This window comes from Cellulosimicrobium funkei (assembly GCF_900155925.1).
Lineage (GTDB): Bacteria > Actinomycetota > Actinomycetes > Actinomycetales > Cellulomonadaceae > Cellulosimicrobium > Cellulosimicrobium funkei.
In genome coordinates this window covers 854,819-968,217 of sequence record NZ_FTMI01000001.1, presented here as the reverse complement: position 1 = coordinate 968,217, position 113,399 = coordinate 854,819, and the positions used below count along the sequence as shown (strand labels likewise).

Sequence of the window (113,399 nt, the reverse complement as noted above, 5' to 3'; positions counted from 1 at the left end):
CCGGGCGATCGCCGCGCAGCGCGTCGCGCTGCTCGACGCGCGCACGTCCGGCGCGTACAGCTCGCAGGCGCTGCGGCACGCGCTCGACCTGCTGGACGCCGAGCAGATCGACCTCGAGCTCCGCCGCGGGCCCTACGTGCCCGGCGACGACGACTGAGCCGGCCCCTTGCGGCTGTCCCAGGGGAAGGCCCTAGCGTCGCGGGCATGGACGAGTACACGACGGGTCAGGTGGCGCGCGCCACGGGGCTGAGCGAGAAGGCCGTCCGGATGTACGTCGACCGCGGGCTCCTCGACGCGCGCCGCACCTCCGCGGACGGCCCGCGGCTGCTCGACGGCGGCCAGGTGGAGCGCGCCCGCCTCGTCCGGCTCCTGCGGGGCGTCGGGCTGTCGCTCGCCGAGGTGGGCGACGTGCTCGCCGCCCCCGACCCGGTCCCCGCGTTCGACGCCGTGTGGAGCGACCGCCGGTCGGCGCTCGCGGCGTCGCTGACGGCGGCGGAGTACGTCCGGTCCGCGCTCGTCGGCGCGCCACGGCTGGACGTCGTGGTGCACCGACGGCACGTCCCGGAGCGGCTCGTGCTCGGGACGGAGCGCCGCGCGACGCTCGCCGAGCTGCCGTCCGTGCTGCCCGAGGCGACCGGAGCGGTCTTCGCCGTGCTGCGCGTCGCCGACGTGCCCCTCGCCGGCCACCCCTACGTCGAGCTCCACGAGCGCGCGACCGAGGGGTACGCCGCCCGCCTCACGCTCCGGGTGCCCGTCCCCGCGCCCGTGCGGCCGCCGTCGGGCTTCGCCCTCACGACGGACGACGCGCACGAGGAGGCGTACGTCGCGCTCACGGCCGCGGAGGCCCGCGACCAGGAGCGTCTCGTTCTCGTGCACGACTACCTGGCGTCCGGGCGGGCGCTCGCGGGCGGTGTGCCCGCAGGGGACGACCGGGAGGTCTACCTGCCGACCTGGGAGGCAGGCGGTCCCGGCCCGGTGATGGAGGTCGCCGTGCCGGTCGCGGCTCGCCGACCCGGGGCGTAGCGCCGCTCCGACCGCCCGACGGCCTTCCCCCGGGCTGCGGCGAGGATCCCGGCCTCCTGCGCGACGGCGACGGCCTCGCGCCGGCTCGACACGCCGAGCTTGCGGTACAGCGTGCGGATCTGGGTGCGGATGGTGTTCACCGACACGTTGAACCGTGCCGCCGTCTGCTCCGCCGTGAAGCCTTCGCTGAGCGAGCGCAGCACCTTCCTCTCGCGCGGGGAGAGCCGGCTCGCGAGCGTGACCGGGGGTGTGTTGCGCGCCTCGACGGCGCCCCGGGGCAGCACGTCCGCGGTGTCCGCGAGCTCGGCGAGCGTGCGCCGCTCGTCCGGCTCGAGCGCGAGGAACGGGGCGGCGTGCTCGGGAGACGACCGCAGCCGCAGGGCCTTCTGGAACCAGCTCCGCGCGCGGTCCTCGCGCCCGGCGCGGAGGTGGGCGACCGCGAGGACGACGTGGAGGTCGAGCGCGTCGGTCGGTGACAGGGACGTCTGGTGGATGGCGGACGAGGCGAGGCCGATCGCCTCGTAGTGCTCGCCCACCGACAGGTGCGCCCAGGCGTGGTGGTTCGCGAGCCACTCGGTCGTGTCCTCCTCGGAGCCGTGCGCCAGGTGCAGCACGCGGCCCGCGCCGCCGGCGCGCAGGAGCAGCTTCGCCTCGGCCCGCAGGAGCACCCGCCCGACGAACGACCCCGGGTCGGGGTCGATCGTCCCGTGCACGAGGCGCACCTCGTCCAGCTCCCGCAGACCCTGGAGGGGGTCGCCGTAGAAGGCGGCGTGGCTTGCGCGCGCTGACGCGAGGAACGCCCACAGCTCGCCCGCGGCCGGGGAGGTCGGGTCCATCGCCTTCAGGATCCGCTGCGCCGTCGCCGGGTCGCCCTCGTGGATCGCGAGGTGCGCCCGCGCGAGCGCCTCGCTGCGCAGGTGCGCTCCGGCGATCCACCGGGGGAACGGTGCGGCGTCGCGGACCACGGCGAGCTGCTCGCGCGCGAGGTCGTGGTGGCCGCGGTAGGCGGACAGGAGCGCGAGGTTCGACGCCGCGCTCACCCGAGCGAAGTGGCCGTGGGGCTCGTCGCCCGCCTCGTCGGCCGCGCGGCGCAGGTGCTGGGTCGCCAGGTCGGTCGCACCCGCCAGCATCGCGGTGATCCCGCGCTGCGCGCTCAGCCAGCCCGGCCGCGCGTCCGGGCGCCCCGCGGTCCAGGGGAGCGGGCCTCCGGTCATGAGGAGCGTCGTCCGCTGCTCGACCCACGCGCCGACCCGCGTCGAGGCGTCGTGGTCGCGCCGGTGCCGCAGGCCCACGACGGCCGCGGTGCCGGCCGAGAGGACGTCGTGCAGGCGGGTGAACCCGTTGAGCCGCCTGCTGTGGCGCAGACCGGCCCGCGAGTAGTGCCGCACGAGCCGGGACATGCTGCGTTCGTCGTCGTGCTCGTGGTCGCGTCGTCTCTGGGCCAGCAGCACGAGGTGGCCGAGGCGCGGGCGACGGTCGAGCACCTCGGGAGGAACCCGTGCGAGCGCTGTCAGGAGCTCGCGCGCGAAGCGGTCGGGGAGGTCGTACCAGAGCCTGTCGAACACGGTCTCCAGGCCGTCGAGGTCGCCGGCGTCGAGCGTCCGGAGGATCTTCTCCCGGCTCCGTGGGACGTCTCTGGCGCCTGTCATAGCCGTGATCCTGGCGGACGTCCCGGGTTCTGCAAGCGTGTCTCGCAGGCCGGGTGAATTCCTTCACGGAACTGGTGATGGGACAGGTGATTTCCCAGGTCACGGTCGTCATAGGTCTCGGTGGCACGGGTCCTATGGGGTGACGACCGTGCACGCGAGGGGCGCGTGCGCACGACGAAGGGGACCCCATGCAAGGTTTCGAGCGAGACGCCGCGGCCGCGGCAGGCGGGCGACCCGCCAGGCACGCGGCACCCCGCGGCGCCCGGCACGCCCGCACCGGTTCGTGGTGGCGAGGAGCGCGTGCACGTCGCCTGATCGGTGGCGTCACGGCCCTGGTCCTGGGAGGCGCGGGGCTCACGGCCGCGGCGCTGCCCGCGACGGCGGCGACCGTGTACGAGCTCGAGGGGTCCTGGGCCGACACCACGCCCGCGACGCTCGAGACCGGTGACGCGGTCTCGGCGGAGTGGTGGTTCAACCTCAACGACGACGCGGTGGCCCCCGGCAACGCGCCGGTGGAGAACGTCACGGTGACGATCACGGCGCAGGGCGCGGTGTTCGACGCGCTCCCGCCCGCGTGCCTCGTGGACGGCGTGGACCCCGCGTCGAGCGTCTCCGAGGTCGGTTCGACGCTCGTGTGCAACGTGGGGACGCAGACCGAGGGGACGGCGTTCTCGCTGACGACGCCGATGCGCGTGACGGCCGTGACCGGAGAGACCGTGAGCGCGGGCGCGACGATCGCCGACCAGCAGACGTCGCTGCCCGAGCTGCCCGTGCAGAACGGGTTCGTGCAGGACATCCACTGGGTGGAGAGCGTCTCCGGGAGCACGCGAAACGACACCTCCCGCGACTTCCTGTTCAACTGGACGCTGTTCCACGGGACGAACAGCCCCGCGGGCCAGGACCCCGTCTCCTACAACCTCACGGTGTCCAACAGCCTCGGCGCGGTCACGCAGGTCGGGCCGCAGGCGTGCTCGGCGTTCACGAGCGGGGCGGCGACCGGCCACCCGTGGTCGGGCGGGACGCACGACGCGAGCCAGGTGGCGCCGTCGGTCGGGTCCTGCACGCTCACGCGCAACAGCTCGACGTCGTACACGCTGACGCTGGCCGGGATCGACTACAGCCACGCGCAGGTGCCGACGACGGACTCGGCCGGGAACCCGCTGCCGACGGACCGCGTCGCGGTCGCGTCCGGGCAGATCCAGCTGCGGGTCGTCACGGCGGCGGGCGCAGGGCAGATCTCGGTCACGTCCAGCGCGCCGACCTACACCGCGGTCGACGGGCAGACGACCAACGACGACCCCGCGAACAACACCACGGCGAAGAACTGGACGACGGGCGTCTGGTCGCACGCATGGCAGCCCGGCTACACGGGCTCGAACGCGACCGTGTGGTCCGACACCTACCGCGTCGCCCCGGAGTCGGAGCTCGGCTCGGCAGTGCGCGTGCTCTACCCGAACGTCCAGAACCAGAACTCCACGCAGGGTGGTCTCTGCCTGGTGCTGGACACGCGGTACGTGGAGTTCACGGGTGCCCTCACGCGCTTCGACAACGGGACGACCGGTGAGCCCGCCGGCTTGCCCGTCGCCTACTACGTCGGGACCTCGGCGCTGGTGAATCCCGCGAGCGCGTCCTACGACCCGAACGCGTTCACGTGCGAGGGGACCACGGGGTGGACCACGACCCGCCCCGCGGACCTGTCGACCGTCAAGGCGGTCCGCGCCACGTACTCCATGACGGCGGCACGCTGGCAGCGCGATCTCGTCCTGCAGGCGACGCAGCGGCTCCTGCCCAGCGCCCAGGTCGGCCAGGACGTGTGGACCTGGGGGTCGTACATCAACCCCTCGTCGGCCACGAACGCCTGGGTGAACGCGGCGCGGTCGACCTCACCGTCCGACGCCGGACCGTCCGCGACGCTGACGCCGGACGCGCGCTACCCGTACGCGGTGGGCGGCCGAGACATCGTGCGAGTCATCGGTGTCACGCCGGACGTGGCGAAGTCGGTGCTCCCGACGACGGTCGACCCGGGCGGGCAGGCGACCTACACGCTGAGCTACGCCGCGAACGGGACGGGCGCGGTCGCGCCCACCGTGGACGACTACCAGCTCGTGGACACGCTGCCGCTCGGCACGACGTACGTCCCGGGCTCGTCGAGCCCTGAACCGGTCGCTACGACGAACGGCTCCGGTCAGCAGGTCCTCACGTGGACCCTCGACGGGGTGCCCACGAACGCTCCGCAGTCGCTGTCCTACCAGGTGACGTACCCCGACGACGTCGCCGGCGGTGAGCGGCTGGTCAACACCGTCACCGCCTCGGCCGAGGGCGTGCAGTCGGACTCCGCGACCGCGACGGTCGTGGTCAACGAGTCCGGGCTGACCAGGATCATCAAGACGGCGGACCAGGCGTTCATCCCCAACCTCGCCGGCGACGGCGCGGGCGCGGGCTCGTGGACCGTGCTGGTGCGCTCCGAGGATCCCCTCCCGCAGGAGTTCGTCGACGTGATCGACATCCTCCCGTACGTGGGTGACGGCCGCGGGACCGCGTTCTCGGGCTCGTACCGGCTCGACGGCCCGGTGACCTCCTCGGTCGGGGGGACCGTCTACTACACGACCGCCGACCCGGCGACGCTCACCGACGACCCGGCCGACGCCACGAACGGCTCGGCGGGCAGCACCACCGGCAACACCGTCGGGTGGAGCACCACGTACACCCCCGACGCCACCGCGGTGCGCGTCATCACCGGCGCCCTCCCGGCGCGGGGCGAGCTGACGCTCGACGTCCCGGTCGTGACCGACGGCATGGCCGGTGGCGACGTCCTCGTGAACCGCGCGCAGGGCCGTGCCGAGAACACGCGCCTCGTCATGCGCACGTCGGCGTCGACCTCGATCGCGAACTACTACTCGGCGTCGCTGAAGAAGTACGTGCAGGACGCCGACGGCGAGTGGCGCGACGCGAACGACCCGCTGGACTACCCGCGGTTCCGCGTCGGCGACACGGTCCGCTACCGGATCGTCGTGGAGAACACGGGTCAGGGGACGCTGACGAACGTCGCGGTCTCCGACGACCTGCAGCCCGAGCTGGGGTCGTTCACGATCGAGTCCCTCGCCCCGGGAGCGACCGAGAGCCACGAGTTCGAGATCGAGCTCACCGAGCCCGTCGCCGACTCCGTCGTGAACACGGCGTGCGCGGACGCGGACGTGCCGGCGGACTCGGGCGTCGAGCCCACGATCAACTGCGACCCGGCCGGGTTCGTCGTCGTCGGTACGCCGACGCACACCAAGGAGGTCGTCTCGGCCACCCCGGTCGGCGACGGCCGGTGGGAGGTCGTGTACGAGGTCGTCGTGTCGAACACGCAGACCCCGTCGACCACCTACTCCCTGACGGACGCGCTGCACTTCACGGACCAGGCGACGATCGTCTCCGCGACGGTGACGCAGGCGCCCGACGGCGTCGTCCTCGCCGACCCGGCGTGGGACGGCCAGGGCAACACCCTGGTCGCGGCGGACGTGCCGCTGGCCGGGAACGACGACGAGGGCTACGCGCCGCACGTCTACCGCGTCACCGTCCTCGCCGACGTGCCGCTGCAGCTCGACGGCGCCGGCTCCGGCGCTGACGCACCGACCGCCTGCCCCGCTGAGGGGTCCGACGCGGACCAGGGGTTCAACAACACCTCCGGGCTGACCGGCCCGGAGGGCGAGACCGAGGAGGACCAGGCGTGCGCGCCGATCCCGTCGATCGACATCGCGAAGACGGTCTCCGCGGGCCCGACGCCGAACGGTGACGGGACGTGGACGGTGACCTACGACGTCGTCGCGACGAACGCGGGCGCTGCGGACGGCACCTACGAGGTGACGGACCGGATGACGGCCGACGGTGACCTCGAGGTCCGCTCGGGCGCCGTCGTCACCGCCCCGGACGGTGTGACGCCGAACGCGGCGTGGACGGGCCTGGGTGCCGAGGGCGCCCCGGAGAACGTCATCGCCTTCGGCGTCGTCCTGCCCGCGGGCGGGACGCACACCTACCAGGTCGAGGTCGTGCTGGGGATCGCCGAGGGCGTCGAGGGCGCGCCGGTGATCACGCCGTGCTCGGCCGAGCCCGGAGCTTCTCCGGGCGGCCTGTCGAACGCGGCGACGGTCGAGCACAACGACCTGACCGACGACGCGACGGCGTGCGTGGCGATCGCGTACATCGTCGTGGACAAGTCGATCAGCGCGGGCCCGACACCGAACGGCGACGGGACCTGGACGATCGTCTACGACGTCGTGGCGGAGAACGTCGGTGGCGAGTCGGGCGAGTACGACGTGTTCGACCGCCTGCACTACGGCGACGGCATCGAGATCGTCGACGCCGCGGTCACCGCGGCCCCGGACGGGGTCGAGACGAACGCGGGGTGGACCGGCCTGGGTGCGGAGAACGCCGCACCGGAGAACCTCGTGGCGTCCGGCGTCGAGCTCGCCGCGGGCGCGTCGCACACCTACCAGGTCGAGGTCACGGTCCAGATGGACGAGGCCACGATCGACCCGGCAGACCTGCAGTGCCCGCCGCCCGGGTCGGGTGCGAACGGTGGTCTGGCGAACTCGGCGAGCCTGGACCACAACGGGATCGTGGCCGAGGACGGCGTGTGCGCGTCGCTGCCGCTGATCGGCATCGAGAAGTCGATCTCGGCGGGCCCGACGGGCAACGGTGACGGGACGTGGACCATCACCTACGACCTGGTCGCCACCAACACCGGCCAGACCGCGGGCGACTACGACCTCGTGGACCAGCTGCTCTACGGCGAGGGCATCGTCGTCGAGTCGGCGGCGGTCGCCACGGCGCCGGAGGGCGTCGAGCCGAACGCGGGCTGGACCGGTCAGGGCGAGGCAGGCTCGGAGGAGAACGTGGTCGCCACGGCGGCCACGCTCGAGGCCGGTGCGACGCACACCTATCAGGTGCAGGTCGTGGTCTCGCTCGATGCCGCGACGGTCACGCCGGACACGCTCGCGTGCCCCGAGCCGGGGTCCGGTGAGACCGGTGGTCTCGCCAACGCCGGCACGCTGACGCACAACGGCGAGACGCAGGACGACGACGTGTGCGCCACCCTCCCGCTGATCGTCATCACCAAGTCCCTCTCGGGTGCGGTGACGCCGGTCGAGGGCGAGGACGGTGTGTACGACGTGGTCTACGAGGTCACGGTGTCCAACCGCGGTCCCGGAGCCGGCACGTACGACCTCGACGACGCGCTCGCGCCGGGCGAGGGCGTGACGGTCGTCGGTGTCCAGGGTGTCGTCACCGACGCGCCGGAGTCTGTGGGCGTCAACGAGGGCTTCGACGGCCTCGAGGACGTCCGGATCGTGACCGGTCAGCCCATCGCGGGTGCCGGCACGGGCCCGGTCGTGCACACCTACACGGTCACGGTGCGGTACGCGGCGGACCTGTCCGATGTCGAGATCCCGGACACGGACGTGTGCACCACGGACAGTGGCACGGTGCCCGGCGGGCTGAACAACGTCGCGGCCGTGGACTGGAACGGCATCCCAGGGCAGGACGAGGAGTGCGTGCGTCCGGGCAAGCCCACCCTCGACAAGGCGCTGGTCTCCGCTCGACCGACCGGCGACGGGACGTGGGAGGTCGTCTACGACCTCACCGTCGGCAACGTCGGCGGGGAGGCCACGACCTACGACCTGGACGACGAGCTGCTCTTCGCCCCGGTCATCACCGTCGACTCGGTCGCGGTGACCGGTCCGGACGGCGTCACCCTGAACGACGGGTTCGACGGGGACGCCGACCGGCGGATCGCGACCGACGTCGTGATCGGCGGCCTGGACGACGAGGGGTACGCCCCGCACGTCTACCGCGTCACCGTGGTCGCCTCCGTGCCGCTGCACTTCACGGACGTGGAGGACGACGGCACGGGCTCGCCCGCGTGCACCGCGGCTCCCGGGGGGAACCTCACCGAGCAGGGGCTGAACAACGCGGCGACGCTCACGGACGAGACCGGCGGGACGCAGACCGACACCGACTGCGCCCCCGTGCCCTCCATCGACATCACCAAGACGATGGACGGCACGCCGGTCGCGGGTGCCGACGGGTCGTGGACGGTGGCCTACACCGTCACCGCCACGAACGACGGCGCGGCCGCCGGGGTCTACGACCTCACCGACCGCCTGCGCTACGGCGCCGGCATCGAGGTCCGGACCGCGAAGGTCACCGCGGCGCCCGACGGCGTCACGCCGTCGGGCTCGTGGACGGGCCAGGGCGCGCCGGGCGACCCGGCCAACGTCGTGGCGACCGGCGTGAGCCTCGCCGCGGGGGCCACCCACACCTACCGGGTGGAGGTCGTCGCGACCCTCGACACGGCGCAGGTGGACGACACGACGTTCACCTGCCCCGAGCCGGGCTCCGACGGCAGCGGCGGGTTCGCGAACACCGCCGGGATCGGGCACAACGGGCTGACCGACGCCGCCCAGGCGTGCGCGACGCCTGACCGACCCGGCGACCCGGGCACGCCGGGCAAGCCCGGCGGGTCGCTGGCCACGACCGGCGCGACGCTGGCGTGGGTCGCCGGCGGGGCAGCGCTCCTGCTGCTCCTCGGCCTCCTGGCCCTGGCCGCGGCCCGGCGCCGGAACGCCGTCGGCTGACGGCGCGACGAGGAAGGCCCTGCCCACGACCGTCCCCACCGGTCGTGGGCAGGGCTGTTCGTCAGCCGTCTCTCAGCGCTGCGCGCGGGCGGCGGCCCGACGGCGCAGGACGCGCGCCGTCGTGACGAGCGCGAGGCCCGCGACGAGGAGCGTCCAGGCCGCGACGACGTGGAACGCGGTCGCGACACCGGTGACGGCGAGGACGGGGGCGGTCTGGGCGAGGGTCGAGTTGTACATGGCTGCAGTCCTTCCGGGACGGGTGAGGGCATGCCGAGGACGTCCCGGTCGCGTGCGCGGCGGGGCGGGTCGGCGGGGGGGGTGAGGGTCAGGCGGTGGCGGCGACGTGGTTCCACGTCGTCTGGCGCCGCGTGACGAACAGCGCTGCGGCGTGCAGGAACGCGCGCTGCAGGGCGAGGTCGTAGAGGAGCTCCGGCAGCACGAGCGCGGCCAGCAGCCGCGCGCGCCGCCCGGCGCCCCAGACGGTGACGAGGCGCTCCGCGGCGAACACGAGCCCGACGGCCGCCCACAGCGGGGACAGCGTGAAGGTCCCCGTCACGAGGGTGACGGCCGTGAGGAGCAGGTAGGCCGCCATCATGAGCGTGCCGACGGCGAGCATCACCTGCTGGCCGACGTAGCGCCACGTGGTGCGCGTGAGGCCGTACTCGGCGAGGTTGTCGAGCATCCCCTTGTACCAGCGGACGCGCTGCCGGTGGAGGTCGCCGGCCGTCGGCATGAGCTCGGTCGTGCAGCTCATGGTGACGGGGGAGCGCAGCTCGTGGCCGAGCGTGCGCAGCGCGAGCGTGAGCTCGGAGTCCTCGGTGATCGCGTGCCGGTCGTACACGTCGCCGCGCTCGCCGGGCAGGACCGAGCCGCGGGCGTCGGCCACCTCCTGGAGCGCGGTGCGGCGCACGAGCGCGGCGGTCCCGGTGAGCACGGCCGTGCGGCCGGTGAGGTCCACCTGCACGCCGTAGCGCGTGTACTCGTTGGCCTGGCAGTGCTGCAGGTAGCCCTGCGGCGGCCGACCGCGGAACACGCCGCCGACCGCGGCGACCTCGGGCGCCGAGGCGAGGACGGCGAGCCCTTCCTCGACGAACGTGGGGGCGATCGTCGTGTCCGCGTCGAGGACCATGACGACGTCCTCCGTCGTGGTCGCGATCGCCTGGTTGAGCGCCCCCGCCTTGCGGGCCGTGTTGCCCACGGTCTCCATGACGTCCGCGCCGGCGGCGCGGGCGACCGCGACGGTCGCGTCCGTGCTGTTGTCCGAGACGACGAGCACCCGGTCGGGGCGGCGCGTCTGGGCCGCGAGCGAGGCGACGGTGGCGGGGAGCGCCTGCTCCTCGTCGTGGGCGGGGATGACGACGACGACGCGCACGGCGGGCCCGTCCGCGGGACGGGCGGCCGCCTCGGCGCGGTGGCGGGGGGTGTGCGGGGCAGTGGTGTTCACCGGAGGCTCCAGTCGACGAGTGCTGTCGACAAGGAGCCTCGGGCGGTCGCCTCAGCGTTCCCCCGGGGGTGGCGCAGCGGTCGGCGAGGTCTGGCTCAGCGTTCCGGAAATCTGATTGAGAGTTCAATCAGAGGAATTCCTGAGGTTCGCGCCGCCCTCGCGGCGCGGACGCGGTCAGACGTCGGCGGCCGCGAGCGCGCCGTCCACCCCCACGACCCCGAGCTCGAGCCGGGCGATCCCGTCCACCGGCACCGCCGACGACGCGCCCAGGCCCGACGAGCTCCCCGCCTCCGTCGAGGACCACGTCGCCACGACCGAGCGCGTGCCGTCGTCGTCCACGAGCACGAGCTCGTACGTCGCGCCGTCCTCCCAGACCCCGGCCGGGTACGAGCACGACCAGTCGAGGCGCGTGCCCCACGAGGCCGGGGTGAGCGTGAGCTCGGCGCGCACGTCCGCACCCCCGACCGGCTCGAGCGCGACCTGGGTCGTGCCGGTCGTACCGGTCGTGGCGGGGGGCGGGACGTCGTCGGGCCGCGTCACCGCCGCGCCGCCCGCGGCGCCCGCGACGACCAGGCCCACCGCCGCCACGGACAGGAGCGACCGCCGCCGGGTGCGGCGGCGCCGGGCGCTCGCGGCTACCACCGCGAGCGGCACGACGGCGCCCCCCGCCCCGCCGGACTCCTCGGCCGGGACGGCGGTGCGGGAGTCGTCGACGAGCGCGTCCGCGTGCTCGGCCGTGAGCATGCCGAGGATGCCCGGCATGCCCGCGAGCTCCGCGACGGCCTCGCGGCACGCCGCGCACGTCGCGAGGTGCTGCTCGAACGCGCGCCGGTCGCGCGGGCTGAGCGCGCCCAGCACGTAGGCGGCGTCCCACTCGCGGTAGGGGTCCGGGGTGGCGGTCATGACGAGACTCCCTTCTCCTGCAGCGCGAGCCTCAGCGCGCGGAGCGCGTAGTGCATGCGGGACTTCACCGTCCCGGGCGGGACGCCGTGCGCCGACGCCATCTCGGCCACGGAGCGCCCGTGGTAGTACGCGTCGACGACGACCGCCCGGTGCTCGGGCGAGAGCGAGACCAGCGCGTCCGCGACGAGCCACGCGTCGAGCACGGCCTGGGTCGCGTCCGCCTCGCCGCGGTCGGGCACGTCGGCGCTCGCGAGCTCGCGGCGGTGGTGCGCGCTGCGTAGCTCGTCGACGACGAGGTTGCGCGCCACCGTGAAGAGCCACGCGCGCACCGACCCCTCCGGCCGCTCCAGCACCTCGGGGTGGCGCCACGCGCGCAGCAACGTCTCCTGCACCACGTCCTGCGCCTGCGCCGGGTCGTCGGTGAGGCGCGCGACGTAGCGCTCCAGCGCCGGCCCGTGCGCGGCGTGAACCGCCCGCAGCAGGTCGTCGGCGTCGGCGCGCACGCGCGGCACCTCCCCGTCGGTCACGACCCGGCCGACCGCACGAGGTCGAGGCCGAACTCGACGCTGCCCGCGTCGTCGACCGTGACGAACCCGAGGCTCGGTGCCTCCACGTCGAAGTCGGAGAACGTGATCGGCACGCTCCCGACGACCTGGACGCCGTCGGTGGTCGGGCCGACCTGCGCCTCGACCGTGACGGCCTGCGTCACGCCGTGGATCGTCAGGTCGCCCGCGAGCTCGACGTCGCCCGACCCGGTCGGCAGGTCCACGGGACTCGTCAGCTCGAACGTCGCGGTCGGGTACGTCCCGACCTCGAGCGCGTCGCCCCGGAAGTACGCGTCGCGCGGCGGCTCGTCGGTCGCGACGCTCGCCATGTCGACCTCGATCGTCGCCGCGGTGAGCGCGCCGTCCGCGACGGTGAACGACCCCGTGACCTCCTCGGTCCGGCCGGTCACCGTGACGTCCTCGCCCTGCAGCACCTCGTGCACGCGGTACCCCGCGTACGAGCCGTCCCCGACCGTCCATGCACCGGCCAGGTCCGCCGGGTCGAGCGCGGCGCCGTCGCCCGACGGCGCGTCGAGCGTCGGCTCCTCGGCCGCCGCGCGGTTGGACCAGTCCGCGTACAGGCCCGGGCCGAACGCGACGGCCGCACCGCCGAGCACCACGACACCGACCCCGACCCCCACGAGCACCTTCGTCCTCCTGCGCACGTCTGCCCCTTCCGATCATCCTCTGCGACTCCGTCACCTGGGAGACGAGGCAGCGGCCCGATCGGTTCACCCCGGCCCCTCGACGGTGCGCGGCTGGGCGGTGGCCCGACGGTTGGACGGGCCGCCGGACGGGCGTGCGGCGTGCGGGCCGACGCGCGGGCGGGCCGGTGAACCTCGCGGCGCGCCGCGCCGTCGTGAGAGTAGGGGCCGTGCTCGCGACCCCGACCGTCCTTCCGAGGAGTCGACATGCGACGCACCCTGACCACCGGTGTCCCGGCCGCCACCACCTGGGCCGTCACCGCCCTGCTCGCCGCCACCCTCGCCGGGTGCTCCGGCGGGGGAGGCGGACTGTACGGGGGCGGTGGCTCCAGCCCGTCGGGCTCGACCTCCGACGGCTCGGCGGGCGACGGCTCGTCGGACGTCGCGCTCGGCACGGCGGACTCCTCGCTCGGGACCGTCGTGGTCGACGGCCAGGGCATGACCGTCTACTACTACGACAAGGACACGAAGGGCTCGGGCACGAGCGCGTGCGAGGGCGAGTGCGCCGCCGCGTGGCCCGCCGTCCACGCGGCGAGCGCGGACCCCGAGGTCGACGGCGTGACGGGCGAGGTCGGCACCATCACCGGGGTCGACGGCGAGCTCCAGGTCACCGTCGACGGCCGACCGGTCTACACGTACGCGGCGGACACCGGCCCCGGCGACGTCACCGGCCAGGGGGTGAACGGCGTCTGGCACGTCGTGGCACCCGACGGGACCGAGATCATGGACGCGGCCCCCGCCGCCGGGTCGGGCTACTGACCGGTGCGCCGGCCGGTCGCGCGCGGCTGGTCCAGCGGGGACCGGCCTCGCGCCGGGCGGCCCTGCACCGGCCGCTCAGGGGTGGTCGAGCGGCGGCGAGCTCAGGCAGAACGGGTGGCCCTCCGGGTCCGCGTAGACGCGGAACAGGTCGTCGGGGTGGCCCTCGTCCTCCGGTGTGCCCGTGAGCGGGCGCGCGCCGCAGGCGAGCGCGTGCTCGTGCGCCGCGTCGAGGTCGGGGACGTCGAGGTCGACGTGCACGCGCGCCCCGCCGGGCCAGGGTCGTACCTCGGCGTCGGACCGCTGGAACGCGAGGCGCGACGCGCCGCCCGGGACCTGGAGCGAGAGCCAGTCGTCGCCCGCCGGGTCGGCGACCTCGTGTCCCGGCGTGTACGCCCAGCCGGTCAGGCGCCGGTAGAACTCCGCGAGCGCGCGCGGGTCGCGCGCGTCGACGGTGACGTTGCGGAGCCGCAGCGGGCGCGGGTCTCCCACGGCTCAGCCGACCTGCTCGCGCAGCCACGCGACGTCGGCCGGGACGTCGGCGTGCGTCTCGCAGACGACCGACGTGCCCGCGGCGCGCACGACCCCGAGCAGGAGCTCCGGGTCGATCGTCCCGGCCGTGAGGCCTGCGTGGCGGTCGGCGCCGGAGCCCGCGGTGTCGCGGCTGTTGTTGAGGTGCACGAGGTCGACGCGGCCGGTGATCGCGCGCACGTGGTCGACCGCCGTCGTGAGGTCGATGCCGCCCGCCCAGGCGTGGCACGTGTCGAGGCAGAACCCGACGTTCTCGGCGCCGTCGGCCTGCTGCACGGCCGCCCACAGGCCCTCGATGCGGTCGAGGCGGCGGGCCATCGAGAAGTCGCCGCCGGCGGTGTTCTCGATGTAGACGGTGACGTCCGTCTGGAGGGCGTCGATCGCCTTGCGCCAGTTGTCGAAGCCCTTCGCCGGGTCCTCCTTCGCGGTGACGTGCCCGCCGTGGACCACGACGCCCGTCGCGCCGACCGCCGCCGCGCCGTCCACGATCTGCTGGAGCAGCTTGCGGCTCGGGATGCGGATGCGGTTGTTGGGGCTCGCGACGTTGATGACGTACGGCGCGTGCACGACGAGCTCGAGGTCCGCCGCCGTGGCGGCGTCCTTCAGGGCCTCCGCGCCGCCCGGGAACGTGAACTCCGGACCCTTCCACGACTGGGGGTCGCCGAGGAAGATCTGGGCGACGTCCGCGCCGATGCTCGCTGCCTGCGCGATGACGTCCGACTGGTCGAGGTGGGCTCCGATCCGCATGGGGACCAACCTACGCGGCGCCGCCCACGCGCGCGGCCGTTCGTCACCAGCCGGTCGAGCTCCTCCGGATGACGTCACGGCGCAGGTCGAGCAGCGCCGCGCGGGCGCGCCGGCGGCGGTCGGTCGGGTCGACCGTGAGCTCGTCACCGGGGTTCGCCCGACGGCGCGGCTCGCCGTGGACGTTGAGGTCGGGCGCGGCGCCGTGGTCGGCCGCGCGGTGCGCCGTCGTCGGGCCGGCCGACGTCGGGGCGGACGGTGCGGAGAAGAGCGGGCGGTTGTCCGGCACGGGAGCCTCCTCGGGGACTCCGTCGCGCGGGGCGGCGGAGGGTCGGGACGATGCTGGTGCGCCGGGCTCGCCGCCCGGCGCCCCCTCATCGTGCGACCGCGACGTTTCCCCCGGTCGACCTGGACGTTTCGGCGATGTTGCGGTCCCACCCGGCCGTCGAGCACGGGGTTCGCGACCGCCCGAGCCCGATCCCGGTCGCCGACCCCGTGCTCGACGGCAGCCGGTCAGGTCAGGAGGGGGCCCGGGCTCCGCACGTCGCGATCGTCTGCGGTCCCTCTTCGCCGTCGACCACCACCGAGGCCTCCCAGCGCCAGGCCGCCGGCAGGAGGTCGACCGTCCCCGCCGGCACGTGGACCGCGTCGAGGCCGGAGCCCGGCGACGTGGGCTCGACCGACTCCCACCCCGGCCCGCCGTCCGGCGTCTGCTCGACGCGGAAGGACGACCGGAACTCGCCCAGCTCGTCGCCCTGCCACGTCGTGAGGTGCACGACGAGCGCGCCGTCCAGCGGCCCGTCGAGCGTCACCCCCGGGGCGACATCGACGGTGAACGCCGCCTCGAGGCCCGCCTCCTCGCCGGCCCACGCGGGGAGCGGGTCCGTGCGGGTGACGCCCCAGCGGGTCACGGTGCCCGCCTCCGACCAGCCGGACACGTCGATGTCGCTGACCGTCAGTGGAGACCCGGCCGCGACCTCGGGCGTGCACGACTGCATCTCCGGGTCGCCGGTGGTGAACGTGGCGGGGCCGAGCATGAAGAGGGCGCTGCCCGCCGCGAGGACCGTCGCCGCGCCGGTCACGACGCGCGACGGCGTCGGGCCGCCGAGGCCGGTGCCCGGGCCGAGGAACGGGACGGGCGGACGCACGCGCCGGAGCACGACGGTGCTGCACAGCGAGTCGGCGAACGTGCGGCGCTGCGCGTTCCACAGCGGGCGGAGGAAGCCGATGTAGAGCAGCGCGTCGAGGACGTGCGCCACGCTCCGCAGGACCGTGCGCACGAGGCCCGCGGGGCGACCCGTGGCGTCGTGCACGACGACGATCCCCACCGTCCGCTTGCCGGGCGTCGCGCCGGTCCAGGCCTGGAGGGCGAGGAGCGCGGCCGTGGTGCCGACGGCCCACCACGCCCCGCCGGGCACCGGTGCCTCCGTGCTCACGCCGACGGTGATCGTCGGGATCCAGGCGACCTCGTAGGCCGGCCCGACGGCGAGGAACAGCACCGTCGCGGCGATCGCGGTGTCGAGCAGCGACGCGACGACCCGGCGCGACCAGCTCGCGTAGGGGCCGTGCGCGGGTTCGAGCTCCGGCAGCGTGTCGTCGAGGTCTCCGGCTCCGACGGCGTTCGTCGGCCCCCTGCCGGTCGGGGCGTCGATGGCCACGCGCGCATCCTGGCACAGCGCGCCCCCGGTGACCACACCCTCCCGCCGAGCACGACGTTCCCGGCGTTCTCGTGGCGAGAACGCCGGGAACCTCGTGCTCGACCCGGAGCGACCTCGTGCTCGGCGGCCGTCTCAGCGGAAGGAGTGCCGCCGACCCAGGGCGACCGTCGCGACCACCGGGACCATGAGCGCGAGAGAGACCCACGGGAGGCCGCCCGGTCCCGCGACGGCGAGCGCCGCGCCGCCGACGGCACCGCCGAGCGCGACGGACGTGTTCCACACGGTGACGAGCGCGGACTGCGCGACGTCGGCGCCGTCGCCCGCGGCCCGGGCGGCGGCGGTCGTGTAGAGCGTCCCGGCGCCGCCGAACGCCGCACCCCAGGCGGCGACGGCGAGCACGACGACGACGGTCGACGTCGGGGCGAGGCCGAGCACGAGCATCGCGAGGCCGAAGACGACGACCGACCCGAGGGTGAGGGCGCGCAGACGGTGGTCGATGAGCGCCCCGACGAGCACGAGCGCCCCTGCGGACGCGGCGCCGAGGACGAGGAGCAGCGCACTGGTGCGCGAGCCCTGGCCGAGGTGCGCGAGGTGGACCGCGACGTACGTGTACAGGGACGTGTTGGCGAGCACGTTGAGCCCGGCGACGAGCAGCACCGGCCGCAGGCCGGGGCGGGGGAGGACGGCGCGGATCGCGAGCTGCGCGCCGCGCGGGGTGCCCGCGGCGCCGGGGACGCCGAGCCGGATCCAGGCGAGCAGCGCGACCCCGACGACGGAGAGGACGCCGAACGTCCAGCGCCACCCGACGGCGGCGCCCAGCACGGCCCCGGCGGGGACGCCGAGCGTCAGGGCGAGCGGACCCCCGGCCATGGCGATCGTCATCGCGCGGCCGACGCGGTCCGCCGGCACGATCCGGCGCACGTACCCGGGCAGGAGCGCCCACGTCAGCCCGGCGACGAGCCCCGCGGCGAAGCGCGCGACGAGCGTCAGCGCGAACGACGACGACACCGCGGTGACGGTGTTCGCGACGACGAACCCCGCGACCGCCACGAGGAGCAGCGTGCGGCGGTCCCATCGCGCCGTGGCGCGCGTGAGCGGGATCGCGGCGACGATCGCCCCGACGGCGAACGCGGTGACGGTCTGCCCGGCCGCGCCCGCCCCGACGCCGAGGTCGGCGGCCATGGCGGGCAGCACGCCCGCGGGGAGGATCTCGGTGAGGAGCGTGAGGAACCCCGACGCCGCGAGCGCGAGGAGCGCGGCGACGGGCAGGCGGCCGGGGCTGGGGGTCACCGGGTTCGCCGGGGTTGCCGGGGCGTCGGCTGAGACGGGGCCCGGGACGGCGGCGGCCGTGGGACCGGTGGTGGGTGTGCTCGTCGTGGACATGGGGTTAGCATCGATGTCTGACATTGATGTGAAGGTCAAGCGACACGACCTGGTGAGGAGGATCACGTGCGGATCGGCGAGCTGTCCCGGCGCACCGGGACCCCGACGCGACTCCTGCGGTACTACGAGGAGCAGGGCCTGTTCACGCCCGAGCGGGCCGAGAACGGCTACCGCGAGTACGGCGAGCACCTCGTCGACCGCGTGCTCCAGATCCGCGGGCTCCTCGAGGTGGGGTTCACGACGAAGATCATCAAGGAGTTCCTGCCGTGCCTCGGCAACGCGCCGGAGATCCACCTGCACAACGCCTACCCGGACAAGATCGCGCTCCTCGAGACCGAGCTCGCGCGCCTGGAGGACCGCATCCGCATCCTCGAGAAGAACCGCGAGGCGATCGCCGACTACCTCGACCGCATCCGCCCGTTCGCCCAGCGCCCGGAGGACCGCGTCGCCGGGAGCGCCTCGTCGAGCACGACGTTGCTGTCGTCCTCCGCCGGATAGCGACGGCAACGTCGTGCACGGCGGGGGATGGGCAGGGCGTGGGCGGGGGGCCTCGGTCACTCGGGGCGTGGGGCGTACATGATGACGGCGACGCCGGTGAGGCACAGCAGCGCACCGGTCACGTCCCAGCGGTCCGGGCGGAAGCCGTCCACGACCATGCCCCACGCGAGCGAGCCGGCGACGAACACCCCGCCGTACGCGGCGAGGATGCGCCCGAAGCTCGCGTCCGGCTGGAGCGTCGCGACGACGCCGTAGAGCCCGAGCACGACGACGCCCGCCCCGATCCACAGCCAGCCCCGGTGCTCGCGGAGCCCCTGCCACACGAGCCACGCCCCGCCGATCTCGAGCAGCGCGGCGAGCACGAACAGCGGGATCGAGCGCGCGAGGTCCATGCGCGCCAGCGTAGGGGGGAGCGCGTGCGCCGTGGCGGTGTCCCTTCGTGCAAACGTAGGTCGAGATTCGGCGTAGCCTTCCGGGGTGACGACTCCCAGACACCAGCCGCCCGTGCTCTCCGACGTGGCTGAGCTCGCCGGGGTGAGCGTCTCGACGGTGTCGCGCGTCCTCACCGGACGCACCCCGGTGAGCCCGAGGCTGCGGGACAAGGTGCAGGCCGCCGTCTCCCAGCTCGGCTACCGCCCCAACGCCGCTGCGCAGACGCTCGTCAGCGGGCGGAGGTCGACGGTCGCGGTGCTCGCGCGCAACACGCTGCGCTACGGCTACGCCGCCACGCTCCAGGGGATCGAGGAGGCGGCACGCGCCGCGGGCTACGTCGTCTCGATCGCCGTCGTGGAGTCGGAGGCCCCCCGCGACCTGGGCCGCGCGGTCGACCTCGTCCTGTCGCAGTCGCTCGCCGGGGCGATCGTGGTCGAGTTCGACTCGCTCGGCGTGCGCACGCTCGAGGCGCTGCCGGAGGCGCTGCCCGTCGTGGCGGCCGCGGGTGCGCGACGCCGGCAGGGGCCGCGACCGCATGCGTTCCTCGACGACCAGGCGGGCGGCGAGGAGGCGACGCGCTACCTCCTGGGCCTGGGGCACCGCACCGTCCACCACGTCGCGATCCCCGCGACGCGGCCGCGCAGCGGGCGCAGCTGGGGGTGGCGCCGCGCGCTCGAGGCGGCCGGGGTCGAGCGGCCGGACGTGGTCCAGGCGAGCTACGACCCCGACTCCGGCTACGAGGCGGGGCTGCGGCTGGCCGACGACCCCGACGTCACCGCGGTCCTGTGCGGCAACGACGAGCTGGCGATCGGCGTCATGCGGGCGCTGGCCGAGCGCGGGCGTCGCGTCCCGGAGGACGTCAGCGTGGTCGGGTTCGACGACCAGCCGTTCGCGCGCATGTGGAGCCCGCCGCTGACGACGGTCGCCCAGGACTTCGTCGACCTCGGACGGCGCACCTTCGGGATGCTGGCGCGCTGGGTCGAGACGGGCGAGCCGCCGGAGGACAGCGCGACCCGGCCCACGCTCGTCGTCCGGGAGAGCGCCGCGCCGCCGCGCGCCTGACCCCGCGCCCCGGAGCGCCCGACGTCGCGCGCGTGACACCCCGCGCGCCTGAGACCCCGCGCGCCTGACGTGCTCCCGTGCCGCTCGGTCTGGCGCACCCGTCCCCGACCGCGCGGCCCGACGTGTCTGCCCCCGTCCGGAGGCCTTCTCTCGCGTCGCGACCACGCCGATGGCTCGCCGCCATTCTGACCGACGTTTGCAGAACCCCGGATGTGTGCGTTAACTTCTGACCAACGTTTGCAGGACCCGCACCGATGCGGGGCGACGAGGGAGTGCGCGTACGTGGTGAGCACAACGATGGCCGAGGACGTCCGTGACGCGGGCGGGACCCCCGTCTGGCCCCGGGTGGTGCGTCTGGCGGCGGCGGGCGCCGCCGTCGTCCTGCTGCTCCCCGAGGACGGTCTGCCCGAGGTCCTGCACTGGGGCTCCGACATCGGCGAGAGCCGGCAGGACCTCGAGGCCCTCGAGCGCGCGACCCGCCCCGTCCTCGCGACGAACGGCGTCGACCAGGGCGTCCGCGTCTCCCTGCTGCCCGAGTCCTGGACCGGGTGGACGGGCACGCCGGGGCTCGCGGGGCACCGCGCGGGCGCGAGCTGGTCGCCGCGGTTCCGCCCGGTCCGGATCGACGTCGACCAGCGTCGGGACGGCGGCGCGGTCGTCGTCGAGGCGCACGACGCGGACGCGGGGCTGCGCCTCGGGCTGGAGCTGGAGATGCTGCCGTCCGGGCTGCTCCGCCTCCGCGGCCGCGTCACCAACGTCGCCGCCCGGCCCTACGCGCTCGAGGGCCTGCGGCTCGCCCTGCCCGTCCCCACGACGGCGGACGAGCTCCTCGACCTCGCCGGTCGCTGGGCCAAGGAGCGGGTCCCGCAGCGGTCCCCCTTCGTCGTCGGCTCCCACGTCCGCGAGGGCCGGCACGGCCGGACCGGCGCGGACGCCGCGACCGTGCTCGTCGCGGGCGAGCCCGGGTTCGGGTTCGACGCCGGGGAGACGTGGGGAGTCCACGTCGCGTTCAGCGGCAACCACGTCGTCTCCGCAGAGCGGACCTTCGACGGGCGTCGGCTCCTCCTCGGGGGCGAGCTGCTGCTCCCCGGCGAGGTCGAGCTCGCGCCGGAGGAGTCGTACACGGGCCCCTGGCTCTACGCGAGCCACGCGGACGGTCTCGACGCGCTCGCCGCCCGCTTCCACGACCACCTCCGCGCACGTCCCGGGCACCCGCGCACCCCGCGACCGGTCGTCATGAACGTGTGGGAGGCCGTGTACTTCGACCACGACCTCGACCGGCTCAAGGAGCTCGCCGACCTCGCGGCCGAGGTGGGGACCGAACGGTTCGTCCTCGACGACGGGTGGTTCGGCGGGCGTCGGGACGACGCCACGGGCCTCGGCGACTGGACCGTGTCCGACGACGTCTGGGGAGAGGGGCGCTTCGCGGACCTCGTCCGGCACGTCAAGGGGCGCGGGATGGAGTTCGGCCTCTGGTTCGAGCCCGAGATGGTGAACCTCGACTCCGACCTCGCGAGGCGGCACCCCGAGTGGATCCTCCAGGTGGAGGGACGGCTCCCCGTCGAGGCGCGGCACCAGCAGGTGCTCGACCTCTCGCACCCGGGCGCGTACGAGCACGTGCTGTCGAGCATCGTCGCGATCGTCCGCGAGCACGGTGTCGACTTCATCAAGTGGGACCACAACCGCGACCTCGTCGACGCGGGCTCGACGCGCACCGGTCGTGCGGGGGTCCACGAGCAGACCCTCGCGACGTACCGCCTCCTGGACGAGGTCCGTGCACGGTGCCCGGGGCTCGAGATCGAGTCCTGCTCGTCCGGCGGAGCGCGCGTCGACCTCGGGATCCTCGAGCGGACCGACCGGGTCTGGGCGTCGGACTGCATCGACGCCCACGAGCGGCAGCAGATCCAGCGCTGGACGGCGCAGCTCCTCCCGCCCGAGCTGGTCGGCAGCCACGTGGGGGCCGACCGGGCGCACACGACCGGGCGCCGGCTCGACCTGTCGTTCCGCGCGGCGACGGCGCTCTTCGGCCACTTCGGGATCGAGTGGGATCTCTCGGAGGCCACCGAGGCGGAGCGGCGCGAGCTCGCCGACTGGGTCGAGCACTACAAGCAGGTGCGCCACCTCGTGCACACGGGCCGCGTCGTGCGCCGGTCGCTGGAGGGGGGTGACCTGTGGCTGCACGGCGCGGTGAGCCCGGACCGCACGGAGGCGCTGTACGGGCTCACGCTGCGCGAGCGCCACGTGACGTGGCCGGCGGGGCGCGTGCAGCTCCCCGGTCTCGACCCCGACGCGACCTACGTCGTCCGCCCGTCCGGGCCGTCGGTGGTCCGCGCCGACGACCCGCGGTCGGCGCCCGCGTGGTGGGCGGGCGGGCTCCGGCTGAGCGGAGCGGCCCTCGGGTCCGTCGGGCTGAGCGTCCCCGCGCTCGACCCGGACCAGGCGGTGCTGATCCACGTGGAGGTGGAGCGATGACCACGCAGGCGACGGGTCCACGGCGGGCGACCGCCCCTCCGGCGGCGCGACGCCGGTCGCAGGAGCTGCGGAACCTGCCGGCGGCCCTGCTGTTCGTGCTGCCCGCCGGCATCGGGTTCGTCGTGTTCTTCCTGTGGCCGGCGCTCCGGGGGATCTGGCTGAGCCTCACCGACTCGACCGCCTTCAACACCGGCGGGTTCGTGGGGCTCGAGAACTACCAGCGGATGGTCGCGGACCCGGTGTTCTGGAACGCCTTCAAGGTGACCGTCTGGTACGTGCTGCTCAACATCGGCCTCCAGACGGTGCTCGCGGTGGTGGTGGCGGTGCTCATGCACCGGCTCACGCGGTCCTTGGTCGTCCGCGGCATCATCCTCACGCCGTACCTCGTGTCCAACGTCGTCGCGGCGATGCTCTTCCTCATGCTGCTCGACTACCAGCTCGGCTTCGTCAACGAGCTGGTCGAGTCGCTCGGCGGCGACCGCATCATGTTCTTCGGCGACCAGTCGCTCGTGATCCCGACGATCGCCCTCGTCAACGTGTGGCGCCATCTCGGCTACACGGCGCTCCTGCTGTTCGCGGGCCTCCAGACGATCCCCGAGAACCTCTACGAGGCGGGCCGCGTCGACGGCGCGTCCGAGCTGCGCATGTTCCGGTCGATCACGATGCCGCTGCTGCGCCCGTACCTGGGCCTCGTGCTCATCGTCACGATGATCGGCTCGTTCCAGGTGTTCGACACCGTCTCCGTCGCGACCCAGGGCGGCCCGGCGAACGCCTCGAACGTCATCCAGTACTACATCTACGAGGTCGCCTTCAGCCGCGGGTACGACTTCGGGTACGCGTCGGCCATGTCGGTCGCGCTGCTCGTGGTGCTCGCCGCGATCGCGATCGTCCAGTTCCGGCTCACCCGGGCGAACCAGAACGACATGGCGTGAGGTACCGATGACCACCACAGCTCCCGCTCCCGTCGCCACGCCGACCGGACCCGCCCACCCCGAGCCGGCACCCCGCCGTCGCCGACGTCGCACCACGCCGGGCCGGGTCCTCGGCTGGGTCGTGCTCGCGCTCCTCCTGGTCGTGACGCTCTTCCCCTTCTACTGGATGCTCCGCACCGCGTTGTCCACGAACGCCGCGCTGCCGGGAGGGGCGGCCGACCCGTTGCCGGTCGGGTTCAGCGGGGAGGGTTTCCGCCGCGCGCTCGGGCTCGCCACCGCGCAGGAGTCGCTCGCGGACGGCGGGTCCGGCGCCTCGATGGACTTCCCGCGCTACCTGCTGAACTCCGTCGTGGTCGCGACGCTCGTCACCGTGTGCCAGGTGTTCTTCTCGGCGATGGCGGCCTACGCGTTCGCGCGGCTGCGCTGGCCGGGGCGCGACGCCGTCTACGCGGTCTTCCTCGCCGGCCTGATGGTCCCGACCATCTTCACGCTGCTGCCGAACTTCCTGCTCGTGCGCGACCTCGGTCTGCTCGACACGCTGCCCGGCATCGCGCTCCCCACGATGCTCATGACGCCGTTCGCGGTGTTCTTCCTCCGCCAGTTCTTCGCCGGGATCAGCTTCGAGATCGAGGAGGCGGCGAAGCTCGACGGCGCGGGCCGGTTCCGGACGTTCTTCACCATCGTGCTGCCCATGGCGTCGCCCGCCGTGGTGACGCTCGCGGTCCTCACGTACATCACGGCCTGGAACGACTACCTGTGGCCCCTGCTCGTGAGCCAGTCCGACGACTCACGAGTCCTGACCCTCGCGCTCGGGATCTTCCGGGCGCAGTCCCCCCAGGCGTCCCCGGACTGGGCGGGGCTCATGGCGGCGACGCTGCTCGCAGCGCTGCCGATGCTCCTGCTCTTCCTCGCCTTCGCGAAGAGGATCGTCAACTCGATCGGCTTCACCGGGATCAAGTAGCCGCTCGGCACCAGGGGGCACGGGCCGGCGGCCGTCGGACCCGACAACCATTCCGCACCATCGACGCGGATGTCTGCGAAAGGGAACAACGATGCGAAAGTCTGTCCACGTCGCGGTGGCGGGGTGCCTGGTCCTGGCCCTCGGTGCGTGCTCGTCGGGAGGCGGCTCGGGCTCGGGAGGGTCGGGCGAGCAGGTCTCGTACTGGCTCTGGGACTCGAACCAGGTGCCCGCCTACCAGGAGTGCGCGGCCGCGTTCACGGAGCAGAACCCGGACATCACGATCAAGATCGAGCAGTTCGCCTGGGACGACTACTGGACGAAGCTCACCGCCTCCTTCGTGGGCGGCTCCGGCCCGGACGTGTTCGTCGACCACCTGTCGAAGTACGGCGAGTTCGCGGCGCAGGGCCAGATCGTCGCGCTCGACGACCTCGTGGAGGAGGACTCGGTCGACACGTCGGTCTACGCCGAGGGCCTCGTCGACCCGTGGCGCTACGCCGACGGCTCGCTCTACGGCCTGCCGAAGGACTGGGACACGACCGCGTTCTTCTACAACGAGGCGCTGGTCGCCGACGCGGGCTACACGGCGGAGGACCTGTGGGCCGCCGACTGGAACCCCGACGACGGCGGCACGTTCGAGCAGATCGTCGCGCACCTGACGGTGGACGCGAACGGCGTGCGCGGTGACGAGGCCGGGTTCGACAAGTCGAACGTCGCGGTCTACGGCCTGGGCATCAACCCGAACTTCGAGGAGACGGGCCAGATGCAGTGGGCCAACTTCACGGGGTCGCTCGACTGGGACTACCTCGACCAGAACCCGTGGGGCACGCGCTACAACTTCGACGACCCCGAGTTCCAGAAGACCGTCGACTGGTTCTACGGCCTCGCGGACAAGGGCTACGCGCCCGCCGCCGGGGTGTTCTCCGAGGAGACGCTCACCCAGGTGGGCTCCGGCAAGGTCGCCATGGGCACCAACGGCTCGTGGGCGACGGGGACCTTCAAGGCGCTCGAGGGCGTCGACGTCGGGATCGCGCCCGGCCCGGTCGGGCCGACGGGTGACCGCGCCTCGCTCTTCAACGGCGTCGCCGACTCGATCAGCGCGTCGTCGAAGAAGCAGGACGCTGCGTGGGAGTGGGTCAAGTACCTCGGGTCGAGCGCGTGCCAGGACGTCGTCGCCGAGCACGCCGTCGTGTTCCCCGCGATCCCCGGCTCGGCCGACAAGGCGCTGGAGGCCTTCGACGCGAAGGGCTGGGACGTCTCGGCGTTCTTCAGCTACCGCGAGGACGGGCGCACGTTCCTCCCGCCGATCACCGTCCGGGCCGGCGAGGTGAACGCGATCGCGTCGGTCGCCTTCGAGGACATCGCGCTCGGGAACAAGGACGCGTCGTCGCTGACCGAGGCCAACGAGCAGATCAACGCGGTCCTCGCGGACTGAGCACCAGCACGACGGCGGGGTGCGGCGGAGTCGCCGCACCCCGTCGGCGGGGCGGTCGTCCCGGCCGCCCCGCTCCCCGACAGCACGAAGGAGTGTGGACAGATGCACGGCAGGCGAGCGGACGGCGGGCGCAGGATGCTCCGCCGGCTCACGGCGGGGCTGACCGCGTCCGTGGTCGTGGCGACCGGCGCGGTGACCGTGCTGCCCGGCGCGGCGGCCGCGGAGGACGTGGAGGTCCTGGCCGTCGACCTGGCAGCGTCGACGGGCGCGGTGCAGGGCGGAGCCTCGGGCATGCTCTACGGGCTGGGCGACGACGGCGTGCCCACCGACCCCATCATCGCGGGGGCCCGGCCGACCAACGTCACCCAGAAGGCACCGCACGGCGCGCAGCACCCCAACGGGGACCCGCTCGACGTCGAGCGCTCGCTCTTCGAGAACGGGGGCGAGTACCTGATGGTGAACATCCAGGACTATTACCCCGACTGGGCCTACAACGGCGGCAAGCGTCCCGAGGACTTCGACACGTACCTCGACATCGTGCGCACCGTCGTGACGAGCATCGTCGAGGAGTCCGACTACCCCGAGCGGTACGTCTTCACGCCGTTCAACGAGCCCGACGGCATCAACTGGTACGGCGACTGGAACGTCATGCGGGACACGTTCCTCGCGGACTGGAAGGCCGCCTACGAGACCATCAAGGAGGTCTACCCCGAGGCACGGATCGCCGGCCCTGGTGACGCGTGGTGGCACGGGACGAGCACCCGCCAGATCCTCACCTACGCGAAGGCCAACGACGTCCTGCCGGACATGTGGACCTGGCACGAGCTCGGGGTCGAGAACCTCGCGACCTTCCGCTCGCACCTCGCCGAGTTTCGCCGGATCGAGCAGGAGGTCGGCGTCGGCCCGCTGCCCGTGAACATCACGGAGTACGCGATGCGCCGCGACATGGGCGTGCCCGGCCAGCTGGTGCAGTGGATCTCGATGTTCGAGGACGAGAAGGTCGACGCCCAGACGGCGTACTGGACGTTCGCGGGCAACCTCAACGACAACATGGCCAAGAACAACGGCGCGAACGGCGCGTGGTGGCTGCTCAAGTGGTACGGCGACCTCACGGGGGAGACCGTGGAGCTCACCCCGCCGGCGCTGAACGCGGTTGACACGCTGCAGGGGCTCGCCGCCCTGGACGCCGAGAAGCGCCAGGCGACGGTGCTCTTCGGTGGCGGCTCGAAGGACGTCCGCCTCGACGTGTCGGGCGTCGACACGGAGGTCTTCGGCGACGAGGTCGACGTCCAGGTGCGCCGGGCGGAGTTCACCGGGCAGGAGGGCGAGGCCCTGGCGCCGCCGGTCGTGGTGGCCGAGCGCGCGTCGGTGGTCGACGGCGCGGTGCAGGTCGTCGTCCCGAACGACGACCGTCACTCCGCCTACCAGGTCGTGGTGACGCCGGCCCTCGACGAGGCGCCCGTGGCGGACACGACGTGGAGGCAGCGCGTGGAGGCGGAGTCGACCCGGCTGTCCGGGCTGACGGTCGTGGACCGGCCGGCCGGTGACGCGTGGACGTTCGCGGCCTCGGGCGCCAAGGACGTGCGCGGGTTCACGACGGCGGGCGCGTCGGCGTCGTGGACGGTCGACGTCCCGACGACGGGCACGTACCGCCTGGGCGTCATCGCGGGGGTGAACGGGCCGAACGTGGGGCCGGGCTCGCACGCGCTGTTCGTCGACGGGGCTCCGGCGGGGACGATCCGCTACGAGGCGGGGTTCTCGGACTCCTACCGCGGCAAGGCGGAGGTCCTGGTGGAGCTGCAGGCGGGTGCGCGCGAGCTGTCGGTGCGCGCGAGCGCCGACGGGTCGACCGTGCTGCCCGGGGCGAACGTCACGCTCGACCGGTTCGACCTCGAGCGGGTGGACGGCCCGGACACGACGACCTACCCGGCCCACCTCGCCCGTCTGCGGGGCGCGTCGGTCTCCTACGACGCCGGAGAGGCCGGGCGGGTGCAGGTCGGCGGCGACGGCACCGCGACGTTCTACGTGGCCGCGCGCGAGACGGGGTACTACGACGTCACGCTCGACTACTCCGCGGACGCACCGACCACGGTGGGCCTGCGGCTCAACGGCCGGGAGGTCGTGGGCCTCGAGGCCGACGCCGCCGGTGCGCGCACCTCGTCGGCGCGGGTGCACCTCACGCAGGGGATCACGGAGCTCACGGTCACCGCGCCGGGCGGCATCTCGCTCGGTGCGCTGACAACCACGCGTGCGGCAGGGTCGGACGCGTCGGTCGAGACGGTCGAGGCCGAGGACGTGCTCCAGCTCTCGGGCGGTGCGCGGCTGGAGTCGGTCGCGCAGCCGACCGACGTGTCGGGACGGCAGGTCTCCTGGCTGGGCGGCAGCGAGCAGAGCGTCGCCGTGTGGCCGCGCGCGGAGGGCGTGGGCGCAGGCCAGTACGACCTCGTGGTGCGGTACGCGAACGCGGAGAAGAACACCGGGCACGCGTACAACACCGACGTCATCACGCGCTTCCTCGACGTGAGCGAGGCCGGCGGCGGCACCACGCGCGGCGCCTTCCGGCACAACTACTCGTGGAAGGGCTTCTGGACCCACACGGTGGCTCTGGACCTGACCACCGACGACGGTGCCCTGACGCTCGGCAACGCCACGGGCTGGGCCCCGAACCTGGACACCCTGGCCCTCGCGCCGCTCGTGCTCGACGTGAGCAACGGGGCGTCCTCGCCGGGTGTCGCGGTGGAGGTCCAGGTGCAGCCGCGCTGCCTGGCGGGCACCGCGTACCTCGCCGTGCGTGCGACGAACGAGGAGCCGTCCGCGGTCGACCTCGCCGTCGTCACGGCGTACGGCAGCCGCGACTTCGCGGCGGTCGCGCCCGAGCGCTCCGGCTACCAGTCGTTCGCCGTGCGCGCGGCCCGGCTCGAGGCGGGGACCGTCACGGTGACCGCGTCGACGGACGGGCGCGACGGCCGGTACGACGTCGCGTACGACGCGCTCGACTGCGGCTGACCGGCTGGCCGACGTCGCTCGGGCCCCGCACGGAAGTGGACCGTGCGGGGCCCGAGCGCTGTGCTCTCCAGGGCGGCACGAGGGCCGAGCACCCCGAGGCGGAGCGCCGCGCGGCTACCGCCGGACCTGCTCCAGCGGCTCGGCCAGGCGGGTGCACTCGCTGCACCGCAGGCGTCGTGCCGTCCGCACGACGGGGTTCCCCACGGAGGTGGCGGGGATCCGGATCCTCACCTCGTGGGTGTGCTCCGCGCACGTGGCCGCGCCGCACTCGCTGCACACGGCCGTCGCGACCCGGCCGTCGCGGGGGGTGGTCCCGCACTCTGCACACTGCATGGCTCCTGCTCTCCGCCGGCGCCGGGCGCCGGCTGCTCGGTGACTGCGTCGTCGTGCGCGCCGGGCGTCGTCGCCCGGGCGCGGGTGCCGTTCAGCGGGCGGCGGTGTCCTCGGGGTCCGTCGCGATCGCGCGGACGGGGCGGCACGGGTTCCCCACCGCGACGACGCCCGCGGGGATGTCCCGCGTGACCACGGATCCCGCCCCGATGATGCTGTCGTCGCCGATCGTCACGCCGGGCGTGAGGGTGACCGAGCCGCCGATCCACACGTTGCTCCCGATCGTGACGGGCTCGGGGCGCTCCCAGCCCTCGCGGCGACGGACGACGTCCTCGGCGTGGTTCGGCGTGTAGATCGAGCAGCGCGGGCCGATGAGGCAGTCCGGGCCGATCGTGACGAGGCCGCCGCCGATGACCATGAAGTCGGCGTTGATGAAGGTGCGCGCGCCGATCAGCAGCCGGTCGCCGTAGTCGATCGTCAGCGGCGGGCGGAAGTCGATCCCCTCCTCGGCGCCGGGGACGAGCCGGTGGAAGAGGCGGCGTGCCTCGTCGACGTCCTCGAAGTACACGCGCCCGATGCGGTCGCACGTCGCGTGCGCGTCGCGGGTCAGCTCCTGCAGCGCGGGCGACGTGCGGTAGCGCAGCCACCCGCCGGAGAGCAGGCTGCGGAGGTCCTCGTCCGTGGCGGCCAGCTCGGCCATCCTCGTCGTCGGCTCGGTCGTGCTGCTCATCGGACTCCTTCGTCGTGATTAGTATTGCGGTTAAACATATAGGCGCGCGCGAAGGGACGCAAGGCTCCTCGGGCTCGACCTCTCTGGGCCGCCGTCGCCGGGCCGCCGTCGTCGGAACGCCGTCGCCGGGCCGCTGTCGCCGGCACGCCCTCGCCGGGGCGGCTCCCGGCGCCGGTCAGGACGCGGGGTCGAGCACGCGGCGCAGGCGCGCCTTCTTCTCGTTCTCGCGCACGACCCACGCCACGTCCGGGTCCGACGACCCGCGCAGCGCCGCGAACCGCGGCACACCGGCGGCCGGGTCACCGACGACGGCGACGCTCCAGCAGTACCCGAGGGCCTGGCGCAGCGTGCGCACGTCGGGGTCGCGGCGCGCGTCGGCGGGGAGCGCGCCGATCGAGGCGGTCGCGGCCGCGCACGCGTCCAGGGCGGCGGTCGCGGTCGCCGGGTCTCGCAGGAGTCGCGGCTCGCAGATCCCGGCGACGGCGGCGCGGCGGACCAGCGGGTCGGGGTCGGCGACCCACGACGCGACGAGCGCGCGGAGCGTAGCGGGCTCGGCGTCGCCGATCCGTTGGAGCGCCATCGCGGCGGCCTCGCGGACGCGCCACGACCCGTCCGACGCGCGGGCGCGCAGCTGGTCGGTCGGCTCCGCGCGCGCGTCGGTGGGAGCCGCGACGACGAGCCGGCCCAGCCCGCACGTCCCGCAGCACCGGAGGTACTCGTCGGGGTCGTCGGCCAGGGCGCGGACGAGCTCGGCGGGCGCGACGTCGGCGAACGCGCCCAGGAGCTCGAGGTTCGCGCGCGGACCCGGCAGCCCCGACCCCGCGGTGAGGTGCGCGCGCACCGCCGCCGGGTCGCCGTCGAGCGCGCGCAGCGCGGCCCGGTGCTCCTCTCGCACGGTCATGCCGACCACGCTAGGACGCGGCGCCCCCGTCCGACAGGGTCTTTCGGCCGGGCTCGGCCGGCCGCGAGCCACGATCCGGGAGCCGCCCGAGAGCGCCTGCCGCCGGGCTCAGCGCAGCGGGTCGAACGCCCGGATCTCCTCGGGGGTCTCGCCGGTCGTCACGAGGTGGGCGAGCGCCCGGCCGGTCGCGGGCCCGAGCACCATGCCCCACATGCCGTGGCCGCCCGCGACGTAGACGCCGCGCGTGCGCGTCGCGCCGACGAGCGGCAGGCCGTCGGGCGTGACGGGGCGCGAGCCGACCCACTCGTCGTGCCGGTCGTCCAGGTCGACGCCCTGGAACAGGTGCCGCACGGACGCGAGGATCGCCTCGATCCGCCGGGGCTGGAGAGGCTCGTCCGGGCCGCGGAACTCCATGGTCCCCGCGATGCGGAACCGGCCCTGGTAGGGCGTGCACGCGACGCGGCGCGCGGGCAGGTAGATCGGTGTCTCGACGGGCTCGTCGGTCTTCACGGTGAACGAGTAGCCGCGGCCGGCCTGCACGCGCGTGCGCACGCCGAGCGGCGCCGCGAGCGAGGGCAGCCACGCGCCGGTCGCGAGCACGACGGCGTCGCCGCGCAGCACGACGCCCTCCTCGCGGTCGGCGGGGGACGCGGCCCGGCGCGGCGCCCCGGCGTCCGGCCCGGCGCCGTCGGTCACCCCGGACCCGCTGCTCGCCCCGGCGCCCACGAGGGCGGGGTGCCGGGCGGCGTCGGGGTGCACGGCGCGCGCGAAGACGCACGCGCCGAGGCGGCCGGGCTCGACGTCGAGCACGTCGAGGCCGGTGAGGATGGTGCCGCCGCGGGCGCGCACGGAGTCGGCGAGCGCGTGGACGTAGGGTCCGGGCTCGAGGAAGCGCTGGCCCTCCAGCGCGTAGACGGTGGACACGCGGTCGGTGAGCTGGTGCGCGCGCTCCCCGGCCTCGACGCGGCGGACGGGGACGGTCTGCCCGGCGGCGGCGACGTGCTCGAGCTCGCGCAGGAAGGGCCGAGCCTCGCGCACGTGCTCGAACGCGACGGTGAACGGGCCGGGCGTCGTGCCGGCCTCGACGCCGTGGCCGAGACTGCCGCCCGCGGCGAGCTCGTCGAACGCGTCGAGCGCGACGCCGTCGATCGGGGTGAGGGCCGCCATCGCGCGGTCCCAGCGGGCCTGCGTCGCGTGCGCCATGAAGCGCGCGAAGAACGTCCACAGGCGCGGGTCGAACCGCAGCGGGACGTGCAGGGGAGCGGCGGGGTCGAGGAGGGCGCGCGGCCCGTACGTCCACAGGGACGGGTCGGCGAGCGGCATCGCCATGCCGGGGGTGAGCCACCCGGCGTTGCCCCACGAGGAGCCCGCGGCGACGCCCTCGCGGTCGACGACGGTCACCTCGACGCCCTGCTCCTGGAGGTGCCACGCGGTGGCGAGCCCCACCATGCCGGCGCCGACGACGACGGCTGTGCGAGGGGCGCGGCCGGGGGGTGCCGACCGGGCGTCGCGAGAACGGGGACGGGGACGAGAGGTCGTGCTCACGCCGGGCTCCTTCGACCGACGCCCGCCCCGCGGGTGGCGAGGCGGGCGCGTGGCTGGTGTGCGGCGGGATGGTGCCGCACGACTCACAGCGTGGTGGATCCTTCGGCGTGCGGCAAGATGTGCCGAAGGATCATCGTCCCGGGCTGCTGCCGCCGCCGCGACGTTCGCCCGCTGACCAGGGGAGGCCCACCGTGCCGAAGGATCTTCGACCGTCCGCGCTGGACGACGTCGACCGCCGCATCCTCGACGTCCTCGCGACCGACGCGCGCGCCACGAACGCGGCGGTCGCTGCCCGCGTCGGCATCGCCGCCTCGACGTGCCACGCGCGCGTCCGGGCCCTCGTGGACCGCGGCGTGATCCGGGGCTTCCGGGCCGACGTCGACCCCGCGGCGCTCGGCCGGGGGCTCGAGGCGCTCATCGCGATCCGCCTCCAGGCCGGGGCGCGCAAGGGCCTGGAGGCGTTCCGCGACTACCTGCTGACGCTGCCCGACGTCGAGGGCGTCTTCTTCGTCACCGGCGACCGCGACTTCCTGCTGCACGTCGCGGTCGCCGACTCGGACGCGCTGCGCGACCTGGTGTCCCGGACGCTCAGCGTGCGCCCCGAGGTGGCCGGGACGAGCACGACGGTGATCTTCGAGCACGCGCGCCCCTGAGGCCGTCCGCCCCTGCGGTCGCCCGCCCCGGTGCCGTCCGCGCCCGGGCCGTGCGCCCGGGGGGAGTAGCGCCCCGGACTCACGCCACCGTCGTCCCCTCCCGCACGCGCGACCGCAGGACGTGCTTGGTGAGCTTGCCGGAGGGGTTGCGGGGGAGCTCCGTCACGAGCGCGACGTCGCGCGGCACCTTGTAGCGCGCGAGCCGGTCGGCGAGGAACGCGCGCAGCGAGTCGAGCGTCGGCTCGGTGCCGGGGGCGGGGACGACGAACGCGACGACCGTCTCGCCCCAGTCGGCGTGCGGCCGCCCGACGACGGCGACGTCCGCGACCTCCGGGGAGCCGCGCAGCGCCTCCTCGACCTCCTGGGAGTAGACGTTCTCGCCGCCCGTGATGATGACGTCCTTGAGCCGGTCGACGATGAACAGGTACCCGTCCTCGTCGACGCGCACGACGTCGCCGGTGCGGTACCAGTCGCCGACGAGCACGGCCTCGGTCGCCTCCGGGTCGTCGAGGTAGCCGACCATCCGGGTGTCCGACCGCAGCCAGATCTCCCCGGTCCCTCCCGGGCCGACGTCGTTCCCGTCGAGGTCCACGACCCGCACGTCGACGCCGGGCATGCCCGCGTGCCCGATCGAGCCCGCCTTGCGCTCCTGGTCGGCCGGGCCGAGCGCGGTGCCGACCGGCCCCATCTCGCTCATGCCGTAGACCTGGTGCAGCTCGCCCGGGTAGGCGGCGCGGATCGCGCGCACGGTGTCGGCGCCGACGGGCGCGCCGCCGGCGAGCCACAGCCGCGCGCTCGACAGGTCGAACGTCGACAGGTCGATGCCCTGCGCGGCGGCGACCTGGAGCGGCGCGACGTACGCGATGGGTGCGCCGAAGAACGCGGTCGTGCGCTCGGCCTCGACCGTCCGCAGCATCTCGATCGGGTGGTACTCGCGCAGCAGCACGGTCGTCCCGCCGAGGAACACCATCGACAGGAACCAGTTGTTGAGCGGCGAGGCGTGCCAGATCGGCATCGCGAGCAGGAAGCGGTCGTCCGCGCGCAGCCCGACGGCCGCCGTCGTGTAGGCCGCGACCGAGCTCAGCCCGCGGTGGGTGTGCTCGCAGCCCTTGGGGGCCGCCGTCGTGCCGGACGTGTAGAGCACCTGGGCGATGGTGTCCTGGTCCGGCGGCACGCCGTCCCACGGCGCGGCGGCCGCGACGAGCGCGTCGAAGTCGTCGCGCCCCGGCGTCCCCTCCGCGTCCTGCCCGACGGCGTCCGCCTCCGTCCACAGCCAGCGCACCGCGGGCGCGGCGGCGGTCGCGACGGGGGCCAGGCTCGCGTCCGCGACGCCCAGCACGGCGCCGCTGTGGGCGACGAGCCGCGCGACCTCGGGCGCCTGGAGCTTGTGGTTGACGGGGACGAGCACGGCGCCCGCGCGCCACAGGCCGAACGCCGCGACGACGAACCCCGGCGTGTTGTAGGTCATGACCGTGACGCGGTCGCCGGGGCGCACGCCGGCGTCCCGGAAGACGGCCGCCGCGCGGCGCGCGGCCGCGTCGAGCTCGGCGTACGTGAGCCGGCGCTCGCCCAGCACGAGCGCCTCCTTGGTCGGGACCTTGCGTGCCGTGCTCTCGAGCATGCTGCCCAGGTGCATGTCGTCCTCCTCGACGTCGTGCGCGGCGTCGTCCTCGACGCCTCCGGCCCGGCGGCCGGTACCGCGATGAATTGAATCATGCTTCAATTCTTCGTGGAAGCCGCCCCGAGGCGGTTCACCCGACGACGACGGAGGACCCGTGCCCTACCGCGAGACCCCGGCGACGCGCGCCGCCCGCGAGCGCAAGCGCGACGCCCTGCTCGACGCAGCGCGGACGATCGTCGCCGAGCACGGGTTCGCCGGCGCGAGCGTGCAGGCGCTCGCGGCGCGCGCCGGGGTGAGCACCGGCGGCGTCTACTCCTACTTCCCGACGAAGGCCGACCTGCTCGTCGCGGTGTTCCGCCAGGCGGCCGACGTCGAGCTCGACGCGGTGCGCGCGGCCGCCGCCGCGCGCCCGGACGACCCGCCCGGCGGCGGCACCGCGGCGCGCCTCGGCCGCGCCGTCGACACGTTCGCGCGGCGCGCGCTGCGCGGCCCGACGCTCGCGTGGGCGCTCCTGCTCGAGCCCGTCGACCCGGCCGTCGACGCCGCGCGGCTCGAGTACCGCCGCGCGTACGCGACGACGTTCGCGGACGTCGTGCGCGACGGCGTCGCGGCGGGCGAGATCCCCGACCAGGACGTCGCAGTCGTCGCGACGGCGCTCGTCGGGGCGATCGGCGAGTCGCTCACCGGTCCGCTGTCGCCGCTCGCCGCGGCCCGCGACGGCGGGTCCACGGGCCCGGCGCCGATCCCCGGCGAGCGGGACGCCGTCGTCGCCACGATCCAGCGCTTCTGCCTGGGTGCCGTCGGCGCCCGGGCGGTGGCGCCCGCTCCCGCCTGACCTGCCCGCCCGACCCACCCGCCTGACTCACCCGCCCGACCCGCCCGTCCGGGCCGCACCTGAGCACCGCCGCGCCGACCCCGAGCCACCCGCAGAGCCGCAGGAGGACACCGTGACCCCGACCGACACCCGCAGCGACACCCCCACCCGGACCGCCGGCGCCACCGGGACCGCAGGCGTCACCGACGCCGCGACCGCCGTCCCGCACCCGGCCCCCCGCACGACCCACCGCGTGACCAACCAGCCGCCGGAGCGCGAGGGGGTCAACGAGTACCTCGACCACCCCGTGCTGCGCGAGGCGGTGCACGCGTACGGCGGGGCGTGGGGCGAGGACCGGCTCGTCGAGGTCGGCGCGCTCGTCGGGACGGGGGACTTCCAGCGCGCGGCCGAGCTCGCGAACGTCCACGAGCCCGTGCTGCGCACGCACGACCGCCGGGGCCACCGCATCGACGAGGTGGAGTACCACCCGGCGTACCACGAGGTGATCGGGGCGGCCGTCGCGCACGGCGCGCACACGAGCGCGTGGGCGGAGCCCGGGCCGGGGGCGAACGTCGTGCGGGGCGCCGTCTTCTCGCTGTTCGCCCAGGTCGAGCCGGGCCACGCGTGCCCGGTCTCCATGACGCACGCGGCCGTGCCCTCGCTGCGGCACGCGCCGTCGCTCGCCGCGGCGTGGGAGCCGCGCCTGCTCTCCCGCGGGTACGACGGCGCCCTCGCGGCCCCGGGCAGCAAGCCCGGCGTGCTCGTCGGGATGGCGATGACGGAGAAGCAGGGCGGCTCGGACGTGCGCGCGAACGCGACGACGGCCGTGCCCGCCGGGGCGGACGGCGCCTACCTGCTGACCGGGCACAAGTGGTTCTGCTCGGCGCCGATGTCCGACGCGTTCCTCGTGCTCGCGCAGGTGCCGGGCGCACCGGGCGAGGGGGCGCCGTCGTGCTTCCTCGTGCCGCGCGTGCTGGAGGACGGCACGCGCAACGTGTTCCGCATCCAGCGACTCAAGGAGAAGCTGGGCAACCGGTCGAACCCGTCGTCGGAGATCGAGCTCGACGGCACCGTCGGGTTCCTCGTCGGGGAGCCGGGCCGCGGCGTGCGGACGATCATCGAGATGGTGTCGCGCACGCGGCTCGACTGCGTGCACGGCTCGGCCGCGGGCATGCGCCAGGCGGTCACCGAGGCGCTGTGGCACGCGCGGCACCGCACCGCGTTCGGCGCGGCGCTCGTGGACCAGCCCGCGATGACCGCGGTGCTCGCCGACCTCGCGCTCGAGTCCGAGGCCGCGACGCTCACGTCGGTGCGCCTCGCCGCCGCGCACGACGGGGAGTCCGAGCACGACCGCGCGTTCCGCCGCCTCGCGACGGCCGTGAGCAAGTACTGGGTGTGCAAGCGCGGGCCGCACCACGCGTACGAGGCGATGGAGTGCCTGGGCGGCAACGGCTACACGGAGGCGTTCCCGCTCGCGCGCCGCTACCGCGAGCAGCCGGTCATGGCGATCTGGGAGGGGTCGGGCAACGTCATCGCGCTCGACGTGCTCCGCGCCATGGGCCGCGAGCCCGCGTCCGTCGCGGCGTTCGAGGCGGAGCTCGACACGACGGCGGGCGCGCACCCCGTCCTCGACGCGCACGTCGCGCGCACGCGCCGTCTGCTCGCGGAGGTCGCGGGGGCCGACGCCGGGGCGCAGCAGGCGCAGGCCCGTCGCGTCGTGGAGTCGCTCGCCCTCGCGCTCCAGGCGTCGCTCGTGGTGCGGCACGCGCCGTCGGGCACGGCCGACGCGTTCGTCGCCGCCCGGCTCGGCGAGGACCGCGGCCACGGCTACGGCGTCCTGCCGCGGGGCACCGACGCGCACGCGATCCTCGCCCGGCACGCGGGGGCATGACCGGCGGCCGGCTCGCGTCTGGAGCACCACTCCCGTCCTGCTCGGCTACGGTCTCGGAGAGCGGTGGCCCGAGACCGAGGCCGTGATCGGGCCGTACCAGAGGGGGTCCTCGCGTCGGTGAGCGCCCTCGTCGGCGAGGAGGGCACGTGGGTTCGTGGGAACGGGGCGACGGCGTCCTCGAGCTGCCCGACGGACGGCGCGTGCGGGGTCGCGGGCTGCGCGCGGGGCTGCCCGGGCCGGGCGACGAGCCGGAGCTCGGCGTCTACCTCACCGGAGGGCGGCCGCCGTCGCAGCCCTGGGAGTCGTGCTGGGTCCGGTGGCCGGACTTCGCGCTGCCGCGGTCCGCGCCGGACGCCGTCGCGGTGCTGCGCGAGGCGTACGAGCGGGCCCCGACGAGCGCGTTGAGGTCGCCTGCGGGGGTGGGACCGGCCGCACCGGCACGGCGCTCGCGCTCCTCGCCGTCTGGGGTGGCGTCCGTCCCGACGACGCCGTCGCCTGGGTTCGCGCGCACTACCGGCCCCGCGCCGTCGAGACGCCGTGGCAGCGCCGCTGGGTCCGCCGCACCGGGGCCAGCACGGTCCCGTAGGTCCGGCTCCCGGACAGTGGCGTGCCAGGGAGCGATCGTTCGTGGGTGCCTGGTCGTACCGTCCGGTGCATGGATCGAGAGACCTTCTGGGAGATCGTCGACGCCGCGCGTGACCGGGCGGGCGCGGGTGCCGACGACCGCGGCGCCGAGGACGACCCGCTGCCCGGCGTCCTGACCGACCTGCTCGTCGAGCGGCTGAGCCCTGACGAGATCCTCGCGTTCGCCGACGTCGCCGGTGCCGTGGCGCGCGACGCCTACGCGTGGCCGGTGTGGGGAGCGGCGTACCTCGTCGAGGGCGGGTGCAGCGACGACGGGTTCATGGACTTCCGCGACGGGCTCGTCCTCGCGGGTCGTGGGACGTTCGAGCGTGCGGTCGCCGACCCGGACTCGCTCGCCGACCATCCCGTGGTCGCCGCGATGGCCGACGGCGGCTCGCCGTGGTTCGGGTACGAGTCCCTCGAGTGGCTCGTCGGCGGTGCCTGGTCGCGCGCGACGGGTGAGGACGACGAGGCGTACCACGCGGCGCGCGAGCGGACGTCGTCCGGGCACTCCCACCGCGAGCCCGCCGGCGACCAGTGGGACTTCGACGACGACGAGGAGAACGCGCGTCGCCTCCCGCGGCTCACCGCCCTCTTCGCGGTGTGACCGGAACGGGCCGGGGCGCCTCCCCCGGGCGCCGGGGGAGGCGGCGAGGTCAGACCCGCCAGGCGAACAGGCCCGTCGGGTCGTACGCCGCGCGCACCGACGCGAGGCGTGCCGCGGTCTCGGGCGACCAGGCCCGGGCGAGCGCGTCGTCCGTCCAGGGCCCGGGCAGGAAGTTGATGTTCGTCTCCGTCGCGGCCCACGGCTGCGACCACTGCGCGAACGAGGCCGCGGCGGCGACCATGTCCGGCAGCCGCGGCGGGTTGACGCCCACGAGGCTCAGCAGGAACCCGGCGGTGCGGCCGCCCGCGGCGGACCCGCCCTCGACGTCGCGCGCCCCGGCGCCGCCGACGTGCCGCAGCTCGGCCGCGACGAACGGCGACCCGCTGCCCGGCCCGAGCTCGGCGAGGAACCGGTCGAGGAACTCCTCGTCCACCTCCCGCAGGCCCGCGCCGTAGACCCACGACGGCCCGGCGTCCTCCGGGTCCGCGTGGATCGTCGCGACGGCCGTCACGGGCAGCTCGCCCACCGTGTCGGCGAGGGCGGGCGCGAGCGCCCGCAGCGGCGCGGCGAGGCGCTCGCCCTCCGCGGGGTCGCCCGGGTAGGCGAAGCGCAGGGCGAGCACCGTGCGGCCGCGCAGGTGCTCCGGGACGAACGGCAGGTCCGGGAGGGCGAGCACCGCGACCGAGGTCGTGACGTCGTCGGGCGCGGTCGCGGTCCACGACGCCCAGCCGCGCAGGACGTCCTCGACGTGCGGGGCGTCGAACGTGAGCGACCCCGCGTACAGCGTGCGCAGCGGCACGAGCTCGAGGTCGAGCCGCGTCACGACGCCGAGCCCGCCCTTGCCGCCGCGCAGCGCCCAGAACAGGTCCGGCTCCGTGTCCGGGCCCGCCTCGACGACCGACCCGTCGGCGAGCACGACCCGGAACCCGCGCACCCGGTCCGACGTCAGGCCGTGGCTGCGCGTCAGGGGCCCGTACCCGCCGCCGAGCGTGTACCCGACGACCCCGACGGACGTCGACGAGCCCGTGACGGGCGCGAGCCCGTGCTCCGCGGCCGCGTCGACGACCGCGTTCCAGCGCGTCCCGGCACCGATGCGCGCGACGCGCGACGCCGGGTCGACCTCGACGCCCGCGAGGCCGCTCGTCCCGAGGACGACGCCGTCCGTGATCGGCGACGACTCGCCGTGGCCCGTCGCGTGCGAGCGTACGCGCAGCCCGTGGTGGGCCGCGAACCGCACGGCCTCCACGACGTCGGCCTCCGTCTCCGCGAGCACCGCGACGTCGGGGTCGTGCGCGACGAGCGTGCTGTGCGCGGCGACGGCCTCCGCGGCGGTCGGGCCGCCGTCGGGCAGGTCGCCCCGCGCGAGGACGCGACCCGTGACGCGGTCCCGCAGCGCGGCGACGTCGGTGGGCGAGAGCGTGGTGGAGGCGGTCATGGTGCTGGTCCCCTTCGTCGGTGTGCGCGCTGCACGGCCGGAGGTGCGGTCAGGTCACCTGGACGACGACGCGCGGGCACGGTCTGTGACATGCCCGAGGGGTAGGGAGGGCGCCGCCTCAGGTTCGTGGCGTCCCGGCCAGCGGCAGCCAGTCGAGGACGTGCTGGATGGTGCGGTCCCAGAAGCCCCACTCGTGCGTCCCGGGCGAGAACTCCGACCGCAGCGCCACGCCGGACTCATCGGCCACCCGCTCGAACGCCCGGTTGCCGTCGACGAGGAAGTCCTCCGTCCCGCACGCGAGGAACAGCGCGGGGAGATCGGCCGTGCGACCCTCGGCCGCGGCGCGCCGCAGCAGGGCGAGCAGGTCGTCGTCCGAGCCCGCGATCTCGCGGTCGCCGAACACGCGCTCGATGTCCGGCAGGCGCCGCTCGCGGTACGACTCGTCGGCGAGGTCGAGCACCCCGGACAGGCTCGCCGCCGCCGCGAACCGCTCGGGGTGCCGCAGCGCCCAGCGGAACGCGCCGTACCCGCCCATCGACAGCCCCGCGACGAACGTGTCCTCGCGGCGCGTCGACACGCGGAAGAACTGGTCGACGAGGCTCGGCAGCTCCTCGGACAGGAACGTCCAGTAGCGGTGCCCGTGCACCTCGTCGGCGTAGAAGCTGCGCTCCACGCGCGGCATGACGACGGCCAGCCCGCGGTCGGCGACGTACCGCTCGATCGACGTCCGGCGCGTCCAGATCGTCTCGTCGTCGCTCATGCCGTGGAGCAGGTAGAGCACCGGGGCGCCCTCGGCGCGGGCGCTCGCCGACCCGGCCATGCCGATCTGGGTCGTCGTGGCCTGGGGGAGCACGACGGTCATCGACGTGCTCACCTCGAGCACGTCGGAGTAGAAGCTGCAGCGGACGAGAGCCACGGGTCGCCTCCCGGCGGGGTCGGACGGGCCGCCGGCGGTCCGCGGCGGCGGACCCAGTCTGCCCTCCGGACCGGCGGCGGCCGCTCAGCCGCGCAGCGCGTCCAGGAGGCGCTGCACGGACGACCCCAGACCCCAGCGCTCGCCGAGCTCGGCGAGCGCGTCCGGGTCGGCCGGGGCGGTGGGCAGCGCGTCGTCGACGTCGCCCAGCGGGGCGTCGGGCGCGACGCGCACGACGAGCGGGGCGACCTCCAGGTACGGGGCCGCCTCGGTCAGCCGGCGCCGCTGGGTCGCCGTCAGACCCGGGTCGCCCGCGTCGCGCGCCGCGAGCACGCCCGCGAGGTCGCCGTACCTCCCGAGGAGCGCGACCGCCGTCTTCTCGCCGATGCCGGGGACGCCCGGCAGGCCGTCGCTCGGGTCGCCGCGCAGCACCGCCATGTCCGCGTAGGCCGCCCCCGTCGCGACGCCGTACCGCTCGCGCAGGCGCGCCTGGTCGACGACGTCGAGGTTCTTCACGCCCTTCGTCGGGTAGAGCACGCGCACGCCCGCGGCGTCGTCGACGAGCTGGAACAGGTCGCGGTCGCCCGTGACGACCTCGACCGCCGCCCGGCCCGACGGGTCCGGCGTCGCGCCCGCCGCCGCACGGCGCGCGACCTCGCGCGCGGTGAGGGTGCCGATGACGTCGTCCGCCTCGTAGCCCGCCGCCCCGACGCGCGCGATGCCGAGCGCCGCGAGCACGTCGACGATGACCGGGACCTGCGCGACGAGCTTCTCCGGGACCTCCTCGACGCCCGTCGTGCCCGGGACGACCTCCGCGACGCGGTGCGCCTTGTACGAGGGGATCGCCTCGACCCGGAAGGCCGGCCGCCAGTCCACGTCCCAGCACGCGACGAGGCGCGTCGGACGACGGTCCGTGACGAGCGTCGCGATCATGTCGAGCAGGCCGCGCACCGCGTTGACGGGCGTGCCGTCCGGCGCCTTGATCGAGTCCGGCACCCCGAAGAACGCCCGGAAGTACAGGCTCGCGGTGTCGAGCAGCATGAGCTCGCCGCCGGGGGTGGCTTCGCTGCGCGCGGGGGCGCCCTCGTCCGTGCTCTGCGTCATGCGGTCATCCTGCCGCACGGCCCCGACACCGGTCTCCCCGGGGAGCGTCGCGCCTGCCCGGCCTGGCCGTCGGGCGGCGCGAGCGGTTCACTGGTGCTCGGAGGTGAGCGACATGTCCACGACGACGCGACGAGCAGCCGGCACGGCCGTCGCCCTCGCGGTGCTCCTGCTCCTGGGGGCGTGCGCGGCCGGGCCGAACGTCGCCGCGAACCCCGGGGGCTACGGGTTCTGGTGGGGCCTGTGGCAGGGCGCGATCCTGCCGGTGACGTTCATCGTGTCCCTCTTCACGGACACGGTGAGCATCTACGAGGTCGACAACAACGGGACCTGGTACGACGTCGGGTTCGTGCTGGGCATCGCGCTCTTCTCCGGCCCTGCGATCGCGCTGCGCGGCCGACGGTCCTGACGAGGGGGAGTCACCCCTCGGCCGGGGCGGTGCCCCGCGCACGGCCGGAGACGAGAAAGATCGCGAGGATCCCGACGAGGACGAACACGACGTTGAAGGTGCCCGCGATCGCGTTCAGTGCCTCGGAGCCGGAGCTCGCGCCGTGTGCGTCGACGCCGTCCGTCGCGAGGAACGTCGTCGGGTCGGTGGCCGCGTGCAGGAGGATCGCGGGCACGATGCTGCCGGTGACACGCATGGAGAGGTACATCATCGTGCCGAAGCCGAACGCGTAGACCACCGTGGTGCCCACGAGCAGGAGGTTCTGCCCCGAGACGAGGTTCGTCGTGTGCAGGAGGCCGAACAGCAGGGACGACAGCACCATCACCGCCTTCTCGCCGTACCCGGCCCGGCGGAGCATCGTGACGGCGACGCCGCGCGTCAGGACCTCCTCGGCGAACCCGACGCACAGGCCGAGCGCGAGGACGGTGAGGACGACCGTGACGTCGTAGGCGCCCCAGTCCGTCGCCGCGAGATGGAGCGCGACCGGGACGAGCACGAGGACGACCGCGACCCACATCCACGGTCGGCCCGCGACCGGCTGCGGCCCGAACACCTCGCGTCGCCACCGGACGGTCCGCAGGAAGACGACGAGCAGCAGGCCCATGACGAGGATCGGCAGCAGCAGCCCGAAGAACACGGTGCCGGACGAGTCGAGGAGCTCCTCGCCGCTGCCCGGCCCCAGCCGGGTGAGCCCGACGAGCCACCCGACCCCCAGGTACACCGCGATGTAGAGGACCGCGAACAGGAGGGCCCGCCACCAGCCGCCGCGGTCCCAGAACCGTTGCCAGCCGGACCGGGGGCCGGCCTCCTCGATCGATCCGGTCAGCTCGGTCATCGTGTGCCTCGCTCGTCGTCGGACGACCGTCGCCGACGGCCGGTCGGTGCGGACGGCGCCACCGACAGGGGCGAGCGTAGGGACAGGAGGACGGGAGCGCGCGGCGAAGCGGCGCTCAGCGCCCCGCGATCTCCGTGAGCGACCCCGCGACGCGGGCGAGAGCGCCCGGGACGAGCGAGTAGTACGCCCAGCGGCCGCGCTGCTCGCGGGTCAGCAGACCGGCGTCGACCAGGATCTTGAGGTGGTGGCTGACGGTCGGCTGGGAGAGGCCGACCGGCCCGGTGAGGTCGCACACGCACGCCTCGTGCCCCTCCTGGGCGGCGACGATCGCGAGGAGCTGGACCCGCGTCGGGTCCGCCAGGGCCTTGAAGGTGCGCGCGAGCTCGCGCGCAGCATCGGGGTCTGCCGCCCCGGTGGCGGCCGGGCCGCAGCAGCCGGGTGCGCCGCGCGGGGGCGCCGGGGGCAGCGTGGCCGTCGTCATGCGGCCATCCTGCCACACATTGACACTCATCGATGGGTGGTCCACGATGCTCGCATCGATAACCTTCAATACGAGGAGTGCTCATGGTCGAGGTGGGGCGGGACGAGCTCCCGGTCGTGGTGATCGGTGCAGGTCCGGTGGGTCTGGCCGCGACGGCGCACCTGCTGGAGCGCGGGCTGGAGACGATCGTGCTCGAGGCCGGCGACGGGCCGGGTGCGGCCGTGGCGTCGTGGGGCCACGTGCGGTTGTTCTCGCCGTGGCGCTACGACGTCGACGCCGCCGCGCGGCGCCTGCTGGAGGCGACGGGGTGGGTGGAGCCGGATCCGGACGCGCTGCCCACCGGCGGGGAGCTCGTGGGGCGCTACCTGGCTCCGCTGGCCGCGACGCCGCAGATCGCGCCCCGACTGCGTACCGGCACGCGAGTGGTGTCGGTCGCCCGCGACGGTGCGGACAAGACACGCTCCCTCGGCCGGGAGCGGCGCGGGTACCGGGTGCGGACGGTGGACGCCGACGGCACGGTGACCGACGTGCTGGCCCGCGCGGTGATCGACGCGTCGGGGACGTTCTCGACGTCGAACCCGCTGGGGGTCTCGGGTCTTCCGGCCGTGGGCGAGGAGGAGTCGGCTGCGTTCGTCACCGGACCTCTCCCGGACGTGCTCGGCACCCGGCGCGACCGGTTCGCAGGCAGGGACACCCTCGTCGTCGGGATGGGCCACTCCGCGGCGAACACGCTCCTGAACCTCGTCGAGCTCTCCGAGTCCGAGCCGGGCACCACGATCACGTGGGCGATCCGCGGTGGTTCCGCGCGTCGCCTCTTCGGCGGTGGAGCCGACGACGAGCTCCCTGCGCGAGGCCTGCTCGGCACGCGCCTGCGGGCCGCCGTGGAGGCTGGGCGGCTGACGCTGCTCACGCGCGTCTCGATCGAACGCCTCGTCCCCGGTGCCGGAACCGTCCAGGTGCTGGGGACCGTGCGCGACGGGGCGCTGAGCCTCGAGGTGCACCAGATCGTCGACGCGACCGGCTTCCGGCCGGACCTGGACATGCTGCGCGAGGTGCGCCTCGACCTGGACCCGGTCGTGGAGGCACCTGCGGCGCTCGCTCCGCTCATCGACCCGAACGAGCACTCCTGCGGCACCGTGCCGCCGCACGGCGAGCAGGTGCTGTCCCACCCGGACGACGGGTTCTACCTCGCAGGCATGAAGTCCTACGGGCGTGCGCCGACGTTCCTGCTCGCCACGGGCTACGAGCAGGTGCGCTCGATCGCGGCGGCGCTGGCAGGGGACCGGGCTGCGGCCGACGCGGTCGAGCTGGCCCTCCCCGCGACCGGGGTCTGCTCGACCGACCTCGCTCTGGAGGCGGACGGCGCGGGGGCGAGCGGGTCGTGCTGCGGCACCGCGCCGGCGGCGCCGCAGCCGGTCACCCTCGGGGTCGGGGCACCGGCCGGGGTCGGGTTCGCGACCGGCGTCGTGCACGGCCGCTCGGGCGACGCGGACCACGGCTGAGCGCCCGGCCGCGCGTCGGGTCCGGGTGGGACCGGCGCGCGGCCGGCTCCTCAGCCGCGCGGGAGAGCGACCGGGGCGACGCCGAGCTCGTCGAGGAGCGTCAGTACGCGGGTGCGGATCTGATCGCGGATGGGGCGCACGGCGTCGATGCCCTGGCCGGCCGGGTCCTCCAGGGCCCAGTCCTCGTACCGCTTGCCGGGGAAGATCGGGCAGGCGTCCCCGCAGCCCATGGTGATCACGACGTCGGACGCCTGCACCGCCTCGGTGGTCAGGACCTTGGGGTGCTCGGCGCGGAGGTCGATGCCCTCCTCCAGCATGGCCTCGACGGCGACGGGGTTGATCTGGTCGGCCGGGGCGGACCCGGCAGAGCGGACCTCCACGGCTCCGCCGGACAGGGCGCGCAGGTACCCGGCGGCCATCTGGGAGCGGCCGGCGTTGTGCACGCAGACGAACAGGGCGGACGGCTTCGCGGTGGCGTTCTCGGTCATGGTGATGTCTCCCGGGGTCAGGCTGGGGGCAGGTCGAGTTCGGGCAGGAGGTCGGCGAGCAGGGCGCGCACGCGGGAGTCGAGGTCGTCGCGGATCGCGGCGACCCCGGCCGGGGAGGCCAGGGCCGGGTCGCCCACGAGCCAGTCCTCGTACCGCGTGCCGGGCAGGACCGGGCACACGTCTCCGCAGCCCATCGTGACGACGACGTCCGCGGCGCGGACGGCGTCGTCGGTCAACGGCTTGGGGAACGCGTCGTCGGCGGTGATGCCGAGCGCGGTCAGGCTCTCGCGCACGCCCTCGTGGATGTCGGACGCGGGCGCCGACCCCGCGGACCGGACGACGACCCGGTCGCCGGCGTAGTGGCGCAGCAGGGCGGCGGCGAGCTGGGAGCGTCCGGCGTTGGCGACGCAGACGAACAGCACCTGCGGTCGCGCGTCCGCGGGGCGGGTCAGGTCGCTCAGCCGCTGCCGGGCGAACCGTTCCGTGAGCGGCACCAGGTGGGCCGAGACCTTCGCCGAGCGGGCCAGGTCGGTGTACGACTCGCGGACCACGCCCTGCACGACGTCGAACCGCACGTCGGCGAAGGTCCCGGCCAGGTCCTCGGCCAGGTGGTCGAGGGCGGCGTCGACGTCGTCGAGCCCGGCGAGGACGGTCGCGCCGTGCCTGGCGCCGAGCGCCGCCGGGGCGAAGGAGTCCAGCAGCGTCGTGACCGCGGTCGTGTACCCCGGCGCGACGCGGTACCAGACCCAGGTGCCGCGTCGCTCGGACGTCAGCACCCCGACGTCGCGCAGCACCTTCAGGTGGTGCGAGACGGTCGGCTGCGAGACGTCCGTGAGCGAGGCGAGGTCGCACACGCACGCCTCACCGGCCGTGGAGGTCGCGATGAAGGAGAGCATGCGCAGCCGCAGCGGCTCGGCGAGGGCCTTGAGCGTCGTGGCGACGGCGCCCGCGACCTCGGTCCCGATCGCGTGCGCCTCGACCTGCGGCGTGCAGTCGGTGTCCGTGACGGTCATCGGCAGGGGAGCGGTGGTCATGGCCTCACCTCTTCCAGCTCTCGTGCTCGGGTCGGGTCGGCGTAGGGGTCGATGGCGAACCAGCGGCGTGCGAGCCACAAGGAGACGTAGACGAGACCGACCAGGACGGGGACCTCGATGAGCGGACCGACGACTCCGGCCAGGGCCTGGCCGGAGGTCGCACCGAAGGTGGCGATGGCGACGGCGATCGCGAGCTCGAAGTTGTTGCCCGCCGCGGTGAACGCGAGCGTCGTGGAGCGCGCGTAGCCGAGGCCCAGGGCCTTGCCGGTGACGACCCCGAGGCCCCACATGGCGGCGAAGTACACCAGCAGCGGCAAGGCGATCCGGGCGACGTCGAGCGGGTGGGAGGTGACGGCCTCGCCCTGCAGGGCGAACAGCAGCACGATCGTGAACAGCAGCCCGAACAACGCCCAGGGTCCGATCACCGGCAGGAACCGGTCCTCGTACCAGGCACGGCCCCGGGCGCGTTCCCCGACCAGGCGCGAGGCGAACCCGGCGACCAGCGGGACGCCGAGGAACACGAGCACGTTGAGCGCGATCTGCCCCACCGACACGTCCAGGCCCTGGGTGTCCAGGCCCAGCCACGCGGGCAGCACCGTGAGGTAGAAGTAGCCGAGCAACGAGAAGGCGACGACCTGGAACACGGAGTTGATGGCGACGAGCACCGCCGCGGCCTCCCGGTCCCCGCATGCCAGGTCGTTCCAGATCACGACCATGGCGATGCACCGGGCCAGGCCGACGACGATCAGCCCGGTGCGGTACTCGGGCAGGTCCGGCAGGAAGGACCACGCCAGGGCGAACATCAGCGCAGGCCCGACCAGCCAGTTCAGCACCAGCGAGGAGGCCAGGAGCCGCGTGTCGCCGGTGACCGCACCCACCCGGTCGTAGCGGACCTTGGCCAGCACCGGGTACATCATCACGAGCAGGCCGAGGGTGATCGGCACGGAGATCCCGCCGACCTCCAGCGCGGCGAGCACGTCGGACAGGGCAGGGACGAACCGACCCAGGACGAGCCCGGCGACCATCGCGAGCCCGATCCACAGCGGCAGCCACCGGTCGAGCGCCGACAGTCGCGGACCCGGTGCGGCGCTGGGTGTGCTCACGGGAGGCCCGGCCCGTCGGTGGCGACGACCCAGGAAAGCGCGGAGTGCATCGACATGCTTCTATATTGACAGGTCTCGATGCAGTCGCCAAGTGCTGGTGCCCCTCCTGTGCGGGAGTGCCCGTGACCTCTCGGGGCCACCGCGTGGCCGTGGCATGCTCGTGCCGTGACCGATCCCGTGCTCCGACCCGCCCGCCCCGACGACACGGACGCGCTGGTCGACGTCTGGCGGCGCGCCGTCGAGGCCACGCACGACTTCCTCGGACCCGACGACGTGCGCGAGCTGGAGGCCGCCGTGCGGGACGAGTACCTCGGCGCCGTCGACCTCACCGTCGCGGAGGTCGACGGCCGGGTGGCGGGGTTCGCCGGGACGGTCGGGCACCGGGTCGAGATGCTGTTCGTGGACCCCGCGCTGCACGGGCGCGGGATCGGTCGCGCGCTGCTCGACGCGGTCGGGCGTGGCCTTCCGGTCGTCGAGCTCGACGTCAACGAGCAGAACCCGGGCGCGCTGGCCTTCTACCGGGCGCTGGGGTTCGAGGTGACCGGGCGGTCGGAGACGGACGACCAGGGCCGCCCGTTCCCGCTGCTGCACCTGCGCCGCGAGGCCTGATGCCGCGCGACCGATGAGCCGGTGGCCTGCGGCCGGTCGACCCTGGGGAGAGCGGGCACCGGCCCGCGCGACCTCAGGAGGAGACATGCTCGACACGGCGTTCAGCGGGTTCTCGGTCGACGACGTCGACGCGGCGCGGCGGTTCTACGCGGACGACCTCGGCCTCACCGTCAGCGGGGACGACATGCTCTGGCTCGAGATCGGCGGCGGTGCGCGCGTGCTCGTCTACCCGAAGGGCGAGGCACACGCCCCGGCGTCGTTCACGGTGCTGAACTTCCCGGTCGCCGACGTGCCGGGCACGGTCGCCGCGCTCCGCGAGCGCGGCGTGGCGTTCGAGCGCTACGCGGGCACGCCCGTCGAGACGGACGACGACTTCGTCTTCCGCGGGGGCGGCCCGCTCATCGCGTGGTTCACCGACCCGGCGGGGAACGTGCTGTCGGTCATCCAGGACGACGACGCCTGACGCGTCAGCCGCCGCCCAGCCCTTCCTCGCGCGCCCGCACGATCGCGGCGGCGCGGTCGCGGACGGCGAGCTTGGCGAGCACGTTCGCGACGTGGTTGCGCACCGTCTTGGGGCTCAGCACGAGCCGCCGGGAGATCGACGCGTTGTCGAGACCGGCCGCGACGAGGTCGAGCACCTCGCGCTCGCGGTCGGTGAGCTGGGGGAACGGCGCGCGCACGGCGGAGCGCCCGCCCACGACGTACGCCATCGCCCGGTCGGCGACGGACGGGGAGAGGATCATCGCGCCGTCGGCCACCGCGCGGACGGCGCGCTCGACCTCCGCGGGGCTCGCGGACTTCACGAGGAACCCGCGCGCCCCCGCGCGCACGGCCGCGACGACGGCGTCCTCGTCCTCGTGCATCGTCACGACGAGTACGCGCGCGGCCGGGTCCGCACGCACGAGGTCGCGCGTCACGTCCACGCCCGACCCGTCGCCGAGGTCGAGGTCCAGGAGCACGACGTCGGCCCGCGCCCCGGCGCCCGCATCCTCGCCGGGGTCGAGGTCGAGGTGGGTGCCGAGACCGAGCAGCGCGCGCGCCTCCGTCGCCGACGCCGCGCTCCCGACGACGCGCACGCCGTCGAACGAGTCGAGCAGCGCGGCCATGCCGAGCCGGAACACCGGGTGGTCGTCGACGACCGCCACCCGGATCACGACGCCGCTCCGCGCGCGAGCGCCCCGACCGGGACCAGCGGGAGCGTGGCGCGCACGCGCGTGCCGGGGCGCTCGCCGTCGGGCCGCACCGCGGCGACCTCGAGCCGGCCGCCGAGCTCGTCGGCCCGCTCGCGCAGCGACCGGGAGCCGACGCCGGCCACCGCGTCCGGCGCGACGCCCCGACCGTCGTCCTCGCACGTGACGACGAGCGCGCCGTCCCCGAGCCGTACCGTCAGGCGGCACTCCGGCGCCCCGGAGTGCCGGGCGGCGTTGACGACGCTCTCGCTCGCGATCGCGTACGCGGCCGCGGCGACGCGCGGGTCGAGGCCCCCGCACGGGTCGCAGCGCACGTCCACGACGAACCCGCCGAGCGCCTGCCGCCCCGCGAGCTCGCCGAGCGCGACCTCGAGACCGTGCTCGTCGAGAGACGGCGGCAGGAGGCTGCGGGACAGCGCGCGCACGTCCTCGACGCGCTGCGCCACCTCGACCCCCAGGGCGTCCAGCACCGCGGCCGCGGCCTCGGGGTCGGTCCGCAGCGTGTTCCGCGCGCCCTGGAGCCCGAGGCGCAGACCCACGAGCCACGGCCCGACGCCGTCGTGCAGCTCCCGGCGGATCACGCGCCGCTCGGCGAGGCGCGCGCGGGTCGTGGCGTCGCGCGCCTCCTCGAGCTCGCGCGCGCCCCGCGCGAGCGCGAGACCGGCGCCGAGCACGGGCAGGAGCTGCTCGAGCGCGTCGCGCGTCCGGGCGTCGAGCCGCTCGCCGGCCCGCGCGACGACGTGGACCCGGCCGAGCGCCCGCCCGCCGTGCTCCACGGGGAGCGTGACGGCGTCGCCGGACGGGTGGCCGTCGGGGCCCGCCCAGGGCGCCGGGCCCGCGGGGCTGGCGGACGCCGTCGGGCCGGGTGCGGACCGCTCGATCGTCACGCTCTCCAGGCGCAGCGCCTCGCGCACGCCGACGGCGAGGCTCACGACGAGGTCGTCGGCCGTCGACGCGGACGACAGGTGGCGGCCGACGCTCAGGGCCGCCCGGCCCGGGTCGTTCCCCTCCCCGTAGACGAGCGTGCGCACGCGGTGCCGCAGCCACGTGTGCAGGGGCTGCACCGCGAGCGCGACCCCGACCGCCGCGACGACCTGCGCGGCGGGACCGTCGACGACGGTCGTCGCGAGGACGACGACCACGGCGTAGACGACGGCGAGGCCCACGGCCAGCATCGCGGCCACGGTCGCGCGCGAGAGGACGAGGTCGATGCCCCACAAACGGTTGCGCAGCACGCACACGAGGATCGCGGCGGGGAACAGCGCCTGGCACGCGAGGTGCGTGAGGGGGAGCGCGAGGAGCACGTCCGGGTCGGCCCACGTGCCGAGCAGCGGGAGGAACGACAGCGCCATGAGCGCCGTCCCGAGCGCGAGGAGGCCCAGCCCGCGCCGCTCCTCGACCGGCCCGCGGAACCGACGCCACGCCGTCGCGCCCGCGGTGACGAGCCCCATGACGACGACGCCGACGATCGCAGGGCGCGGGTCGTCGGAGGGAGCGAGGAAGAAGAAGGTGATGGACGCGACGCCGCCCGCGACCCCGCACCACGCGCCCGCGCCGAGCCGCCCGCCGCGCACGAACCACGGGACGAGGACGAAGAGCCCGACCGTGCCCGGCACCCACGCCCACCCGTAGGCGTCCGCGAGCGGCGTGAGCGGGGGCAGGCCGGGGTGGGTCGACGCGTAGCTGCGCCACCCGCCGCCCAGGGCCGCGACCCCGCCGCCGATCGCGGCGAGGGCCACGAGCCAACCCACGACGTGCGGCCGCCGCACGAGGATCACCCCCGCGACCGTGCCGTAGACGAGCGCGACCGTCGCGTCCACGACGACGAACAGCAGGTCGCCCAGCAGGAGCGGCACGCCGGACGTGAGCTGGAGCGCGAGCGCGGACACGCCGAGCACCCAGGCGAGGACGCCGATCGTCCAGCCCGTGCGGGGCATCCCGGCGCGGCCGGGCCCGGGCTCGGCCACGGGCCCACGGTAGGGCCGCGGCACGCGCGGCGAGAAGGGCCCGGGCGGGAGATCACCCGGCCGTGGACGACGGCGAGATCGGCGGTCCCGTGTGGGGTCGGCGGTCCAGACCGCCGATCCCGACCGGACCCGCCGATCTCGTCGCGCGTCGCCGATCTCGCGCGTCGCGCTCAGCGCCGGTCCCCGAGGGCGAAGCCGAGCGCGGTGACGAGCAGCCAGATCGGTCCGACGAACCCCGCCATGTACTGCAGCGGCGACACGCCCGTGAGGAGCGCGAGCCCGCCGAGCACGAACCCGACGACGCCGAGCCAGCGCGGCGCGGCCGCGTGCCGCAGCGCCGCGACGCCGAGCGCGACGCCCGCGACGCCCGCCCCGACCCACAGCCACGGGATCGTCGCGACCCAGTCGCTGTAGAACGCGCCCGACTCCGGGACGATGAGCGCTGTGTCGCCGAGGCCGAACAGGAACTGCGTGTCGAGGCCCGAGCCCAGCAGCCCGGCGACGGAGACGAGCACGAGCCCCCAGCCCGCGACCGTCGGGAGGATCGACCCGGCGGGCGCCTGCCCGTCGAGCCGTCGCTTGAGCCCGGCGGCGAAGACGAGCACGAGCAGCGCGCACGCGATCGTCGCGGTGTGGAACACGATCTGCGTGCCCGTGCGGCCGGAGAGGTCGGCGACGATCGCCTCCGCGTCGCCCGCGGTCTCCTCCCAGTTGATGCCGAGCGCCATCGAGGACTGGATCGAGACCAGGCCGAGGACACCGGCGACGACCCCGGTCCAGGCCCACGCGCGGGGCGTCGTGCCGCGGGCGCGGCGGGGCGTGCCGTCGGCGACCGCCGACGGCGTGGTGAGCGAGCTGTCCTGCATGGGACGACCTTCCGTTCGAGGCCGCCACCCGCGGCCGGGGCCCGTCACGCGGTGCGACGGCCCCCGCAGCGTCGGCCGGGCGGCGTCCCGGGTCCCAGGGGCAGGTGTCCCGACCTCCCGGGCAGGTCGCACGGGGCGGGCTCCCGCGCCGCACCAGCGGTTGCGGAACCTCCCGCGCGGCGGGACGGTTGCGGCATGATCCGGTTCCTGCTGAGCTTCGCGATCAACGTGGTCCTCGCCGCCGTGGGCCTCCTCGTCGCCGCGAACGTCTTCGACGGCGTCACGGTGCACGCCTCCGGGTTCACGGTCGCCGTCCTCGTGTTCGCGGTGGCCCAGGGGGTGCTCGCGCCCTTCGTGTTCAACGTCGCGCGCAAGTACGCGTCCGCGGTGCTCGGCGGCATCGGCCTCGTGTCGACGTTCCTCGCGCTGTGGATCGCGACGCTCGTGGGCGACGGCCTGGAGATCTCCGGGGCCTCCACGTGGATCGGGGTGACGGTCGTCGTCTGGCTGATCAGCGCGCTCGGCGGCTGGCTCCTCGGGTGGCTCGTCCTCACCCGCTGGTGGGACCGCCGCCAGGAGGACAAGCGCATCCGCGAGGCGACGGCGCGCGGCTGACGCCGTCCGAGCTGGCCCCGTGCCGCTGACCAGCCGCTGACCGCCCGCCGAGAAGCCGCGACGCGCCCGAGAGGCCGCCGACCACCCGGGTCGCCTAGGCCGACCCGGCGTCCTCCCGGCGCGCCCAGCGCTCGGCGTCGCGGAACCCCGCCTCCAGCGCTCCCAGGACCTCGTCGGTCGCGTCGACGACGGCGTCGGCGCCCAGCTCGTCCACGGTGCCGGTCCGCTCCAGGAGGTTGCGCATCGCGGGGGTCACCCCGACGAGGACGAGCCGGTTCCCCTGCGCGGCGAGCCGTCGGGCGGTGCGGTGGAACAGGTCGATCACCGCCGAGGAGGGGATGTCGGGGAGCGTCCGGAGCACGAGGACGAGCACGGCGCGCTCGGCGCCGGAGCCGTCGGGGAACTGGTCCTCGATGCGGGGGAGCGACGCGAAGAACGACGTCCCCGCGAACTCGAGCACGGTGACCTCGTCGGAGCGCAGCCGGGCGGGCGTCCGTCGCGACGTCCGCCAGCGCCCGTCGGGCTCGCGGGTGAGGAGGACGAGGCGGGACTGGCGCGCCGCCTGGACGCAGTACAGCAGGAGCGACAGGACCGCGCCGAGGACGATGGCTTGCTGGAGGGGGAGCTGGGTCGTCGCGGCGAACGTGACGACCATCGCGAGCGACGACAGGGGCGACGTCCGCAGCACGAGGAGGATCTCGTGGCGCTTGCCCCGGACGAGCTCGCCGCCGACGACGAGGATGAGCCCCCCGATCACCGGCATGGGGATGAGCTCGGCCAGGCCGCCGAGGAGCAGCACGACGAGCGCGAGGAACACGCCGCTCACGACGCCCGCCCAGCGGGTCCGGGCGCCCGCCTCGGCGGCGACGCCCGTGCGGGACATCGAGCCGCCGCTGGGCAGCGCCTGGAAGAGGCCGCCGGCCACGTTGGCCCAGCCCTGCGAGCGGAAATCGGCGTTGGTGTCCGACCGGGAGCCGTCGGGGTTGGGCATCGACGGCGCGATGGACGCGGCCTGCGCGAGCGCGACGAGCGCGACGGCGACGGCGCCACCGACGAGTGCGGGCGCGACCGAGAGGTCGGGCAGCGACAGGCCCGGGAGGGCGGACGGGATCGAGGCGATGTCGGCGACCTGGCGCACGTCGATGCCTGCCGCGACCACGACGACGGTCACGACGACGAGGGACACGAGGAGCGCCACGGGCACGAGGCGGCGGACCGACCGGGCCAGCGCCCACACGAGGACGGTCACTGCCGCGACGAGCGTGGACGCGAGGTCCCACGACGTCACGTGGACGAGCCAGTCGCCGAGCTGGTACAGCCGGTTGTCGCCGCGCGGGTCGTACCCGGTCGCGTCGCCGAGGACCCCTGTGATGATCTGGAGCGCGATGCCGGTCGAGAAGCCCACCATGACGGCGTTGGAGACGAAGCTCATCACGGCGCCGAGGCGCAGCGCGCCGAGCACGAGCATCACCAGGCCGACCATGATCGTCAGCGTCGCGACGTTGGCGGGGTCGGTCGGCTCGAGGCCGGCGGACGCGAGCACGCTCTGCGACGTGAGCGCGATGGCGCTCGTGAGCGTCGTGATCATGAGGACGGTCCGCGCGGTGAGCGAGCCGACGATCGCGGGCACGATGCCCGCGTAGAGGCCCGCGACCGGGTTGAACCCGGCGATGGAGGCGTACGCCATGCCCTCGGGGATGGAGAAGAGCCCGGTCACCATGCCCGAGACGACGTCGGAGCGGGTCGGTCGCCCCGCGCGCCGCAGCAGCCCGACCGTCCCGCGCCGCCCGGGCGGTGGCGCGGCCGGGGCGTCGGTGTCGCTCGCCGCGTCGTCGTCACCGCGCTCCGCCACGACCACCACCCTCCGCCGTGCGCGCCGTGCCCTGGGTGGTAGCGAGCGCGGGGAACTCGGGGGTCCCCGGGGGGAGGTCGACGCGCAGCGGGGGCATCGAGCGGGCGACGAGCCACAGCGGCAGGACGGCCACGCAGAGCACCGGGAGCAGGTGCACGTCGCCGACGGTGACGGCCGCCATGAAGAGGGCGAGCCAGCCGTCGCGCGCCACGACGAGGACGGCGCCGAGGACGGCGGCGGAGACGGCGATCGCGGGCGGCACGGCGGGGACGAGGGACGACGCCGAGAGGCCCAGGGCGACGCCGATGAACACCGCGGGGAAGATGCGGCCGCCGCGGAACCCGGCAGCAGCCGCGACGACGAGCGCCGCGACCTTGACGACCGCCATGAGCAGGATCGTGGACCAGGCGTACGTGTCGGCCTGCTGCGCGAGCTCCTTCATCTCGTCGAGGCCCTTGAACAGCGTGAGCGGCCCGCCGAGGAGCCCGAGCAGACCGAGGACGAGGCCGCCCGCACCGAGCGCGAGCACCGGGCTGCGGAGGCGGTGGAACAGCCTGTGCACGACCGGGAGGGCGACCACCGCGAGCGCCGTCACGAGGGCCGCGACGGCGCCGATCAGCACGCTGCTCGCGACGTCGCCGAGGGCCGGTCCGGGGTAGTCGGGCAGGTCGACGGAGAACGTCGGGGCCCCGACCGCCGTCATGGTGACGGCCCCCGCACCGGCCGCGGCCAGGGGCGCGAACAGCCGGTCGAACAGGGGGCCGCTCTGCCCGCCGCGCTCCGCGAAGCTCTCCGTGAGGACGAGCGCCGCCGCGACGGGGGTGGCGAACATCGCGCCGATGGTCCCGGCCATCGCGAGCGCCACGGCGCCCGGGACGGGGACGCCGAACCGGGGGCGGCAGAGGAACCACGCGGCGAGCGCGACGTTGAGGGCGATGATCGGGTTCTCGGGCCCGAGGCTCACGCCGCCGGCGAGGCCGAGGACGAGGGCGAGCGCGAGGCCGGGCAGGGCGCGCAGGGCGAGCGGCTCGGAGACCAGCTCGGTCGTCGCGGGGTCGACGCCCGCGTGCCCCGGTGCCCACCGGACCGTGGCGCCCACGAGCAGCCCGGTGACGGTCAGCACGAGGACGGTCCACCACGTCCGCGTGCTCGCGACCCCCCACGCCTCCGGCAGCCGGTCCCACACGAGGTGCTGGATCCACGTCGCGAGCTCGGAGAGCGCGAGCAGCGTCAGGGCGCTGACGATCCCGACGACGAGGGCCGGCACCACCGAGCGCAGGAGGCGACCCGACGTCGTCCCGGCAGCCGGTGCGTCGGACACACGGGAAGAGAACCACGGGGGTGGTCGCACCGCATCCGGAGCCTCGGCATCCCTCACCTCGCGGCCGCGCGGGACGCGGATGCTCGCCGCGCGCGACCCGGGACGCGGGGATACGTTCGACGCGTCACGGGGCGCGACGGCGCGCCCCCGCCGAACGAACGATCCGGAACGAGGTCTGACGTGGCAACGCTCACCGTGTGGAAGTTCGACACCCCCGAGGGCGCCCAGCGCGCCGAGGACGCGCTCCTCGCCCTCCAGAAGCAGGAGCTCATCCAGGTCCAGGACGCGGCCACCGTGTCCTGGGAGGAGGGCAAGAAGAAGCCGAAGACGCGCCAGGGGAACAACACGACGGCGATCGGCGCGCTCGGCGGGACGTTCTGGGGCCTGCTGTTCGGGCTCCTGTTCTTCGTCCCGCTCCTGGGCGCCGCGATCGGTGCGGCGTCCGGCGCCATCGCCGGCGCGCTGACGGACGTCGGCATCGACGACGACTTTATCGACTCCGTGCGCAGCAAGGTCACGCCGGGGACGTCCGCGCTGTTCGTCCTCACGTCGGGCGCCGTCGTCGACCGCGTGCACGAGGCGCTCCAGGCCGAGGGCATCCACGGCGAGCTCATCCAGACGAATCTCTCCGCCGACGAGGAGGCCAAGCTGCGCGCGGCCTTCGACGAGAACGCCTGAGCGGTCCAGGGCCCGCGGCGAGGCCGCACGGGTGAGGTGCCCGACGGCGGTGCGTGACGCCGTCGGGCACCTCGCCCGCTCGCGCGCCTCCGTCCGCGCGCCGTCGTCCCCGTAGCTCCCGCCGTCCCGCCCGGGACCGGACCACGAAGGAGGCCGCCCGTGGGCGCGGCGATCGGCCAGTCCCTCCCCGTCGCGGTCGGCGTGCTCGTGAGCCCGCTGCCGATCGTCGCCGTCGTGCTCATGCTCGCGAGCGGGCGCGCGAAGGCCAACGCCTTCGCGTTCCTCGTCGGCTGGTTCGTCGCGGTCGGCGCCGTGACGCTCGTCGTCGCGCTCGTGGCGGGGTCCGCCGTCCCGCCGGACGGTGGCCCGCCGCTGTGGGCGGCGATCCTCAAGCTCGTCCTCGGCGTGCTGCTGCTCCTGCTCGCGCTCAAGCAGTGGCGGGGGCGCCCGCGCGACGGCGTTGACCCGCCCGCGCCCCGCTGGATGGCCGCGATCGACGCGTTCACGCCCGTCAAGGCGGCCGGGCTCGCGGTGCTCCTCGGCGCGGTCAACCCGAAGAACCTGCTGCTCGTCGTCTCGGGCGGCGCCGCGATCGCGTCCGCAGCGCCGGGCGACACGAACGCCCAGGTCGTCGCGGCCGTCGTGTTCGCCGTCGTGGCGAGCATCGGGGTGGCGGCGCCCGTCTTCATCTACCTGTTCATGGGTGCCCGCGCGGCCACGATGCTCGACGCGCTCAAGGCCTGGATGACCCACAACAACGCGGTGATCATGGCCGTCCTGCTGCTCGTCCTCGGGGCGAAGCTGCTCGGCGACGGCATCGCGGCGCTCTGACCACGCCGGACCGCCCCGCTTAGTCGATGCCCTCGGCGCGCCGCTCGTCGACCGTGCGCTCGGCCTCGAGGTTCGCCTCGCGGTTGCGGCGTCGGCGGCGGGTGGTGCGCCCGTCGTCGTCCCTGTTCTTCCCGTCGCCCTTGCCCCGGCCCGGGCCGTGGCCCTCGGCGTCCGGGTCGTGGAGCATGTGCGACTCGATGAGCTCGTGCCGCTGGAGGTAGGTGTTCCCGACGGCCTGGATCGTCGCGGCGATGGGCAGGGCGAGGAACGCGCCCAGCGCGCCGAACACCGCACCGAACGCGAGCACGACGACGAAGCTCACCGCCGGGTTCATCTCCAGCGCCCGGGCGGAGACCTTGGGCGAGAAGTACAGGTTCTCGAGCTGCTGGTACCCGATGATGAACGCGAGCACGCCCAGGGCCTGCGGCAGCCCCTGCGACGTGAGCGCGACGGCGACGGGCAGCGCGCCGCCGATGTACGTGCCGATCGTGGGGACGAACTGCGAGACGACGCCCGTGAACACCGCGAGCGGCAGGGCGTACGGCGTCTGGAGGATCAGCAGGAAGACGAACGTGAAGACGCTCGACAGCGCGGCGAGCACGATGCGCGAGTTGATGAAGTCCGACACCTTGACCTGGGTGATCTCCCAGAGGCGCAGCACCTCCTCCTGCCGGTTCGGCGTGAGCCAGCGGCACACGGCCGCCCGGAACCGCGGTCCCGCCGCGAGGAGGTAGTAGGTGACGAGGAGGATCGTCAGGCTCGCGAAGACCCCGCCGACGATCGTGGTCGTCACGACGATCGCGCCGGACGCGACGTCGTCGCCGAAGTCGTTGATGACCTGCTTGAGGAGGTCGTCGGAGTCCGGGATGACGACGTCGAAGCGGTCCGCGACGAAGTCCTGGATGCTCGCGTACAGCGCGGGGATCGACTGGACGAGCTGCACGAGCTGCTGGACGAACAGGTTCCCGAACAGCGCGAGCACGACGAGGATCCCGACGAGCGACCCCAGGAGCGCCACGGCGGCGGCCGCGCCCCGCCGCCAGCCGTGCCGCACGAGCCAGACGACGATCGGCTCGAGCGCGAGCGCGACGAAGAACGCGATGAGGATGTTGACGCCCAGTGCCTTGAGCTGACCGAGGGCGTACCAGGCGAAGATGCCGACGAACACCGCGACGACGGCCATCGCGAGCGCGCGGGGCACCCAGCGCGGCGGGCGCCGCGAGTCGTGCTGGACCGGGCGCGTGCCGGCGTCCGGGACGCCCGACCACGGGTCGTCGGTGGGGGGCGGGGTCGTCATGGCCACGAACCTAGCGGGGCCGCCGGGCAGCGGCCCCGGGACGCGCCGACCCTCCGGATGCCGAACCGGACGGCCGGTGCCACGATCGATCCGCACGCTCGTCCGGTCGGGGCTCCACGGTTCTCAGGAGGATGGCATGGCACGCTCGTCACAGGTGACGGCATGGGTCGGCTGGGTCTGGTTCGCCGGCATCGTGCTCGTCACGATCGGCTTCTTCAACGCCATCAGCGGCCTGGTCGCCGTGTTCTCCCCGAACAGCCTCGTAGGCGTCTCCGACGCGGGCATCGTCGTCCTCGACGTGTCGACCTGGGGGTGGATCCACCTCGTCATCGGGGTGCTGCTGGTCCTCACCGGCTTCGCCCTGCTCTCGGGCAAGGGATGGGCCCGCATGGTCGCCATCGTCCTGGTGGTGATCAACGCGATCGCCCAGTTCACGACGTTGCAGGTCACGCCGTGGTGGTCGCTCATCACGATCGTGCTCGACGTCTTCGTCCTGTGGGCGCTCGTCGTCCACGGCGACGAGGCCGAGCGAGCCGCCCGCTGACCGCCTGCTGCGCACCACCCCGCCCTCGGCCTGCTGACAGGAGCACCCCCATGGCCACGTCCACCTTCGGCCCGGTCGAGATCGTCGCGGTCGCGTTCCCCACCGAGCGCATCCCTGACGGCATCCAGGCCGCCGTCCTCGAGGTGCTCGCGCAGGGCACCGTCACGCTCCTCGACCTCGCCGTGGTGCGGCGGTCGCCCGACGGCGACGTCGAGGTGGTCGAGGTGACCGACCTCGGCGACGAGCTCGCGGTCACCGACGTCGAGCTCACCGCGGCCGGTCTCGCCGCCGAGGAGGACCTCGACCACGTCGCGGCCGGTCTCGCGCCGGGCACGTCCGCGGTCGTGCTCGTCGTCGAGCACACGTGGGCGCGCGCCCTGGTGGCCGCGACCCGCAGCGCCGACGGCGTCGTGCTCCTCAGCGAGCGCGTCCCCGCCGAGGTGGTCAACGAGGTCGCCGACCTCGCGCTCGCCGACGGCTGACCCGCTCGGCCCGGGCGTCCCGGCCCGGGCGCAGACCCGTCCGACAGACAGGAGTGACCACATGCTCGTCCGACGATTCGGGCGCCCCGGGCTCATCGGGACCGCCGCCCGCACCGCCGTCATCGCGGGCACGGCCTCCGCGACCGCGGGAGCCGTGCGGCGCCACCAGGCGAACCGCGCCCAGGAGTCGTGGGAGGCCCAGCGGGCCGCGGCCGCGCAGGACCAGGCGAGGGTCGAGGCGGCCGCGCAGCAGGCCGCGGCGCAGTACGCGCAGCCCGCTCCCGCGTCGGTGCAGGACGACCTCCTCGACCAGCTCGAGCGGCTCGGTCAGCTCCTCTCCTCGGGCGTCCTGAACGACGCCGAGTTCGCCGCCGCCAAGGCCAAGCTGCTCGGCTGAGAGAAACGGAGAGAACGATGGCCACCTTCACCGTCTGGAAGTTCGACTCCCCCGAGGGCGCCGACGCGGCGTCCCGGATCCTCCACGACTCGGCGTCCGAGCACGCCGTCAAGATCGTCGACACCGCCGTCGTGTCGTGGCCCGAGGGCGCGGCCAAGCCGACGACGCGCCACGGCCACCAGGACGAGTGGCGCGGCACGGGCTGGGGCGCCTTCTGGGGCCTGCTGCTCGGGTCGCTGTTCTTCGCGCCGGTGCTGGGCGCCGCGGCCGGTGCGGCGATCGGCGCGTCGACGAAGGCGATGGAGGCCGTGGGGATCGACAAGGACCAGCTCGACCGCATCCGCGAGGGCGTGACGCCCGGGACGTCGGCGCTGTTCGTCGTCACCGAGGACGGCGACCTCGACCGCGTCGGCGAGCGGTTCCACGGGGTCCACGGCACGCTCGTCGCCACGAACCTCACGGACGCCGAGCGGAGCACGCTCCTCGAGACGTTCGGCTGACCCGCGGCGCGTCAGTCGTCGAGGCGCTCCGGGAGCCCGAACAGGGGAAACCACGAGGCCGTGTCGAGGAACGCGTTGATGGCCGTGACGCGGCCGCCCTCCGTCTCGACGACCTGGAGCGCCCACGGCTCGTGACCGCCGCCGGCCGCGCGGCGGTACTGACCGAACCCGAACGTGCCGTTCACCGCGACCGGGACCATGCGCGAGCCCTCGCACTCGTACCCCGGGCCCGTCATCCACGCGACGATGTCCGCCTGGCCGCGCATCCACAGCGGGTACGGCGGCATCGACAGCGTCGCGTCCTCGTGCAGGATCGCGACCAGCGCGTCCATGTCGTAGCGCTCGAACGCGTCGAGGTAGCGCTCGAGCAGGAGCTTCTCCTCGTCGCCGAGACCCGCGTTCGCCGCGACCGGCGCGGCGGACCCCGTCTCGTCGCCCAGCCCCGAGCTGTCCCAGTGTGCGCGCGCCGCGAGCGTGGCACGGGCGCGCTGCAGCGCGCTGTTCACCGACGCGACCGTCGTGTCGAGGAGCTCCGCGACCTCGCTCGCCTGCCAGCGCAGCACCTCACGGAGCAGCAGCACCGCGCGCTGCCGGGGCGGCAGGAACTGGAGGGCGGCGACGAACGCGAGGCGGATGGTCTCGCGCCCCACCGCGACCTGCGCCGGGTCGCCGTCGTGCGGGAGCACCCGGTCGTCGGGCACGGGCTCGACCCACGTCTCCTCCGGCAGCACCTGGCCCAGGTTCTCCAGCTCCGGGGCCTGCGGTCCGCCCAGGCCCATCGGGCGCTCGCGCCGCTTGCGCGCGCCGAGCGCGTCGAAGCACACGTTCGTCGCGATGCGGTAGAGCCACGAGCGCAGGGCCGAGCGGCCCTCGAAGCGGTCGTAGGACCGCCACGCGCGCAGGAACGTCTCCTGCACCGCGTCGTCGGCCTCGAACGACGACCCGAGCATGCGGTAGCAGTAGCCGGTGAGCTCGCGCCGGTGGCCGTCGAGGACGGCGTCGAGGTGCTCGCGGTCGGGCAGCGGGGCAGGGGCGTCAACGGGGGCGGCGGCGGTCGCGGTGGCGTCGCCGCGCAGGGTCGCGGGGGTGGCGAGGTCGGTCATGGTGCTGCCTCTCAGGACTCGGTCGTCTCGACGTGCACGAGGGGTCACGGGATCGCGCGCGGTGCCCGGGGGGAGTGGCCCACCTCACACACGCTACCGCCGCCCTCCGACACCGCACAGGGGCACCGGACGAGCGCCCGGGTCAGCCGTCGAGGTCCAGCTCGAACCACACGGTCTTGGCCGCCCTGCCGTCGGCCGCACCGCCGTCGGCCGCACCGCCGTCGGCCGGGTCGCCGTGGGCTGCACCGCCGTCCGCGGGGCCGCCGTCGGCAGCGCTGTCGTCGGCCGGGTCGTCGTGGAGGTCGACGCCCCAGCGCGACGCGCACCGTTCCAGGAACTGCACGCCCCGGCCGCCCGTCTCCTCCGGCCGCGGCGAGCGCAGCCTCGGCAGCGCCGTCGACCCGTCCTCGACGCCGACCCGCACCACCCGGTGCCCGACCTCGAGCTCCGCCCGGACCGGCGTCGTGCCGTGCTGCACCGCGTTCGTGAGGATCTCGCTCGTCAGGAGCATCGCGACGCGGCGGACCGCGGGCGACACGTCGCAGCTCTCGAGCACGTCGTCGACCCACCGCCGTGCGGGGCCGATCGCCGTCGACGTGTGCTCGACCGGCCGCGTCAGCACCGACGGGCGCCCGGGCGCCGGCGCCCGCGGGACCGTGTGCCGCACGCGCAGGGCGAGGACCGCGACGTCGTCCCGCTGGTCGGCGACGAGGCGGCGGACGAGCGCGTCCGGGACGGCCGACGTCGCGGTGCCCGCGTGCTCGCCGAGGACGGACCGCAGGCCGGCGAGGCGCTCGGCGAACGAGGTGCCGCGGCGCTCGACGAGACCGTCGGTGTAGAGGAGCAGCGTGTCGCCCGGCGCGAGGCGCGTGCGGTGGTCGTGCCGCTGCGTGCTCGGCAGCACCCCCAGCATGAGGTCGGGCGCGGACTCGAGCGGGTCGACCGTCCCGTCGGCGCGCAGCACGAGGGGTGGGGGGTGCCCGGCGTTCGACCACGTGAGGTCGAACCCCTGCGGGGTGCGGTCGAGCCGCACGACGACGGCCGTCGCGCTGGAGTGCAGCGCGAGCCCGCGGTTCGCGCGGTCGAGCAGGCGCAGCAGCACGGCGGGCGGCTCGTCCTGGCACCAGGCGAACGTCCGCAGCATCGACCGGAGCTGGCCCATCTGCGCCGCGGCACGCATGTCGTGCCCGGTGACGTCCCCGATCATGAGCACGCACGCGTCGTCGTCGAGCACCACCGCGTCGTACCAGTCGCCGCCGACCTGGTCCGTGCGGGTCGCGGACGCGTACGTCGCCGCGAGCTCCGCGCCGCGCACCGGCGGCAGCTCGGTGAGCATCGCGGCCTGGAGGGTCGCCGCGACGCGGTGGCGCTCCTCGAGCAGACGGACGCGCTCGACGGCGTGCGCGACGTACGACGCGATCGTCGTCTCCGTCTTCACGGCGTCGTCGTCGAACTCGCGGACCGTGTCCCACGCGAGCGCCACCACGCCCAGGAGGCGGTCGTCCGCGAGCACGGGCACGAACGAGCGCGCCTCGACCGTGTCGGGCGCGATGAGCGACGCGGCCTCGGGGAACCGCTCGCCGTACTGCGCGTGGTCACGGAAGAACAGGGGCTCGCGCGTCCGTGCCGCGGTCGACGCGGCCCGCTCCGCGTCCACGCGCATGCGGCGGAACGACGCCGGGACCCCCGGCTCCAGGTGGTCCAGCGTCGTGAACTCGAGGCGGGTGCCGGCGCCGTCGAGCAGCGCGAGCCCGGCGTAGCGCGCGCCGATGGCCGCCCCCACGGCGGCCAGCCGCTCGGCGACGTCGCGGACGGACGTCGCGGCGGCGAACGACTCGGACAGCTCCAGGAGCAGACGCGACCGCTTGTTCGCCGCGAGCGCGACGCGCTGCATGCGCTTCGCGCGGGCCTGCGCCAGGCGCAGCCGGAGCTCGGACGTGCACGCGGACGCCAGGTCCGCGAGCGTCGCCAGCTCGTCGTCCGACCAGGTGCGGGGCCGCGCGTCGAACGCGCACAGCGACCCGACCGCCCGGCCCTGCGGGTCGAAGATCGGGAAGCCCGCGTAGGCGACGACCCCGATGTCGTCGACGGCCCGCAGCGTGGCCAGGTGGGGGACGGTGCGCGCGTCCTCGACCACGAGCGGACGCGCCTCGTTCGCCACGAACTGGCAGAACGTGTGGCTGCGAGGGGTCCGGCGGGCCGACTGGTACGGCTCGGGCACGCCGTGCGCGCCGGGCAGCACCGCCTCGTCGTCGAGGACCAGCGTGACGAGCGCCGACGACACCCCGAGCTGCCGGTGCACGAGCCGCGCGAAGCGGTCGAACGACTCGTCCGCCGCGGGCTCGGCGAGCCCCGCCTGGACGAGCTCGTGGATCGCCTGGGCGTCGGTCATGGTCCAGTATCACCGGGACGAGCCTGGTCAAACAGCGCAACCCGCCCAGCGCGGCGCGGCGCCGGGGGTGAAATCGGACAGAAGGGAACGTCGCGGGCAGGTGCTGCGTGTTCCGCTCGTGAGACGACGACACGACGACGGCCGCCCGCCGAGCAGGGCGGCACGGTGAGCGCGCGGGACCGCCCCGGGCGGTACGAGCTCGTGCTCGAGCAGGGGGACGGGGTCTTGGGGGACGAGGAGTGCGGGCCCGACGACGAGTGGCCGCCCGAGGCGCCGCTCGAGGTCGACGTGGTCGCCCGCCGCACGCGCGACGAGGAGTTCACCGCGTTCGTGCGCGAGGCCCGCGACCCGCTGCACCGCATGGCGTACCTCCTGTGCGGGGACCGGCACCGCGCGGAAGAGCTCACGCAGCACGCCCTGGAGCGCACCTACCGCGCCTGGCCCCGCGCGGCGCAGCACGACCCGCTCGCCTACGCGCGCCGGGTCCTCGCGAACCTGCGGATCGACACGTGGCGCCGCACCCGGCGCGAGGTGCTCGCCGGGCCGGACGAGCTGTCGTCCGCCGAGCGAGCGGCCCGTCCGGTGGGGCGCGACGGCGGGGCGGTCACCGCCGCGGTCGACGACCGGGACGCCGTCGTGCGCGCGCTCCTCGCGCTCCCCGTCCGGCAGCGGCGCGTCGTCGTGCTGCGCCACCTGCTCGACCTCAGCGAGAACGAGGTCGCGGCCGAGCTCGGCATGCCCGTCGGCACCGTGAAGTCGACGGCGTCGCGCGGCCTCGCCCGGCTCCGCACGCTCCTCGGCGCCCCCGACGGCGGTGCCCCCACGACCAGCGGAAGGACAGCCCGATGAGCCGCGAGACCGGTTCGACGCCCACCCCGCCCGACGACGACTTCCTCCTGCGGCTGCGACGCTCGGCCGACGACGCCGTCCCGCCCTCCACGCTCGACCTCGACGTGGTCCTGCGGTCGAGCCGGCGCGGTGCGCAGCGGCGCCGGTCCCTCGCGGGGGTCGCGGGCGTCGTCGCGCTGGGGCTCGTCGGGACGGGCGTCGTCACGGCGGGCGGCCCCGGCGGCGTGCGCGAGCTCGCGCGCGAGGTCGTCACCGGCTCCCCGGGGTACGAGGTGCTCGTCGACGAGCCGACCACGGTCGACGTCGCGCCCGGCGTCGTCGCCGTCGCCGAGCCCGCGACGTACCTGCGCGACGACGGCACGTACGTCCTCGACCTCGGTCTCGGCGCGTGGCGCGACGGCGAGCGGTTCCTCGTCGAGTACGACCCGGCGCCGTCGGCCGGCGAGGAGGCGCGGGGTCTGCGGGTCCTCGCGGGCGACGACGACGACCTCGCCGCCCTGCGCCGGGGCGACGACGCCGGGACCATCGTGCACGACGGCTTCCAGCACCTGGTGCTGCTCCAGCGCGCCGACGAGGAGGACGGGCTGGTGCTGAGCGTGCAGTCGTCCGGCACCCCTGCCGGGTCGGACCCGTCGTGGGAGCGCGAGCGCCAGCAGACCTGGGTGGCCGTGGCCGGGGAGCGTCCGGGCGCCACGGGCCCCACCTTCCGGCTCCCCGACGCCTGGGCGGGCGGGCTGTTCCTCAACGCCGTGAGCCTCGGTCGGGAGGCCGGCCGGGCGACGGACGTCCGCGGCGTCCTGTCCTCCATGACGTACTCGGACGGCAACAGCTACATGCTGGTGACCTGCGGCGAGCCGCTGAGCGACCCGGACCGGGATCCGGGCTGCCGGTCCTCGTACGACCCGCGGACACGGGAGGTCGCGCCTGTCGAGACGCCGCCCTCCGTCCTCGATCGGTCGGTCCTCGACCGCCTCCTCCCGCTCATGCCCGAGCCTGGGGACGAGCCGGAGACCGTGCTCCGCGCCTGTCTCGCCGCGCGGGGGGCCGTGCCGGACGTGCTGCCGAGCCACTGGGACATCGACCCGGGTGGTGTGGACGGGGACGCCTGGCGACAGTGCCACCTCGACGTGTCCCTGGTCTCGGCGGCGCGCTCCGCGGAGCAGGCCGTCGAGCGCGCGGCGTGACCGTGATCGGCGCGCCGGCTCGGGGCGCGCTCGCCCGGCCGGTGCGCCGCGGTGGACGTGGACCCGTCAGGTGCCCCCGCGGGCCCGGAGGTCCGTGACCGCGTGCTCGGCGCCCTGCGCGTCGAGGTAGGTGCCGCCGCCGACCTCCGGGACGAGCGCGGCGTCGGGCCCGGCGGTGAAGCGGTGGACGAGCGGGTGCCCGGTGGGCACGTCGAGGTCCTGGACCTCCTCGGGCGTGAGGTCGTCGACGAGCACGGACAGGGCGCGCAGCGAGTTGCCGTGCCCGACGACGAGCACCGCCTCCCCGTGCACGAGCCGCGTGCGGGTGGCGGCCCAGAAGGGGCGCAGGCGCTCGACGACGTCCGCGAGGGACTCGGCGTCCGGCCGCAGGGTGGCGCGCGCGGCGTCGGGCAGGCGCAGGAGCGTGTCGTCGACGAGGGCGCGCGCCGGGTCGTCGTCGGCGAGCGGTGGCGGCCGGTGCAGGTACGACCGGCGGTAGCGCCAGTAGGCGGCCTCGCCGTAGTCGCGGCGGACGACGTCGCGCGGCTTGTCGGTGAACGCGCCGTAGTGCCGCTCGACGAGCCGCCACTCGACCGCGAGCGGCGGCGGCCCGGGCAGGGCCTCGGCCACGACGGCGGCCGTCGCGGACGCGCGCACGAGCGGCGAGGTCACGACGCGCCGCGGGGCGAGCGCGGGCTCGCGCGCGACGGCGTCCGCGAGGAGCCGCGCCGCGCGGCGCGCCTCGGCGACCCCGACGTCGGAGAGCGGCACGTCGAGCAGCCCGGTGAAGCGGTCGCCCGCGTTGAACGTGCTCTGCCCGTGCCGCACGAGCACGAGCGCCCCGGGCGACGGGTCCACGCGTCAGACCTCGAGCAGGCCGCGCTGGTGCGCGAGCGAGACGGCCTCGGCGCGCCCCGACGCCCCGAGCTTGGCGAGGACGTTCGACACGTGCACGCTCACGGTCTTCCCGGAGATGAACAGGCGCTCGCCGATCTGCCGGTTGGTCAGGCCCTGCGCGACGAGCAGCAGGACCTCCTCCTCGCGCTCGGTGAGGACGGCCGTCGTGGACCGGCGGACGCCCGGCAGGTCCAGGCGACCGCGCCGCCCGAGCGCGCGGACCGCCTCGGCGAGCGGCGCCGCGCCCATGGCCTCGGCCTCCTCGAGCGCCTGCGCCGCCTCGATCTCGGCGGCGTTGCGGTCGCCCGCCCCGAGCAGGGCCTGGGCCCACCGGAACCGGGACCGCGCGACCTCGTACCGGTAGCCGTAGTCGAAGAGGCGCGTCGTCTCCTCCCACAGCGCGGGGTCGTCCGTGCCGGTGAGGCGGGAGTGCTCCGCCGCCGCGCGCGCGAGCCACGCGCGGCCCTCCGGCCCGAGCCGCCCCCCGCGGGGGCGGCCGCGCTCGGCGGTCGTGCGGGCGGCGTCGAGCAGCTCGGCCCCGCGGGCGACGAGCTCGCGGACCGTGGCGGCCCCGGCCGCGCCCTGGAGGCGGGCGGCGTCCGCGGCGTCGGCGAGGGCTGCGAGCGCGAGGGCGGAGATCCAGATGCGGCCCAGGAAGTAGTCGCTCCACGTGCGGCCCAGGTGGTCGACGAGCTCGACGGCGAGCGCCACCGCCTCGTCGCGTCGCCCGGCCCACGTGAGGGCGTCGATCGAGCACCCGCCCGAGATGAGCGCGATCTGCCCGTCCCGGAACCAGTCGCGCCGCAGCGCCGTGCCCCGCGCGATCGCGTCCGCGTCGCCGCGCGCGACGGCGGCGTAGAGCTGGACGCACGACAGCTGCGGCGCGGAGCCCTCGGGCATGGTCTCGCCCGCGGTGTCCGTGGGGGTGAGGTCGCCGAGCACGTACCGGACGAGGTCGCGGAACAGGCGCAGCTCGACGCCGTACGCGCTCCACCCGAGGCCGGTCGCCCGCGCGCGGTCGAGGCCGTCCTCCGTGACCTGGAGGGCCTCGTCGATGCGGCCCGCGTAGTAGCGGTTCGCGGCGATGTTGTACCAGCAGCGCAGCTCGGTGAGGATGTCGCCCGCCTCGACCGCGCGCTCGCGGGCCTGGGCCAGCAGCACCGCGGCGCGGTCGTCGTCCGCGACCTCGAGGATCGCCATCGTGGTCAGCACGTCGGCCTCGACGTCGGGCGCGTCGAGGCGGTGCGCGACGTTGATCGCCTCCGCCGCGACCTCGGCGGCGAGCTCGTCGAGGTCGGCGTTCATCGCGGCGCGCGCCCGCATGGCCAGCGTCCACGCGCGGTCGAGCGACGGCGGCTCGACGGGCAGGACGGCGAGCGCCGCCTCGGTGTGCGCGAGGGTCTCCTCGACCTCCTCCGCGCCGAGCAGGTACCGGGACAGCACGTGCCGCAGCGACGCCTGCCGCATCGGGTCGTCGGCGGTGCCCTCGACGACGCGCCGCGCCAGCGCCACCGCGCGGTCCGGCTCGCCCGCGCGGCTCGCGGCCCCGGCGGCGGCGAGCGCGACGGTGACGCGGTCTTCGCCGAGGAGGGTCGCGGCGTCGGGCACGGCCTGCCACAGCGCGAGCACCTGCTCGAGGTGCCGGAGCTCCTCCGCGGGCGCGAGCACGCGCGCCGCCTTGCGCGCCGCGGCGCGCGACGCGGTGAGCGCGGCCGGGAGGTCGTGCGCGGCGAGCGCGTGGTGGGCCCGCAGGGCGGGGGAGCCGAGCTGCGGGTCGTCGTCGAGCGCGGCGAGGTAGGCGCGGTGCACGCCGACGCGCTCGCCCGGGAGCAGGTCGGACGCGACCGCCTCGGCGAGCAGCGCGTGCCGGAACACGACCGTGTCGCGCGCGCCGTCGCCCTCGACCGCGAGGACGTGGTGCGCGATGGCCTCGCGCAGCGCGGCGTCGAACGGGCGCCCGGACGACCGGTCCGCGGGCTCGCCCGCGTCGGTGTCCCGCGCCAGCGCGGCCCGCAGGAGCGGCTCGCTCACCTGACGTCCCGAGACCGACGCGACGCGCACGAGGTGCTGGACGGCGGGGTCGAGCCCTTCCAGGCGGGCGCGCAGCACGTCCGCGAGCGACCACGGCAGCTCGTCGCCCAGGCCCGACTCGACGAGCTCCTCCGCGAAGTAGGCGTTCCCCTCGGAGCGCGTGCGCACGGACTCGAACGCGGCGGGCGGCAGCGGGCTGCCGGCGAGCGCCGTCGTGAACTCCCGCAGCTCGCGCTCGGTGAAGGGCGAGAGCTGCACGTGCTCGACGCGCGGGTGGCGCAGCAGCTCCGCGAGCACCGGGCGCAGGGGGTGGCGGCGGTGCAGGTCGTCCGCGCGGTAGCTCGCGACGACGAGGACGTGCTCCGCGCGCAGGCGTGCGACGACGAAGCGCAGGACGTCGCGGCTCGACGGGTCCGCCCAGTGCAGGTCCTCGACGACGAGCACGAGCGGCGCCTCGGGCGTCCCGGACGCCGCGATCGCGGCGGCGACGCTCTCGAAGAGCTGGAGGCGCTCGCCCTGGCTCTGCTCGTCGTCGGCCGGGGTGCCGGCGTCGAGCAGGCGTGCGAGCGCGGGCCGGGCCGCGACCGTCTCGTCGACGGCGGGGTGCTGGGCGCGCAGGGTGGTGAGCGCCTCGGAGAAGGGGAGGTAGGGGAGGCCGACCTCGCCGAGGTCGACGCAGTGGCTCCACACCACCGTCGCGCCCGTCCCGGCCGCGAGCTCCGCCGCGCGCGTGAGCAGGCGCGTCTTGCCCACCCCCGCGTCCGCACCGACGAGCACGACGCCCGGCTCGCCGCGGCGCGCGCGCTCGACCGCCGCGGCGAGCACGTCGAGCTCGGCCGCGCGGGCCACGAAGGGCGCGCGCGTGGAGGGTCGGGGCACGGTCCCCATCCTCGCAGCGGGCACCGACACGTGACCAGCCGATCGGCCGCCCCCGGCAGGGCGGGACCCCTCGTCGGACACGACGACGCCGCCGGCGAGAGGTGCCTCGTCGGCGGCGTCGGGCGGCGCGGTCACCGCGCCGGGTGGTCGTGGCGACGACGACGGCCGCGCCACCAGTGCAGCAGCGCGGGCTCGTCGTGCCGCAGGTCCGCCCGCAGGCGCTCGGCGCGGTACTCGAGGTCCGCGTCGAACGTCGGATCGATGTGCGTGCTCATGGTCGTCCCCGTCTCCCAGGCTCCCTGCCTGTCCGAGACTCACAGTCGTCCTGAGCACCGGGCCGTCGCATCGGTCGACCGCGCACCGTTCGTCCGGGGGTGCCTTAGGCCGGGCGTCGCCCGTGGCCTGAGGCGTCTGAGGTGGGCTCCCGCGTCTAAGGCATCGGCGCGTCCGTCCGTGTCCGGTCCTGGGGCGGTCGCGGTGCTCCCCGCCCTGAGATGCGGGTGCCGGGGTCGCGCGCACGCTGGGAGACCAGCCGAGCACCGAGGAGCCACCATGCGAGCGATGACGTACCGCGGGCCGTACAAGGTCCGGGTCGAGGAGAAGCCGGAGCCGGTGATCGAGCACCCGAACGACGCCGTCGTCCGGGTCACGCGGGCGGCGATCTGCGGCTCCGACCTGCACCTCTACCACGGGATGATGCCTGACACCCGGGTCGGCCACACGTTCGGCCACGAGATCGTCGGGGTCGTCGAGGAGGTCGGGCCGTCGGTGCGGAACCTCAGCGTGGGGGACCGCGTGATGGTGCCGTTCAACATCTACTGCGGCTCGTGCTTCTTCTGCGCGCGGGGCCTCTACTCGAACTGCCACAACGTCAACCCCAACGCGACGGCGGTGGGCGGCATCTACGGCTACTCGCACACGACCGGCGGGTACGACGGCGGCCAGGCGCAGTACGTCCGCGTCCCCTTCGCGGACGTCGGGCCGTCGGTGATCCCGGACTGGCTCCACCCCGAGGACGCGCTCCTGTGCACCGACGCGCTCGCGACCGGGTACTTCGGCGCGCAGCTCGCCGAGATCGCCGAGGGGGACGTCGTCGTCGTCCTGGGTGCCGGCCCGGTCGGGCTCTTCGCGGCCCGCACGGCGTGGCTGCTCGGCGCGGCGCGCGTCATCGTCGTCGACCACCTCGACTACCGGCTCGCCAAGGCCCGCGAGTTCGCGCTCGCGGAGACGGTGAACTTCACCGAGGTCGACGACGTCGTCGTGCACCTCAAGACGGAGACGGACTGGCTCGGCGCCGACCGCGTGATCGACGCCGTCGGGGCCGAGGCCGACGGCAACCTGCTCCAGCACGTCACGAGCGCGAAGCTCAAGCTGCAGGCCGGGTCGCCGGTCGCGCTCAACTGGGCGATCGACGCCGTGCGCAAGGGCGGCACCGTCTCCGTCATGGGCGCCTACGGCCCGCTGTTCACGTCGGTGAAGTTCGGCGACGCGATGAACAAGGGGCTCACGCTCCGCATGAACCAGGCCCCCGTGAAGCGGCAGTGGCCCCGACTCCTGGAGCACGTCCGCGCGGGCTACCTCACGCCGCGCGACGTCATCACCCACCACGTGCCGCTCGAGCACATCGCCGAGGGCTACCACATCTTCTCCGCCAAGCTCGACGGGTGCATCAAGCCCGTCGTCGTCGTGGACGAGGACTGAGGAGGAGCACCATGACGCACGCCGCACCGCTCGACCCGACCACCGCGACCCGGCCCCCGGCCACCGAGACGCCGTACGTCGCCGGCCCCGCACGGCGACCCGTGGACGCCGACGCGCTCCGCGCCCGCGTCCCCGGCTGGGGCGTCGACCTGGACCCGAGGGACCGGCCGTCGTACCCGCGCGAGGTCTACGACCCCGCGGCCACGGGTGCCCACTGGGACGTCCCGGAGCAGCAGCCCGAGCTCCGGCCGCGCGAGCGGTCGGTCGAGCACGCGCACCTCACCCCGGTGTTCGGCACGTCCGTGCCGCTGCACGGGGCGTCCGGGGCGGTCCGGCGGTACGCGTACCGCCGGTTCAGCGAGGGCCGGGCGGCCCACTGGCTGCTGCTCCTGGCGGGCGATCGCGTCGACGCCGTCGAGAGCCACCTGCGGTCGTTCGCCTCCCTGCACCCGGACGACCCGGTGACCGAGACCGGCGTCGTCGGCGAGCTCCACGGGCACGGGATCCGGTCGCGGCGCGGGCGGGTCGACACGCGGCACCAGGTCCTCGACCCGGTCCTCGTGGCGGGGCCGTGGGTCGCGGCGGCCGGGGTCGGGGTGTGGGCCCTGCGGGCGCTCGTGCGCCGCGCCCGGCACTGAGACCGGCACTGAGACCGGCACCGAGACCGGCGGCGCGACCGGCACCGCGACCGGCACCGAGACCGGCGGCGCGGGACGCGGCGACGCGACCCGCGGTCAGTCCGTCTCCAGCTCCGTCGCGTGGACCGGTCGTCCGCCGAGCGGCTGGACCGGGCGCGCGTTGCCCCGGGGGAACTCGGGCCCGTCGAAGAGCTCCTCCAGCCCGCTCACCTGTCCCGACGAGAGCGGGCGGACGTCCTTCGCCACGAACCACGTGACGGTCTCGGAGCAGGGCGGCGTCGTGAGCGACCCCGCGTAGGAGTAGACGTCCAGGTCGTCCGGGACGACGCGGTCGAGGGCGAGCGTGACCCGGCGCGCGTCGTCCTGCGGGGAGCCCGGCAGGTCGGACAGGACCGGGTGCAGCGCCGCGTCCGCCGCACGTTCGCGGTAGAGCAGGCCCACGACCGCCAGGCTGCCGTCCGGCGCGGCATGGACCAGGTGCAGCTCCACGGGCTGCGCCACCCCGGAGAGACGGTGCTCGCTCGGCGTGTGGAAGTGGAGCTGACGCAGCTCGTAGGCGGTGCCGCCCACGTCGAGCGTGCCCGCGCCGGCCGGCACGTCGACCTGCACGGTGTGCCCGGTGTGCCGCACCGTCACCTCGCTCGACCGCGCGTAGTCCAGCGTGACGCCCTCGACGGGAGTGCCGTCGGCATCGACGGCGGACCCCCGACGGATGTCGACCGGCGACTGCGCGGCGCCCTCGCAGGTCGGGTAGTGGTCGCGCCAGGTCTCCGGTCCTCGCTCGGCGTAGTCCCAGCCGCCCGAGGCGGACGCCGGGACCAGGAAGCCCGTCGCCACGACGGCGACGCCCACGGCGGTCGCCCGTACTCCGGTCCTGCGCACGGCACGAGTCATCCTCGACGCCTCCCCTCGTCGTTCCGACGCGGCCGGGCGGGCGCTCGGTCGCGTCCAGGACGCTAGGAGCGTCCCGAGACGCTGGACAACACCCCTACGTGCTCTCCGTACGCGGCCGCGCGCGGGGGTACGGGACGACCCGTACCGATCGTGCTGTGTCGTGCGTCACTCCTCCCGTTGCCAACGGCGGGACCCCGGCGCAGACTGGACAAAGGACCGGACCCGCTGTGGGGGTGACCTCGTGACCGACACCTACGACATGCTGCCGATGCTGGGCCGTGGCAAGCACCGCAACCCGAAGAAGGGTGCGTGCTTCATGGAGCTCGCGTCGTATCTCGCGGGAGAGCGCTGGAGCGACCATCCACGGTGCACCCATCCGCTGCTCGCGATGCTCGCGCGCGCCGTGAACGACCTCACGGTCGACCCGGAGCGTCCGAGGCTCGCGCCGCTCATCCCGTCCGTCATCGGGCTGACGAGCGACGACCCGCACTGGGACGTGCGCATCGCGCTGCGCGCCGCCGTGACGGCGCTGCCGATCGCCCCGGCGGACCGGCAGCAGACGCTCGCGGTGGCGATCATCGGTGCCGAGAAGATGCTCGACGTCCTCGACGACCGCCCCGCGGGCACGCTGAGCGCGGAGTCGGCCGACGCGCTCGCGAGCTGCCCGCGCACCGCGCGGTGGGCGCAGCGGTTCTGCGAGGGCGCGCGACTGCGGCCCACGCGGTTCGTGCGCGACGCCGCACCGAGCATCATCTCCGCGGCGGTGCAGGGCATCGCCGAGGCGTGCGTGAGCGACCCGGACGAGCGCCTGCGCGCGCTGCTGTCCGCGACGATCGACGACTGCCGCGCCTGGGCTGCGGCAGAACCCGCGCCCGCTCTCGACCCCGAGGCGTGGGCGCCGGTCGTCCGGGCCGCCGGGGCGGGGGCGCGGTGACGACGGACCGCGCGCCGAACGTCAACGGCGAGGGTCTCGACGACCCTGCGCTCGCGGCCGCCCTCGCCACCGCGGTACGTGTCGAGGTGCCGCCGAGCGGCACCGGGTGCGCCGAGTGCGACGAGGCCGGCGGCTGGTGGGTGCACCTGCGCCGGTGCGCGACGTGCGGGCACGTCGGCTGCTGCGACACGTCGCCCGCGCAGCATGCGACCGCGCACTACGACGAGACCGGCCACCGGCTCATGCGCTCGTTCGAGCCGGGTGAGGAGTGGTACTGGGACTTCGAGACCGAGCAGGTGCTCGAGGGCCCGCACCTCGCCGCGCCGCTGTCCCGGCCGCCCGAGCAGGGGTCGCCCGGCCCTGCCGACCGCGTGCCGCCCGACTGGACGTCGCTCATCCACCGCTGACGGGGCGCTGCCGGCGCAGCCCGGACAGGCCCGCGGAGCGGCCGGTGCTCAGGGCGAGGTGCTCCACAGGAACAGGTCGGTCGCCCCGGCGAGCGCGAGGGCGTCTCGGACGTAGTCGCTGCAGCCCAGGATCGTCGGCGGGGCGGGCGCGCCGGCGGCGATCAGGAGGAGGCCGACGCCGGCGGAGTCCAGGAACGTGACTCGCGAGGCGTCGATGTGCAGTGGTCCACCGGTCGTGCCCAGGCGGTGCTTCGCGGCCTGGACGACCGCGTAGTCGACCTCGCCCCAGAGCTCCCACGTGTCGGCCGTGGCGTGCAGGCCCCCGTGCAGCGGGTCGGTGGGATGTACGGCCGGGGTGCTCTCGTGAGCCATGCGGGTGCCTGTTTCTGTGGAGGCCGGCCGACGCGGGAACTCTGTCGGCTCCCAACCTCCCACACTTGCGGCGTCAGCGGGCCGCCGACCCTCACGCCCGAGGCGGTCGCGCACCACCTCGACCTCTCGCGCACGCGCCGACGAGGCGGCGCGGCGCCTGCCCCCGCGACCCCGATCTGGTGTTCCGTGGTGTGACCTGTTGTCTTTTTCTGGTGGAAGTTGTTTGATTCTGGGGAGACGTTGTGCGGTGCGCCAAGGACGGCGACCGCCGGAGCATCGGTGCCCGGTTCGCCGCCGCGTCGTGCAGTCCCTGGATTCACTCGACGAGGAGGAAGCACGGATGCAGTCCATGACAGCGGTAGCACCCCCACGGGGCAGACCGGCGAGGATCCTGGCGGCGGCACTGGCCGCCGCGCTCACGGTGCCCCTGGCCGTGGCGACGGCGGCGGGGGCGACCGCGACGCCGTCGGCCCCGACCGACGAGGCCACGCAGGACGTCGCGGCCCAGGACCTCGACAACGGGCTCAAGGGCGAGTACTTCCTGTCCGGCGGACCCGGCTGGCCGCTCACCGACCTCAAGGCCACGATCCCCGACCAGCGGATCGAGTTCCCCAACCTGGTCCCGACGTTCGCCGAGCTCACCGGCCGCGGCGAGCGCACGTCCGCGCGCTGGACGGGGCAGATCACGCCCGACTACAGCGAGGCGTACACGTTCTCCGCGATCGGCGACAACGGGTTCCGGCTGTGGATCGACGACCGGCTCGTCATCGACCACTGGGTCGACGACTGGGACGTCGAGCAGACGTCCGCGCCGGTGCAGCTCCAGGCGGGCCAGGAGTACGCGTTCCGCATGGAGATGTTCCAGAACACCGGCGGGTCGCACCTCCGGTTGCGGTGGCAGAGCCCTTCGCAGCAACGTGAGATCGTGCCGACCGACGCCTTCACGTACCCCGACGACTTCGTCGTCTTCCCCGCGCAGGCCGCGCTCGAGAGCGACGGCACGAGCCTCAACGTGGCGTTCGAGGGCGCCGCGGGCGGCGTCGACGAGAGCCTCGTCGACCACCTCAAGGTCCAGGTCGACCAGCTCGCGTGGCCCGTCGCGCAGGTCGCGGTGCAGGGCGACGTCCTCGGCATCACGCTGGCCGAGCCCGTCGACCGCGCGTCGACCGCGCGCCTCGTCTACGACGGCGAGGGCGACCTGACGGTCGGCGGCGAGAAGGTCGGGCCGCTCAACCTGCCGGTCACGAACGGTTCCGAGTTCCGGATCCAGACCCCGTGGGCCGACGACTTCGACCCGACGAACCCGCTGCCGGAGTACCCGCGTCCCCAGCTCACGCGCGACGCGTGGCAGAACCTCAACGGCGTGTGGCAGTTCGAGGCGGCGGAGTCCGACGACGCCGTGCCGAGCGGCCGCGACCTCGACGAGGAGATCGTCGTCCCGTACGCGGTCGAGTCCGCGCTGTCGGGCATCGAGCGGCGTGAGGACGACATGTTCTACCGCCGCACGTTCGAGGTGCCGCAGGACTGGGCGGTCGGGAGCGACAACCGGCTGCGCCTGAACTTCGGTGCGGTCGACTACGTCGCGACGGCGTACGTGAACGGCCAGGAGGTCGGCACGCACCGCGGCGGCTACGACGCGTTCTCGTTCGACGTCACCGACGCGCTCGTCGCGGGCGCGGAGCAGGAGCTCGTCGTGCGCGTCGTCGACACGACGGACGGCAGCAACCAGGCCGTCGGCAAGCAGACGCTCAACCCGGGCGGCATCTTCTACACCCCGACGTCGGGCATCTGGCAGACGGTGTGGATGGAGCCCGTCCCGGCGGCGGCGATCGACGCCGTCGTCACGACGCCCGACGTCGAGGCCGGCGTCCTGGCGGTGACCGCGCAGTCGGCCTCCGCGTCCGACGCGGCCGAGGTCACCGCCGTCGTGCGGGACGCGGACGGCACCGAGGTCGGCACCGCGACCGGCGCCGCGAACGAGCTGCTCGCGGTCGAGATCCCGGACGCGCACCTGTGGTCGCCCGACGACCCGTACCTCTACGACGTCGACGTCACGCTCACCGACGGGGACTCGACCGACACCGTGGCGTCGTACGCGGGCATGCGCTCGATCGAGGTCTCCGAGGTGGACGGCGTCCAGCGCATCCTGCTGAACGGCGAGAGGACCTTCCTCATGTCGACTCTCGACCAGGGCTACTGGCCGGACGGCATCTACACGCCGGCGTCCGACGAGGCGTACGTGTTCGACCTCCAGGCGCACAAGGACCTGGGCTTCAACACGGTGCGCAAGCACATCAAGGTGGAGCCGGCCCGCTGGTACCACCACGCCGACACGCTGGGCCTCATGGTCTGGCAGGACATCCCGAGCGGGTGGTTCGACAACGGCGACACGGACCCGGCGTCGCGCGTCTTCTGGGAGCAGGAGATGAAGACGATCATCGACCAGCACCGCTCGGTGCCGTCGATCGTCGGCTGGGTGACGTTCAACGAGGGCTGGGGCGAGTGGAACCTGGCCGACACGGCGCGGATCGGGAACACGATCGACGCCTACGACCCGAGCCGGATCCTCAACACGCACTCCGGCTACAACTGCTGCGCGTCCAAGGGTGACTCGAAGACGGGCGACATCATCGACTGGCACCAGTACACCGGCCCGGCCCTGCCGAAGCCGGACGCCACGCGCGCCGCGATCGACGGCGAGCACGGCGGCTTCTCGATGAGCGTCCCGGGCCACATGTGGCCGGGCGTGTCCGCCAACCCGTACGGCGGCGTCGCGAACAGCGAGGCCCTGACCGACGCGTACGTGCAGAACACCGAGAAGCTCGTGCGGCCGGCGCAGTGCTACCTGTCCGGCTCGGTGTACACGGAGATCTCCGACGTCGAGAACGAGCTGAACGGCTTTTACACGTACGACCGGCGGGTCCTCAAGATGGACGCCGCGCGCGTCAAGGACGCCAACGAGCGGGTCGTCGCGGCGGCCGTGCAGGGCTCCGCGCCCGTCGACCCGGGCACCCCGGGGCTGACCGGCACGGGCCGCTGGTCGTTCGACGAGGGCCAGGGCACGACGGCGGCCGACGGCGTCGGCGACCACGCGGCGTCGGGCACGGGCACGTGGGTCGCCGGTCACGGCGACAGCGGGTCCGCGATCAGGCTCGACGGCACGAACCAGTCGTTCGCGACCGAGGGTCCCGTGGTCGACACGACCGGCTCGTACACGGTGTCCGCGTGGGTCCAGCTCGACAAGACGCCCGGTGGCGCGTGGTCGACGATCGTCGGCCAGGACTCGGTCACGGGCTCGAGCGCGTTCTACCTCCAGTACGGCGGGGGCGGCCGGTGGGCCTTCTCCTACGACGGCGAGCCGCGCGCGGAGTACGTCGTGCAGCCCGTGCTGGGCGACTGGTACCACGTCGTGGGCGTCCGCGACGCGGCCGACCAGAAGCTCAAGCTCTACGTCAACGGCGAGCTCGTCGGCCAGTCCGACGTGTGCGGCGGCACCACGCCGTCCGGTCCGCTGACGATCGGGCGCGGGCAGTGGAGCGGCAACCCGGTCGACTACTGGCCGGGCACGATCGACGACGTGCGCGTCTTCGACCGCGCGCTGTCCGATGCCGAGGTCGCCCAGGTCTACGCCGGCGACGACGGCGAGGAGCCGACGCTCGACGTGACCGTCACGGCCGAGACCCGCTGCCTCGCGGGCAAGGCCTACGTGGCCGTGCGCGCGACGAACGGCGAGGACGTCCCCGTGGACGTCACGCTCGCCACGCCGTTCGGGACCAAGGCGGTCACCGCCGTGGCCCCGGGGGCGAACGCGTACCAGTCGTTCGCGGTGCGCGCCCCGTCCGCAGAGGCGGGCGAGGCGACCGTCACCGCCACGGCGACGGTCGACGGCGAGCAGGTCAGCACGGAGGTCGTCGCGCCGTACGCCGCGACCACCTGCGGCTGACGGCCGACCGGCGCCGCCGAGCGGCGCCGGCCCGGGGTCGTCCCTCGCCCGTCACGGGCGGGGGACGACCCCTCTCCCGTGGTTGCCGGGTCAGACGACGGCTGCGCGGTGCTCGGTCGACGCGTCGGCGACGGCGTCGGCGTGGTCGGTGACGGGGACGTCCTGCGGGCCGGTCCGGAGCACGACGAGCGCGACGTCGTCCTCGCCCGGCCCCGGCAGCATCCGCGTCAGCGCCGCCTCGACGACCTCCTCGATGGGCCCGCGGTGCGTGCCCTCCAGCGCGCGGGCGAGGTCGGCCAGGTCGTCGCGCAGGTTGTGGCCGCGACGCTCCACGAGCCCGTCGGTGTACAGCACGAGCGTGTCGTCCGGGTAGAGCTCGACCGTGTGCTCGGTCCGCACGGTGCCCGACGAGAGGCCGAGCGGCAGGTCGTTGCGCCGCGTGAGCGTGTCGACGCGGCCGTCCGCCCGGACGAGCATCGGCGGCAGGTGCCCCGCGCTCGACCACCGCACCGTCCGGGCCCCGCGGCGACGCTGCTCCGGGCTCTGCTCGATGCGCGCGAGGATCACCGTCGCGATCGCGCCGCTCCCGAGCGCGAGCCCCTGCACGGCCGCGTCGACGCGCTCGAGGACGCGCGCGGGCGACGCGCCGCTGTCGTAGCCGATCGCCCGCACCAGCCCGCGCAGCTGCCCCATCATCACGGCCGCCGCCAGGTCGTGGCCGACGACGTCGCCCACCACGAGGGTCGTCGCGCCGTCGGGCGTCACGAACCCGTCGTACCAGTCGCCGCCGATGTCGCGGTCGAGCGCGGCGGGCTGGTAGTGCACCGCGACCTGGAGGTGGTCGGGGTCGGGCGGCTCGGTGAGCACCGCCTGCTGGAGCGCGAGCGCGACCTCGCGCATCTGCGCCGTCTGCTCCTCCGAGCGCTCGACCCGCAGCCGCAGCGCGTCCATCGTCGTGCGCAGGCGGACCGCGTCGCGCAGCGCGGCCCCGACCGTCGCGGCCAGGCCGGCGAGGTACCGCGCGTAGTCGCGGTCCCAGGGGCGCAGCGGGCTCGCCCGGAGCACGAGGATCCCGGCCACGCCGCCGCGCACCGCGTCGCGCAGCGGCTTGACGACGAGACCCTGCGAGACGATGCGCTGGCGGGTCCGGAACACGCGCTCGACGAGGCGGGTCTCCGCCGGCTCCGCCTCCGGGCCGACCGACCCGACCACGCGGGGGCGCGCGCCGCGCACGTCGTAGAACGCGGCGCGCGCGACGTCGGGGCTCCCGGCGAGGACGTCGAGCACGGGGCGGCCGAACGTCGCCAGGTCGGTGAACGTCGTCGGGAGCGCGCCCTGGAGCTCCCCGAGCATCGCGAGGCGGCGTTGGTTGACGACCGCCAGGGTCGTCTCCGTCGAGATGTCGAGCACGCCCGCGATACGGCCGTCGTCGTCCCGCAGCGGGCTGTAGGAGAAGGTGAAGAACGTCTCCTCGTCGTAGCCGGAGCGGTTCATCACGAGGTGCAGGTCCCGGTCCGACGACGCGCGCCCGGTGCGCAGGACCTCGTCGAACAGCGGCCCGACCTCGTCCCAGATCTCCGCCCACACCACCGCCGCCGGGGCGCCCAGCGCGCCCGCGTGCTTGGCGGTGCCGAGCATCTCCTCGTAGCCGTCGTTGTAGATCAGCGTGAGGTCCGGCCCCCAGACCAGCATGACGGGGAACCGCGTCGAGAAGCACAGGCGGACGGCGTGGCGCAGCGCCTCGGGCCACTCGTCGGGCGGGCCCAGGGGCGTCCGCTCCCACGCGACCTCGCGCGCCTGCCGACCCACGGCGCACTGCGCCGTGGCGTCGACGAACCACTCGGCATCCATCCGCGCATCGTAGGCGAACGGCGGTCGCCCGCCCCCTGGACGGCGTCCGCCCGTGCGGGCGGGCGGCCGGTCTCGCGCGGCGGGTCCGCCCGTCGGTCGACGCCGCAGGTCGGCTAGGGTGTGCGCGGCCCGACGGCGGCCACCGGACCGCGGGCCGCTCGCCCGCGCCGGCCGGCAGGACCGAGACCGACAGGGGCGTGGACGTGCAGCGCAACCTCGTCCACGTGTTCGACGTGACGGGCGCGGACCCGGCGCTGCTCGACGACGACCCGACCGTCCGCCGCTGCCTCGACGCGATCGTCCGCGAGGCCGGGATGACGCCGCTCGGGGAGGTGTCCCACCGCTTCGAGCCGCAGGGCACCAGCGTCGTGCTGCTGCTCGCGGAGTCGCACCTCGCCGTGCACACCTGGCCCGAGGACGGCACGGCCTACGTGACCCTCACGACGTGCCGCGCCCCGGCGTCGGCCACGTTCACGGACGACGTGCGCGCGCTCCTCGCCGCGGAGCTCGGCGCCGCCGACGTCGCCGTGCGGAGCCTCGTGTGAGCAGGACGCCCCGCCCGCGGCTCGCGATGCGCGTCGGCGAGCACCTCGTCGGCGCCCCGCCGCAGCGCGCGACGCCGCGCGCCGTCGCCGTGCTCTCGACCGTGCACGGCGGCTCCACGTTCACGTGGGAGGAGTGGCAGCTCCTCGCCCACGACGGCTCCGACGTGTGGGTCGAGTACGACCACGACACGCGCGACGTGACGCTCCTGCACCCGACCGAGCCGTGGCCGCCCGTCGTCGACCTCTCGGGCCTGCAGACCGGCCGGACCCTCGGGCTGACCCTCGAGGGGCGCCAGCACACGCTCACGGTGCGCGAGCACGGGACGGGGCGCGTCGAGCACGTCGAGGGGCAGTTCGCCGAGCCGTTCGCCGTCGGGCAGGAGGTCGAGTACGTCGACCTCTCGGCCCGCGGGACGATCGTGTCGATCGAGCGCACGACCGGACCGCTCGGCCCCGTCACCTCCGTCTACCACGGGCGCCGTCTCGACAGCGCCGAGCAGAAGCGCCTGTTCGGGCGTCGCGTCGCGCCCCGCACGGTCCCCGGCGGGCGGTTCGTCGCCTTCGCGGTCGCGGCGGTCGTGCTGCTCGGTCTCGGGTCGTGCGCCGCCCGCGCCGCCTCGGGCAGCGCGTCGTGCACGCCCCGGTCCGTCGTCACGACGTCGCCCACCACGGGCCAGGTCGCCACGACCGACGACGGCACGTGCGTGCGGCGCACCGTCTACGGCGGGGGCGGCGGAGGGCTCGGCAAGTGACCCGACCCGCGCCGGCCCGTCCCGGCCCCGAACCCCTGCACCCGTCCGCCCGTCCCACGACCCGAACCCGGGAGACCCCGTGATCTCAGCCGCCGCCCCGCTGGCGTTCCTCTGGTCCTTCTTCTCGACCGTCCTCTACTCGGTGCTCGGCATCGTGCTGCTGCTCGTCACGCTCGTGGTCGCGAACAAGGTGTTCCGGCTCAACCTGCACCGCGAGCTCGTCGACGAGCACAACGTCGCGTTCGGCGTGATGATCGCGGGCCTCGCGGTGGCGATCGGCCTCATCATCGCGGGGACGATCAGCTCCTGACCGTGCTCGACCAGCAGGAGGTCCCGCCCGGCGGCCCGCCGGGGGCGGACGCGGCCGCGGACCGCGACGCGCCCGCCGGGCGCTCGGGGGCGCGCCACATCGACCGACCGACCGTGTTCGCCGCCGCGCTGCTCGTCGCCGTCGGCGGGCTCGTCTACGAGCTCATCCTCGGGACGGCAGCGTCGTACCTGTTCGGCGACTCGGTCGTCGCGTTCTCCGTCGCGACGGGGCTCACGCTGTTCGGCATGGGCCTCGGCTCGCTCCTCGCGCCGCGTCTGCAGCGCACCGCGGGGCTGAGCTTCGTGCGCAACGAGCTCGTGCTCTCGCTCCTCGGCGGGACGTCGGTGCTCGCGCTGTTCTGGGCGTACGCGGCGACGGAGCTCGCGTGGGTCGTGTTCGTCGTGCTGTCGCTCGCGATCGGGACGGCGATCGGCGTCGAGATCCCGCTCCTCGTGGCGGTGCTCAAGGAGCGGGGGAGCGAAGGCTCCGTCTCGCTGCTGTCGAAGGTGCTCGCGCTCGACTACTTCGGCGCGCTCGCCGCCTCGCTGCTGTTCCCCTTCCTGCTGCTCCCCTACCTCGGCCTCGTGCGCACCGCGTTCGCGGTCGCGGTGCTCAACGTCGCCGTCGCGGGGTTCATGCTCGCGCGCATGGGCCACCCGCCGCGGTGGTCGGTGCTCGCGGGCGTCACGCTCGTCGTGCTCCTCGCCGGGTTCGCGGCGTCGTCGTGGCTCGAGGCGCGCATCAGCGCGGGGATGTACCAGGACCCGGTCGTCGCGCAGGAGCGCAGCGCCTACCAGCAGATCGTCGTCACCGAGTACCAGGGGGATACGCGCCTCTACCTCGACAACCAGCTCCAGTTCTCCTCCGTCGACGAGGCGCGGTACCACGAGACGCTCGCGCACGCGGCGATGACGTCGGTCGCGGCGCCCGCGTCCGTCGCGATCCTCGGCGGCGGCGACGGCCTCCTCGCGCGCGAGGTCCTGCGCTACGGCTCGGTCCAGGAGGTCACGCTCGTCGACCTCGACCCCGCCGTCACCGACCTCGCGCGCGAGAACCGGCTCCTCACCGCCGTGAACGAGCACGCGCTCGACGACCCCCGCGTCACGGTCGTCAACGCCGACGCGTTCCGCTGGGTCGAGGACACGCCGCAGACGTTCGACGTCGTGCTCGTCGACCTCGTCGACCCCTCGTCCGAGCGTGTCGCCAAGCTCTACTCGCAGGAGTTCTACGGCATGGTCGCCGCGCACCTGCGGCCCGGCGGCGCGTTCGCGACGCAGGCGACGTCGTCGTACTTCACGCCCGACGCGTTCTGGCAGGTGGTCTCGACCGTCCGCGCCGCGGCGCCCGGGCGCACCGTCGTGCCGCTCACCGTCAACGTGCCCTCCTTCGGGGAGTGGGGCTTCGCGCTCTCGCTCCCGGGCGGACCGGCCGACGTCGTGCCCGGCCCCTTCGCGCGCACGCCCCTCCCGGAGGGGCTGCGCTTCCACGACGCCGCGTCCCTCGCGGCGACCACGCGCCTCCCGGCCGACAACCCGCCGCGGGACCTGCCGCCGTCGACCCTGCTGTCCCCGACGGTCCAGCGCACGTACCAGGAGGACATGCGCGCCTGGCGCTACTGATGCGGCGCGGCGGGACGACGACGGTCGTCAGAGCACGGACGGGAGCTGGTCGCGCGAGGTGATGCCCAGCTTCCGGAAGATCCGGTAGACGTGGTTGTCGACGGTGCGGTCGCTGAGCACGAGCTCGCGCGCGACGTCCTTGTTGCTCAGCCCGCGCGCGACGAGCCGGGCGACCTCGCGCTCGCGCGGGCTCAGGGTGTCCACGGGCGCGACCGGCGGCACGAGCAGGTCCAGCTCCTCGCCCGCGGTCGCCACGAGGGCGCGGAGCCGGTGCGCCTCGTCGGTGGCGAGGGCCGTGCGACCGTCGTCGCGCAGCAGCCGGACGGCGGCCGCGTGGGCCTGGGTGCCGTGCAGCACGAGGCCGCGGGCGCGCAGGTCGTCGGCGGCCGCGAGGAGCGCCTCGGGCGAGCGGTCGGCGGCGGCGGTGACGTAGCGGCCGAGGGCGGGCAGGAGCGTGCCCTGCGCGGCGGCCGCGTGCTCCGCGACCCGCCGGGCGCGACGCGCGTCGGGCCAGAGGGTCACGAGCCAGGCCGCGTCGAAGAGTGCGGCGAGCAGGTACCCGCGGCGGTCCATCGCCTCGACGAGATCCCACGCCGCGCGCGTCGCGGCCTCGGGCCCGGCCTGGCCGGTCGCCAGCGCGAGCTCCGCGGCGAGCGGGTGCGGCCGGGCGAGCGGCGTGGACGCCGCGAGGAGCTGCAGCGCGTCGAGCTGGTGCGCGAGCGAGCGCGCGCTCGTGACGTTCCCCTCCCGGAGCGAGAGCTCGGCGCCGAGGCAGCGCAGTCCCGCGCGCGTGCTCGGGCGCAGGGGCGCGTGCGCGCCGGCGGCGAAGACGCTCGTCAGGTGCTCGCGCAGGGTCGTGAACCGGCCCTGGAGGTAGAGGCCGAGGGCGACCACGTAGCCGTGCGGCTCGAACTCCCAGACCGCGAACCGGTCCCGCGCCTGGTCCAGGAGGCGGCGCGAGCGCTCGACGGCCGCCTCGACCTCTCCGGCGCACAGCAGCGTGAACGAGCGCCACGAGGCGCCGTCCTGGCGGTCGGCGGCCTGCGGCACGACGAGGTCGTCGAGCATCTCGGCCGCGTCGTCGCACCGACCCCGGGCGAGCAGCACCTCGGCACGGACGAGCCCCACCACGTCACCGGGCCCGACGAGCAACGACGCGGTCGACGGCGGCTCCGCGCTCTCGTCGGTCGCGGGACGGGGGAGCGGGGGCGGGAGCTCGGCGGACGGTCCCGTGCCCTCGACGTCGCCGACCGCGAGCAGGACGTGCTGGGCGACCGCGATCAGGACGGCGTCGTCGGCCTCCGTGGTCCCGGCCGGCTCCAGCAGCGCGAGGGCCGCGTCGCGCTCGTGGCGCACGACCGCGCGGTAGACGGCCTCCCACGCGACGAGGAAGCTCTCGCGACCGGGCTCCTCGGGGACGAGGTCGTGCGCGCGCGAGAGCACGTGCTCCACCACGTCGGGCGCGGTGTCGTCGTTGACGAGCGCCTCGAGGTACCGGACGGTGTTCCGTGTGGTCGGGGTGCGCTCCCACGCGTCCCGGCTCGCGAGCAGCTGGGCGGCGGCATGCCGCCGCAGGGCGCGACCGAGGATGGCCGCCGACTCGCGCGACGCGGCCCAGCCGGTCGGGACGGCGGCGTCGGCGGTGCGCGCGAGGGGGTCCCACTCGTCCGCCCGGCCGCTGCCGAGCGCGTCGGCGACCTGCTCCGCCGCGCGCAGCGCTCGTGCGCCCCCCGACTGCCGGAGGAGCTCCCCGACGAGCGGCGGGTAGAGCGTCACCGTCGTGCGACCTTCGGCCTCGACGAAGCGGACCAGGCCGTGGTCGTCGAGCGCGACGAGCACGGGCCAGGGCAGGAACCGGTGCACCGTCCCGAGCTCCGCGGCGCCGGTCGCCGCGAGCGCCCAGACGCCGTCCACCTCCTCGGGCGACAGCCCGCTGACCAGGCGGCCGACGTCGCCGGCGAGCGCCGAGGTCACCAGGTCGCGGCGCGCGACCCAGGTCCCCGACTCCTCGACGAGGCGGCCGGCGCGCCGGGCCTCGGTGGCGACGGACCGGACCAGGCCGGGCAGGCCGCCGGACAGGCCGTACAGGCGACCGGCGACACCGGCGTCGAGGTCGCCGCCGAGCAGCGCGCTCGCGGTGGCGTGCATCTCCTCGAAGGCGAGGGGCGGCATCGGCAGCGCGGTCGCGGGTCGGCCGCCGAGCACGGTCTCGACCGGGGCCGCGGGGTAGGGCGGGCGCTGGCTCAGCACGACGGTGGCGTCCTGGCGGGCGGAGACCGCCCCGAGGACTGCGGCGGAGGTGTCGTCGAGCGCGTCGGCGTCGTCCGCGAGGAGGACCGCCGGCCCGGTGCCGAGCGCCCGCTCGACGGCGTCGACCGCGCGCCCGAGCGACACGGGCTGGCCGGGGGCGGCGTCGAGCACCCCGGCGAGGACGAGCGACTCGAGCGGACGCGGGGCGCCGGGGCCGACGCCCACGAGGGACAGGACGTGCCGGTCGTCGTCGAGGACGGCGGCCCGGACGCGCGCGAGGAGCGTGGACCGGCCGGAGCCCGGGAGCCCGGAGACCACGACCGACGTGCCCTCGCGCACCGCGCCGAGCACGATGTCGACGAGGGACGCGCGCGGCCCCGGGGCGCTCATGGGGGGTCAGGCGCGTGTCCGCTGCCGTTGTGCGCGGGCCTGCGCGTCGCGGTAGACCCGCAGCCGCTCGACCTGGAGCTCGCCGAGCGTCGGGGCGTCCACCTCGTCGGCGAACGCCTCGGAGAGCTGGCGGAGGATGTCGGTCTCGAGGGCGTCGAGCTCCTCGAGCCGACGGCGGTCTCCCGGGCTCAGCAGGGGCCACGTCTCGGTGTAGGTCGGTGCGTGCTCGCTCACCTGCCCATGGTCGGCTCTCCGGCGCGGTCTCGCAGGTCGACGGCGGCCGTCAGACGGCGGGGCGGGTCACCGCGGCGAGCGCGTCGAGCGCACTGAACGGGTCGTCGGGCCGGGCCGGGTCGGCGCTGGTGGCGACGAGGACGACGCTCGACACCCCGCCCGCGCCGAGCTCGGCGAGCCGCGCGCGGAAGGCCTCGGGCGACCCGACGACGGCGAGCGCGTCGACCCACGCGTCGGGCATCGCGGCGGCGAAGTCGTCGGGGGTGGCGCTCGCGTCGCGCAGGGCGCGGAACGCGTCGGCGAAGGGCAGCGGGTCGATCTGGGCGGACCAGTCGGCCTCGCCGAGGACCGCGAGGTAGGGGCGGACGATCTCGCGGGCCGTCGCGACGTCGTCGTGCACGGCGCCGACGGAGAACGCGACGACGCGGTGCGCGGGCGGGGCCGCGTCCCCGGCGCTCGCGCGCCCGGCGTCGATCGCGGCGCGCGCGACGGCGAGGTACTCGGGGGTCACGGGCATGTCGAGGATGGTCCCGTCCGCGACGCGGCCCGAGACCTCGAGCGACCGCGGGCCACGCACGCCGGCGAGCACGGGCGGCGGCGAGGCGGGCGGGGCGTGGAGGGCGACGTCGTCGACGGACACGTAGCGGCCCGCGACGCTGACGCGCTCGCCGTGCAGCAGGGCGCGCACGGTCGCGGTGGTCTCCTCGAGCATCGCGAGCGGGCTCGCGGGCCACACGCCGATCTGCCGCATCCACGCCGGCATGCCGTGCCCGAGCCCGAGGTGCAGGCGGCCGGGGTGCAGGGCGGCGAGCGTGCCGGCCTCCATCGCGGCGGTCGACGGCGCACGCGTGGCGGCGGGCAGGATCCCGATGCCGACGGTGAGGCGCTGGGTCGCGGCGAGGACCGTCGCGGCCTGCGCGATCCCGCCGTGGAAGGTGAGGTCCTCGACGACCCACAGCTCGTCGAGGCCGACCTCCTCCGCGCGGCGCGCGAACGGCACGATGAGGTCGGCGGGGAGCTCGCGCGGGAGGATCACGCCGAGCGCGGGGGTCGTCGTCGAGGTCGCCATGCGGCGACCGTACCGTGATAGCGCTCCCACCCGTGACGACGTGCGGCTCTCCGGGACAAAAGTCCTGGCCGGGAGCGCCCCGGCCCGCCTACGGTCGGGCCATGACCGCGCTCGACGACGCCGCTCTCGCCGCCCTCGACACGCACCTGCGCTCCGCCGCGGACGCCGACGACTTCTCCGGCGTCGTGCGGGTCGAACGCCACGGCGAGGTGCTGCTCGAACGCGCCTACGGCGTCGCGTCGCGCCGCTGGGGCGTCCCGGTCCGCACGAGCACGCGGTTCGACGTCGCGTCCGTCACCAAGCTCTTCACCGCCGTCGCGGTGCTCCAGCTCGTGGGCGACGGCCGGCTCGGGCTCGACGCCCGCGTCCACGACCACGTGGACCTTGCGGGCACGACCATCCCGCGCGAGGTGACGATCCGGCACCTGCTGACCCACACGTCGGGCATCGCGGACGACGCCGACGAGGAGGCGGGGGAGTCGTACGAGGAGCTGTGGGTCGACCGGCCGAGCTACTCCGTGACGCGCACGGCAGACTTCCTGCCCGGGTTCGTCCACAAGGAGCCGAACTTCGCGCCCGGCGAGGGGTGTCGCTACTGCAACGTCGGCTACGTCCTCGCCGGCCTCGCGCTGGAGTCCGTCACCGGGACGACGTACCGCGACCACGTCCGCGAGCACGTGTTCGCGCGCGCGGGCATGGACCGCTCCGGGTTCTTCCGCATGGACGAGGCCGAGCCGGACGTCGCGGAGGGCTGGGAGCCCGTGCACGAGGGCCCGGACGACGACGGCCCCGTCACCGGGTGGCGGCAGAACGTCTACTCCTACCCGCCCGTCGGCTCGCCCGACGGCGGCGCGCACGTCACGGCGCGCGACCTCGCCCGGTTCTGGGCGGCGGTGCGCGACGGCGAGCTCCTGCCGCCCGACCTCACGCGCGCGTTCCTCACCCCGCAGGTGCTGCACCACGAGGGCGGGACGGGCGCGACGGACGGGGCCGAGCCCGCACCGAGCGTGCACTACGGCTTCGGGCTCGAGCTCGAGCTGCTCGCGGACGGGTCGGTGCGCTCGGCGTACAAGGACGGCATCAACACGGGCGCGAGCGCGATCCTGCGCCACTACCCGGACCCGGTGGGCCCTGCGGACGGCCCGGACGCGCTCCCGCCGGCCGGGGCGCCGGGCGTGACGGTCGTCGTGCTGTCGAACAGCGAGGCGGGCGCCTGGGACCCGATCCGCCGCCTCGACGCGCTCGTCCGCGGCTGAGCGGGCCGGTCCCCTGCACGTCCCGCGCCTCCGCACGAGACCTCCACACCCTTCCGGCCGCATCGGCGCTCGCGCCACCGACCGCTCGCCTAGGCTCGTGTCCCATGCCCTCCGGACTCTCCGCCGCCCTGACGGCCGCCGTGCCCGCCGCCACGACGGCGGAGCCCGCTCTCGACGGCGTCGCCGGCTGGGCGGTCAACCTCATGGAGACGCTGGGCCCGGTCGGGGCCGCGATCGCCATCGCGCTCGAGAACCTGTTCCCGCCGCTGCCGAGCGAGATCATCCTGCCGCTCGCGGGCTTCACGGCGAGCCAGGGGAGCTTCGGGCTCGTCGAGGCGATCCTGTGGACGACGGCGGGGTCCGTCGTCGGCGCCCTCGCGCTCTACGCGGTCGGGGCGATCATCGGGCGCGAGCGCACGCGGTGGATCGCGGAGCGCCTGCCGCTCGTCAAGGTCGAGGACGTCGACCGCACCGAGCAGTTCTTCCTCCGGCACGGCAGCGCGACGGTCTTCTTCGGCCGCTTCATCCCCATCTTCCGCAGCCTCATCTCGATCCCCGCCGGGGTCGAGCGCATGCCCCTGTGGAAGTTCACCGCGCTCACCACCGCCGGCAGCGCCGTGTGGAACACGATCTTCGTCTACGCCGGGTACGCGCTCGGCGAGCAGTGGCACGTCGTCGAGGAGTACGCGGGCGTCCTGCAGAAGGTCGTCATCGCCGTCGTCGCGGCGGCGGTCGTGTGGTTCGTCGTGACGCGCGTCTGGCGCTGGGTGCACGACGACGAGCGGCCCGCCCACGCGCGCGGCCGTCGGGACGCGGCGCCCGCGCGCGACGAGGCCTGACCACCGCGACCACGCGCGACGGCGCCTGACCGCCTCGCCCGGACGTCCGGAGCCGTAGGCCCGCCCGCGCGGTGCGCGCCGCGGTGGCGGATGATCGGAACGTGCCCGCCCCGACCGAACGGCCCAGCGTGCCCGTGCGCGCGGCCCACGTCGCGCCCGCCGCGGGTGACGGCCTCGGGGTCGCGTCGTGATCCTCTCGCTGCTCGCCGCCGTGGCCGCGAGCCTCCTGTACGCGGTGAGCACGATCATGCAGGCCGTCGCGACGCGCCGGGCCCACGGCCTCGCGGCCGTGGCCCAGCCGCTCGTCGTCGGCGGGCTCGTGGTCGACGGCGTCGGCTGGCTCCTCTCCCTCCTCGCCCTGGACCACCTGCCGCTCTTCGTGGTGCAGGCGGTCGTCGCGGCGTCGCTCGTCGCCGTCGTGCTGCTCGCCCGCCTCGTGCTCGGCGCGACGCTGCGTCGCACGGACGTCGTGTCGATCGGCGTCGTCGTCGCGGGGCTCGTGGTGCTGGCGCTCGCGGCGGGGGAGCAGCCCGCGACGCACCCGCCGGCCGGGTTCACGACCTGGGTCAACGTCGCCGGGGTGGCCGTGGCGGTCGGCACCGCCGCCGCGTACCGGCGCGGGCACCCCGTGCTGCTCGCCGTCCTGGGCGGCCTCGGCTACTCGGTCGCCGCCGTGGCGGCGCGCGGCGCGCACGCGTCCGGGGACCTGCTCGACACCGTGCTCCAGCCGCTCGCCCTCGCGATCGTGCTCGGCGGCGTCGCGGGCGCGCTCGCCTATCTGCGCGCCCTGGAGCGGGGCGCGGTGGGGACGGTCGCCGCGACGGTCTCCGTGATCGAGGTGCTCGCCCCGGGGATCGTCGGCCTCGCCGTGCTCGGCGACGTCGTGCGGTCGGGCTGGGCGGTGCCCGCCGTCGTGGCGACGCTGGCCGCCGTCGGGGGGTGCGTCGTGCTCGCGACGAGCCCGGCGAACGCCGCGGCCGAGGAGGGCGCGCCCGCGGCGACGGAGCCCGAGCCCGCCTAGGGTGGGCCGGGTCGGCCGACCGGGGCAGGCCCGCCGACCGGTGCCGGGCAGACGCTCGGCCCGCACCGAGGAGGGGCACGATGCGCACACCGTTGGACGTCCTCACGCTCGACGAGCTGCGCCGTCGGACGTCGGCGAAGTGGTGCACCTTCGCGCCCGACGTGCTGCCGCTGTTCGTCGCCGAGATGGACGTCGCGCCGTGCGACGCGGTCGTGGACGCCGTGACGGCCGCCCTGCGCTCGGGCGACACCGGGTACGACGTCGGCACCGCGTACGGCGAGGCGTACGCGCGCTTCGCCCGGCGCCGCTGGGGCTGGACGCCCGACGCGGCGACGTCGCGCACGCTGCCCGACGTCATGGTCGCGATCGTCGAGGTGCTGCGCGTCCTCACGTCCCCGGGCGACGCGGTCGTCGTCAACCCGCCCGTGTACCCGCCGTTCTACGGCTTCACCGCGAACGAGGGGCGCCGCGTCGTCGACGCGCCGCTGGGCACCGACGGGCGGCTCGACCTCGACACCCTGGAGCGGGCGTTCGCCGACGCGACCGGCGCCGCCGCGAACGGTGACGGCCCCGGGAGCGGGCGCCGCGCCGTCTGGCTCGTGTGCAACCCGCAGAACCCGACGGGGACCGCGCACACGCGCGCGGAGCTGGCGGCCGGCCTGGCGCTCGCCGCGCGGTACGGGGTGCGCGTCGTGGCGGACGAGATCCACGCGCCCCTCACGCGGCCCGGGCTCGACGGGCGCCCCGCGACGACCCACACGCCGCTCCTCACCGTCCCCGGGGCGGACTCCGCCGTCGCCATCGTCTCCGCGTCGAAGGCGTGGAACCTGCCGGGCCTCAAGGCGGCGGCGGCCGTCGCCGGCCCGGACGCCGCCGACGACCTGCGGCGCATCCCCGAGGAGGCGAGCCACGGCGTCCAGCACGTGTCCGTGCTCGCGCACGTCGCGGCGCTCGACCACGGCGAGGCGTGGCTCGACGACGTCCTCGCGGGCGTCGAGCGCAACGCGTGGCTCCTCGCCGACCTGCTCGCGGAGCACCTGCCCGCGGTGCGCTACCGGCCCGGCGAGGCGACGTACCTCGCGTGGCTCGACGCGCGCGGTCTGCCCGGCCCGGCGGGTGCGGACCCCCGGTCGTGGTTCCTCGACCGCGCGCGCGTCGCGCTGGAGGACGGGCGCCGGTTCGGCCCCGGCGGGCAGGGGCACGTCCGCCTCAACCTCGCGACGGGCGTCGACGTGCTCACCGAGGCGGTCGAGCGCATGGGCACGTCGGTGCGGGACGCCTGAACGTCGCTCGACCACGACCGACGAGTTCTCGGACCTCGGCCGGTCAGACCCCCCGACCACGACCGCACGACCCACCGGAGCACTCCCATGCCGTTCGAGCCCGTCCTCCTCGACCACACGTTCACCGCGCCCGTCGGCGTCGACGTCAAGGGCGACACGTGGCCCTGCGTGGAGGTGCCCGGGGCGCGCGAGCTCTTCGGGTCGCTGCGCGCGGTCCGCGTGGACGCGACCGTCGACGACGTCGCGCTGCGCAACGTGGGGCTCATGCCGACCGGGTCGGGCGGGCTGATGCTGTCGCTCAACGCCGGCGTGCGCAAGCGCCTCGGCAAGGACGTCGGTGACACGGTGGTGGTGCGGCTGGAGCGCCGCCTGAGCTGAGGCGCGCCGCCGCGCCCGCCCTGTCCGGGCATGGGCAGTTGTCCCCATCGCGGCGGCCGACCCGGCCGCGTACCGTCGGCGTGCGACCGTCGAGGACGAAGGCGTCGACGCGTGCGCGTGAGGGGACGCGCAGGGGCGGGAGGGGACGGCATGAGCGGGATGTGGGGCGCCGACGTCCGTGCGCTGCGCGCGCTCGCGTCCGGCCTGCGCTCCGGCGCCGACGCGCTGCGGACCCACCGTGCGCAGGTGGCGGCCGTCGTCGAGGCCGCGACCCGGTGGGACGGGCCCGACGCCGCGCAGTTCCGCAGCGCGTGGGCCAGCACGCTCGGGCCCTCGCTCACCGGCACCGCGAGCCTCCTCGACGCCGCGGCCGACCGCCTCGCCACGGACGCCGACCAGCAGGAGTCGGCGAGCGCCGACGGCGGCGCCCTCGCGGGCCCGGGCGGCGCGCCCACGTCCGGCCCGGGCGGGCCGCAGCAGACCGTCCCCACGCCGACGCCTGGCGAGTACGCCGCGATGGACGCGGGCGAGCGCGCCGCGTGGCTCGAGAACGCGACGGACGCGCAGGTCGCGGCGCTCTACGACCAGATGGTGCGCCTCGGTGTCGACCCCGACTCCCCGGGGTTCGCGGAGCTCGCCGTCACGCACTGGACGCGCGTCGCCGCGGGCGAGGCGGGGTTCGACTTCGCCGACTGGGACCCGTCCGCGGGGGCGTCGGCCAACCGCGAGATCATCGAGAGCGTCTACACGTACTACGGCGAGCTCTACCTCGACAACCCGTGGATGCAGTGGGCCGGCATGGCCGCGATGATCGGGCCGTCGTTCGCCGCCGGGTTCTTCGACCTCGACATGATGCGGCAGCTCGCGCAGGGCGTCGCGAGCGGCGCCCGGGCGCTGCCGCCCGGCGTCGACCGGGCGGCGCTCGAGGCGATCGCGACGATGTCGGACGCCGAGCTCGGCTTCTACGAGAACCAGTTCCTGTCGATGCAGCGCGAGATCTTCGTGGACCAGGCCGTCATGCACGAGGCGTACCTGAACGGCGGCATGCAGGAGATGGAGCGGCTGCTCGAAGCCGGCGTCATCGACGGCGCCGCGTACCAGGCGTGGGCGGACGTCGAGGCCGGCCGGGCGGGCGACGCGCAGGCGCTCGCGGACGGCAACACCGCCCTGCTGTGGCGCGAGCAGAACCAGATCATCGCCGACGACTGGCAGACCATGCGCGACCACCCGGTCACGGGCGAGGCGTTCACGTACCTCATGACGCTCGTCGGCGAGCCGTCGATCCCCGGCGCGGGCACGTACGCGCAGCACGACCCCTTCACGGTGAGCGTCGAGACGCCCGGCCCGGAGAACCTCGGGATCCCGTTCACGGGCATCACGTTCGACAACCCCGTGCAGGGCACGGTGACGGTGGAGACGCCGTTGCCGGGCGGCAACATCGCCGACCAGGCGACCCGCTGGGAGTACATCTCGAACGACACGCTGCCCGCCTACCAGCAGCTCGTCACGCAGCACCCGGACCAGGCGGCGCAGATCATCGGCACCGACGTGTCCGACCGGATCGCCGACTACCGGCTCACGAACCCCGCCCGCATCGGACGCATCCTTGACAGACTGACCGAGTGGGACGTGGACGTGGACCAGTGAGCCGGGGGTTCCGTCGCGCGCACGGGACGGCGCCGAGGGCCGGCGTCGCCGCGGTCCTGCTCGCGGGGGCGCTCGCCGGGTCTCTCGTGCTGACGGGGTGCACCGTGACGTTCGGCGACCCGGACGACGCGGCTACCGGACCGGGCGGGACGACGGCCCCGGGCGGCCCGACGTCGTCGGGCGGCGGGGGCGCGACGGGCGCGACGACGATCGACGACATCGAGAGGGGCGAGACCGTGCGCTGGGACGTGAGCAGGCCGATCACCGCGGAGTCCGTCGGGCTGGGCGAGTCGATGGCCGTCGTGCAGGTGCCGGACGGCGCGGCCGAGGTCGAGCTGACGCTCCCCGACGGCACGTGGACCACGACGGCCGAGGAGCTGACGATCCAGCCCCGGCGCGGGTACGTGAGCGCGATCAACGTGTTCCGCACGCTCTCCGGCGGGCAGGCCGTGCACGACCAGCTCGTGGCCGACGCGCAGGTGCTGGGCTTCCCCCGATCGCAGGTCGACCGGTGGCTCGACGAGCTGCCTGCGTCGCTCGACGCGTCGCGCGCGGGCGGGACGCGGGCCCGCACGGGCATCAACGGGTCGAACGGCGACGTCGAGACGTCCGTGCAGATCAGCCACGAGCCCGGGCCGGGGGGCGACGCGTCGGTGCGCCTCTGGTACGTGATCAGCCCGGTCACGCCGGACTGACGTCGACGGCGGACGCGCGTCACGGGCAGGCCGACTCGGCCCCGCTGCCCTGCTCGGCGACCTGGAAGTAGATCGGGTTCTGCCAGTCGGCGCCCTCCCCGCGCACCCGCGGCAGCTCGGCGCAGGTCCAGCCCTGCTGCGGGGTGAACTGGCCCCCCGCGACGACGCGGGCGCCGCTCCACCGCCACGAGGTCTCCTGGCCGGTCGCGGCCCGGAGGTCGACGTCGAAGGACACCGACCGCGTGCCCGCGGGCACCGTGAAGGCCACGTAGTAGTTGCGGACCTGGCTCCCCGGCTCGCCCCACGTCTCGAACGAGATCGAGCGGACCGTGCAGCCGGAGAGGACGGCGCGCCCCTCGCCGCGCGCGACGCACGTGCCGGCCGCCGTCGTCTGCCACCGGCCGGCGGAGACGGGCGCGGCGGTCCGGGCCTGGTCCGTCCACGCGGCCGTCGTGGGCTCGACGGCCGCGTGCGCGACGCCCCACCACGAGGCCGTCACGAGCGTCAGGACCGCCAGGAGCAGGCTCAGCGTGCGGCGCCCGGCCGTCTGACCGGCCGTCGCGCCGGCCCGTCGGCCGGTCCGGGCGCCGGTCATCGGCGGACCGGCACGCGCCGCGGTGCGGGCGGGACGAGCAGGGTGAGGCCGAGCAGGCCGAGCAGGCCGACGAGGAGGGGGACCGCCACGGCGGGGGTCGTCAGGCGCACGATCGCGGTGCCCCAGCCGGCGAGCTGGACCGCGGGCTTCCACACGTCGCCCGAGGCGGTGTAGTCCAGGGCGTCCGCGTAGGCGTTGTTGTCGCCCTTCATGCTGACCGTGTACCGGTCGTCGCCCGTCTGCTCGACGGCCTCGACGCGGTGGGTCACCAGGTCGCCGGTCAGCTCGCTGGGCAGGCTCACCACGTCGCCGACGGCCAGGTCGGCCGCCGGGACCGGCCGGGCGACCAGGAGGTCGCCCGTCATGATCCCCGGCTCCATCGATCCGGAGATCACGACGAGGGGCTTGATGAGGCCGGCCGCGGTCGCGCCCCACACCGCCCCGCACACCAGCCCGAAGGCGGCGAGGACCCACAGGACGAGGACGGCCCCGCGCCGCAGTACCTGCATCGGTGGTTCTCCTCCTCCTGCGTCCGGCGTCGGGTCAGGCCGTCGCGGTGGCGGAGACCGTGACGACGAGCGTCCCGGTGGCCCCCTGGTTCGACGGCGCCCAGTCGCTCGGCGCCGTGACGGTGAGCCGGAACTGGTCGCTGGACGTGCCGCCGGTGGCGTCGAGCGTCGTGGCGAGCCCGGAGACGGAGGCGGAGGGGTTCGTGGTGAAGGTCGAGCCCGAGGCGAAGCGGACGCTGGACGTCAGCGCGGCCTTCACCGAGCTCTCGTTGCGCACCCACAGGTCGATCGTGCGCGTCTGGCCGGGCAGGAGGTTCGCGAGCGCGTCCGACGGCACGACGAGCTCGATGGCGTCCGGGTCGGCCGAGTCCTTCCAGGTCGTCCCGTCCAGCGACCCCTGGAGGTCGAAGGTCGCGGCCGTCGCGGGCGCCGCGAAGAACGCGTTGTCGGTCCAGGCGGCGCTGGTGAGCGCCGCCCCGATGCCACCGACGGCGAGTGCCGCCAGCCCGAAGGCGGCGAAGGCGCGGCGCTTGTCGCGGCGCGGGGCGGGGGTCGTCTCGGGGGTGTGGAGAGTCATGACTCGAAAAGTACGGAGTCCTCCTCAACTCTGGCGCACCTGTTCCTCAGGAAAAGCGCAGGATCAGCCCGGGATCGCGGCGCGCGCCCGCACACCTGCGCAAAGACCGGGCGAGCGTGCGGGGAAGGGGAGCGCGTCGCGGCTCCGCGGGACGTGGGAGAAGTTGTGGGAGGTGAAGAAGCGGCGGACGAACCGGGCCGGTCCGTCCGTCGGTGCCGGCGGCGTCGGTGCCGTCGGGTAGCGTCCGTCTCGTCCCGAACGGCACGGAGCAGGGGAGCACAACGAGTGAGCAGCGTCGCGCACGGCCACGGTCGGTCCGGCACGCACGGCCGGTGGCGCGGGAGGGCCGCCCGCTGGACGACGGCCGCGGCGCTCGTCCCCGTCCTCGCCCTGCCCCTCGCGGCGTGCACGCCCGACCGCCCGGAGGCGTCCGACGCCGCAGCCGCGCTCGCCGACGCCCTCCAGGCCGGCGACGTGAGCGCGCTGGAGTTCCGCAACGGCGCCGCGAAGGACGTCCAGGGCCACCTGGAGGCGGTGCTCGAGCCGCTCGCGCCGTACGAGCGCACGGTCGAGGTGGAGTCGGTGGACGTCGACGAGGAGGGCGACGACGCGGGCGACCGCGCGACGGCGACGCTCGCCTACCGCTGGGAGGTCGCGGGCGACCAGGCCTGGGAGTACACCACCACGGCGGAGCTCACGTTCGCGGAGCCGGGCGAGGGCGAGGACGGCCCGGGCGCCTGGGACGTCGTGTGGGAGCCCGACGTGCTCGTCCCCGAGCTCGGCCAGGGCGGCCGGCTCGCGGTGAGCCGCGTGCCGGCGGTCCGTGCGGGCATCCTCGGCGCCGACGGCGTCCCCATCGTCGAGGACCGTCCCGTCTACCGGATCGGCGTCGACAAGACGCGCGTGGGCTCCGCCCAGTGGGACGGCGCGGCGCGGGCGCTCGCGGGCGTCGTCGGGCTGGACCCGGAGGAGTACGCGCAGCGTGTCGCCGGGGCCGGGGAGAAGGCGTTCGTCGAGGCCATCACCGTCCGTACGGAGGACACCGCGGGCGTCGACGTCGACGCGGCGCGCGGCATCGAGGGCGTCGCGGTCATCGACGACGCGATCCCCCTCGCCCCGACGCGCGAGTTCGCGCGTCCCCTGCTCGGGCGCGTGGGCGAGGCGACGGCGGAGATCGTCGAGGAGTCCGAGGGCGCGGTCGCTGCGGGCGACCAGGTCGGTATCTCCGGCCTCCAGCGTCAGTACGACGAGCAGCTCCGCGGGGTGCCGGGCCTGTCGATCGAGGTCGTGCCGGGCGAGGCGGACGCGGACGCGGAGCCGACGGAGGTGTTCTCGGTCGATCCGGTGGACGGCGTGCCGCTGAGCACGACGCTGCGCCCGGACATGCAGGTCGCCGCCGAGGCGGTGCTCGCCGGGCAGGGACCGAGCGCGATCGTCGCGATCCAGCCCTCGACGGGCTCCGTGCTCGCGGCGGCGAGCTCGACCGCGGGCGAGGGTCTCTCGACCGCCACGACGGGCCAGTACGCGCCGGGATCGACGTTCAAGGTCGCGACGACGCTCGCGATGCTGCGCGCGGGCCTCACCCCGGACACGACCGTCTCCTGCCCGCCCACGCTGACCGTCGAGGGCCGCGAGTTCCAGAACGTGCCCGGCTACCCGACGGCGGCGCTCGGCGACGTGCCGCTGCGCACGGCGTTCGCGAACTCGTGCAACACGGCGATGATCGGGCAGCGGGAGGCCGTGTCGCAGCAGGCGCTGCACGACGCCGCCGCCTCGCTCGGGCTGGGCGTCGAGTCCGAGCTCGGCGCGCCCGCGTTCTTCGGCGACGTCCCGACGGACGCGCAGGGCACCGAGCACGCCGCGTCGATGATCGGGCAGGGCAAGGTCCAGGCGTCGCCCCTCGCGATGGCGACGGTCGCCGCGAGCGTCGCCGCCGGGCGCACGGTCGCGCCGGTCCTCGTCCACCCGGACGTCCAGACCGTCGCCGAGGAGCAGCCCGCCTCGACCCTCACCGAGCAGGAGGCGGCGACGCTGCGCGAGCTCATGCGCGGCGTCGTCACGGACGGCTCGGCGTCGATCCTCCAGGACCTCCCGGGCGAGCCCGGGGCGAAGACGGGCACGGCGCAGTACGGCGACGGCAGCCAGTCCCACGCGTGGATGATCGCGACGCAGGGCGACCTCGCGGTCGCCGTGTTCGTCGAGACGGGCGAGGGCGGCGCCGTGACGGCGGGGCCGCTCATGCACGCGTTCCTCGACGCGCCGAACGCCTGACGCCCGCCGCTCCCCGGCGGCCGGAATAGGTCCGGCCGCCGGACGGTTGTCCACGAGCGGGTATGATCGGTTGCCGCGGGCGTCCGTATGCCCGCGTCCAGCGAGAACCCACCGTTCCGGGAGAACCTCCGTGTTCGTCAGCGTGCCTGCCTGGCAGCTCACCCAGCGCCGCGACGTCGACCTCCGTCGAGTCGCCAGCGCGCTGTGTCGCTGACCCCCCGTCGCCGCTGACGCCTCCCCGCCTCCGCACACCCGTCAGGACCCCGGGTCGCCTCGCGACCTGAGCCGCTGACGCGCGTGGCGCGCCCCCGTCAGGCCGCTGGCTACCTCCGTGCCTGCGTCCCTGCCCGGGCCGCGCTGCTGCCGGCGCCCCGCGACGACGTCCCGAGCCCCTCTCCCGAGAGCGGGCGCTCGTGCGCCCGCGTCACCCCGAAAGGTCCTCCGTGTCCTCGACCCCCTCGACGGCCTCCTCGCAGGCCGACCCGCAGGCGAAGCAGGCTCCGGCCGCTGCGCCCGCGAAGAAGAAGCGCCGGTTCCCCTCGTTCAGCGTGCAGATCCTGCTCGGCCTCGCGGTCGGCGTCGGGCTCGGTGCCCTCGCCCTCGCCATGGGCCCGCAGGACGCCGCGGGCGACGTCCCCAACGGCCTCACCACGACGCTCGACACGATCGGCTCGTCGTTCGTGACGCTGCTCAAGGCGGTCGTGCCGCCGCTGATCTTCACCGCGATCGTCGCGTCGATCGCGAACCTGCGGACCGTCACCAACGCCGCGCGCCTCGCCGGTCAGACGCTGCTGTGGTTCGCCATCACCGCCGCGATCTCGGTAGCCGTGGGCATCGGCCTGGGCCTGCTGTTCCAGCCGGGCAACCGCGCGTCGGTCTCGCTCGACGCCGCCTCCGAGCCGGGCCGCACCGGCACGTGGCTCGACTTCCTCAACGGTCTCATCCCGGGCAACGTCCTGGGTCTCGGCGCCTCGACGAGCCTCGAGACCGGTGACGACGGCGCGCTCACCGGAGCAGCGTCGACGTCCGTCAGCTTCAACGTGCTGCAGATCCTCGTCGTCGCGCTCGTCATCGGCATCGCGGCGCTCAAGTCGGGCAAGAAGGCGGACCCGTTCCTCGCGTTCAACCGCTCCGCGCTCGCGATCGTGCAGAAGGTGCTGTGGTGGATCATTCGCCTCGCGCCGATCGGCACCGCCGGCCTGATCGGCTACGCCATCGCGGCGTACGGCTGGACGTCGCTCGCGTCGCTCGCGTGGTTCGCCGTCGCGATCTACGTCGGCCTCGCGGTCGTGCTGTTCGTCGTCTACCCGATCCTGCTGCGCACCAACGGCCTGAAGATCTCGAGCTACTTCCGCGGCGCGTGGCCCGCGATCCAGCTCGCGTTCGTCTCGCGCTCCTCGATCGGCACGCTGCCCGTGACGCAGCGCGTCACCGAGCGCAACCTCGGCGTGCCGAGCGAGTACGCGTCGTTCGCCGTGCCGCTGGCCGCGACGACCAAGATGGACGGTTGCGCCTCGATCTACCCGGCCATCTCGGCGATCTTCGTCGCGCAGATCTTCGGCATCGACCTGTCGATCACCGACTACCTGCTCATCGCGTTCGTGTCCGTCGTCGGCTCCGCCGCGACCGCGGGCCTCACCGGCGCGATCGTCATGCTGACCCTCACGCTCTCGACCGTGGGCCTGCCGCTCGCGGGCGTGGGCCTGCTGCTCGCGATCGACCCGATCCTCGACATGGGCCGCACCGCGGTGAACGTCGCGGGCCAGGCGCTCGTGCCCACGATCGTGGCGAAGCGCGAGGGCATCCTCGACCTCGAGCAGTACGAGGCCGCGACGGCCGAGGACCTCTTCGTGGACGAGGACGACGACGCGTCGTCCGAGACGACCACGGAGTCCCCGGCGCCGGCCGAGGCCGCGGAGGCCTCGCCGTCGGGCACCAAGGAGCGCGTGGGCGCCTCCGCCTGACGCCGACCAGGCGATTCCTCGCCGTCGAGCACGACGTTGCTGCCGTTGTCCGAGGGATGACGGCAGCAACGTCGTTCTCGGCGTCAGGGGTGGGGGTGGCCCTCGCGCAGGACGGCGAGGCGCGAGCGGTACTCCTGCTCGTCGATCTCGCCGCGCGCGTACCGCTCGCCGAGGATCGCGACCGGGTCAGGGCCGGGGGCGCGCCAGCCGCCGGGACCGCCCGGGCCCCAGCCGCGCCGCGCGCGGCGGGCGACGAGGAAGACCACGGACGCGAAGAGCAGGAACCACAGCAGGGGGAAGACGAACCACCACGGTCCGGGCCCCCAGCCGGGGTGGGCCACGGACGCGACGGCCTCCGTGGGGACCACGGCCCCGGTGAGTGCGGTGAGCATGACGACCTCCGGTGTCGGTGCGCCTCGCCGGTCCCGGCGAGGGCGGCCGTCCGCCGGCCGCACCCCCAGGCTCGCGCCCGCCCGACGCCGCGTCGTCACCCGGGCGTGCCGACCTCGCTCGTCCCCCGGTGCCGCCCGCGACGGTCGGTCGGGAGCTCAGCCTGCCCAGCCCGGACGGACGACGCCCGACTCGTACGCCGCGACGACGAGCTGCGCCCGGTCCCGCGCGCCCAGCTTCGCCATGACCCGCGAGACGTGGGTCTTCACGGTCGACTCCGACAGGAAGAGCGACCCGGCGATCTCCTCGTTCGACAGCCCGCCCGCGACCTCGACGAGCACCTCGTGCTCGCGCGGCGTGAGCTCCTCGACACCGCGCACCGGCCCGACGGCGCGCGTCGCGTCCGCGACCCGCGACAGCAGCCGCCGGGTCACGGTGGGCGAGAGCAGCGCGTCGCCGCGCGCCGCGACCCGCACCGCCCGGACGAGGTCGACGGGCTCGGTGTCCTTGACGAGGAAGCCGCTCGCGCCGCCGCGGATCGCGTCGGTCACGTACTCGTCGAGCTCGAACGTCGTGACGACCACGACGTGCACGTGCGACGCCGCGCGGTCCGCGACGATCCGCCGCGTCGCCTCCAGGCCGTCGAGACCGGGCATGCGGATGTCCATGAGCACGACGTCGGGCAGGTGCTCGAGCGCGAGGCGGACGGCGTCGTCGCCGGTCGCGGCCTCCGCGACGACGCGCATGTCGTCCTCGGAGTCGATGAGCGCGCGGAAGCCACCCCGCACGAGCGCCTGGTCGTCGGCCAGCACGACGTCGATCACGGTGCCTCCTCGCGCTGCGGCGGTGCGTCGTCGGCCGCGTCGGACCGTCCGGCGGCGCCCGGCCCGGGCGGGGAGCCCGGCCAGGGAAAGACTGCCCGCACCCGGAAGCCACGTCCAGAGGAGGACGGCGCGGGGCCGGCGGCGAGCGAGCCGCCGACGCTCTCGACGCGCTCGCGCATGCCCCGCAGGCCGTAGCCCGGCTCCGGCTCCGCGCCTGGGGCCGCGCCGTCGTCGGTCACGGTCACGGTCACCGCGCCGTGCGGTGCGGGACGCACCGCGACCTGCACGTCCGCCCGCGTGGCGCCGTGCGCGTGCCGCCGCACGTTGGTCAGCGACTCCTGCACGACGCGGTAGACGACGCCCGCGAGCCGGTCGGGCAGTCCCGCCGCGGCCGGGTCGACGTCGAGCGCGACCGCGAGGCCGCCGCCCTCCGCCTGCCGCACGAGCCGGGGGAGCGCCGCGAGGTCCCACGTCGGGGCGAGGGGCGCGACGTCGTCGTGCGCGTCGCCGCGCACGACGCCCAGCACCGCGCGCACCTCGTCGAGCGCCTCGGTGCTCGCGGCGCGGATCGCGGTCAGCGCACCGCGGGCCTGCTCGGGGTCGCGGTCGAGCAGGTGCAGGCCGACGCCCGCCTGGACGGTGATGGCGGACAGCGAGTGCGCGAGCACGTCGTGGACCTCGCGCGCGATCCGCAGGCGCTCGTCGGCGACGGCGGTCCGCTCCCGCTCGGCGCGCGCCAGGCGCTCGGTCTCGCGAGCCGCGGCGAGCCGCGCGGACCGGTCGCGGACCGTCCCGGCGACGAGCAGCACGACGACGGTCCACGCGGTCCCACCGAGCAGCGTCGCCGGGGGCGGCGCGTCCGGGCGGAGCGCCGCCGCCGTGACGACCGCGCCCGCCAGGAGCACCGCCCCGCCCCACGCGACCCGGCGCGCGCGCACCGCGGGTCCGCTGAGCAGCACCCCCACGAGCACGCCCACGGGACCGGCGAGCACCGGGCCCCACGCGTACCCGGCGACGAGGAACGTGCCCGCCGCACCCACGGACACGACGACGGCGACGACCGGCCACCGCACGAGGAGCACGAGGGCGAGCGGGGGCACGAGGAGGAGCGCGAGCGCCGCGGCGTCGAGCGGCCGGGCACCGGGCTGGCCGTGCGTCGCGCCCACGGAACCGACGACCGTGACCACCGCGAGCACCACGGCGAGGAACGCCCGGGGGCGGCGGCGGTCGAGCGGGCCCATGCGTCGCACGCTACGCCGCGCGCGGCCGGGCCGCGTCCGACCGGGGTGCCGGGCGACGTCGTCCCGGGGTGCCGGGTCGCGTGGCCCCGGGGTGCCGCGCGGCGGCGGACGGAGGCGCGGGCGTCAGGCGCCGTCGTGCACCGCGTCGAGCACGACCGGGTCGGCGCACCCGCGCGCGAAGCCGGCGATGCGCCGGTCGACGTCGCGCTGGAGCACCCACGACCCGACACGCTCGGCGACCGGGGCGAGCCAGCGCGGCCGGCAGCGGAAGCTGTAGCGCCACGTCGCGCGCGTGCCGCCGCCCGGGTCGGGCGCGAAGCGCCAGCCGCCCGCGAGGTTCTCGAAGAACCACGACCCGCGGACCATGCGCATGCCGACGTTGGTCGGCGGGTTGTACGAGACGTACTCGCTCACCATGGACAGCCCGCTGCGGTGCCGGGTGAAGGTCTGCACGCCCTTCGCGGGCGCGGTCGCGCCGTCGAGGAAGTGCTGGTGGCGGATGAAGGGGTCCCAGCGCAGGCGGACGGCGCCCGTCGTCTGCGAGACGGCGAACGCCGTCGCGGGGTCGACGGGGACCACGAGCGAGGACTCGACGACGGGCATGGTCGGATGCTCCCACGCCGGGCGGCGCCTCGCCGCCCGCCTCAGGTCGCGACGAGCCCGGCACCGGCGTGCCCCCGGGCGCGAGCAGGCCCCGGACGCGAGGACGGCCCGCCCCTCGACGAGGGACGGGCCGTCCGGACCGCGGCGCGTGGCGTCAGGACGCGAACGCGTACCCGGCCTCGACGCACTGGGCGCGGAACGCGTCGAGCGACGCCTGGAGATTCGACGTGCTGATGGTCTCGCCCTGGACGGCGGCCTCGAAGGGCGCCTTGATCCCGTTGAGGTTCTCCTGAAGCTCCGGGTCGGCGAAGTTCTGCACCGCGGCGATGCGCTCGCGCGTCGTGTAGATCGCGGCGGCGGCGTCCTCGTCGTCCGGCGTGGCGAGGAGCGGCGTCGTCTCGGTGACGAGGCGCTCGGCGGAGTACTCGCCGCCGTAGAAGGTGCTGCACGTCGTGGTGACGGCGACGACGGTCGGCGTGACCTCGGGGGCCGCCTCGGTCGTGGTCTCGGTCGCGGGGGTGGTCGCCGCGTCGTCGCTCGCCGGGTCGGTCGGCGAGGCGCAGGACGCCAGCAGGAGGGCACAGGAGAGCGCCGCGGTGGCGGCAAGAAGCTTACGCATGCTAACGATTCCACACTCTGGCGCACGCGGGGCGCAAGAAGATTCGCGGGGAGCCGGGGCGGGAGCCGCGGAATCCTGCGGCTCGTGCGGCGAGCTTGTGCGCAGCGTCACAAAGGAGAGCGGCCGCGCGTCACACGACGTCGAGGACGACCTTCCCGCGCACGTGCCCCTCGGCGACGAGGCGGAGGGCCTCCGCGGCCTCGGCGAGCGGGAACCGGGCCGAGATCTCCGCCCGGAGCCGTCCGTCCTCGGCGAGCGCGAGCACCTCGTCGAGGGCGCCCTTCGCGTCGACCTTGTCGGCGATCCCGGCGGCGCGCGAGGTGTCCGTCCCGACGACGGTCACGGCGCTCGGCGGGTCGTCGGCGTCGGCGGGGGAGAGGTGCTCGCCCAGCAGCGCGACGGTCGCGGCCACGGTCTCCTCCGTGCCGACGAGGTCGACGACGACGCTCACCTCGTCGAGCCCGTCGGGCAGCGCGCGGACCGCGTCGACGAGCCCCGGGCCGTACGCGACGGGCGTCGCGCCGAGGTCGCGCACGTAGTCGTGGTTCGCGGGCGAGGCCGTCCCGACGACGCGGGCACCGAGCGCGGTCGCGATCTGCACCGCCGCGGACCCGACGCCCCCGCTCGCGCCGTGCACGAGCACGACGTCGCCCTCGCCCGTGTCGGCCTGCACGAGCGCGGAGAACGCGGTCGCGGCCGCGACGGGCAGGACCGCGGCCTGGTCGAAGGGGACGGACGACGGCTTGCGCCGCACGTGGTCGGCGCGGACGAGCGAGAGCTCGCGCTGCGCCCCCGTGCCGTGCCACACGACCTCGTCGCCGGGGGCGAGGTCCGGGACGTCGGGCCCGACGGCGTCGACCACCCCGGCCGCCTCGAACCCCAGCACGCCGGGGACGCGGCCACCGAACGCGCCGGCGAGCCGCTTGAGGTCCGCGGGGTTGACGCCGACGACGCGGTTCGCGACGCGCACCTGGCCGGGGCCGGGAGCGCCGACCTCCTCGTCGTCGACCCGCAGGCCCTCGGGCCCGCCGAACTCCTCGAAGACGACGACCGTGCTCATGCCGACCCCCGTGGTCTCGCCGTCGGTCGCCCACCGCGAGGGCGAGTCCGCGCGGTGGCCCCGGGGTGGCCGGGCGGTTCCACTCTTCCATCGCGGACCGCCGCTGTCATGCGGCGGACGTGGGCAGGAGTCCCCGTCCGGGACGGTTTCACCCCGTCCCGAGCGTTGGGGAGGGTGATGACGACACCGTTCGAGAGCTCCGACCACCCGCTCGACCCCCGGCCCGCGCGCGAGCGGCTGCTCGCCGTGCGCGCGGAGGCGTCGGAGCGCCTGCGGGCGCTGCGCGCCGACGTCGCGGGCATCGTCGAGGCGTCGCGCGACTCCAACGCGGACGACGAGCACGACCCCGACGGCGCGACGATCGCGTTCGAGCGCGCCCAGGTGGACGCGCTCGCGCGCGACGCGGCCGCGCGGGTCGAGGAGGTCGACGCCGCCCTCGCGCGCCTGGACGCGGGGACCTACGGCGTCTGCGCGGGGTGCGGGCAGCAGATCGCCGCCGGGCGCCTCGAGGCGCGCCCGACGGCGCGGACCTGCGTCGCGTGCGCGGCCGCGGTGCACTGAGCGACCGGGCCCGCCGCGACCAGCCCCCTCGCTACCGGGCCGACCGCGGCCGGGTCAGAGCTGGCCGTGGCCCTTCTTCGACGGGACGCCGGCGATGAGGCCGCCGTCCACGACGAACTCCGAGCCCGTCGAGTACGACGCCTCGTCGCTCGCGAGGAAGACGATCATGCGCGAGACCTCCTCGGGCGCCGCGGGGCGGCCGAGCGGGATGAGGAGGTCGTCCGGGTTGAGCGACGCGGTCATGGGCGTCGAGATGAACCCGGGGTGCACCGAGTTGACGCGCACGCCGTACGGGCCGAGGTCGAGCGCGACGGACTTCGTCAGCCCGCGGACGCCGAACTTCGACGCGACGTAGCCGTGCAGGCCCGCGCTCCCGCGCATGCCCTCGACCGACGAGATGTTGATGATCGACCCCGCGCCGGCCTTCGCCATGATCGGCGACACCGCGCGGATCCCGAGGAACGTGCCGGTGAGGTTGATGTCGATGATCCGGCGCCAGGCGGCGACGTCGAACTCCGTGATGGGACCGCCGTTGGCGATGCCCGCGTTGTTGACGAGCACGTCGACGCGCCCGAACGCGTCGAGCGTGGCCGCGACGGCGGCCGCCCACTCGTCCTCGCTCGTCACGTCGAGGTGCACGTAGCGGGCGTCGGGGCCGAGCTCGCGCGCGAGCGCCTCGCCCTTCGCGTCGTCGAGGTCCGCGACCACGACCTTCGCGCCCTCTGCGACGAGCGCGCGCGCGTTCGTGACGCCCATGCCGCCGGTGCCGCCGGTGACGATCGCGACCTTGTTCTGCACCCTTCCGGGAGTGCTGCCCATGGTGGGGCTCCTTTCCTTGCCGGGCACGGCGGCGTCGGCCCGCCTCGTGAGCGGGGGCGTCGTCGCGCGGGTGGTGCGCACCTGCCCGCCGGGGACCGGGGTCGACCGGCGGAGGGGACGGCTCGTCAGGGCGACGGCGTGGTCCACCAGGCGGGCAGGGCGTCTCGGGCGACCCGCGGGAAGAGCCCGGGGTCACGGGGAGGGGGCGTGGCGAGCCACACCTCGAGCGCGCCGACCGTGCCGAAGCCGACGTACGTCGCGAACGCGCGCGCCGCGACGTCGTCCGTCGCGGTGGTCGTGGCTCCCGCCGACGGCTCGGCCGGGAGTCCCGCCGAGGTGCCGGCCGGGGCCGACGGCAGGAGGCCCGGGTGGGCGTGCAGGTGCTCGACGAGCGTGCCGGTGACGTGGCTGGCGAGCAGCCGGAACAGCGGCGCGCTGAGGCCGCCCTCCAGCGCGCGCTCGTAGACGGGGAGGTGGGCCTCGACGTGCACGACGAGCGCACGGCTCCAGTGGTCGACGACCTTGCGGGAGCGGGCGGCGACGTCGTCGGCCGTCTCGGCGGCCCGGACGTCGGCGAAGAACCGGTCGCGGATCGCGTCGAGCTCGGCGCCGAGCACGCGCGCGAGGAGCTCGGACGGGCTCGACGCGTGGTCGTAGAACGTCACGCGGTTGATCCCCGCCCGGGCCGCGACGGCGGACACCGTGAGCCGGGTGACGTCCTGCTCCGCCGCGAGCGCGAGGATCGCGGTCCGCAGGGCCGCGGCGGTGCGGGCGGTGCGCTTGTCCACGGCCACCTCCTCCGCGTCGTGCCGTGCGCTGCGTCGTCCTCGACGTTACGCCGAGGCAATCACTTAAGCAACAGGTGTTGCCTATCTCACCTGCCCAGAGGCGGTCCCGCGATCGCGGTCGTACCGTCGAGAGAGCGGCCGCAGGTCCGCGGCCACACCAACCCGAGGGGGCGGACATGGTCACGAACACGCGCCGGGCCGAGAGGCACACCGGAGAACCCGACGTCGTCGAGCTCAACCCGATCTTCGCCAGACCGGGGGAGGCGACGGCGCTGCCCAAGTTCCGGTTCCCTGAGGACGAGTCCCTCCAGGAGACGGCGTACCAGATCGTCCACGACGAGGCGATGCTCGACGGGAACGCGCGGCTCAACCTCGCGACGTTCGTCGGCACGTGGATGGACGAGCACGCTGCGCGGCTGTACCTCGAGGCCGCCGACAAGAACATGATCGACAAGGACGAGTACCCGCAGACGGCGGCCGTCGAGACGCGGTGCTGGACGATGCTCGCCGACCTGTGGCACGCGCCCGACCCGGAGCACACCATCGGGACGTCGACCATCGGCTCGTCCGAGGCCTGCATGCTCGGCGGTCTCGCCCTCAAGCGGCGCTGGCAGCACGCGCGCCGCGCCGCCGGCAAGCCGACCGACCGCCCGAACCTCGTGCTCTCGAGCGCGGTCCAGGTGTGCTGGGAGAAGTTCTGCAACTACTTCGAGGTCGAGGCGCGCTACGTCCCGATCTCCGAGGACCACAAGGTCCTCGACGGCCACGACCTCGAGACGTACGTGGACGAGAACACGATCGGCGTCGTCGCCATCATGGGCGTGACCTACACCGGCATGTACGAGCCGGTCGCCGAGATCGCGGCGGCCCTCGACCGGATCCAGGAGTCCACGGGCCTGGACGTGCCCATCCACGTCGACGGCGCGTCGGGCGCGATGATCGCCCCGTTCCTCCAGCCCGACCTCGAGTGGGACTTCCGCGTCCCCCGCGTCGCGTCGATCAACACCTCCGGCCACAAGTACGGCCTGGTCTACCCGGGCCTCGGGTGGGTCGTCTGGCGCGACACGGAGTCGCTGCCGGAGGACCTCGTGTTCCGCGTGAGCTACCTCGGCGGGGACATGCCGACGTTCGCCCTCAACTTCTCGCGCCCCGGCGCGCAGGTGCTCCTCCAGTACTACCTCTTCCTGCGGCTCGGGCGTACCGGCTACGAGGCCGTGCAGCGCACGTCGCGCGACGTCGCGCTCTACCTGTCGGGCGAGATCGCGAAGATGCCCGCGTTCGAGCTGTGGAACGACGGCTCGGACATCCCCGTGTTCGCGTGGCGCCTGCGCGAGGGCCACACGAAGAACTGGGACCTCTACCACCTGTCGGAGCGGCTGCGCACCAAGGGCTGGCTCGTGCCCGCGTACCCCATGCCCGACGACCTCACGGACCTCACCGTCCAGCGCGTCGTCGTGCGCAACGGCTTCAGCCACGACCTGGCGTCCGCGTTCCTCGCGGACCTGCGCGACGAGGTCGCGCTCCTCGACGCCCTCACCGGCCCGATGCCGACCGAGGGCCAGCGCTCCAACTTCCACCACTGACCCGGACGACCGCGGGAAGGACGGACCATGGCACAGGGGGCAGCACAGGATCCGCCCGGAGGCTCGGGACCGCACGTCCGGGCCGACGGCACGCACGCGCCGACGGCGGCGCACGTCAAGCCGCACCCGTACGGGTCGCCCGGCTCCCGGCAGCCGCCGGGCCACGCGGGGCCCGCCATCGGGGCGCCCGCCGCGGGCGCGACGACGTTCATGTCGGTCGTGCAGCTCGCGATGCTCACCGTGGTGGTGGTCGCGTCGCTGCGCTCGCTGCCGGCGATGGCGTCGTACGGGCTCGGCTCGGTGACGCTCTTCATCGTCCCGGCGATCCTCTTCCTCGTCCCGACGGCGCTCGTCGCGGCCGAGCTCGCGACCGGCTGGAAGGGCGGCGTCTTCACCTGGGTGCGCGAGGCGTTCGGCGAGCGGGCCGGGTTCGTCGCGATCTGGCTCCAGTGGATCCAGAACGTCGTCTGGTACCCCACGCAGATCGCGTTCATCGCGGCGAGCCTGTCGTTCGTCGTGGGCGACCCGGGCCTCACGCAGAACGGCCTCTACACGGCCGTCGTGATCCTCGTCCTGTACTGGGGGTCGACGCTCATCACGCTCGCCGGCGGCAACCTGTTCGCCAAGGTCGGCTCGTGGAGCGGCGTCTTCGGCACGATCCTGCCCGCCGTCCTGCTCATCGTGCTCGGCGCGGTCTGGCTCGGCACCGGCGAGCGCTCGGAGACGACGCTCGAGGCGTCCGCCGTCATCCCGCCGTGGACCGGGATCGCGTCGATCGTGCTCATCGTCTCGAACGTGCTCGCGTACGCGGGCATGGAGGTCAACGCGGTGCACGCGAACGACCTGCGCAACCCCGGTCGGGGCTTCCCGCGCTCGATCGCCATCGCGACCGTGCTCATCCTCGTGGTCTTCATCCTCCCGACGCTCGCGATCTCCGTGGCCGTGCCGAAGTCGACGCTCGGCGTGACCGACGGCATCAACCTCGCGTTCAAGGCGTTCTTCGACCACTGGGGCATGAGCTGGGGCACCCCGGTCATCTCGCTCCTCATCGCCCTCGGGGCGTTCGCGTCGGTCGTCACGTGGATCGCCGGGCCGTCGCGCGGCCTGCTCGCCGCGGCCCGGACCGGCCTGCTGCCGCCCGCGCTCCAGCGTCGCAACAAGGCCGGGGTCCAGGTCGGGATCCTCGCGGTGCAGGGCGGGATCGTCACGCTGCTCGCGCTGCTGTTCGTGCTCGTGCCGAACGGCAACACCGCGTTCATCGCGCTCGTGGACATGGCGGCGGCGCTGTACCTCGTCATGTACATGCTCATGTTCGCCGCGGCGATCCGGCTGCGGCGCACCAAGCCCGACGTGGTCCGGACCTACCGCACGCCCGCGATGCGGTTCGTCGCGGGGCTCGGGTTCGTCGCGTGCGCGGCCGCGTTCGTGCTCGCGTTCGTCCGGCCGTCCGGCTTCAGCGGCCTCTCCGAGACCGCCTACCCGATCGTGGTCGCCGGGGTCGTCGTCGTGCTCGGCGGCCCGCCGCTCCTCTTCTACGCGCTGCGGCGCCCCACGTGGGACCGTCGTACCGCGGCGGAGCGGCAGACCGCCGACGACGTCCTCGTCAACCCGCCGACGCAGCCCGCGCCGGCGCCCGCCCGCACACCGCGCGACCCGGAGGAGACCACGTGACGGGTACCAGCACCGTCGGGCGCGAGACGCCCACCCCGGACGGCGGACGGCGCGCTCCAGCGCCGCCCGCCGTCGCGTCGCCCTGGGCGGAGACGGTCGCGCGCTGGGGCGGCCGGATCCTCGAGGTCTACGCGGTGTGGCTCCTCGTCGCGCTGATCCTCCGTCCCGTCGCGCACCACGCCGAGCGCCCGGTCGCCGAGGTCCTGTCGGTCACGAACGTGCCGTCGTACCCGTCGCTCTTCTCCGCGGTCGTGGTCGGGCTCGTCGCGAGCGGCTTCCTGCGCCGTCGCCGCGCCGCGCTGTGGTTCGTGGTCCTCGTCTGGCAGCTCCCGTCCGCGCTCGTCATGCTGCTCGCGATCGTGCTCGACCGGATCGACCCGGCGGCCGGCGTGCTCGACGACGTGCACTGGACGGCGTACGCGGGCGGGCTCGTCGGGCTCGTGCTCGTCGTGGTGCTCGTCGCCGCGCGCCACGCGTTCCCCGCCCGCATCGCCCGGGGTGCGTGGTGGACGGCGGCGCTCGTCCTCGTGCTCGGTCTCGCCGTCGCGACCGGCGTCGTGTGGGCGCTGCTCCAGGTCGTGCCGTCGAGCCTCGACGACCAGTCGGCGCGGCTCGGGTGGGCCCTGAGCGTCTCGGTCGGGCTGTCGCCGCACGAGGAGCCGTTCGCCATCGACGGCGGCGCGCCGGGCTGGCTCGCGCTCGTCGGCGGCCTGCTCGCGGGCGCCGCGCTGCTGCTCGCGGTGCTCGTGTTCCTGCGGACCGGCCCGCGCGACGCCGCACGCACCCCGGACGAGGAGCTCGCCGTGCGCCGTCTGCTCCTGGAGCACCCGAGCGACGACTCGCTCGAGTACTTCGCGACGCGCGACGACCGCGACGCGATCTTCTCCGGCGACGGCCGCGCCGCCGTGTCGTACCGCGTGGTGAGCGGCGTGCTGCTCGCCGCGGGCGACCCGCTCGGGGACCCGGCGTCGTGGCCCGACGCGATCGAGCGCACGCTCGCGTACGCGCGGCGCCACGGGTGGGCGCCTGGCGTGCTCTCGGCGAGCGAGAAGGGCGCGCGGGCCTACCGCGACGCCGGGCTCGCCGTCCTCACGATGGGTGACGAGGCGATCGTCGAGACGCGGTCCTTCGACCTCGCGTCGCCGTCGATGCGGCCCGTGCGGCACGCCGTCGCGCGGCCCCAGCGCGAGGGGTACACCGTGCGCCTGCGGCGGCAGCGCGAGATCCCGGCGGACGAGCTCGCGGCGCTCGCGCAGGCCGCCGACGCGTGGCGGCACGGCGAGGACGAGCGCGGCTTCTCGATGGCCCTGGAACGCCTCGGCAGCCCGCGCGACCCGCGCGTGCTCGTCGTCACCGCGCACGACCGCGACGGCGCGCCGCGCGGACTGCTCACGTTCGTCCCGTGGGGCCGCAAGGGGGTCTCGCTCGACTACATGCGTCGGTCTCCCGACGCGGTGCCGGGCGTCACGGAGCTCATGATCTCGACGCTCGCGAGCGAGGGCGCGGGCATGGCGATCGACCGGGTCTCGCTCAACTTCGCGATGTTCCGCGGCCTGATCGAGCAGGGCGAGTCGGTCGCGGCGAGCCCCTTCCAGCGCTTCCTGCGCCGCCTCGTCCTCACGGCGTCGCGCTGGTGGCAGCTCGACCAGCTGTACCGCTCGAACCAGAAGTACGAGCCGCGCTGGCGCACGCGCTACCTCTGCTACGCCGCCCCCGCCCAGCTCACGTCCGTGTCGCTCGCGGCGGGGCAGGCCGAGGGCTTCGTGCCGCAGTGGCCCGGCGCGCGCGGCGGCACCGGGAGCCAGCAGGTCGCGACGGCCGACGCCGCCCTCGGCGCGGCCGTGCGCGAGCAGGAGGACGCGCTGCTGGCGCTCGACGTCCCGACCCGGCGGCTCACCGACCAGGAGCGCGCCCGCCGTGCCAAGCTCGACGTGCTCGCGGCGGCCGGCATGCCCGCGTACCCCGTGGCCGTGCCGCGCACGCACCGGCTCGCCGACGTCGACG

At 74.9% G+C, this 113,399-nt stretch carries 103 protein-coding genes (2 of these 103 running past the window's edge); 50 read left to right on the top strand and 53 right to left on the bottom strand.

What is annotated here, in order from left to right; translation table 11 throughout:
* Together BXA05_RS04200 and BXA05_RS04195 are read left to right on the top strand one after the other, a co-directional pair.
* A protein-coding gene (locus BXA05_RS04200; RefSeq protein WP_076404002.1) for a cation:proton antiporter crosses the window boundary here: on the top strand, positions 1-157 show its final stretch. It extends 1,721 nt beyond the left edge of the window; 157 of the gene's 1,878 nt are visible here — the last part of the coding sequence; its start codon lies off the left edge, out of view; the stop codon is at positions 155-157.
* 47 nt (positions 158-204) lie between these two features.
* On the top strand, positions 205-1,023 hold the full coding sequence (locus tag BXA05_RS04195; protein ID WP_076404001.1) for a MerR family transcriptional regulator: 819 nt from the start codon (positions 205-207) through the stop codon (positions 1,021-1,023).
* On the opposite strand, the gene BXA05_RS04190 is transcribed toward BXA05_RS04195, so the two are convergent.
* A complete protein-coding gene (locus tag BXA05_RS04190) occupies positions 939-2,672 on the bottom strand; it encodes a helix-turn-helix transcriptional regulator (protein WP_076404000.1) in 1,734 nt (577 codons plus the stop codon). The genes BXA05_RS04195 and BXA05_RS04190 overlap by 85 nt on opposite strands.
* A gap of 389 nt (positions 2,673-3,061) precedes the next feature.
* Between BXA05_RS04190 and BXA05_RS04185 the strand changes: the two genes are divergently transcribed.
* Complete coding sequence (locus BXA05_RS04185; RefSeq protein ID WP_076403999.1) at positions 3,062-9,289, top strand: CLIPPER-2 domain-containing protein; 6,228 nt, start codon at positions 3,062-3,064, stop codon at positions 9,287-9,289.
* A 72-nt stretch (positions 9,290-9,361) separates the two neighbouring features.
* Here the strand turns inward: BXA05_RS04185 and BXA05_RS19950 are convergent, their stop codons facing one another.
* From BXA05_RS19950 to BXA05_RS20385, 5 genes are all read right to left on the bottom strand, one after another.
* Positions 9,362-9,526, bottom strand: a complete 165-nt coding sequence (locus BXA05_RS19950) for a hypothetical protein (RefSeq protein WP_158097153.1) — start codon at positions 9,524-9,526, stop codon at positions 9,362-9,364.
* 88 nt (positions 9,527-9,614) lie between these two features.
* Positions 9,615-10,733, bottom strand: coding sequence for a glycosyltransferase family 2 protein (locus BXA05_RS04180; RefSeq protein ID WP_076403998.1), 1,119 nt, complete (start codon positions 10,731-10,733; stop codon positions 9,615-9,617).
* A gap of 174 nt (positions 10,734-10,907) precedes the next feature.
* A complete protein-coding gene (locus BXA05_RS04175) occupies positions 10,908-11,636 on the bottom strand; it encodes an anti-sigma factor family protein (protein ID WP_076403997.1) in 729 nt (242 codons plus the stop codon).
* Positions 11,633-12,139 (bottom strand): sigma-70 family RNA polymerase sigma factor, encoded by a 507-nt coding sequence (locus BXA05_RS20390; protein ID WP_269467723.1) that lies wholly within the window; start codon positions 12,137-12,139, stop codon positions 11,633-11,635. Before BXA05_RS20390 ends, BXA05_RS04175 begins: the two co-directional genes overlap by 4 nt.
* Positions 12,140-12,159: 20 nt before the next feature.
* A complete protein-coding gene (locus tag BXA05_RS20385; protein WP_076403996.1) occupies positions 12,160-12,846 on the bottom strand; it encodes a YceI family protein in 687 nt (228 codons plus the stop codon).
* A gap of 246 nt (positions 12,847-13,092) precedes the next feature.
* Here BXA05_RS20385 and BXA05_RS04160 point away from each other — a divergent pair, with 246 nt between their 5' ends.
* Positions 13,093-13,644: a COG4315 family predicted lipoprotein gene (locus BXA05_RS04160; protein WP_076403995.1), complete on the top strand. Its 552-nt coding sequence runs from the start codon at positions 13,093-13,095 to the stop codon at positions 13,642-13,644.
* A gap of 75 nt (positions 13,645-13,719) precedes the next feature.
* On the opposite strand, the gene BXA05_RS04155 is transcribed toward BXA05_RS04160, so the two are convergent.
* The 5 genes from BXA05_RS04155 to BXA05_RS04135 form a co-directional block, all read right to left on the bottom strand.
* The gene (locus tag BXA05_RS04155; protein WP_076403994.1) at positions 13,720-14,133 is read right to left on the bottom strand and encodes a VOC family protein; all 414 of its coding nucleotides are present in this window, start codon (positions 14,131-14,133) and stop codon (positions 13,720-13,722) included.
* A 3-nt stretch (positions 14,134-14,136) separates the two neighbouring features.
* A complete protein-coding gene (locus BXA05_RS04150) occupies positions 14,137-14,919 on the bottom strand; it encodes a deoxyribonuclease IV (RefSeq protein WP_076403993.1) in 783 nt (260 codons plus the stop codon).
* A gap of 43 nt (positions 14,920-14,962) precedes the next feature.
* Complete coding sequence (locus BXA05_RS04145; RefSeq protein ID WP_076403992.1) at positions 14,963-15,205, bottom strand: hypothetical protein; 243 nt, start codon at positions 15,203-15,205, stop codon at positions 14,963-14,965.
* Between the two features lie 229 nt (positions 15,206-15,434).
* On the bottom strand, positions 15,435-16,574 hold the full coding sequence (locus BXA05_RS04140; protein WP_170963128.1) for an RDD family protein: 1,140 nt from the start codon (positions 16,572-16,574) through the stop codon (positions 15,435-15,437).
* 132 nt (positions 16,575-16,706) lie between these two features.
* Positions 16,707-17,957 carry an MFS transporter gene (locus BXA05_RS04135; protein ID WP_083711373.1) on the bottom strand — a complete coding sequence of 417 codons (1,251 nt, stop codon included), beginning with the start codon at positions 17,955-17,957 and terminating at the stop codon, positions 16,707-16,709.
* Positions 17,958-18,023: 66 nt separating this feature from the next.
* Between BXA05_RS04135 and BXA05_RS04130 the strand changes: the two genes are divergently transcribed.
* Positions 18,024-18,455, top strand: coding sequence for a MerR family transcriptional regulator (locus tag BXA05_RS04130; protein ID WP_021483088.1), 432 nt, complete (start codon positions 18,024-18,026; stop codon positions 18,453-18,455).
* A gap of 56 nt (positions 18,456-18,511) precedes the next feature.
* Here the strand turns inward: BXA05_RS04130 and BXA05_RS04125 are convergent, their stop codons facing one another.
* On the bottom strand, positions 18,512-18,847 hold the full coding sequence (locus tag BXA05_RS04125) for a YnfA family protein (protein WP_076403989.1): 336 nt from the start codon (positions 18,845-18,847) through the stop codon (positions 18,512-18,514).
* Positions 18,848-18,932: 85 nt separating this feature from the next.
* On the opposite strand from BXA05_RS04125, the gene BXA05_RS04120 reads away from it, so the two are divergent.
* The 6 genes from BXA05_RS04120 (at position 18,933) to BXA05_RS04095 (ending at position 28,752) form a co-directional block, all read left to right on the top strand.
* The gene (locus tag BXA05_RS04120; RefSeq protein WP_076403988.1) at positions 18,933-19,949 is read left to right on the top strand and encodes a LacI family DNA-binding transcriptional regulator; all 1,017 of its coding nucleotides are present in this window, start codon (positions 18,933-18,935) and stop codon (positions 19,947-19,949) included.
* Positions 19,950-20,246: 297 nt separating this feature from the next.
* On the top strand, positions 20,247-22,421 hold the full coding sequence (locus tag BXA05_RS04115) for an alpha-galactosidase (RefSeq protein WP_076403987.1): 2,175 nt from the start codon (positions 20,247-20,249) through the stop codon (positions 22,419-22,421).
* A complete protein-coding gene (locus BXA05_RS04110; protein WP_076403986.1) occupies positions 22,418-23,353 on the top strand; it encodes a carbohydrate ABC transporter permease in 936 nt (311 codons plus the stop codon). The genes BXA05_RS04115 and BXA05_RS04110 overlap by 4 nt, the downstream gene beginning before the upstream one ends.
* Before the next feature lie 7 nt (positions 23,354-23,360).
* A complete protein-coding gene (locus BXA05_RS04105; protein ID WP_021480452.1) occupies positions 23,361-24,314 on the top strand; it encodes a carbohydrate ABC transporter permease in 954 nt (317 codons plus the stop codon).
* A 91-nt stretch (positions 24,315-24,405) separates the two neighbouring features.
* Positions 24,406-25,746: an ABC transporter substrate-binding protein gene (locus BXA05_RS04100; RefSeq protein ID WP_021480451.1), complete on the top strand. Its 1,341-nt coding sequence runs from the start codon at positions 24,406-24,408 to the stop codon at positions 25,744-25,746.
* Between the two features lie 102 nt (positions 25,747-25,848).
* The gene (locus tag BXA05_RS04095; protein WP_076403985.1) at positions 25,849-28,752 is read left to right on the top strand and encodes a carbohydrate-binding protein; all 2,904 of its coding nucleotides are present in this window, start codon (positions 25,849-25,851) and stop codon (positions 28,750-28,752) included.
* A gap of 424 nt (positions 28,753-29,176) precedes the next feature.
* Here BXA05_RS04095 and BXA05_RS04085 read toward each other — a convergent pair whose 3' ends face one another.
* The 3 genes from BXA05_RS04085 to BXA05_RS04075 all read right to left on the bottom strand — a co-directional run bounded on the left by BXA05_RS04085 (position 29,177) and on the right by BXA05_RS04075 (position 32,258).
* Positions 29,177-29,812, bottom strand: coding sequence for a sugar O-acetyltransferase (locus BXA05_RS04085; protein WP_083711371.1), 636 nt, complete (start codon positions 29,810-29,812; stop codon positions 29,177-29,179).
* Between the two features lie 175 nt (positions 29,813-29,987).
* Positions 29,988-30,713 carry a HEAT repeat domain-containing protein gene (locus BXA05_RS04080; RefSeq protein WP_076403984.1) on the bottom strand — a complete coding sequence of 242 codons (726 nt, stop codon included), beginning with the start codon at positions 30,711-30,713 and terminating at the stop codon, positions 29,988-29,990.
* Between the two features lie 108 nt (positions 30,714-30,821).
* Positions 30,822-32,258: an NAD(P)/FAD-dependent oxidoreductase gene (locus BXA05_RS04075; RefSeq protein WP_143311027.1), complete on the bottom strand. Its 1,437-nt coding sequence runs from the start codon at positions 32,256-32,258 to the stop codon at positions 30,822-30,824.
* A gap of 191 nt (positions 32,259-32,449) precedes the next feature.
* On the opposite strand from BXA05_RS04075, the gene BXA05_RS04070 reads away from it, so the two are divergent.
* The gene (locus BXA05_RS04070) at positions 32,450-32,911 is read left to right on the top strand and encodes an Lrp/AsnC family transcriptional regulator (protein WP_061268397.1); all 462 of its coding nucleotides are present in this window, start codon (positions 32,450-32,452) and stop codon (positions 32,909-32,911) included.
* Positions 32,912-32,990: 79 nt separating this feature from the next.
* Here BXA05_RS04070 and BXA05_RS04065 read toward each other — a convergent pair whose 3' ends face one another.
* Entirely contained in the window at positions 32,991-34,547 is a 1,557-nt protein-coding gene (locus BXA05_RS04065; RefSeq protein WP_076403982.1) for a class I adenylate-forming enzyme family protein, read from the bottom strand.
* Positions 34,548-34,686: 139 nt separating this feature from the next.
* Here BXA05_RS04065 and BXA05_RS04060 point away from each other — a divergent pair, with 139 nt between their 5' ends.
* Together BXA05_RS04060 and BXA05_RS04055 are read left to right on the top strand one after the other, a co-directional pair.
* Complete coding sequence (locus tag BXA05_RS04060; RefSeq protein ID WP_076403981.1) at positions 34,687-35,367, top strand: TetR/AcrR family transcriptional regulator; 681 nt, start codon at positions 34,687-34,689, stop codon at positions 35,365-35,367.
* 112 nt (positions 35,368-35,479) lie between these two features.
* Positions 35,480-37,237, top strand: coding sequence for an acyl-CoA dehydrogenase family protein (locus BXA05_RS04055; RefSeq protein ID WP_076404124.1), 1,758 nt, complete (start codon positions 35,480-35,482; stop codon positions 37,235-37,237).
* A gap of 262 nt (positions 37,238-37,499) precedes the next feature.
* Here BXA05_RS04055 and BXA05_RS19945 read toward each other — a convergent pair whose 3' ends face one another.
* The gene (locus BXA05_RS19945; protein ID WP_170963127.1) at positions 37,500-37,748 is read right to left on the bottom strand and encodes a hypothetical protein; all 249 of its coding nucleotides are present in this window, start codon (positions 37,746-37,748) and stop codon (positions 37,500-37,502) included.
* A gap of 144 nt (positions 37,749-37,892) precedes the next feature.
* Between BXA05_RS19945 and BXA05_RS04045 the strand changes: the two genes are divergently transcribed.
* Positions 37,893-38,468 (top strand): DUF4240 domain-containing protein, encoded by a 576-nt coding sequence (locus BXA05_RS04045; protein WP_076403980.1) that lies wholly within the window; start codon positions 37,893-37,895, stop codon positions 38,466-38,468.
* Positions 38,469-38,517: 49 nt separating this feature from the next.
* Here the strand turns inward: BXA05_RS04045 and BXA05_RS04040 are convergent, their stop codons facing one another.
* From BXA05_RS04040 to BXA05_RS04030, 3 genes are all read right to left on the bottom strand, one after another.
* Positions 38,518-39,903 carry an FAD-binding oxidoreductase gene (locus tag BXA05_RS04040; RefSeq protein ID WP_076403979.1) on the bottom strand — a complete coding sequence of 462 codons (1,386 nt, stop codon included), beginning with the start codon at positions 39,901-39,903 and terminating at the stop codon, positions 38,518-38,520.
* Positions 39,904-40,021: 118 nt separating this feature from the next.
* Complete coding sequence (locus tag BXA05_RS04035) at positions 40,022-40,819, bottom strand: alpha/beta hydrolase (protein ID WP_061268392.1); 798 nt, start codon at positions 40,817-40,819, stop codon at positions 40,022-40,024.
* An 84-nt stretch (positions 40,820-40,903) separates the two neighbouring features.
* Complete coding sequence (locus BXA05_RS04030; RefSeq protein ID WP_076403978.1) at positions 40,904-41,920, bottom strand: 5'-3' exonuclease; 1,017 nt, start codon at positions 41,918-41,920, stop codon at positions 40,904-40,906.
* Positions 41,921-42,032: 112 nt separating this feature from the next.
* Between BXA05_RS04030 and BXA05_RS04025 the strand changes: the two genes are divergently transcribed.
* Positions 42,033-42,326 carry a hypothetical protein gene (locus BXA05_RS04025; protein ID WP_043656410.1) on the top strand — a complete coding sequence of 98 codons (294 nt, stop codon included), beginning with the start codon at positions 42,033-42,035 and terminating at the stop codon, positions 42,324-42,326.
* 10 nt (positions 42,327-42,336) lie between these two features.
* On the opposite strand, the gene BXA05_RS04020 is transcribed toward BXA05_RS04025, so the two are convergent.
* Positions 42,337-43,200 (bottom strand): CPBP family intramembrane glutamic endopeptidase, encoded by an 864-nt coding sequence (locus tag BXA05_RS04020; RefSeq protein ID WP_076403977.1) that lies wholly within the window; start codon positions 43,198-43,200, stop codon positions 42,337-42,339.
* 115 nt (positions 43,201-43,315) lie between these two features.
* Positions 43,316-43,681 carry an ArsR/SmtB family transcription factor gene (locus tag BXA05_RS04015; RefSeq protein ID WP_076403976.1) on the bottom strand — a complete coding sequence of 122 codons (366 nt, stop codon included), beginning with the start codon at positions 43,679-43,681 and terminating at the stop codon, positions 43,316-43,318.
* Between the two features lie 83 nt (positions 43,682-43,764).
* On the opposite strand from BXA05_RS04015, the gene BXA05_RS04010 reads away from it, so the two are divergent.
* Positions 43,765-45,183 carry an FAD-dependent oxidoreductase gene (locus BXA05_RS04010; RefSeq protein WP_076403975.1) on the top strand — a complete coding sequence of 473 codons (1,419 nt, stop codon included), beginning with the start codon at positions 43,765-43,767 and terminating at the stop codon, positions 45,181-45,183.
* Positions 45,184-45,233: 50 nt separating this feature from the next.
* Here the strand turns inward: BXA05_RS04010 and BXA05_RS04005 are convergent, their stop codons facing one another.
* The 3 genes from BXA05_RS04005 to arsB are packed head-to-tail and all read right to left on the bottom strand — an operon-like array spanning position 45,234 to position 47,808.
* A complete protein-coding gene (locus BXA05_RS04005; RefSeq protein ID WP_034655985.1) occupies positions 45,234-45,671 on the bottom strand; it encodes an arsenate reductase ArsC in 438 nt (145 codons plus the stop codon).
* 17 nt (positions 45,672-45,688) lie between these two features.
* The gene (locus tag BXA05_RS04000) at positions 45,689-46,705 is read right to left on the bottom strand and encodes a metalloregulator ArsR/SmtB family transcription factor (protein WP_076403974.1); all 1,017 of its coding nucleotides are present in this window, start codon (positions 46,703-46,705) and stop codon (positions 45,689-45,691) included.
* Positions 46,702-47,808: an ACR3 family arsenite efflux transporter gene (arsB, locus tag BXA05_RS03995; protein ID WP_076403973.1), complete on the bottom strand. Its 1,107-nt coding sequence runs from the start codon at positions 47,806-47,808 to the stop codon at positions 46,702-46,704. Before arsB ends, BXA05_RS04000 begins: the two co-directional genes overlap by 4 nt.
* Before the next feature lie 165 nt (positions 47,809-47,973).
* Here arsB and BXA05_RS03990 point away from each other — a divergent pair, with 165 nt between their 5' ends.
* Both BXA05_RS03990 and BXA05_RS03985 read left to right on the top strand, forming a co-directional pair.
* Positions 47,974-48,417 carry an acetyltransferase gene (locus BXA05_RS03990; RefSeq protein ID WP_076403972.1) on the top strand — a complete coding sequence of 148 codons (444 nt, stop codon included), beginning with the start codon at positions 47,974-47,976 and terminating at the stop codon, positions 48,415-48,417.
* 85 nt (positions 48,418-48,502) lie between these two features.
* Positions 48,503-48,880 carry a VOC family protein gene (locus BXA05_RS03985; protein WP_061268384.1) on the top strand — a complete coding sequence of 126 codons (378 nt, stop codon included), beginning with the start codon at positions 48,503-48,505 and terminating at the stop codon, positions 48,878-48,880.
* 4 nt (positions 48,881-48,884) lie between these two features.
* Here BXA05_RS03985 and BXA05_RS03980 read toward each other — a convergent pair whose 3' ends face one another.
* From BXA05_RS03980 to BXA05_RS03970, 3 genes are all read right to left on the bottom strand, one after another.
* Entirely contained in the window at positions 48,885-49,571 is a 687-nt protein-coding gene (locus BXA05_RS03980) for a response regulator transcription factor (RefSeq protein WP_076403971.1), read from the bottom strand.
* Complete coding sequence (locus BXA05_RS03975) at positions 49,568-51,574, bottom strand: sensor histidine kinase (protein WP_143311026.1); 2,007 nt, start codon at positions 51,572-51,574, stop codon at positions 49,568-49,570. The genes BXA05_RS03980 and BXA05_RS03975 overlap by 4 nt, the downstream gene beginning before the upstream one ends.
* Before the next feature lie 170 nt (positions 51,575-51,744).
* Positions 51,745-52,440 carry a hypothetical protein gene (locus BXA05_RS03970; RefSeq protein WP_061268382.1) on the bottom strand — a complete coding sequence of 232 codons (696 nt, stop codon included), beginning with the start codon at positions 52,438-52,440 and terminating at the stop codon, positions 51,745-51,747.
* A gap of 195 nt (positions 52,441-52,635) precedes the next feature.
* Here BXA05_RS03970 and BXA05_RS03965 point away from each other — a divergent pair, with 195 nt between their 5' ends.
* On the top strand, positions 52,636-53,055 hold the full coding sequence (locus tag BXA05_RS03965) for a phage holin family protein (RefSeq protein ID WP_021483470.1): 420 nt from the start codon (positions 52,636-52,638) through the stop codon (positions 53,053-53,055).
* A 94-nt stretch (positions 53,056-53,149) separates the two neighbouring features.
* On the opposite strand, the gene BXA05_RS03960 is transcribed toward BXA05_RS03965, so the two are convergent.
* Both BXA05_RS03960 and BXA05_RS03955 read right to left on the bottom strand, forming a co-directional pair.
* On the bottom strand, positions 53,150-54,907 hold the full coding sequence (locus BXA05_RS03960; protein ID WP_211435816.1) for a SulP family inorganic anion transporter: 1,758 nt from the start codon (positions 54,905-54,907) through the stop codon (positions 53,150-53,152).
* A complete protein-coding gene (locus BXA05_RS03955) occupies positions 54,891-56,228 on the bottom strand; it encodes an ion channel protein (RefSeq protein WP_076403970.1) in 1,338 nt (445 codons plus the stop codon). The genes BXA05_RS03960 and BXA05_RS03955 overlap by 17 nt, the downstream gene beginning before the upstream one ends.
* A 180-nt stretch (positions 56,229-56,408) precedes the next feature.
* Between BXA05_RS03955 and BXA05_RS03950 the strand changes: the two genes are divergently transcribed.
* Positions 56,409-56,906, top strand: a complete 498-nt coding sequence (locus tag BXA05_RS03950; protein ID WP_061268380.1) for a DUF1269 domain-containing protein — start codon at positions 56,409-56,411, stop codon at positions 56,904-56,906.
* Positions 56,907-57,065: 159 nt separating this feature from the next.
* Positions 57,066-57,737 carry a GAP family protein gene (locus BXA05_RS03945; RefSeq protein ID WP_076403969.1) on the top strand — a complete coding sequence of 224 codons (672 nt, stop codon included), beginning with the start codon at positions 57,066-57,068 and terminating at the stop codon, positions 57,735-57,737.
* 19 nt (positions 57,738-57,756) lie between these two features.
* Here the strand turns inward: BXA05_RS03945 and BXA05_RS03940 are convergent, their stop codons facing one another.
* Positions 57,757-59,034 (bottom strand): AI-2E family transporter, encoded by a 1,278-nt coding sequence (locus tag BXA05_RS03940; protein WP_244550372.1) that lies wholly within the window; start codon positions 59,032-59,034, stop codon positions 57,757-57,759.
* Between the two features lie 136 nt (positions 59,035-59,170).
* Between BXA05_RS03940 and BXA05_RS03935 the strand changes: the two genes are divergently transcribed.
* The 4 genes from BXA05_RS03935 to BXA05_RS03920 all read left to right on the top strand — a co-directional run bounded on the left by BXA05_RS03935 (position 59,171) and on the right by BXA05_RS03920 (position 60,957).
* Positions 59,171-59,578 carry a DUF7144 family membrane protein gene (locus tag BXA05_RS03935; RefSeq protein ID WP_061268379.1) on the top strand — a complete coding sequence of 136 codons (408 nt, stop codon included), beginning with the start codon at positions 59,171-59,173 and terminating at the stop codon, positions 59,576-59,578.
* 50 nt (positions 59,579-59,628) lie between these two features.
* A complete protein-coding gene (locus tag BXA05_RS03930; RefSeq protein WP_076403967.1) occupies positions 59,629-60,060 on the top strand; it encodes a DUF6325 family protein in 432 nt (143 codons plus the stop codon).
* 61 nt (positions 60,061-60,121) lie between these two features.
* Positions 60,122-60,457 carry an SHOCT domain-containing protein gene (locus BXA05_RS03925; protein ID WP_076403966.1) on the top strand — a complete coding sequence of 112 codons (336 nt, stop codon included), beginning with the start codon at positions 60,122-60,124 and terminating at the stop codon, positions 60,455-60,457.
* 17 nt (positions 60,458-60,474) lie between these two features.
* The gene (locus tag BXA05_RS03920; protein WP_021479816.1) at positions 60,475-60,957 is read left to right on the top strand and encodes a DUF1269 domain-containing protein; all 483 of its coding nucleotides are present in this window, start codon (positions 60,475-60,477) and stop codon (positions 60,955-60,957) included.
* Between the two features lie 11 nt (positions 60,958-60,968).
* On the opposite strand, the gene BXA05_RS03915 is transcribed toward BXA05_RS03920, so the two are convergent.
* Positions 60,969-62,060 (bottom strand): sigma-70 family RNA polymerase sigma factor, encoded by a 1,092-nt coding sequence (locus BXA05_RS03915; RefSeq protein WP_083711369.1) that lies wholly within the window; start codon positions 62,058-62,060, stop codon positions 60,969-60,971.
* Between the two features lie 142 nt (positions 62,061-62,202).
* Positions 62,203-64,452, bottom strand: coding sequence for a SpoIIE family protein phosphatase (locus tag BXA05_RS03910; protein WP_076403965.1), 2,250 nt, complete (start codon positions 64,450-64,452; stop codon positions 62,203-62,205).
* Between the two features lie 165 nt (positions 64,453-64,617).
* On the opposite strand from BXA05_RS03910, the gene BXA05_RS03905 reads away from it, so the two are divergent.
* Complete coding sequence (locus BXA05_RS03905) at positions 64,618-65,301, top strand: SigE family RNA polymerase sigma factor (protein WP_425291910.1); 684 nt, start codon at positions 64,618-64,620, stop codon at positions 65,299-65,301.
* Positions 65,298-66,485: a hypothetical protein gene (locus BXA05_RS03900; RefSeq protein ID WP_076403964.1), complete on the top strand. Its 1,188-nt coding sequence runs from the start codon at positions 65,298-65,300 to the stop codon at positions 66,483-66,485. Before BXA05_RS03905 ends, BXA05_RS03900 begins: the two co-directional genes overlap by 4 nt.
* A 66-nt stretch (positions 66,486-66,551) precedes the next feature.
* On the opposite strand, the gene BXA05_RS03895 is transcribed toward BXA05_RS03900, so the two are convergent.
* The 3 genes from BXA05_RS03895 to BXA05_RS19940 form a co-directional block, all read right to left on the bottom strand.
* Positions 66,552-67,343 (bottom strand): 2,3-bisphosphoglycerate-dependent phosphoglycerate mutase, encoded by a 792-nt coding sequence (locus tag BXA05_RS03895; protein WP_076403963.1) that lies wholly within the window; start codon positions 67,341-67,343, stop codon positions 66,552-66,554.
* 3 nt (positions 67,344-67,346) lie between these two features.
* Positions 67,347-70,292: a helix-turn-helix transcriptional regulator gene (locus tag BXA05_RS20640; RefSeq protein WP_280174297.1), complete on the bottom strand. Its 2,946-nt coding sequence runs from the start codon at positions 70,290-70,292 to the stop codon at positions 67,347-67,349.
* 131 nt (positions 70,293-70,423) lie between these two features.
* Positions 70,424-70,567: a hypothetical protein gene (locus BXA05_RS19940; protein ID WP_158097151.1), complete on the bottom strand. Its 144-nt coding sequence runs from the start codon at positions 70,565-70,567 to the stop codon at positions 70,424-70,426.
* Between the two features lie 277 nt (positions 70,568-70,844).
* Here BXA05_RS19940 and BXA05_RS03885 point away from each other — a divergent pair, with 277 nt between their 5' ends.
* Entirely contained in the window at positions 70,845-71,993 is a 1,149-nt protein-coding gene (locus BXA05_RS03885; protein WP_076403962.1) for a zinc-dependent alcohol dehydrogenase, read from the top strand.
* Between the two features lie 11 nt (positions 71,994-72,004).
* Positions 72,005-72,631 carry a hypothetical protein gene (locus BXA05_RS03880; RefSeq protein WP_244550371.1) on the top strand — a complete coding sequence of 209 codons (627 nt, stop codon included), beginning with the start codon at positions 72,005-72,007 and terminating at the stop codon, positions 72,629-72,631.
* A 96-nt stretch (positions 72,632-72,727) separates the two neighbouring features.
* On the opposite strand, the gene BXA05_RS03875 is transcribed toward BXA05_RS03880, so the two are convergent.
* The gene (locus BXA05_RS03875) at positions 72,728-73,513 is read right to left on the bottom strand and encodes a carbonic anhydrase (RefSeq protein WP_076403961.1); all 786 of its coding nucleotides are present in this window, start codon (positions 73,511-73,513) and stop codon (positions 72,728-72,730) included.
* Positions 73,514-73,766: 253 nt separating this feature from the next.
* Here BXA05_RS03875 and BXA05_RS03870 point away from each other — a divergent pair, with 253 nt between their 5' ends.
* Positions 73,767-74,459, top strand: a complete 693-nt coding sequence (locus BXA05_RS03870) for a hypothetical protein (RefSeq protein WP_021480893.1) — start codon at positions 73,767-73,769, stop codon at positions 74,457-74,459.
* Positions 74,460-74,545: 86 nt separating this feature from the next.
* Positions 74,546-74,866 carry a UBP-type zinc finger domain-containing protein gene (locus BXA05_RS03865; RefSeq protein ID WP_076404117.1) on the top strand — a complete coding sequence of 107 codons (321 nt, stop codon included), beginning with the start codon at positions 74,546-74,548 and terminating at the stop codon, positions 74,864-74,866.
* A 48-nt stretch (positions 74,867-74,914) separates the two neighbouring features.
* On the opposite strand, the gene BXA05_RS03860 is transcribed toward BXA05_RS03865, so the two are convergent.
* Positions 74,915-75,238 (bottom strand): STAS domain-containing protein, encoded by a 324-nt coding sequence (locus BXA05_RS03860; RefSeq protein WP_076403960.1) that lies wholly within the window; start codon positions 75,236-75,238, stop codon positions 74,915-74,917.
* A 433-nt stretch (positions 75,239-75,671) separates the two neighbouring features.
* Between BXA05_RS03860 and BXA05_RS03855 the strand changes: the two genes are divergently transcribed.
* Entirely contained in the window at positions 75,672-79,181 is a 3,510-nt protein-coding gene (locus BXA05_RS03855; protein WP_211435815.1) for a LamG-like jellyroll fold domain-containing protein, read from the top strand.
* A gap of 90 nt (positions 79,182-79,271) precedes the next feature.
* On the opposite strand, the gene BXA05_RS03850 is transcribed toward BXA05_RS03855, so the two are convergent.
* On the bottom strand, positions 79,272-81,032 hold the full coding sequence (locus tag BXA05_RS03850) for a SpoIIE family protein phosphatase (RefSeq protein ID WP_076403958.1): 1,761 nt from the start codon (positions 81,030-81,032) through the stop codon (positions 79,272-79,274).
* A 203-nt stretch (positions 81,033-81,235) separates the two neighbouring features.
* Between BXA05_RS03850 and BXA05_RS03845 the strand changes: the two genes are divergently transcribed.
* The 4 genes from BXA05_RS03845 to BXA05_RS03830 all read left to right on the top strand — a co-directional run bounded on the left by BXA05_RS03845 (position 81,236) and on the right by BXA05_RS03830 (position 84,258).
* Positions 81,236-81,577, top strand: coding sequence for an S-adenosylmethionine decarboxylase family protein (locus BXA05_RS03845; protein ID WP_211435814.1), 342 nt, complete (start codon positions 81,236-81,238; stop codon positions 81,575-81,577).
* Entirely contained in the window at positions 81,574-82,329 is a 756-nt protein-coding gene (locus tag BXA05_RS03840; RefSeq protein ID WP_143311024.1) for a DUF4178 domain-containing protein, read from the top strand. The genes BXA05_RS03845 and BXA05_RS03840 overlap by 4 nt, the downstream gene beginning before the upstream one ends.
* 79 nt (positions 82,330-82,408) lie before the next feature.
* Complete coding sequence (locus BXA05_RS03835) at positions 82,409-82,639, top strand: DUF350 domain-containing protein (RefSeq protein ID WP_034656213.1); 231 nt, start codon at positions 82,409-82,411, stop codon at positions 82,637-82,639.
* 2 nt (positions 82,640-82,641) lie between these two features.
* On the top strand, positions 82,642-84,258 hold the full coding sequence (locus tag BXA05_RS03830; RefSeq protein WP_083711362.1) for a polyamine aminopropyltransferase: 1,617 nt from the start codon (positions 82,642-82,644) through the stop codon (positions 84,256-84,258).
* Positions 84,259-84,285: 27 nt separating this feature from the next.
* On the opposite strand, the gene BXA05_RS03825 is transcribed toward BXA05_RS03830, so the two are convergent.
* Genes BXA05_RS03825 through BXA05_RS03815 form a run of 3 tightly spaced genes read right to left on the bottom strand, consistent with a single transcriptional unit; the run spans position 84,286 to position 88,201 of the window.
* Entirely contained in the window at positions 84,286-86,898 is a 2,613-nt protein-coding gene (locus BXA05_RS03825) for a LuxR C-terminal-related transcriptional regulator (protein ID WP_076403956.1), read from the bottom strand.
* Between the two features lie 6 nt (positions 86,899-86,904).
* A complete protein-coding gene (locus tag BXA05_RS03820) occupies positions 86,905-87,132 on the bottom strand; it encodes a hypothetical protein (RefSeq protein ID WP_034656217.1) in 228 nt (75 codons plus the stop codon).
* Between the two features lie 49 nt (positions 87,133-87,181).
* Positions 87,182-88,201: an LLM class flavin-dependent oxidoreductase gene (locus BXA05_RS03815; protein WP_076403955.1), complete on the bottom strand. Its 1,020-nt coding sequence runs from the start codon at positions 88,199-88,201 to the stop codon at positions 87,182-87,184.
* Between the two features lie 101 nt (positions 88,202-88,302).
* On the opposite strand from BXA05_RS03815, the gene BXA05_RS03810 reads away from it, so the two are divergent.
* The 7 genes from BXA05_RS03810 to BXA05_RS19555 all read left to right on the top strand — a co-directional run bounded on the left by BXA05_RS03810 (position 88,303) and on the right by BXA05_RS19555 (position 95,320).
* A complete protein-coding gene (locus tag BXA05_RS03810) occupies positions 88,303-89,457 on the top strand; it encodes a serine hydrolase domain-containing protein (protein ID WP_076403954.1) in 1,155 nt (384 codons plus the stop codon).
* Positions 89,458-89,561: 104 nt separating this feature from the next.
* Positions 89,562-90,296, top strand: a complete 735-nt coding sequence (locus BXA05_RS03805; RefSeq protein ID WP_074804653.1) for a DedA family protein — start codon at positions 89,562-89,564, stop codon at positions 90,294-90,296.
* 187 nt (positions 90,297-90,483) lie between these two features.
* The gene (locus tag BXA05_RS03800; RefSeq protein WP_076403953.1) at positions 90,484-91,317 is read left to right on the top strand and encodes a hypothetical protein; all 834 of its coding nucleotides are present in this window, start codon (positions 90,484-90,486) and stop codon (positions 91,315-91,317) included.
* 80 nt (positions 91,318-91,397) lie between these two features.
* Complete coding sequence (locus tag BXA05_RS03795) at positions 91,398-92,600, top strand: MalY/PatB family protein (RefSeq protein WP_076403952.1); 1,203 nt, start codon at positions 91,398-91,400, stop codon at positions 92,598-92,600.
* An 87-nt stretch (positions 92,601-92,687) separates the two neighbouring features.
* Positions 92,688-92,978 carry a DUF1905 domain-containing protein gene (locus tag BXA05_RS03790; protein ID WP_043652182.1) on the top strand — a complete coding sequence of 97 codons (291 nt, stop codon included), beginning with the start codon at positions 92,688-92,690 and terminating at the stop codon, positions 92,976-92,978.
* A gap of 150 nt (positions 92,979-93,128) precedes the next feature.
* Entirely contained in the window at positions 93,129-94,625 is a 1,497-nt protein-coding gene (locus tag BXA05_RS03785) for a hypothetical protein (protein WP_076403951.1), read from the top strand.
* Positions 94,622-95,320 carry a hypothetical protein gene (locus BXA05_RS19555; protein WP_143311023.1) on the top strand — a complete coding sequence of 233 codons (699 nt, stop codon included), beginning with the start codon at positions 94,622-94,624 and terminating at the stop codon, positions 95,318-95,320. The genes BXA05_RS03785 and BXA05_RS19555 overlap by 4 nt, the downstream gene beginning before the upstream one ends.
* 19 nt (positions 95,321-95,339) lie before the next feature.
* On the opposite strand, the gene BXA05_RS03770 is transcribed toward BXA05_RS19555, so the two are convergent.
* The 3 genes from BXA05_RS03770 to BXA05_RS19550 are packed head-to-tail and all read right to left on the bottom strand — an operon-like array spanning position 95,340 to position 97,001.
* Positions 95,340-95,915 carry a hypothetical protein gene (locus BXA05_RS03770; RefSeq protein ID WP_076403948.1) on the bottom strand — a complete coding sequence of 192 codons (576 nt, stop codon included), beginning with the start codon at positions 95,913-95,915 and terminating at the stop codon, positions 95,340-95,342.
* Positions 95,912-96,424, bottom strand: coding sequence for a signal peptidase I (locus tag BXA05_RS03765; protein ID WP_076403947.1), 513 nt, complete (start codon positions 96,422-96,424; stop codon positions 95,912-95,914). The genes BXA05_RS03770 and BXA05_RS03765 overlap by 4 nt, the downstream gene beginning before the upstream one ends.
* Positions 96,425-96,458: 34 nt before the next feature.
* Positions 96,459-97,001, bottom strand: a complete 543-nt coding sequence (locus BXA05_RS19550) for a hypothetical protein (protein ID WP_009865266.1) — start codon at positions 96,999-97,001, stop codon at positions 96,459-96,461.
* A gap of 285 nt (positions 97,002-97,286) precedes the next feature.
* On the opposite strand from BXA05_RS19550, the gene BXA05_RS19240 reads away from it, so the two are divergent.
* Both BXA05_RS19240 and BXA05_RS03750 read left to right on the top strand, forming a co-directional pair.
* The gene (locus tag BXA05_RS19240) at positions 97,287-99,272 is read left to right on the top strand and encodes a penicillin-binding transpeptidase domain-containing protein (protein WP_143311022.1); all 1,986 of its coding nucleotides are present in this window, start codon (positions 97,287-97,289) and stop codon (positions 99,270-99,272) included.
* A 443-nt stretch (positions 99,273-99,715) separates the two neighbouring features.
* Positions 99,716-101,236, top strand: coding sequence for a dicarboxylate/amino acid:cation symporter (locus BXA05_RS03750; RefSeq protein WP_083711358.1), 1,521 nt, complete (start codon positions 99,716-99,718; stop codon positions 101,234-101,236).
* A gap of 83 nt (positions 101,237-101,319) precedes the next feature.
* Here the strand turns inward: BXA05_RS03750 and BXA05_RS03745 are convergent, their stop codons facing one another.
* From BXA05_RS03745 to BXA05_RS03720, 6 genes are all read right to left on the bottom strand, one after another.
* The gene (locus BXA05_RS03745; RefSeq protein ID WP_009862368.1) at positions 101,320-101,628 is read right to left on the bottom strand and encodes an SHOCT domain-containing protein; all 309 of its coding nucleotides are present in this window, start codon (positions 101,626-101,628) and stop codon (positions 101,320-101,322) included.
* A gap of 156 nt (positions 101,629-101,784) precedes the next feature.
* On the bottom strand, positions 101,785-102,450 hold the full coding sequence (locus tag BXA05_RS03740) for a response regulator (protein WP_076403946.1): 666 nt from the start codon (positions 102,448-102,450) through the stop codon (positions 101,785-101,787).
* Complete coding sequence (locus tag BXA05_RS03735) at positions 102,447-103,691, bottom strand: sensor histidine kinase (RefSeq protein ID WP_076403945.1); 1,245 nt, start codon at positions 103,689-103,691, stop codon at positions 102,447-102,449. The genes BXA05_RS03740 and BXA05_RS03735 overlap by 4 nt, the downstream gene beginning before the upstream one ends.
* Before the next feature lie 123 nt (positions 103,692-103,814).
* Complete coding sequence (locus tag BXA05_RS03730) at positions 103,815-104,294, bottom strand: SRPBCC family protein (RefSeq protein WP_076403944.1); 480 nt, start codon at positions 104,292-104,294, stop codon at positions 103,815-103,817.
* 154 nt (positions 104,295-104,448) lie between these two features.
* Entirely contained in the window at positions 104,449-104,913 is a 465-nt protein-coding gene (locus BXA05_RS03725; RefSeq protein ID WP_076403943.1) for a hypothetical protein, read from the bottom strand.
* Positions 104,914-105,043: 130 nt separating this feature from the next.
* Positions 105,044-105,973, bottom strand: coding sequence for a quinone oxidoreductase family protein (locus BXA05_RS03720; RefSeq protein ID WP_076403942.1), 930 nt, complete (start codon positions 105,971-105,973; stop codon positions 105,044-105,046).
* Between the two features lie 177 nt (positions 105,974-106,150).
* Between BXA05_RS03720 and BXA05_RS03715 the strand changes: the two genes are divergently transcribed.
* Entirely contained in the window at positions 106,151-106,534 is a 384-nt protein-coding gene (locus tag BXA05_RS03715) for a TraR/DksA family transcriptional regulator (RefSeq protein WP_076403941.1), read from the top strand.
* Between the two features lie 54 nt (positions 106,535-106,588).
* Here the strand turns inward: BXA05_RS03715 and BXA05_RS03710 are convergent, their stop codons facing one another.
* Both BXA05_RS03710 and BXA05_RS03705 read right to left on the bottom strand, forming a co-directional pair.
* Complete coding sequence (locus BXA05_RS03710) at positions 106,589-107,353, bottom strand: glucose 1-dehydrogenase (RefSeq protein WP_061269402.1); 765 nt, start codon at positions 107,351-107,353, stop codon at positions 106,589-106,591.
* Positions 107,354-107,478: 125 nt separating this feature from the next.
* Complete coding sequence (locus BXA05_RS03705) at positions 107,479-108,141, bottom strand: TetR/AcrR family transcriptional regulator (protein WP_170963126.1); 663 nt, start codon at positions 108,139-108,141, stop codon at positions 107,479-107,481.
* A 176-nt stretch (positions 108,142-108,317) separates the two neighbouring features.
* Between BXA05_RS03705 and gad the strand changes: the two genes are divergently transcribed.
* The 3 genes in view from gad to lysX are tightly spaced (at most 27 nt apart) and all read left to right on the top strand, a layout consistent with a single transcriptional unit that may run on beyond the window.
* Positions 108,318-109,724, top strand: coding sequence for a glutamate decarboxylase (gene gad / locus BXA05_RS03700; protein WP_043658499.1), 1,407 nt, complete (start codon positions 108,318-108,320; stop codon positions 109,722-109,724).
* Positions 109,725-109,751: 27 nt separating this feature from the next.
* Complete coding sequence (gene gadC / locus BXA05_RS03695) at positions 109,752-111,395, top strand: glutamate/gamma-aminobutyrate antiporter GadC (RefSeq protein ID WP_083711356.1); 1,644 nt, start codon at positions 109,752-109,754, stop codon at positions 111,393-111,395.
* Positions 111,392-113,399, top strand: the 5' portion of a protein-coding gene (gene lysX, locus BXA05_RS03690) for a bifunctional lysylphosphatidylglycerol synthetase/lysine--tRNA ligase LysX (protein ID WP_083711354.1). 1,334 nt of this gene lie beyond the right edge of the window; the window shows 2,008 of its 3,342 coding nt (coding positions 1-2,008); its start codon is at positions 111,392-111,394; its stop codon lies beyond the right edge, outside the window. The genes gadC and lysX overlap by 4 nt, the downstream gene beginning before the upstream one ends.

Bases quoted from the DNA above. Each gene is read 5' to 3' on its own strand.
- BXA05_RS19550 (WP_009865266.1), bottom strand. From the start codon at position 97,001: ATGACTCTCCACACCCCCGAGACGACCCCCGCCCCGCGCCGCGACAAG.
- BXA05_RS03910 (WP_076403965.1), bottom strand. From the start codon at position 64,452: ATGACCGACGCCCAGGCGATCCACGAGCTCGTCCAGGCGGGGCTCGCC.
- BXA05_RS04045 (WP_076403980.1), top strand. From the start codon at position 37,893: ATGGATCGAGAGACCTTCTGGGAGATCGTCGACGCCGCGCGTGACCGG.
- BXA05_RS04160 (WP_076403995.1), top strand. From the start codon at position 13,093: ATGCGACGCACCCTGACCACCGGTGTCCCGGCCGCCACCACCTGGGCC.
- BXA05_RS03860 (WP_076403960.1), bottom strand. From the start codon at position 75,238: ATGGCTCACGAGAGCACCCCGGCCGTACATCCCACCGACCCGCTGCAC.
- BXA05_RS04105 (WP_021480452.1), top strand. From the start codon at position 23,361: ATGACCACCACAGCTCCCGCTCCCGTCGCCACGCCGACCGGACCCGCC.
- BXA05_RS04135 (WP_083711373.1), bottom strand. From the start codon at position 17,957: ATGTCCACGACGAGCACACCCACCACCGGTCCCACGGCCGCCGCCGTC.
- BXA05_RS04125 (WP_076403989.1), bottom strand. From the start codon at position 18,847: ATGGACCTCGCGCGCTCGATCCCGCTGTTCGTGCTCGCCGCGCTGCTC.
- BXA05_RS03735 (WP_076403945.1), bottom strand. From the start codon at position 103,691: ATGGGCCCGCTCGACCGCCGCCGCCCCCGGGCGTTCCTCGCCGTGGTG.
- BXA05_RS03965 (WP_021483470.1), top strand. From the start codon at position 52,636: ATGATCCGGTTCCTGCTGAGCTTCGCGATCAACGTGGTCCTCGCCGCC.
- BXA05_RS03730 (WP_076403944.1), bottom strand. From the start codon at position 104,294: ATGCCCGTCGTCGAGTCCTCGCTCGTGGTCCCCGTCGACCCCGCGACG.
- BXA05_RS04065 (WP_076403982.1), bottom strand. From the start codon at position 34,547: ATGCACCTGGGCAGCATGCTCGAGAGCACGGCACGCAAGGTCCCGACC.
- BXA05_RS03880 (WP_244550371.1), top strand. From the start codon at position 72,005: ATGACGCACGCCGCACCGCTCGACCCGACCACCGCGACCCGGCCCCCG.
- BXA05_RS04190 (WP_076404000.1), bottom strand. From the start codon at position 2,672: ATGACAGGCGCCAGAGACGTCCCACGGAGCCGGGAGAAGATCCTCCGG.
- BXA05_RS04000 (WP_076403974.1), bottom strand. From the start codon at position 46,705: ATGACCACCGCTCCCCTGCCGATGACCGTCACGGACACCGACTGCACG.
- BXA05_RS03810 (WP_076403954.1), top strand. From the start codon at position 88,303: ATGACCGCGCTCGACGACGCCGCTCTCGCCGCCCTCGACACGCACCTG.
- BXA05_RS04150 (WP_076403993.1), bottom strand. From the start codon at position 14,919: ATGCGGATCGGAGCCCACCTCGACCAGTCGGACGTCATCGCGCAGGCA.
- BXA05_RS03970 (WP_061268382.1), bottom strand. From the start codon at position 52,440: ATGCAGGACAGCTCGCTCACCACGCCGTCGGCGGTCGCCGACGGCACG.
- BXA05_RS04195 (WP_076404001.1), top strand. From the start codon at position 205: ATGGACGAGTACACGACGGGTCAGGTGGCGCGCGCCACGGGGCTGAGC.
- BXA05_RS03720 (WP_076403942.1), bottom strand. From the start codon at position 105,973: ATGAGCACGGTCGTCGTCTTCGAGGAGTTCGGCGGGCCCGAGGGCCTG.
- BXA05_RS03825 (WP_076403956.1), bottom strand. From the start codon at position 86,898: ATGAGCGCCCCGGGGCCGCGCGCGTCCCTCGTCGACATCGTGCTCGGC.
- BXA05_RS04115 (WP_076403987.1), top strand. From the start codon at position 20,247: ATGGCCGAGGACGTCCGTGACGCGGGCGGGACCCCCGTCTGGCCCCGG.
- BXA05_RS03745 (WP_009862368.1), bottom strand. From the start codon at position 101,628: ATGCTCACCGCACTCACCGGGGCCGTGGTCCCCACGGAGGCCGTCGCG.
- BXA05_RS19950 (WP_158097153.1), bottom strand. From the start codon at position 9,526: ATGTACAACTCGACCCTCGCCCAGACCGCCCCCGTCCTCGCCGTCACC.
- BXA05_RS04025 (WP_043656410.1), top strand. From the start codon at position 42,033: ATGTCCACGACGACGCGACGAGCAGCCGGCACGGCCGTCGCCCTCGCG.
- BXA05_RS04040 (WP_076403979.1), bottom strand. From the start codon at position 39,903: ATGACCGCCTCCACCACGCTCTCGCCCACCGACGTCGCCGCGCTGCGG.
- gadC (WP_083711356.1), top strand. From the start codon at position 109,752: ATGGCACAGGGGGCAGCACAGGATCCGCCCGGAGGCTCGGGACCGCAC.
- BXA05_RS03805 (WP_074804653.1), top strand. From the start codon at position 89,562: ATGCCCTCCGGACTCTCCGCCGCCCTGACGGCCGCCGTGCCCGCCGCC.
- BXA05_RS04015 (WP_076403976.1), bottom strand. From the start codon at position 43,681: ATGACGACGGCCACGCTGCCCCCGGCGCCCCCGCGCGGCGCACCCGGC.
- BXA05_RS04080 (WP_076403984.1), bottom strand. From the start codon at position 30,713: ATGACCGTGCGAGAGGAGCACCGGGCCGCGCTGCGCGCGCTCGACGGC.
- gad (WP_043658499.1), top strand. From the start codon at position 108,318: ATGGTCACGAACACGCGCCGGGCCGAGAGGCACACCGGAGAACCCGAC.
- BXA05_RS03940 (WP_244550372.1), bottom strand. From the start codon at position 59,034: ATGACGACCCCGCCCCCCACCGACGACCCGTGGTCGGGCGTCCCGGAC.
- BXA05_RS03785 (WP_076403951.1), top strand. From the start codon at position 93,129: ATGAGCGGGATGTGGGGCGCCGACGTCCGTGCGCTGCGCGCGCTCGCG.
- BXA05_RS03925 (WP_076403966.1), top strand. From the start codon at position 60,122: ATGCTCGTCCGACGATTCGGGCGCCCCGGGCTCATCGGGACCGCCGCC.
- BXA05_RS03935 (WP_061268379.1), top strand. From the start codon at position 59,171: ATGGCACGCTCGTCACAGGTGACGGCATGGGTCGGCTGGGTCTGGTTC.
- BXA05_RS03920 (WP_021479816.1), top strand. From the start codon at position 60,475: ATGGCCACCTTCACCGTCTGGAAGTTCGACTCCCCCGAGGGCGCCGAC.
- BXA05_RS04010 (WP_076403975.1), top strand. From the start codon at position 43,765: ATGGTCGAGGTGGGGCGGGACGAGCTCCCGGTCGTGGTGATCGGTGCA.
- BXA05_RS04005 (WP_034655985.1), bottom strand. From the start codon at position 45,671: ATGACCGAGAACGCCACCGCGAAGCCGTCCGCCCTGTTCGTCTGCGTG.
- BXA05_RS03930 (WP_076403967.1), top strand. From the start codon at position 59,629: ATGGCCACGTCCACCTTCGGCCCGGTCGAGATCGTCGCGGTCGCGTTC.
- BXA05_RS04175 (WP_076403997.1), bottom strand. From the start codon at position 11,636: ATGACCGCCACCCCGGACCCCTACCGCGAGTGGGACGCCGCCTACGTG.
- BXA05_RS04085 (WP_083711371.1), bottom strand. From the start codon at position 29,812: ATGAGCAGCACGACCGAGCCGACGACGAGGATGGCCGAGCTGGCCGCC.
- BXA05_RS19940 (WP_158097151.1), bottom strand. From the start codon at position 70,567: ATGAGCACGCACATCGATCCGACGTTCGACGCGGACCTCGAGTACCGC.
- BXA05_RS04020 (WP_076403977.1), bottom strand. From the start codon at position 43,200: ATGACCGAGCTGACCGGATCGATCGAGGAGGCCGGCCCCCGGTCCGGC.
- BXA05_RS03850 (WP_076403958.1), bottom strand. From the start codon at position 81,032: ATGGATGCCGAGTGGTTCGTCGACGCCACGGCGCAGTGCGCCGTGGGT.
- BXA05_RS03985 (WP_061268384.1), top strand. From the start codon at position 48,503: ATGCTCGACACGGCGTTCAGCGGGTTCTCGGTCGACGACGTCGACGCG.
- BXA05_RS04095 (WP_076403985.1), top strand. From the start codon at position 25,849: ATGCACGGCAGGCGAGCGGACGGCGGGCGCAGGATGCTCCGCCGGCTC.
- BXA05_RS03710 (WP_061269402.1), bottom strand. From the start codon at position 107,353: ATGGGCAGCACTCCCGGAAGGGTGCAGAACAAGGTCGCGATCGTCACC.
- BXA05_RS03795 (WP_076403952.1), top strand. From the start codon at position 91,398: ATGCGCACACCGTTGGACGTCCTCACGCTCGACGAGCTGCGCCGTCGG.
- BXA05_RS03885 (WP_076403962.1), top strand. From the start codon at position 70,845: ATGCGAGCGATGACGTACCGCGGGCCGTACAAGGTCCGGGTCGAGGAG.
- BXA05_RS04110 (WP_076403986.1), top strand. From the start codon at position 22,418: ATGACCACGCAGGCGACGGGTCCACGGCGGGCGACCGCCCCTCCGGCG.
- BXA05_RS04100 (WP_021480451.1), top strand. From the start codon at position 24,406: ATGCGAAAGTCTGTCCACGTCGCGGTGGCGGGGTGCCTGGTCCTGGCC.
- BXA05_RS03790 (WP_043652182.1), top strand. From the start codon at position 92,688: ATGCCGTTCGAGCCCGTCCTCCTCGACCACACGTTCACCGCGCCCGTC.
- BXA05_RS03915 (WP_083711369.1), bottom strand. From the start codon at position 62,060: ATGACCGACCTCGCCACCCCCGCGACCCTGCGCGGCGACGCCACCGCG.
- BXA05_RS03725 (WP_076403943.1), bottom strand. From the start codon at position 104,913: ATGCGTAAGCTTCTTGCCGCCACCGCGGCGCTCTCCTGTGCCCTCCTG.
- BXA05_RS03900 (WP_076403964.1), top strand. From the start codon at position 65,298: ATGAGCCGCGAGACCGGTTCGACGCCCACCCCGCCCGACGACGACTTC.
- BXA05_RS03815 (WP_076403955.1), bottom strand. From the start codon at position 88,201: ATGGCGACCTCGACGACGACCCCCGCGCTCGGCGTGATCCTCCCGCGC.
- BXA05_RS03715 (WP_076403941.1), top strand. From the start codon at position 106,151: ATGACGACACCGTTCGAGAGCTCCGACCACCCGCTCGACCCCCGGCCC.
- BXA05_RS03765 (WP_076403947.1), bottom strand. From the start codon at position 96,424: ATGCAGGTACTGCGGCGCGGGGCCGTCCTCGTCCTGTGGGTCCTCGCC.
- BXA05_RS04030 (WP_076403978.1), bottom strand. From the start codon at position 41,920: ATGACGCAGAGCACGGACGAGGGCGCCCCCGCGCGCAGCGAAGCCACC.
- BXA05_RS03770 (WP_076403948.1), bottom strand. From the start codon at position 95,915: ATGACCGGCGCCCGGACCGGCCGACGGGCCGGCGCGACGGCCGGTCAG.